The 111,661-nt window shown below is 67.8% G+C and carries 117 protein-coding genes, 3 tRNA genes, 1 other RNA gene and 1 pseudogene (1 of these 122 cut by a window edge); 37 read left to right on the forward strand and 85 right to left on the reverse strand.

Going from position 1 to position 111,661, the window contains the following annotated elements:
* A protein-coding gene (locus KX816_10785; protein ID QXQ04796.1) for a methyltransferase crosses the window boundary here: on the forward strand, positions 1–254 show its end. The gene continues 538 nt to the left of window position 1, outside the view; the window shows 254 of its 792 coding nt (coding positions 539–792); its start codon lies beyond the left edge, outside the window; the stop codon is at positions 252–254.
* A 6-nt stretch (positions 255–260) separates the two neighbouring features.
* Here KX816_10785 and phaR read toward each other — a convergent pair whose 3' ends face one another.
* Positions 261–857 carry a polyhydroxyalkanoate synthesis repressor PhaR gene (gene phaR / locus KX816_10790; GenBank protein QXQ04797.1) on the reverse strand — a complete coding sequence of 199 codons (597 nt, stop codon included), beginning with the start codon at positions 855–857 and terminating at the stop codon, positions 261–263.
* A 104-nt stretch (positions 858–961) separates the two neighbouring features.
* Here phaR and KX816_10795 point away from each other — a divergent pair, with 104 nt between their 5' ends.
* Positions 962–1,963 carry an alpha/beta hydrolase gene (locus KX816_10795; GenBank protein QXQ04798.1) on the forward strand — a complete coding sequence of 334 codons (1,002 nt, stop codon included), beginning with the start codon at positions 962–964 and terminating at the stop codon, positions 1,961–1,963.
* Positions 1,964–1,996: 33 nt separating this feature from the next.
* On the forward strand, positions 1,997–3,172 hold the full coding sequence (locus tag KX816_10800) for an acetyl-CoA C-acetyltransferase (protein ID QXQ04799.1): 1,176 nt from the start codon (positions 1,997–1,999) through the stop codon (positions 3,170–3,172).
* 58 nt (positions 3,173–3,230) lie between these two features.
* On the opposite strand, the gene KX816_10805 is transcribed toward KX816_10800, so the two are convergent.
* Complete coding sequence (locus KX816_10805; GenBank protein QXQ08516.1) at positions 3,231–3,794, reverse strand: peroxiredoxin; 564 nt, start codon at positions 3,792–3,794, stop codon at positions 3,231–3,233.
* Between the two features lie 90 nt (positions 3,795–3,884).
* Here KX816_10805 and KX816_10810 point away from each other — a divergent pair, with 90 nt between their 5' ends.
* Positions 3,885–4,568: a methyltransferase domain-containing protein gene (locus KX816_10810; GenBank protein ID QXQ04800.1), complete on the forward strand. Its 684-nt coding sequence runs from the start codon at positions 3,885–3,887 to the stop codon at positions 4,566–4,568.
* Positions 4,569–4,904: 336 nt separating this feature from the next.
* Here KX816_10810 and metW read toward each other — a convergent pair whose 3' ends face one another.
* Positions 4,905–5,495 (reverse strand): methionine biosynthesis protein MetW, encoded by a 591-nt coding sequence (gene metW / locus KX816_10815; GenBank protein ID QXQ04801.1) that lies wholly within the window; start codon positions 5,493–5,495, stop codon positions 4,905–4,907.
* On the reverse strand, positions 5,492–6,619 hold the full coding sequence (locus KX816_10820; GenBank protein ID QXQ04802.1) for a homoserine O-acetyltransferase: 1,128 nt from the start codon (positions 6,617–6,619) through the stop codon (positions 5,492–5,494). The genes metW and KX816_10820 overlap by 4 nt, the downstream gene beginning before the upstream one ends.
* 164 nt (positions 6,620–6,783) lie before the next feature.
* On the opposite strand from KX816_10820, the gene KX816_10825 reads away from it, so the two are divergent.
* The 3 genes from KX816_10825 to KX816_10835 all read left to right on the forward strand — a co-directional run bounded on the left by KX816_10825 (position 6,784) and on the right by KX816_10835 (position 9,048).
* On the forward strand, positions 6,784–6,927 hold the full coding sequence (locus tag KX816_10825) for a hypothetical protein (protein ID QXQ04803.1): 144 nt from the start codon (positions 6,784–6,786) through the stop codon (positions 6,925–6,927).
* Positions 6,928–7,000: 73 nt separating this feature from the next.
* On the forward strand, positions 7,001–8,140 hold the full coding sequence (hisC, locus tag KX816_10830; protein QXQ04804.1) for a histidinol-phosphate transaminase: 1,140 nt from the start codon (positions 7,001–7,003) through the stop codon (positions 8,138–8,140).
* Positions 8,140–9,048, forward strand: coding sequence for a prephenate/arogenate dehydrogenase family protein (locus KX816_10835; protein QXQ04805.1), 909 nt, complete (start codon positions 8,140–8,142; stop codon positions 9,046–9,048). Before hisC ends, KX816_10835 begins: the two co-directional genes overlap by 1 nt.
* Here the strand turns inward: KX816_10835 and KX816_10840 are convergent.
* The 9 genes from KX816_10840 to KX816_10880 all read right to left on the reverse strand — a co-directional run bounded on the left by KX816_10840 (position 9,045) and on the right by KX816_10880 (position 16,292).
* Positions 9,045–9,452 (reverse strand): DUF1761 domain-containing protein, encoded by a 408-nt coding sequence (locus KX816_10840; GenBank protein ID QXQ04806.1) that lies wholly within the window; start codon positions 9,450–9,452, stop codon positions 9,045–9,047. The two genes, KX816_10835 and KX816_10840, sit on opposite strands and share 4 nt — an antisense overlap.
* 7 nt (positions 9,453–9,459) lie before the next feature.
* Positions 9,460–10,407, reverse strand: coding sequence for a DUF2125 domain-containing protein (locus KX816_10845; protein ID QXQ04807.1), 948 nt, complete (start codon positions 10,405–10,407; stop codon positions 9,460–9,462).
* Positions 10,404–11,093, reverse strand: coding sequence for a 1-acyl-sn-glycerol-3-phosphate acyltransferase (locus KX816_10850; GenBank protein QXQ04808.1), 690 nt, complete (start codon positions 11,091–11,093; stop codon positions 10,404–10,406). Before KX816_10850 ends, KX816_10845 begins: the two co-directional genes overlap by 4 nt.
* Complete coding sequence (locus KX816_10855) at positions 11,090–11,626, reverse strand: YdcF family protein (protein ID QXQ08517.1); 537 nt, start codon at positions 11,624–11,626, stop codon at positions 11,090–11,092. The genes KX816_10850 and KX816_10855 overlap by 4 nt, the downstream gene beginning before the upstream one ends.
* A 2-nt stretch (positions 11,627–11,628) precedes the next feature.
* Positions 11,629–12,600, reverse strand: coding sequence for an endolytic transglycosylase MltG (gene mltG, locus KX816_10860; protein QXQ04809.1), 972 nt, complete (start codon positions 12,598–12,600; stop codon positions 11,629–11,631).
* Between the two features lie 111 nt (positions 12,601–12,711).
* A complete protein-coding gene (gene fabF / locus KX816_10865; protein ID QXQ04810.1) occupies positions 12,712–13,974 on the reverse strand; it encodes a beta-ketoacyl-ACP synthase II in 1,263 nt (420 codons plus the stop codon).
* A 129-nt stretch (positions 13,975–14,103) separates the two neighbouring features.
* The gene (locus KX816_10870; GenBank protein QXQ04811.1) at positions 14,104–14,343 is read right to left on the reverse strand and encodes an acyl carrier protein; all 240 of its coding nucleotides are present in this window, start codon (positions 14,341–14,343) and stop codon (positions 14,104–14,106) included.
* A 312-nt stretch (positions 14,344–14,655) separates the two neighbouring features.
* Complete coding sequence (gene fabG / locus KX816_10875; protein ID QXQ04812.1) at positions 14,656–15,390, reverse strand: 3-oxoacyl-[acyl-carrier-protein] reductase; 735 nt, start codon at positions 15,388–15,390, stop codon at positions 14,656–14,658.
* Positions 15,391–15,401: 11 nt separating this feature from the next.
* A complete protein-coding gene (locus KX816_10880; GenBank protein QXQ08518.1) occupies positions 15,402–16,292 on the reverse strand; it encodes an ACP S-malonyltransferase in 891 nt (296 codons plus the stop codon).
* Between the two features lie 270 nt (positions 16,293–16,562).
* On the opposite strand from KX816_10880, the gene KX816_10885 reads away from it, so the two are divergent.
* The 4 genes and pseudogenes from KX816_10885 to KX816_10900 all read left to right on the forward strand — a co-directional run bounded on the left by KX816_10885 (position 16,563) and on the right by KX816_10900 (position 20,233).
* A complete protein-coding gene (locus KX816_10885) occupies positions 16,563–17,672 on the forward strand; it encodes a hypothetical protein (GenBank protein ID QXQ04813.1) in 1,110 nt (369 codons plus the stop codon).
* Positions 17,673–17,696: 24 nt separating this feature from the next.
* Positions 17,697–18,383, forward strand: a complete 687-nt coding sequence (locus tag KX816_10890; protein ID QXQ04814.1) for a hypothetical protein — start codon at positions 17,697–17,699, stop codon at positions 18,381–18,383.
* Between the two features lie 107 nt (positions 18,384–18,490).
* Entirely contained in the window at positions 18,491–19,339 is an 849-nt protein-coding gene (locus tag KX816_10895) for a MoxR family ATPase (protein QXQ04815.1), read from the forward strand.
* Positions 19,340–19,400: 61 nt separating this feature from the next.
* Positions 19,401–20,233, forward strand: a pseudogene (locus tag KX816_10900) (DUF817 domain-containing protein).
* Here the strand turns inward: KX816_10900 and KX816_10905 are convergent.
* Genes KX816_10905 through KX816_10915 form a run of 3 tightly spaced genes read right to left on the reverse strand, consistent with a single transcriptional unit; the run spans position 20,198 to position 22,360 of the window.
* Positions 20,198–20,908, reverse strand: coding sequence for a TRIC cation channel family protein (locus tag KX816_10905; protein QXQ04816.1), 711 nt, complete (start codon positions 20,906–20,908; stop codon positions 20,198–20,200). The pseudogene KX816_10900 and the gene KX816_10905 overlap by 36 nt on opposite strands.
* Positions 20,905–21,618, reverse strand: a complete 714-nt coding sequence (locus tag KX816_10910; GenBank protein ID QXQ04817.1) for an SDR family oxidoreductase — start codon at positions 21,616–21,618, stop codon at positions 20,905–20,907. The genes KX816_10905 and KX816_10910 overlap by 4 nt, the downstream gene beginning before the upstream one ends.
* 13 nt (positions 21,619–21,631) lie before the next feature.
* On the reverse strand, positions 21,632–22,360 hold the full coding sequence (locus KX816_10915) for an SDR family oxidoreductase (protein ID QXQ08519.1): 729 nt from the start codon (positions 22,358–22,360) through the stop codon (positions 21,632–21,634).
* 37 nt (positions 22,361–22,397) lie between these two features.
* On the opposite strand from KX816_10915, the gene KX816_10920 reads away from it, so the two are divergent.
* On the forward strand, positions 22,398–23,351 hold the full coding sequence (locus tag KX816_10920; protein QXQ04818.1) for an SDR family NAD(P)-dependent oxidoreductase: 954 nt from the start codon (positions 22,398–22,400) through the stop codon (positions 23,349–23,351).
* Here the strand turns inward: KX816_10920 and KX816_10925 are convergent.
* The 3 genes from KX816_10925 to KX816_10935 all read right to left on the reverse strand — a co-directional run bounded on the left by KX816_10925 (position 23,348) and on the right by KX816_10935 (position 26,760).
* Complete coding sequence (locus KX816_10925; GenBank protein ID QXQ04819.1) at positions 23,348–24,049, reverse strand: ABC transporter ATP-binding protein; 702 nt, start codon at positions 24,047–24,049, stop codon at positions 23,348–23,350. The two genes, KX816_10920 and KX816_10925, sit on opposite strands and share 4 nt — an antisense overlap.
* Entirely contained in the window at positions 24,042–25,292 is a 1,251-nt protein-coding gene (locus KX816_10930) for a lipoprotein-releasing ABC transporter permease subunit (protein ID QXQ08520.1), read from the reverse strand. The genes KX816_10925 and KX816_10930 overlap by 8 nt, the downstream gene beginning before the upstream one ends.
* 160 nt (positions 25,293–25,452) lie before the next feature.
* Complete coding sequence (locus KX816_10935) at positions 25,453–26,760, reverse strand: proline--tRNA ligase (protein QXQ04820.1); 1,308 nt, start codon at positions 26,758–26,760, stop codon at positions 25,453–25,455.
* Between the two features lie 409 nt (positions 26,761–27,169).
* On the opposite strand from KX816_10935, the gene KX816_10940 reads away from it, so the two are divergent.
* Positions 27,170–27,772: a glutathione S-transferase family protein gene (locus tag KX816_10940; protein ID QXQ04821.1), complete on the forward strand. Its 603-nt coding sequence runs from the start codon at positions 27,170–27,172 to the stop codon at positions 27,770–27,772.
* Between the two features lie 6 nt (positions 27,773–27,778).
* Here the strand turns inward: KX816_10940 and KX816_10945 are convergent, their stop codons facing one another.
* The 6 genes from KX816_10945 to yajC all read right to left on the reverse strand — a co-directional run bounded on the left by KX816_10945 (position 27,779) and on the right by yajC (position 35,192).
* Complete coding sequence (locus KX816_10945; GenBank protein QXQ04822.1) at positions 27,779–29,536, reverse strand: DUF4153 domain-containing protein; 1,758 nt, start codon at positions 29,534–29,536, stop codon at positions 27,779–27,781.
* A gap of 177 nt (positions 29,537–29,713) precedes the next feature.
* Positions 29,714–31,348 carry a CTP synthase gene (locus tag KX816_10950; protein ID QXQ04823.1) on the reverse strand — a complete coding sequence of 545 codons (1,635 nt, stop codon included), beginning with the start codon at positions 31,346–31,348 and terminating at the stop codon, positions 29,714–29,716.
* Between the two features lie 12 nt (positions 31,349–31,360).
* Complete coding sequence (locus KX816_10955) at positions 31,361–32,083, reverse strand: NTP transferase domain-containing protein (protein ID QXQ04824.1); 723 nt, start codon at positions 32,081–32,083, stop codon at positions 31,361–31,363.
* 176 nt (positions 32,084–32,259) lie between these two features.
* A complete protein-coding gene (gene secF / locus KX816_10960; GenBank protein QXQ04825.1) occupies positions 32,260–33,210 on the reverse strand; it encodes a protein translocase subunit SecF in 951 nt (316 codons plus the stop codon).
* A gap of 10 nt (positions 33,211–33,220) precedes the next feature.
* Positions 33,221–34,819, reverse strand: coding sequence for a protein translocase subunit SecD (secD, locus tag KX816_10965; GenBank protein ID QXQ04826.1), 1,599 nt, complete (start codon positions 34,817–34,819; stop codon positions 33,221–33,223).
* A gap of 28 nt (positions 34,820–34,847) precedes the next feature.
* A complete protein-coding gene (yajC, locus tag KX816_10970; GenBank protein QXQ04827.1) occupies positions 34,848–35,192 on the reverse strand; it encodes a preprotein translocase subunit YajC in 345 nt (114 codons plus the stop codon).
* A 215-nt stretch (positions 35,193–35,407) separates the two neighbouring features.
* Between yajC and KX816_10975 the strand changes: the two genes are divergently transcribed.
* A complete protein-coding gene (locus KX816_10975) occupies positions 35,408–36,229 on the forward strand; it encodes an ATP-binding protein (protein ID QXQ04828.1) in 822 nt (273 codons plus the stop codon).
* Here the strand turns inward: KX816_10975 and KX816_10980 are convergent.
* The 5 genes from KX816_10980 to KX816_11000 form a co-directional block, all read right to left on the reverse strand.
* The gene (locus KX816_10980) at positions 36,226–37,188 is read right to left on the reverse strand and encodes a CorA family divalent cation transporter (protein QXQ04829.1); all 963 of its coding nucleotides are present in this window, start codon (positions 37,186–37,188) and stop codon (positions 36,226–36,228) included. The two genes, KX816_10975 and KX816_10980, sit on opposite strands and share 4 nt — an antisense overlap.
* Before the next feature lie 64 nt (positions 37,189–37,252).
* The gene (locus tag KX816_10985; GenBank protein QXQ04830.1) at positions 37,253–37,489 is read right to left on the reverse strand and encodes a DUF2171 domain-containing protein; all 237 of its coding nucleotides are present in this window, start codon (positions 37,487–37,489) and stop codon (positions 37,253–37,255) included.
* 70 nt (positions 37,490–37,559) lie between these two features.
* A tRNA-Arg gene (locus KX816_10990) sits at positions 37,560–37,636 on the reverse strand.
* A gap of 17 nt (positions 37,637–37,653) precedes the next feature.
* Complete coding sequence (locus KX816_10995) at positions 37,654–37,932, reverse strand: ETC complex I subunit (GenBank protein QXQ04831.1); 279 nt, start codon at positions 37,930–37,932, stop codon at positions 37,654–37,656.
* Between the two features lie 19 nt (positions 37,933–37,951).
* Positions 37,952–38,971 (reverse strand): polyprenyl synthetase family protein, encoded by a 1,020-nt coding sequence (locus KX816_11000; GenBank protein QXQ08521.1) that lies wholly within the window; start codon positions 38,969–38,971, stop codon positions 37,952–37,954.
* Between the two features lie 91 nt (positions 38,972–39,062).
* Here KX816_11000 and KX816_11005 point away from each other — a divergent pair, with 91 nt between their 5' ends.
* Entirely contained in the window at positions 39,063–39,341 is a 279-nt protein-coding gene (locus KX816_11005; protein ID QXQ04832.1) for a chorismate mutase, read from the forward strand.
* A 7-nt stretch (positions 39,342–39,348) separates the two neighbouring features.
* Here the strand turns inward: KX816_11005 and KX816_11010 are convergent, their stop codons facing one another.
* The gene (locus tag KX816_11010; protein ID QXQ04833.1) at positions 39,349–39,669 is read right to left on the reverse strand and encodes a hypothetical protein; all 321 of its coding nucleotides are present in this window, start codon (positions 39,667–39,669) and stop codon (positions 39,349–39,351) included.
* Between the two features lie 112 nt (positions 39,670–39,781).
* Here KX816_11010 and KX816_11015 point away from each other — a divergent pair, with 112 nt between their 5' ends.
* A complete protein-coding gene (locus KX816_11015; protein QXQ04834.1) occupies positions 39,782–40,360 on the forward strand; it encodes a hypothetical protein in 579 nt (192 codons plus the stop codon).
* Here the strand turns inward: KX816_11015 and KX816_11020 are convergent.
* The 3 genes from KX816_11020 to KX816_11030 form a co-directional block, all read right to left on the reverse strand.
* Entirely contained in the window at positions 40,357–41,670 is a 1,314-nt protein-coding gene (locus tag KX816_11020) for a sensor histidine kinase (protein QXQ08522.1), read from the reverse strand. The genes KX816_11015 and KX816_11020 overlap by 4 nt on opposite strands.
* Positions 41,671–41,803: 133 nt before the next feature.
* Positions 41,804–42,463, reverse strand: coding sequence for a response regulator transcription factor (locus KX816_11025; protein ID QXQ04835.1), 660 nt, complete (start codon positions 42,461–42,463; stop codon positions 41,804–41,806).
* The gene (locus tag KX816_11030; protein ID QXQ04836.1) at positions 42,463–42,825 is read right to left on the reverse strand and encodes a PepSY domain-containing protein; all 363 of its coding nucleotides are present in this window, start codon (positions 42,823–42,825) and stop codon (positions 42,463–42,465) included. The genes KX816_11025 and KX816_11030 overlap by 1 nt, the downstream gene beginning before the upstream one ends.
* A gap of 56 nt (positions 42,826–42,881) precedes the next feature.
* Between KX816_11030 and KX816_11035 the strand changes: the two genes are divergently transcribed.
* The gene (locus KX816_11035; protein QXQ04837.1) at positions 42,882–43,745 is read left to right on the forward strand and encodes a CDP-alcohol phosphatidyltransferase family protein; all 864 of its coding nucleotides are present in this window, start codon (positions 42,882–42,884) and stop codon (positions 43,743–43,745) included.
* A 10-nt stretch (positions 43,746–43,755) separates the two neighbouring features.
* The gene (locus KX816_11040; GenBank protein ID QXQ04838.1) at positions 43,756–45,855 is read left to right on the forward strand and encodes a hypothetical protein; all 2,100 of its coding nucleotides are present in this window, start codon (positions 43,756–43,758) and stop codon (positions 45,853–45,855) included.
* 195 nt (positions 45,856–46,050) lie between these two features.
* Here the strand turns inward: KX816_11040 and KX816_11045 are convergent, their stop codons facing one another.
* The 30 genes from KX816_11045 to tkt form a co-directional block, all read right to left on the reverse strand.
* Complete coding sequence (locus KX816_11045) at positions 46,051–46,311, reverse strand: DUF1467 family protein (protein ID QXQ04839.1); 261 nt, start codon at positions 46,309–46,311, stop codon at positions 46,051–46,053.
* 4 nt (positions 46,312–46,315) lie between these two features.
* Positions 46,316–47,962 (reverse strand): ribonuclease J, encoded by a 1,647-nt coding sequence (locus tag KX816_11050; GenBank protein ID QXQ04840.1) that lies wholly within the window; start codon positions 47,960–47,962, stop codon positions 46,316–46,318.
* A 12-nt stretch (positions 47,963–47,974) separates the two neighbouring features.
* Positions 47,975–48,784, reverse strand: coding sequence for a type III pantothenate kinase (locus tag KX816_11055; GenBank protein QXQ04841.1), 810 nt, complete (start codon positions 48,782–48,784; stop codon positions 47,975–47,977).
* Positions 48,785–48,786: 2 nt separating this feature from the next.
* Positions 48,787–49,485, reverse strand: coding sequence for a biotin--[acetyl-CoA-carboxylase] ligase (locus tag KX816_11060; protein QXQ08523.1), 699 nt, complete (start codon positions 49,483–49,485; stop codon positions 48,787–48,789).
* An 8-nt stretch (positions 49,486–49,493) separates the two neighbouring features.
* Entirely contained in the window at positions 49,494–50,927 is a 1,434-nt protein-coding gene (nuoN, locus tag KX816_11065; GenBank protein QXQ04842.1) for an NADH-quinone oxidoreductase subunit NuoN, read from the reverse strand.
* Positions 50,924–52,459, reverse strand: coding sequence for an NADH-quinone oxidoreductase subunit M (locus tag KX816_11070; protein QXQ04843.1), 1,536 nt, complete (start codon positions 52,457–52,459; stop codon positions 50,924–50,926). Before KX816_11070 ends, nuoN begins: the two co-directional genes overlap by 4 nt.
* Positions 52,456–54,525 carry an NADH-quinone oxidoreductase subunit L gene (gene nuoL, locus KX816_11075; GenBank protein QXQ04844.1) on the reverse strand — a complete coding sequence of 690 codons (2,070 nt, stop codon included), beginning with the start codon at positions 54,523–54,525 and terminating at the stop codon, positions 52,456–52,458. Before nuoL ends, KX816_11070 begins: the two co-directional genes overlap by 4 nt.
* 5 nt (positions 54,526–54,530) lie before the next feature.
* A complete protein-coding gene (gene nuoK, locus KX816_11080) occupies positions 54,531–54,833 on the reverse strand; it encodes an NADH-quinone oxidoreductase subunit NuoK (protein QXQ08524.1) in 303 nt (100 codons plus the stop codon).
* 8 nt (positions 54,834–54,841) lie between these two features.
* Positions 54,842–55,456 carry an NADH-quinone oxidoreductase subunit J gene (locus tag KX816_11085; GenBank protein QXQ04845.1) on the reverse strand — a complete coding sequence of 205 codons (615 nt, stop codon included), beginning with the start codon at positions 55,454–55,456 and terminating at the stop codon, positions 54,842–54,844.
* Between the two features lie 49 nt (positions 55,457–55,505).
* Entirely contained in the window at positions 55,506–55,994 is a 489-nt protein-coding gene (nuoI, locus tag KX816_11090; GenBank protein ID QXQ04846.1) for an NADH-quinone oxidoreductase subunit NuoI, read from the reverse strand.
* Positions 55,991–57,052 carry an NADH-quinone oxidoreductase subunit NuoH gene (gene nuoH / locus KX816_11095; GenBank protein ID QXQ04847.1) on the reverse strand — a complete coding sequence of 354 codons (1,062 nt, stop codon included), beginning with the start codon at positions 57,050–57,052 and terminating at the stop codon, positions 55,991–55,993. The genes nuoI and nuoH overlap by 4 nt, the downstream gene beginning before the upstream one ends.
* The gene (gene nuoG / locus KX816_11100) at positions 57,049–59,073 is read right to left on the reverse strand and encodes an NADH-quinone oxidoreductase subunit NuoG (protein QXQ04848.1); all 2,025 of its coding nucleotides are present in this window, start codon (positions 59,071–59,073) and stop codon (positions 57,049–57,051) included. Before nuoG ends, nuoH begins: the two co-directional genes overlap by 4 nt.
* A 10-nt stretch (positions 59,074–59,083) precedes the next feature.
* The gene (locus tag KX816_11105; GenBank protein QXQ04849.1) at positions 59,084–59,743 is read right to left on the reverse strand and encodes a hypothetical protein; all 660 of its coding nucleotides are present in this window, start codon (positions 59,741–59,743) and stop codon (positions 59,084–59,086) included.
* Positions 59,744–59,771: 28 nt separating this feature from the next.
* Positions 59,772–60,482 (reverse strand): hypothetical protein, encoded by a 711-nt coding sequence (locus KX816_11110; protein QXQ04850.1) that lies wholly within the window; start codon positions 60,480–60,482, stop codon positions 59,772–59,774.
* Positions 60,479–61,786 (reverse strand): NADH-quinone oxidoreductase subunit NuoF, encoded by a 1,308-nt coding sequence (gene nuoF, locus KX816_11115; GenBank protein QXQ04851.1) that lies wholly within the window; start codon positions 61,784–61,786, stop codon positions 60,479–60,481. Before nuoF ends, KX816_11110 begins: the two co-directional genes overlap by 4 nt.
* On the reverse strand, positions 61,779–62,429 hold the full coding sequence (nuoE, locus tag KX816_11120) for an NADH-quinone oxidoreductase subunit NuoE (GenBank protein ID QXQ04852.1): 651 nt from the start codon (positions 62,427–62,429) through the stop codon (positions 61,779–61,781). The genes nuoF and nuoE overlap by 8 nt, the downstream gene beginning before the upstream one ends.
* Positions 62,426–63,655, reverse strand: a complete 1,230-nt coding sequence (locus KX816_11125; protein ID QXQ04853.1) for an NADH-quinone oxidoreductase subunit D — start codon at positions 63,653–63,655, stop codon at positions 62,426–62,428. Before KX816_11125 ends, nuoE begins: the two co-directional genes overlap by 4 nt.
* On the reverse strand, positions 63,655–64,368 hold the full coding sequence (locus KX816_11130) for an NADH-quinone oxidoreductase subunit C (GenBank protein ID QXQ04854.1): 714 nt from the start codon (positions 64,366–64,368) through the stop codon (positions 63,655–63,657). Before KX816_11130 ends, KX816_11125 begins: the two co-directional genes overlap by 1 nt.
* Positions 64,365–64,949: an NADH-quinone oxidoreductase subunit B gene (locus tag KX816_11135; protein QXQ04855.1), complete on the reverse strand. Its 585-nt coding sequence runs from the start codon at positions 64,947–64,949 to the stop codon at positions 64,365–64,367. The genes KX816_11130 and KX816_11135 overlap by 4 nt, the downstream gene beginning before the upstream one ends.
* The gene (gene ndhC, locus KX816_11140) at positions 64,946–65,323 is read right to left on the reverse strand and encodes an NADH-quinone oxidoreductase subunit A (GenBank protein QXQ04856.1); all 378 of its coding nucleotides are present in this window, start codon (positions 65,321–65,323) and stop codon (positions 64,946–64,948) included. Before ndhC ends, KX816_11135 begins: the two co-directional genes overlap by 4 nt.
* Positions 65,324–65,866: 543 nt before the next feature.
* Positions 65,867–68,455 carry a M1 family metallopeptidase gene (locus KX816_11145; GenBank protein QXQ04857.1) on the reverse strand — a complete coding sequence of 863 codons (2,589 nt, stop codon included), beginning with the start codon at positions 68,453–68,455 and terminating at the stop codon, positions 65,867–65,869.
* 18 nt (positions 68,456–68,473) lie between these two features.
* A complete protein-coding gene (locus KX816_11150) occupies positions 68,474–69,271 on the reverse strand; it encodes an inositol monophosphatase (GenBank protein QXQ04858.1) in 798 nt (265 codons plus the stop codon).
* 122 nt (positions 69,272–69,393) lie between these two features.
* Positions 69,394–69,957, reverse strand: a complete 564-nt coding sequence (gene efp / locus KX816_11155; protein ID QXQ04859.1) for an elongation factor P — start codon at positions 69,955–69,957, stop codon at positions 69,394–69,396.
* Positions 69,958–70,059: 102 nt separating this feature from the next.
* Positions 70,060–70,881 carry a hypothetical protein gene (locus KX816_11160; protein QXQ04860.1) on the reverse strand — a complete coding sequence of 274 codons (822 nt, stop codon included), beginning with the start codon at positions 70,879–70,881 and terminating at the stop codon, positions 70,060–70,062.
* A gap of 50 nt (positions 70,882–70,931) precedes the next feature.
* Positions 70,932–71,633 carry a thiamine phosphate synthase gene (gene thiE / locus KX816_11165; protein ID QXQ04861.1) on the reverse strand — a complete coding sequence of 234 codons (702 nt, stop codon included), beginning with the start codon at positions 71,631–71,633 and terminating at the stop codon, positions 70,932–70,934.
* 164 nt (positions 71,634–71,797) lie between these two features.
* A complete protein-coding gene (locus KX816_11170; protein ID QXQ04862.1) occupies positions 71,798–72,712 on the reverse strand; it encodes a class I fructose-bisphosphate aldolase in 915 nt (304 codons plus the stop codon).
* A gap of 53 nt (positions 72,713–72,765) precedes the next feature.
* Positions 72,766–73,110 (reverse strand): hypothetical protein, encoded by a 345-nt coding sequence (locus tag KX816_11175; GenBank protein ID QXQ04863.1) that lies wholly within the window; start codon positions 73,108–73,110, stop codon positions 72,766–72,768.
* Positions 73,107–74,300: a phosphoglycerate kinase gene (locus KX816_11180; GenBank protein ID QXQ04864.1), complete on the reverse strand. Its 1,194-nt coding sequence runs from the start codon at positions 74,298–74,300 to the stop codon at positions 73,107–73,109. Before KX816_11180 ends, KX816_11175 begins: the two co-directional genes overlap by 4 nt.
* Positions 74,301–74,396: 96 nt before the next feature.
* The gene (gene gap / locus KX816_11185) at positions 74,397–75,407 is read right to left on the reverse strand and encodes a type I glyceraldehyde-3-phosphate dehydrogenase (protein ID QXQ04865.1); all 1,011 of its coding nucleotides are present in this window, start codon (positions 75,405–75,407) and stop codon (positions 74,397–74,399) included.
* Positions 75,408–75,512: 105 nt separating this feature from the next.
* A complete protein-coding gene (gene tkt / locus KX816_11190) occupies positions 75,513–77,507 on the reverse strand; it encodes a transketolase (protein ID QXQ04866.1) in 1,995 nt (664 codons plus the stop codon).
* Positions 77,508–77,659: 152 nt separating this feature from the next.
* Between tkt and KX816_11195 the strand changes: the two genes are divergently transcribed.
* The 6 genes from KX816_11195 to KX816_11220 all read left to right on the forward strand — a co-directional run bounded on the left by KX816_11195 (position 77,660) and on the right by KX816_11220 (position 79,528).
* A complete protein-coding gene (locus KX816_11195; GenBank protein QXQ04867.1) occupies positions 77,660–77,824 on the forward strand; it encodes a hypothetical protein in 165 nt (54 codons plus the stop codon).
* A complete protein-coding gene (locus tag KX816_11200) occupies positions 77,824–78,108 on the forward strand; it encodes a cell division protein ZapA (protein ID QXQ04868.1) in 285 nt (94 codons plus the stop codon). The genes KX816_11195 and KX816_11200 overlap by 1 nt, the downstream gene beginning before the upstream one ends.
* 155 nt (positions 78,109–78,263) lie before the next feature.
* A non-coding RNA gene (gene ssrS, locus KX816_11205) (6S RNA) lies at positions 78,264–78,418 on the forward strand.
* Positions 78,405–79,004 (forward strand): 5-formyltetrahydrofolate cyclo-ligase, encoded by a 600-nt coding sequence (locus KX816_11210; protein ID QXQ04869.1) that lies wholly within the window; start codon positions 78,405–78,407, stop codon positions 79,002–79,004. Before ssrS ends, KX816_11210 begins: the two co-directional genes overlap by 14 nt.
* 9 nt (positions 79,005–79,013) lie before the next feature.
* Entirely contained in the window at positions 79,014–79,211 is a 198-nt protein-coding gene (locus KX816_11215; GenBank protein QXQ04870.1) for a DUF2842 domain-containing protein, read from the forward strand.
* Positions 79,166–79,528 (forward strand): chorismate mutase, encoded by a 363-nt coding sequence (locus KX816_11220; GenBank protein ID QXQ04871.1) that lies wholly within the window; start codon positions 79,166–79,168, stop codon positions 79,526–79,528. Before KX816_11215 ends, KX816_11220 begins: the two co-directional genes overlap by 46 nt.
* Here the strand turns inward: KX816_11220 and KX816_11225 are convergent.
* The 4 genes from KX816_11225 to KX816_11240 all read right to left on the reverse strand — a co-directional run bounded on the left by KX816_11225 (position 79,468) and on the right by KX816_11240 (position 83,109).
* Positions 79,468–81,339 carry a M1 family metallopeptidase gene (locus KX816_11225; GenBank protein ID QXQ04872.1) on the reverse strand — a complete coding sequence of 624 codons (1,872 nt, stop codon included), beginning with the start codon at positions 81,337–81,339 and terminating at the stop codon, positions 79,468–79,470. The genes KX816_11220 and KX816_11225 overlap by 61 nt on opposite strands.
* 13 nt (positions 81,340–81,352) lie before the next feature.
* Positions 81,353–81,429, reverse strand: a tRNA-Asp gene (locus tag KX816_11230).
* Between the two features lie 136 nt (positions 81,430–81,565).
* Complete coding sequence (locus tag KX816_11235) at positions 81,566–81,739, reverse strand: DUF1328 domain-containing protein (GenBank protein ID QXQ04873.1); 174 nt, start codon at positions 81,737–81,739, stop codon at positions 81,566–81,568.
* Between the two features lie 131 nt (positions 81,740–81,870).
* Positions 81,871–83,109 carry an AI-2E family transporter gene (locus tag KX816_11240; protein ID QXQ04874.1) on the reverse strand — a complete coding sequence of 413 codons (1,239 nt, stop codon included), beginning with the start codon at positions 83,107–83,109 and terminating at the stop codon, positions 81,871–81,873.
* A gap of 63 nt (positions 83,110–83,172) precedes the next feature.
* Between KX816_11240 and KX816_11245 the strand changes: the two genes are divergently transcribed.
* Complete coding sequence (locus tag KX816_11245) at positions 83,173–84,081, forward strand: acyl-CoA thioesterase II (protein ID QXQ04875.1); 909 nt, start codon at positions 83,173–83,175, stop codon at positions 84,079–84,081.
* Positions 84,082–84,208: 127 nt separating this feature from the next.
* Complete coding sequence (locus KX816_11250) at positions 84,209–85,093, forward strand: dienelactone hydrolase family protein (protein QXQ04876.1); 885 nt, start codon at positions 84,209–84,211, stop codon at positions 85,091–85,093.
* Positions 85,094–85,128: 35 nt separating this feature from the next.
* Here KX816_11250 and recR read toward each other — a convergent pair whose 3' ends face one another.
* Complete coding sequence (gene recR, locus KX816_11255) at positions 85,129–85,722, reverse strand: recombination mediator RecR (GenBank protein ID QXQ04877.1); 594 nt, start codon at positions 85,720–85,722, stop codon at positions 85,129–85,131.
* 48 nt (positions 85,723–85,770) lie between these two features.
* Complete coding sequence (locus KX816_11260; GenBank protein ID QXQ04878.1) at positions 85,771–86,574, reverse strand: isocitrate lyase/phosphoenolpyruvate mutase family protein; 804 nt, start codon at positions 86,572–86,574, stop codon at positions 85,771–85,773.
* A gap of 150 nt (positions 86,575–86,724) precedes the next feature.
* On the opposite strand from KX816_11260, the gene fmt reads away from it, so the two are divergent.
* The 3 genes from fmt (at position 86,725) to KX816_11275 (ending at position 88,647) form a co-directional block, all read left to right on the forward strand.
* Complete coding sequence (fmt, locus tag KX816_11265) at positions 86,725–87,630, forward strand: methionyl-tRNA formyltransferase (GenBank protein ID QXQ04879.1); 906 nt, start codon at positions 86,725–86,727, stop codon at positions 87,628–87,630.
* Entirely contained in the window at positions 87,627–88,391 is a 765-nt protein-coding gene (truA, locus tag KX816_11270) for a tRNA pseudouridine(38-40) synthase TruA (GenBank protein ID QXQ04880.1), read from the forward strand. Before fmt ends, truA begins: the two co-directional genes overlap by 4 nt.
* 61 nt (positions 88,392–88,452) lie before the next feature.
* Entirely contained in the window at positions 88,453–88,647 is a 195-nt protein-coding gene (locus tag KX816_11275) for a hypothetical protein (protein QXQ04881.1), read from the forward strand.
* On the opposite strand, the gene KX816_11280 is transcribed toward KX816_11275, so the two are convergent.
* Positions 88,644–89,855, reverse strand: a complete 1,212-nt coding sequence (locus tag KX816_11280; GenBank protein ID QXQ04882.1) for a pyridoxal-dependent decarboxylase, exosortase A system-associated — start codon at positions 89,853–89,855, stop codon at positions 88,644–88,646. The two genes, KX816_11275 and KX816_11280, sit on opposite strands and share 4 nt — an antisense overlap.
* Positions 89,846–91,333 (reverse strand): AMP-binding protein, encoded by a 1,488-nt coding sequence (locus KX816_11285; GenBank protein QXQ04883.1) that lies wholly within the window; start codon positions 91,331–91,333, stop codon positions 89,846–89,848. The genes KX816_11280 and KX816_11285 overlap by 10 nt, the downstream gene beginning before the upstream one ends.
* A gap of 57 nt (positions 91,334–91,390) precedes the next feature.
* Between KX816_11285 and KX816_11290 the strand changes: the two genes are divergently transcribed.
* The gene (locus KX816_11290) at positions 91,391–91,675 is read left to right on the forward strand and encodes an acyl carrier protein (protein ID QXQ04884.1); all 285 of its coding nucleotides are present in this window, start codon (positions 91,391–91,393) and stop codon (positions 91,673–91,675) included.
* Positions 91,676–91,694: 19 nt separating this feature from the next.
* On the opposite strand, the gene KX816_11295 is transcribed toward KX816_11290, so the two are convergent.
* The 4 genes from KX816_11295 to KX816_11310 all read right to left on the reverse strand — a co-directional run bounded on the left by KX816_11295 (position 91,695) and on the right by KX816_11310 (position 94,689).
* Positions 91,695–92,642 carry a transposase gene (locus KX816_11295; GenBank protein QXQ04885.1) on the reverse strand — a complete coding sequence of 316 codons (948 nt, stop codon included), beginning with the start codon at positions 92,640–92,642 and terminating at the stop codon, positions 91,695–91,697.
* 192 nt (positions 92,643–92,834) lie between these two features.
* Positions 92,835–93,761, reverse strand: a complete 927-nt coding sequence (locus KX816_11300) for an isopenicillin N synthase family oxygenase (GenBank protein QXQ04886.1) — start codon at positions 93,759–93,761, stop codon at positions 92,835–92,837.
* A gap of 84 nt (positions 93,762–93,845) precedes the next feature.
* Positions 93,846–94,463, reverse strand: coding sequence for a hypothetical protein (locus KX816_11305; GenBank protein ID QXQ04887.1), 618 nt, complete (start codon positions 94,461–94,463; stop codon positions 93,846–93,848).
* A 152-nt stretch (positions 94,464–94,615) separates the two neighbouring features.
* Positions 94,616–94,689, reverse strand: a tRNA-Met gene (locus tag KX816_11310).
* Between the two features lie 76 nt (positions 94,690–94,765).
* Here KX816_11310 and KX816_11315 point away from each other — a divergent pair.
* The 4 genes from KX816_11315 to KX816_11330 all read left to right on the forward strand — a co-directional run bounded on the left by KX816_11315 (position 94,766) and on the right by KX816_11330 (position 98,858).
* Complete coding sequence (locus tag KX816_11315; protein ID QXQ04888.1) at positions 94,766–95,782, forward strand: isoaspartyl peptidase/L-asparaginase; 1,017 nt, start codon at positions 94,766–94,768, stop codon at positions 95,780–95,782.
* Between the two features lie 1,250 nt (positions 95,783–97,032).
* Positions 97,033–97,266 (forward strand): PEPxxWA-CTERM sorting domain-containing protein, encoded by a 234-nt coding sequence (locus tag KX816_11320; GenBank protein ID QXQ08525.1) that lies wholly within the window; start codon positions 97,033–97,035, stop codon positions 97,264–97,266.
* A gap of 144 nt (positions 97,267–97,410) precedes the next feature.
* Entirely contained in the window at positions 97,411–98,373 is a 963-nt protein-coding gene (locus KX816_11325) for a nitronate monooxygenase family protein (GenBank protein ID QXQ04889.1), read from the forward strand.
* A gap of 83 nt (positions 98,374–98,456) precedes the next feature.
* Positions 98,457–98,858 (forward strand): DUF3775 domain-containing protein, encoded by a 402-nt coding sequence (locus KX816_11330; protein QXQ04890.1) that lies wholly within the window; start codon positions 98,457–98,459, stop codon positions 98,856–98,858.
* Positions 98,859–98,900: 42 nt separating this feature from the next.
* Here KX816_11330 and KX816_11335 read toward each other — a convergent pair whose 3' ends face one another.
* Together KX816_11335 and KX816_11340 are read right to left on the reverse strand one after the other, a co-directional pair.
* Positions 98,901–100,004, reverse strand: a complete 1,104-nt coding sequence (locus tag KX816_11335; GenBank protein QXQ04891.1) for an inositol-3-phosphate synthase — start codon at positions 100,002–100,004, stop codon at positions 98,901–98,903.
* A 65-nt stretch (positions 100,005–100,069) separates the two neighbouring features.
* Positions 100,070–101,338, reverse strand: a complete 1,269-nt coding sequence (locus KX816_11340) for a CDP-alcohol phosphatidyltransferase family protein (protein ID QXQ04892.1) — start codon at positions 101,336–101,338, stop codon at positions 100,070–100,072.
* Between the two features lie 101 nt (positions 101,339–101,439).
* On the opposite strand from KX816_11340, the gene KX816_11345 reads away from it, so the two are divergent.
* Positions 101,440–102,213: an SDR family oxidoreductase gene (locus KX816_11345; GenBank protein ID QXQ04893.1), complete on the forward strand. Its 774-nt coding sequence runs from the start codon at positions 101,440–101,442 to the stop codon at positions 102,211–102,213.
* A gap of 68 nt (positions 102,214–102,281) precedes the next feature.
* Positions 102,282–104,060 carry an ATP-binding cassette domain-containing protein gene (locus KX816_11350; protein ID QXQ04894.1) on the forward strand — a complete coding sequence of 593 codons (1,779 nt, stop codon included), beginning with the start codon at positions 102,282–102,284 and terminating at the stop codon, positions 104,058–104,060.
* Positions 104,061–104,082: 22 nt separating this feature from the next.
* Here the strand turns inward: KX816_11350 and KX816_11355 are convergent, their stop codons facing one another.
* Both KX816_11355 and phaZ read right to left on the reverse strand, forming a co-directional pair.
* A complete protein-coding gene (locus KX816_11355) occupies positions 104,083–105,453 on the reverse strand; it encodes a divalent metal cation transporter (protein ID QXQ04895.1) in 1,371 nt (456 codons plus the stop codon).
* A 64-nt stretch (positions 105,454–105,517) separates the two neighbouring features.
* Complete coding sequence (gene phaZ, locus KX816_11360) at positions 105,518–106,810, reverse strand: polyhydroxyalkanoate depolymerase (protein ID QXQ04896.1); 1,293 nt, start codon at positions 106,808–106,810, stop codon at positions 105,518–105,520.
* Between the two features lie 213 nt (positions 106,811–107,023).
* Between phaZ and KX816_11365 the strand changes: the two genes are divergently transcribed.
* Positions 107,024–108,814: an ATP-binding cassette domain-containing protein gene (locus KX816_11365; GenBank protein QXQ04897.1), complete on the forward strand. Its 1,791-nt coding sequence runs from the start codon at positions 107,024–107,026 to the stop codon at positions 108,812–108,814.
* 16 nt (positions 108,815–108,830) lie between these two features.
* Here KX816_11365 and KX816_11370 read toward each other — a convergent pair whose 3' ends face one another.
* The 5 genes from KX816_11370 to KX816_11390 form a co-directional block, all read right to left on the reverse strand.
* Positions 108,831–109,112 carry a biopolymer transporter ExbD gene (locus tag KX816_11370; GenBank protein ID QXQ04898.1) on the reverse strand — a complete coding sequence of 94 codons (282 nt, stop codon included), beginning with the start codon at positions 109,110–109,112 and terminating at the stop codon, positions 108,831–108,833.
* 75 nt (positions 109,113–109,187) lie between these two features.
* On the reverse strand, positions 109,188–109,604 hold the full coding sequence (locus tag KX816_11375; GenBank protein ID QXQ04899.1) for a biopolymer transporter ExbD: 417 nt from the start codon (positions 109,602–109,604) through the stop codon (positions 109,188–109,190).
* A gap of 54 nt (positions 109,605–109,658) precedes the next feature.
* Positions 109,659–110,141 carry a biopolymer transporter ExbD gene (locus tag KX816_11380; GenBank protein ID QXQ04900.1) on the reverse strand — a complete coding sequence of 161 codons (483 nt, stop codon included), beginning with the start codon at positions 110,139–110,141 and terminating at the stop codon, positions 109,659–109,661.
* 28 nt (positions 110,142–110,169) lie between these two features.
* A complete protein-coding gene (locus KX816_11385) occupies positions 110,170–110,892 on the reverse strand; it encodes a MotA/TolQ/ExbB proton channel family protein (GenBank protein ID QXQ04901.1) in 723 nt (240 codons plus the stop codon).
* Positions 110,893–110,952: 60 nt separating this feature from the next.
* The gene (locus tag KX816_11390; GenBank protein ID QXQ04902.1) at positions 110,953–111,531 is read right to left on the reverse strand and encodes an energy transducer TonB; all 579 of its coding nucleotides are present in this window, start codon (positions 111,529–111,531) and stop codon (positions 110,953–110,955) included.
* Positions 111,532–111,661 lie beyond the last annotated feature (130 nt).

Here is a 111,661-nt window from a genome sequence, read left to right on the forward strand (position 1 = left end):
AGGACAAGCCGGACGCAATGCAGAAGGACAGCGGCTACATGAAGCGCTCGACCGTCGTGAAGCTCGCGACGGACGCCGGGTTCAAGCTGGTCGGCGAATCAAAGATCAACGCAAACCCCAAGGATACCCACGATTATCCCAAGGGCGTCTGGACCTTGCCGCCGACCTACGACGCGGGCGACCAGGACCGGGCCAAGTATGCCGCGATCGGGGAGTCGGACCGGATGACGCTGAAGTTCGTGAAGGTTCGGTAGAAGCGCCTACTTCTCGCCGAGCTTGTCGAGCTTGGCCTGCAGCGCGTTCATCTGCTCCTTCAGCGCACCGAGTTCGTCAGCGGGCGCGTCCACGGGCTTGGGCGGACGACCGCTCAGGAGGTCGGTCGCGGCCTGGAACATGGCGAGGTTCTGCTTGGCGATCGCCTCGAAGGGCTTGAGCGCGGTCGCCGGAAACACTCCGCCCCCGCCCATTGCGCTGCCCATGGCACCGGTCACGGTATCGCGGAACTGCGCCTGGCTCTTGGCGAAGGCGTTCATCGACGCTTCAAGATAGTGCGGCACCATCGACTGCATCGAATTGCCGTACATCGCGATCAACTGGCGCAGGAAAGGAATTGGCAGCATCGTCTGTCCACCGTTCTCGCCATCCATGACGATCTGGGTCAGCACCGAACGGGTGATATCCTCACCGCTTTTCGCGTCGAGGACCTGGAAATCACGGCCCTCGCGGGTCATCGTCGCGAGGTGCTCGAGAGTGATGTAGCTCGAGCTGCCGGTGTTATACAGGCGTCGGTTTGCGTACTTCTTGATGATCACCGGTGCCGGCTTGTTGGCATCGGGAGCAGCGGCGGCTTCGTCCATTGTGAGAATCCGATCGGAATGATGAATTGTCAGTAGCATGCGCCGATGTTGCACTGCAACGTGGGCAAAGTCGCGGGCGCGGGCCGCACCCGCTTGCGGCGCTGATGGCGCTGTTTGCCGAGGTCTGCGGCGACGATCGAGAACGGCTGGCGCGGGCGCTGGCGGGGGTGCGGGCGTATCAGGCACACCCCTACCGGCGCGCGAGTGCGCCGCTGCCCGAGATTGCGCGCGTCGGAAGTGTCGCGCTGCGTGACTACGCCGACGGTACTCGGGGCGGCGCCGGTCGCACGGTCGTGGTCGTGCCGTCGCTGATCAACCCGCCGACTGTGCTCGACCTGGCAGAAGGCAATTCGCTGCTGCGCTGGCTGGCCGGGCAAGGCGTTCGGCCGCTGCTTGTCGACTGGGGCACGCCCGGGACCGAGGAACTGGGCTTCGGTGTCGGGGAGATGGTATCCGAGCGACTGGTCCCGCTGCTGCGCGCGGCAGGGTCGGCAGCGCTCGTCGGCTATTGCATGGGTGGCACGATGGCCGTCGCTGCGGCGACGCTGACCCCGGTGCGACGGCTGGCGCTGCTCGCGACGCCCTGGCACTTCGGGCGCTACGACGCCCCCCAGCGCACCGGGATCGGCGAATATGCAGCCGCGATACGCCCGCTGGCATCGACGCTGGGTGCGGTGCCAATGGACCTGCTCCAACCGGCATTCTGGCGACTCGGTCCCGAGGGTGTCGTCGCCAAGTTCGAGGCGTTTGGGGCGCGCGATCCCGCCAGCCCGGCGGCGGCAGCGTTCGTCGCGCTCGAGGACTGGGCCAACGACGGGCCGCCGCTCGCGCTCCGCGTCGCCACCGAACTGTTCGATGACCTGTTCGCGGCTGATCTCAGTGGCCGCGCCGAGTGGCAGGTCGGCGGCTGCGCGATTCGCCCCCGAGAACTCGACATCCCGATCCTCGACGTGGTCGCGATGCGCGATCGTATCGTACCCGCCACCAGCGCGCTCGGCCTCGGCACCCGCCTCGACATCGACGGTGGCCATGTCGGCATGGTCGTCGGCAGCCGCGCCCGGGAGACGCTGTGGGAGCCGCTGGCGCGCTTCCTCCGCGAGGACTAGAACGCGCTCAAAAGCACAGCAGGAGCAAGTATCATGACCGGAGTCGTCATCACCGCCGCCAAGCGGACCCCCGTCGGCAGCTTCATGGGCGCGTTCGCGACCACCCCCGCACACGAGCTCGGCCGTATCGCGATCGAGGCTGCCCTGCTCCAGGCCGGCGTCGGCGCGGACGAGGTCAGCGAGGTCATTCTCGGCCAGGTGCTGACCGCAGCGCAGGGCCAGAACCCGGCCCGGCAGGCGTCGATCAATGCCGGCATCGCTAAGGAGACGCCGGCGTGGGGCGTCAACCAGGTCTGCGGCAGTGGCTTGCGCGCGGTCGCGCTCGGCGTCCAGGCGATCCAGTCGGGCGATGCCACGGTCGTCGTCGCCGGCGGCCAGGAGAGCATGAGCCTGTCAAACCACGCGCAGGCACTTCGCGCCGGCACCAAGATGGGCGGCGTCGAGCTGGTCGATACGATGATCAAGGACGGGCTGTGGGACGCCTTCAACGGCTACCACATGGGCATCACCGCCGAGAACGTCGCCGAGCAGTATCAGGTCACCCGCGAGAAGCAGGACGCGTTCGCCGTCGCCAGCCAGAACAAGGCCAGTGCCGCACGGTCGTCGGGGCGCTTCAAGGACGAGATCGCGCCGGTCACGATCAAGGGCCGCAAGGGCGATACCGTTGTCGAGAACGACGAGTATATCCGAGACGGCGCGACCATCGAGAGCGTCTCCGGCCTGCGAGGCGCGTTCAAGAAGGACGGTAGCGTCACCGCCGCCAATGCCAGCGGCATCAACGACGGCGCAGCGGTGCTGGTGCTGATGTCGGCCGAGGAAGCGACGCGCCGCGGCTCGACGGTGCTCGCCAGGATCAAGAGCTGGGCCTCGACCGGTGTCGACCCTTCGGTGATGGGCATCGGGCCGGTGACGGCTTCACGCAAGGCGCTGGATAAGGCCGGCTGGGCGGTCGGCGACCTCGACCTGATCGAGGCCAACGAGGCCTTCGCGGCGCAGGCGCTGGCGGTCGGGCAGGAGCTCGGGCTCGACCCGGCCAAGGTTAACGTCAACGGCGGCGCCATCGCCATCGGCCACCCGATCGGCGCGTCGGGCGCGCGCGTCCTGACGACGCTGATCTACGAGATGGGCAAGCGCGACGCCAAGAAAGGCCTCGCCACCCTGTGCATCGGCGGCGGCATGGGCATCGCCATGTGCATCGAGCGGGACTGAGTTAGAGGGTGACCCCGACCGTCCCGCATTTAGCGCGGGACGGTCGGAGCCTAACGCCTTACGCCGCCTTCTGCAGCGACCCGGCGACAGGGTTGGCGCAGACCCATGCGAGGATCTTCTCGGGGGTCGACTCGATGTACGGGTCGTTGTCTGAGCCGTCGTTGTTCTTGCCGGGCTCCTCGTTGAGCACCTTGATGACGCCGTCGTCGACGACCATCGAGTAGCGCCACGAGCGCTTGCCGAAACCAAGGTGCTCCTTGTTGATCAGCATGCCCATCTTCTCGGTGAAGTGGCCGTTGCCATCGGGGAGCATCTTGATGTTCTTGACGCCAAGGTCCTGCGCCCACTTGAACATGACGAAGGCATCGTTGACGCTGACGCAATAGACCTCGTCGACGCCGCCGGTGCCCTTCATGTCGTCATAGGCGGATTCGTAGCCCGGGCACTGCTTCGACGAGCAGGTCGGGGTGAACGCGCCCGGCAGCGAGAACAGGACGACGCGCTTGCCGGCGAAAATCTCGTCGGTGCTGACATCCTGCCAGCGGTAGGGATTCGGTCCTTCGACGGTCTCGTCGCGGACGCGGGTCTTGAAGGTGACGTTGGGTACGGTGTCGCCGGCGATTGCCATGGGGGCTCCTGTCTGGAAGGTGTAAGTGCGTGACGTCCCACTTGGTGTGCAGTGCAGCATTTGGCAACTCCGAATGATGATCCGATGACCGTCCACGAGCCCGAGATCGAGGATTGGTACGCGACGCCCTCGGGGCGCGAGGCGGCGCGGCTTCTGGCACGGAGTGTAGGGCCGCTTCTGGGGAGGGCGTCGACGTCACGTTTGCTGGCGCTGGGGCAAACCGCTCCGGTTCTTACCCGCATCCACGGTGCCGGTGGAGAGCGCACCGCGATGGTCGTCGAGCAGGCCCGGCGCTGGCCGCTGACGACGCCCAACCGCGCCGTCGTCGCCGACCCGGAGCGGCTGCCCTTCGACGACGCGCTGTTCGACGACGCGCTGCTGATCCATGCACTCGAACTGGTCGAGCGACCACGCATCGTGCTGCGCGAGCTGTGGCGGGTGCTCGGTCCCGCAGGGCGGATCGTTCTGGTCGTGCCGAACCGTGCCGGGGTGTGGGCGCGGGTCGAGGCGCTGCCGTTCGGCCGCGGGCAACCTTATGGCAAGGGCGGCTTGGCACGGCTCCTCGAAGGCGCGATGTTCGAGGTCGAAAGCTGGTCGACCGCCCTCGCCGCGCCGCCGCTCAGACGCCTCAGGTGGCTCGAACGACCGTTGGCACGCCTGCTCCCGCAAACGGGGGGCGTGCACGTCGTCGCCGCGCGGAAGATCGACGGGCTGCGGCCGGTCGGTACGGTGGCTCGGGCGGTGCTGAAAGAAGCAGCGGCGACCTAGTCGTTCATCGTGAGAGTTGTCAGAGTAAGCACCCGCGTGAGTTCCTGCATATTCCGGCGCCTTCGGTGGGATGACGAATTAACAGCGGCTTACGCTACTATGCTGCCACTTTGCATGAGAAAGAACGTTGACCGAAGATTTCGGCGTGACCGCAGTGTACCAGATGGGTGATGCGTAGGACGGCAACCGTTCGCTCGAAAATTTCGTGTTTCCGTCATTCCGGCGAAGGTCGGAGCCCAGTGCTCTCAGAGGCTCGAAGTTCAGGGTTTGCGATGCAGCTGGGTTACGGCCCTCGCCGGAATGCCGAAAACCGGGGCACTGGTGGTGGACCCCGGTTCAAACTCTCCGCAGCACGAACAATGCCCGCTCGGCCCTGAGATTCGGAAGCGCCCGCACCTCGCTGCTGCCGCTGAGGAACAGCGCGCGTTCGACGACGATGCCGCGGGCGTCGGTCAGTGCGCGGAAATCGTCGACCGAGCACAGGTGGATGTTCGGGGTCTCGTACCACGCTACCGGCAGCGTCCGCGTCACCGGCATCCGGCCGCCAAAGACCAGCGAGGCGCGGACCCGCCAGTGTGCGAAGTTGGGGAAGCTGACCAGCGCGTGCTTGCCGATCCGGAGCAGTTCGTCGAGCACGACCGCCGGCCGGCGCATGGCCTGCAGGGCGTCGGACAGGATAACCATGTCAAAGGCATCGTCGGGATAGTCGCCGAGGTCGGTGTCGGCGTCGCCCTGCACCACCGACAGTCCACGCGCGACGGCTTGCGCGACGTTTGCCCCGGACAGCTCGATGCCGCGCCCGGCGACCTGCCGCGTGTCGCGCAACGCCGCGAGCAGCGCGCCGTCGCCGCAGCCGATGTCGAGCACCCGTGCGCCGACCGGCACGACCTTGGCGATCGCTTCGAGATCGGGACGCAATTCGCTCACGCGGCTGCCCGCAGGAAGCCGTCGACGACGCGGTTGAGCTCAGGCGCCTCGACGAGGAAGCTGTCGTGGCCGTGCGGGCTTTCGAGTTCGACGAAGCTGACCTCGGCCCCGGCGGCGTTCAGCGCGCTGACGATGCGCCGCGATTCGACCGTCGGGTACAGCCAGTCGCTGGTGAAGCTGACCACGGCAAAGCGCGTCCGCGTGCCCCGGAAGGCCTCCGCCAGCCGCCCGTCGTGGGGCACCGACAGGTCGAAATAATCCATCGCGCGGGTGATGTAGAGGTACGAGTTCGCGTCGAAGCGCTCGACGAAGCTGAGACCCTGGTGGCGCAGGTAGCTCTCGACCTGGAAATCGGCGTCGAAGCCGAAGCCGAGCGCGTCGCGGTCCTGCAGGCGGCGGCCGAACTTCTCGGTCAGCCCGGCCTCCGACAGGTAGGTGATGTGCGCGGCCATGCGCGCCACCGCGAGTCCGGCGGCGGGCGACGTCGTATAGGCGCCGCGCCGCCATTCGGGGTCGGCCATGATCGCCTGCCGACCGACCTCGTGGAAGGCGATGTTCTGCGCCGAGTGCCGCGCCGCGCTGGCGATGACCACCGCCGAGCGCACCCGCTCCGGATAGCGCGCCGCGAGTTCGAGCACCTGCATGCCGCCCATCGAGCCACCGACCGCCGCAGCCAGCTGGGGGACGCCGAGATGGTCGAGCAAGGCCACCTGCGCGGCGACCATGTCGGCGATCGTGATGACCGGGAAGCTCATCGCGTAGGCGCTGCCGGTGGCGGGATCGAGGCTGCCCGGCCCGGTGCTGCCCGAGCAGCCGCCCAGCACGTTGGCGCAGACGATGAAATAACGCGCCGGATCGACCGGCTTGCCAGCCCCGACCATGCGCGACCACCAGCCGGTCTTGCCGGTGCGCGGATGGATGCTGGCAACGTGCTGGTCGCCGGTCAGCGCATGGCAGACCAGGACCGCGTTCGAGGCGTCGGCATTAAGCGTGCCGTAGGTTTCGTAGGCGACCTCGACGCGCTCCAGTCGCTGCCCCGAAGCGAGGGTCAGCGGGCCGTCCAGCGTGACGCGGCGGTCGAGGCCGAAGCGGGAGTCGTGCGCGAAAGGCTCTGTGCCGGACATTGGCGGCCCGGGTTAGGGGCTGCCCGGGCACCGTGCAAGTTTCCGCGTCCAGCCGAAAAAAACTAATCCCCGTTAAGGAACGCACAGGATGCGAGTTGGTTCTATTGGCTCGGGGGTAGTGCACCATGACCAGGTCTTATTCGTCCCATGTCCAGCCGATGGTCATGATCGACGCCCTTATTGTCGAGGCGGTTCGCAAGGAAGTCGTGGTTTCCAGCGCGCCGGGTCCGTCGCTGACGCCTGCTGCGGCGCGTGAGACGGCGGCACGGTTGATTGCCGCTGCGGAAATCGCGGAGCGTTACAAGTAGCCTGACGCTCGCGATCCCTGTCAGCCGCTCGCAATCCTTGTCAGCGCAGCGGGGTTGGGCCTATGCCGCGGGCATGAACGCCACCCTCGCCCGCCCGCTGCCCCAAAGCCCGACAATGAAGCCCTGGGTCGAGGCGATCGCGCCCTACGTCCCCGGCAAGGCCAAGCTCGACGGCCGCCCGCTCGTCGCCAAGCTCGGCTCCAACGAGAACCCGTTCGGCCCCAGCCCGCATGCCGTCGCGGCAATGCAGGCGGTAGTCGCGGCCGCGCATCTTTATCCCGATCCGGCAGCGACGCTGCTGCGGCAGGCGCTCGGCGAGCATCACGGCATCGATCCCGATCGCATCGTCTGCGGCACCGGGTCGGACGAGATCATCCATCTCGTCGCGGGCGCCTTCGCCGGGCCGGGCGACGAGATCCTGCACGTCCGCTACGGCTTTGCCGTCTACGAGATCGCGGCACGCCGTGTCGGTGCGACGCCAGTGGTCGCGCCGGACAATGACTATGGCACCGACGTCGACGCACTGCTGGCGCTGGTGACGCCGCGCACCCGCGTGGTGTTCATCGCCAACCCCAACAATCCGACCGGCACGCTGATCTCCGCCGACGAGGTCCGCCGCCTGCATGCGGGGCTACCGTCCGACTGCATCCTTGCGCTGGACTGCGCCTACGCCGAGTTCGCGGAAGGCGAGTACGAGGACGGCTTCGCGCTCGCCGACGAGAACGCCAACTTCGTGACGATGCGGACCTTCTCGAAGATCTACGGTCTGGCGGCGCAACGCATCGGCTGGGGTTATGCGCAGCCCGGGATCGTTGCGGCGATGCACCGCATCCGCGCGCCGTTCAACGTGCCGACCACCGGACAAGCGGGGGCCGTCGCGGCGCTCGCCGATCAGGACTGGGTCGCGATGACCCGTGCGCACACGCTGGTCTGGCGCAAGTGGCTGAACGACGAGGTCGTCGCGCTCGGCAACCATGGGCTGCGCGCCATCCCGTCGGCGGCAAACTTCGTCCTGATCGAGTTCCCCGCCCAAGGTCCGCTGACCGCCGACAAGGCCAACGAGGCGCTGATGAACGACGGCATCATCGCGCGCTATCTCGCGGTTCAGTCGATGCCGCGCTGCATCCGCATCTCGGTCGGTACCGAGACCGAGACCCGCGCCGCGGTCGCCAGCCTGCGCAAGTTCGTGACCACCGCGACCGGCCCGGCGTAGTGCTGCCCTTCGCGCGCGTCACGGTGATCGGCATGGGGCTGATCGGCTCCTCGCTGACCCGCGCGATCCGGGAGCGCATGCCGACGGTGGCGCTGACCGTTCACGACGCCGATCCTGCCGTGCGTGAGCGAGTCCGTGCCCTCGACCTCGCCGACGACGTCACCGACACCGCCGGAGCCGCAGTCATCGACGCCGACTTGGTCATCCTCGCGGTACCGGTGTTGGCGATGATGAAGGTCGCGGCCAGCATCGCCGACGATCTGCCCGCCGGTTGCGTGGTCAGCGACACCGGCTCGGTCAAGGCCAGCGTCGTCGCCGACCTGGTCGAGGTGCTGCCCGAGGGCACCGCGATCGTTCCCGCCCATCCGGTCGCAGGCACCGAGAACTCAGGTCCCGATGCCGGCTTCGCGACGCTGTTCGACGGGCGCTGGTGCATCCTGACACCGCCCGCCGGGGCCGACGCGCTGGCGGTCACCAAAGTCTCGGAGTTCTGGACGCGGCTGGGCGCCAAGGTCGAGATCATGGAGGCCGCGCATCATGACATGGTGCTGGCTGTGACCAGCCACCTGCCCCACCTCATCGCCTACTCGATCGTCGGCACCGCGTCCGACCTCGAGGACGTCACCAAGTCCGAGGTGATCAAGTACTCGGCCGGCGGCTTCCGCGACTTCACGCGCATCGCGGCGTCCGACCCGGTGATGTGGCGCGACGTCTTCCTGTCGAACAAGGACGCCGTGCTGAGCGTGCTGCAGCGCTTCACCGAGGACCTGACCGCCCTCCAGCGCGCCATCCGCTGGGGCGACGGCGCTTTCCTCGAGGCGCTGTTCACGCGGACCCGCGCGGTCCGGCGCGGGGTCATCGACGAGGGGCAGGACACCGGCGAAGCGGACTTCGGGCGCAAACACTAGCTCGCGGGCGGCGCCGTCAGCCCGATTGCGTGCAGCACCACCGCCTGCACCACCATCACCCCGAGCCAGTGCCCGACATCGAGGGCCAGAGTGCGTCCGTCCTCGCCGCGGTGGCGGAGCGTGACGACCAGCACCGGCACCACGAAACCGATCCAGATCACCACCGCGCTGCCGATCGCCATCACCCACGGGTTCGCCTTGTCAGGCGCCAGGATCAGCGCGCCCGCCAGGATCGAGGCGAACCAGAATTCGGCGATGATGTCGGTGACGATCAGGCCCGTTGTGTAGTGGCGAACGGTGGGCGCTTCGGAGCGACCGAGCAGGCCGTACCACAAGGCGGCGAAGGCAAGCCCGGCGAAGGTCGCAGCGGCGATCGGGACGAAATTCTGGAGGATGTAGATCATGCCGCGCCTAACGCAGCGCGGGGCACGCGGGTTGCTGAGCCCGGGTGGCGCGGCCGGCTTCGGGGAGATTGCCGAGCTGCCACGCGCCGGGCGAGCCCGACAGGCTGAGCGTCACCGGCAGGCGCAAGCGCTGTTCGCTGACCCGCTCGCCGGTCAGCGCGGCGCGGACGGTCTGCGGGCAGCTGGTGACGAGGGTACCGGTGAGGCGCGGCACGCCGCCGCTCGCGACCATCGTCGCATCGAGGCGGAGCACTTCGTCGGTCGTGTCGGCGAGCGTCAGCGCGTGGATCTCGACCGTGCCCTTGCTCGCCCAGCGCGCGTAATCGATCAGCCGCGTCGGCCCGGTGACGCGGATATCGGCCGCGAGCTTGAGCGGCGCACCGGCGGCGGCCTTGACCCCCTCCCCCTCCAGCACGACTTGCGCGCGCTGCGGCAGGCTCGGCGACCACGCCTCGGCGCTACGACCTGTAGTCTCGCGGAAATGGACCTCCAGCTTGGTCGCGGTCAGTGGCAGGCCGAGGAGCGCGAGCGTCACCCGCGGCTTGTCGAACACCGTCGACAGTCGCGCGATGCGCCGGGCCTGATCGAGGTGGAGGCTGGTCTCCGACGACGGCGCGGCGATGCTCAGCGTGGAGTTCGCCAGCGCCGGAATGCGGCCGGACACCCGCGGCTCGGCACTGCGGACGATGGTCAGGTCGGGCTGCCACGGACCGCGGTTGAGGATGGCGTTGTCGGCGCTGGCGGTCGCCGGCACATCGCCGCGCGACTCAAGCCTTGGAGAGCCGACCTCGGCCTCGAGGCGATACGGGAAGCCGCCGATGGTGACCGGCGAACCGGGGAAAACCGCGGCGATCTGCTCGCGGAAGCCGTCCTTGTAGCCCGACCAGAACCACCAATAGCCCGCCACCCCGAGGATCAGCGGGACGACCGTCAACCACAGCGGGATGCGCTTCATGCCGGGTTCAACGCGTTGATCGCGGTGTGGACTCGCGCCTCGATGTCGCTGCGCTCGAGGCCGGGCGGGATCGCCTCGCCGAAGCGCAGCGTGATCGTGCCGGCGTGCTTGACCAGACCCTTTGGCCAAAGTCGCCCGCTGTCGAGCGCGACCGGCACCACCGGCAGGCGCAGCGTCCGGTATAGCCCGACGAAGCCCGGCTTGATCGGCGGCCGCTCGCCCCACGACACCCGCGTGCCCTCGACGAAGATCACCACCGGGCGGTCGAGCTGTTTCGCCGACTGCGCCGCACGCATCATCGTCCGCATCGCCTGCACCGACGCCTCGCGGTCGATCGGGATGACCCCCTGCCGCTGCGCGACATAGCCCCACACCGGGATCTTGAGCAGCTCCGCCTTCATCACAGTTGCGGGATCGTCGAACAGGTAGAGCACGAGGATCGTCTCGTACGCCGACTGGTGCTTGGCGGCGATGATCACCGCGTGCTGCGGGACGGTCCCCTCGACCTTGAGGCGGACGCCGAGCAGCACTCGCGCCGTCCAGATGAACCAGCGCGACCACAGCTTCGCCATGTAGCGCAGCGCGTTGCGGGACACCGGCGCGATCAGTGCGGCGCCAACGACGATCGGCACGGAGCCAAGGTGGAAGACCAGGGCGAACACCAACGAGCGAAGCACCGCGATCATTGGACGCCGAGCCCGCGGGCAACGAAGCGGAGGGCGAGCTTGTTGTATTCGCGGAGCAGGCCGGTGACGCTGTTCTCGCCGTCGACGCCGTCGGGGACGATGGCTACGGCAGACGGCAACCGTCCGTCGAGCTCGAGGCGCGCGCGGCGCATGTGGGCGGCGGAGGTCACCAGCCGAAGCGAGCTGTACTTGTGGCGTCGCACCCAGGCCGCGGTTTCCTCGGCGTTGGAGCGGGTGTCGATCGCCTCGAAGCCGAGGTCGACGTCGCGCCCGAACAGGCCGGCGGGCGCGTTGACCTCGTGGGCCAGGGCGGCGTCGGTGACGCGGCGCTCGACGCCTGAGACGAGCATGCGCTGCGCCGAGCCGGCGACGAGCACGTCGACGCCGCGCTGCAGGCGGCCCGCACCGCCGGTCAGGACGACGACGCCGTCGGTCTTTGAGGCAAGCGGAGCCGGCGGCGCGAGGGTCAGCGCGAACCACACGAAGCCCCACGCCCAGGCAAGCAGGACCAGCGCCCCCAGCCGCACGATCAGCCTCACATCTCGCCCCGGGCGCGGCGGATAGCGAACCACTTGGCGACGTTGGCGTTGTGCTGCGCCAGCGTGTCGGCGAAGACGTGGCCACCGGTGCCGTCCGCCACGAAGTACAGCGCCTTGGTCGGCGCGGGGTCGAGAACGGCGGCGATCGAGGCGCGGCCGGGGTTGGCGATTGGTCCGACTGGTAGGCCTATACGGCTATATGTGTTGTAACCATTCAGGGCCTGCAGCTGGCTGCGGAGGATGCGGCGGCCGAGTGGCCGGCCCTTGGTATAGGGATAGATTACAGTAGGATCCGCATCGAGCTTGATGTTCTGCCTTAAGCGATTGGTATAGACTCCGGCGACCATCCGGCGCTCGGCGGGCTTGCCGGTTTCCTTCTCTACGATCGAGGCGAGAATGACTGCTTCGGCGGGCGTCTTGACGATGCTGGCGGGGGTGCGGGTCTTCCACAGGTCGGCGAGGGTCTTGGTCATCGCCGCCTGCATGCGCTTGACGACGGCGGCGCGGGTTTCGCCCGACTGGAAGTCGTAGGTGTCGGGCAATACCGAGCCTTCGGCGGGAACGGCGACGGTGCCGGTCAGCCGGGTCTCGGCGTTCAGCCGGTCGGCAACGAGCACCGCGGGCCAGCCTTCCGGGATCGTCACCCGGTAACTGACCACGTCGGCGACCTGGAGCTGGTGGAGATAATGCCCCCAGGCGTCGCCGCGCGCGAGGCGGTACACACCGGCCTTCACCGGACGGCTGCCGCCGAACAGCCGGGCCAGTACGCGGAACTGGCGGTCGTCGCGGACCAGGCCGGCGTCTTCGAGGACATTGGCGGCATCGGCGAGGGTCGCGCCTGCCTTGATCACCACGTCGACGGTCTTGAGCGGCCGATCAGGATGCCCGAACCACGGCGCGAGAAACACCGGCACGCCGATCAGCGCGAGCAGCAAAAGCACTGTGCTGGCCGCGCGCCCGAACTTCATCGACCGCGGCTCACGTCGCCGCGACGGCGCGCGTCCGGACCGCGACGGCGGGCGGGCGGGCCGCGACGGCGAGCGCTTTGGCGGCGCGCGCCGCTTCCCCCGCGCCATCGGTCATAGTGCCCGCATGACCAGTGTCGCGTTGGTGCCGCCGAACCCGAACGAATTGTTCAGCACCGCCTTGACCGACCGGCGCTTGGCGATGTGCGGCACGAGGTCCACGCCCTCGCAGGCATCCGACGGGTTGTCGAGGTTGAGCGTCGGCGGGACGATCTGGTCGCGCATCGCAAGCAGGCAGAAGATCGATTCGACCGCTCCCGCGCCGCCGAGCAGATGCCCGATGGCCGACTTGGTCGACGACATGCTGACCGTCTCGATGGCATTGCCGAACAGGCGACGGACCGCGCCGAGCTCGAGCTCGTCGCCCATCGGCGTCGAGGTGCCGTGGGCGTTGATATAGTCGATGTCGGACGGGTTGAGGCCCGCGCGGCGCAGCGCCATCTCCATCGAGCGGAAAGCGCCCGAGCCCTGCGGGTGCGGCGCGGTGACATGGTAGGCGTCGCCGGTCAGGCCGTAGCCGATGACTTCGCCGTAGATCTTGGCTCCGCGCGCCTTGGCGTGCTCGTACTCCTCGAGGCAGACGATGCCGGCACCCTCGCCCATGACGAAGCCGTCTCGGTCCTTGTCGTAGGGACGGCTGGCGCGGGTCGGCTCGTCGTTGAAGTTGGTCGACAGCGCACGTGCCTGGCTGAACCCGGCGATGCCGAGCGGGCAGATCGCGCCCTCGGAGCCACCGGCCAGCATCACGTCGGCGTCGTCGAGCGCGATCATCCGCGCCGCGTCGCCGATCGCGTGCGCGCCGGTCGAGCAGGCGGTGACGACCGCGTGGTTCGGGCCCATCAGGCCGTATTTGATGCTGACCTGGCCCGAGATCAGGTTGATCAGGCGGCCGTGGACGAAGTGCGGGGAGACCCGGCGCGGGCCCTTTTCGTGCAGGACGATCGACTCCTCCTCGATGCCCGGCAGGCCGCCGATGCCCGACCCGATGGTGCAGCCGGCCCGGAAGCGCTGTTCCTCGGTCATGTCGGTGAGGCCAGCGTCCTCAAGGGCTTGGCCGGCGGCGTCGATACCGTAGATGATGAACGGGTCGACCTGGCGCTGGACCTTGTGGTCGACCCGCTTGCCGGCATCGAAGGTGTCGCCGGTGCCGTCGCCGCGCTTCACTTCCATCGCGATCCGGCAGGCATAGCCCGTCGCATCGAAGCGGGTGATCGGGCCGGCGCCGGATTTCGAGGCGATCAGCGAGGCCCACACGGTCTCGACGTCGCTGCCCAGCGGCGTCACCATCCCAAGGCCGGTAATTACGACGCGGCGCATCCGCGTTCTCCTTTCAAAGTGTCGGGCTCAAACCAAAACGGCTCCCCACAAGCGCGGGGAGCCGTTTCGAAAACCCAGGGCGCGCACCCCGTGCGCCCGTCAGGCGCAAGCCGGATCAGCGCCGGTATTTCAGGCCTTTTCGTGCGTCTGGATGAAGCCGATCGCATCCTTGACGGTCAGGATCTTCTCGGCCGCATCGTCGGGAATTTCGACGCCGAATTCTTCCTCGAAGGCCATCACCAGCTCGACGGTGTCGAGGCTGTCGGCCCCGAGGTCGTCGATGAAGCTGGCATCCTCGGTCACCTTGTCGGCATCGACGCCGAGATGCTCGACGACGATCTTCTTAACGCGCTCAGCGACATCGCTCATGGTAATCCTCTCCCGGTCATGAGGCGTCGCCGCCTCCGAATTGTTGATGTCAGGCGATAGCCAAGGTGGCGCACCGTGGCAAGCGCTCGCAAAGCGGTGAGGTTCCGGATGTGGGGAAGCGTGGCGATCGCGCCATGCTACGGTGCCAGCCCGGGCTCGACCCGGGACCCAGCTGACCCAGCGCTTGGACTTCGGAATTCGCTGGGTCCCGGTTCAAGTCCGGGATGACACTGCAGCAAGGCCCGGGATGACAAAGCAGCGAATCTCGGGATGTCATCCCAAGCTGAACGAAGCCCGCCCGCAATCCCCGCCTCAGATCATCGCCATCCCGCCGTTGACGTGGATCGTCTGCCCGGTGACGTAGGCCGCCTCCCGCGACGCGAGGTAGACCACCGCGGCGGCGATGTCGGCACCTTCGCCGAGCCGCCCGGCGGGGATGCGCGCGGTCAGCGCGTCCTTTTGCGCCTCCGGCAGCGCATTGGTCATCGCCGAGACGATGAACCCGGGCGCGACGCAGTTAACGGTGATGCCGCGGGTCGCGACCTCCTGCGCCAGCGCCTTCGACATGCCGATCAGGCCGGCCTTCGACGCCGCGTAATTGACCTGCCCCGGATTGCCGGTGACACCGACCACGGAGGTTATCGAGACGATCCGCCCGAAGCGCGCCCGCATCATCGGCTTGCAGGCGGCGCGGCACAGGCGGAACGCGGCCTCCAGATTGACCCGGATGACGGTGTCCCACTCCTCGTCCTTCATCCGCATCGCGAGGTTGTCGCGGGTGACGCCGGCGTTGTTGACGAGGATATCGAGGGTGCCCAGCGCCGCCACCGCCTGCGGGACCAGGGCATCGACCGCGGCGCCGTCGGACAGGTCGCAGGGCAGCACCTCCGCCCCGCCGATCTCGCTCGCGAGCTGGTCGAGCGCCTCGCGCCGCGTGCCCGAGAGCGCCACCTTGGCGCCCTGCTGTACGAGCGCGCGCGCCACCGCGCCGCCGATGCCGCCCGAGGCACCGGTAACCAGGGCTGTCATTCCGGAGAGGTTGAACATTCGGCGGTCCCCTAGAGTGTCTTCGCGACCGCTTCGATGCCGGCCATGTCGGTGGCCGCAGTACACGGCACGTCGGGCGTGATGCGCTTGATCATCGGGCCGAGCACGCGCCCGCCAAGCTCGATGAAACCGTCCACACCGAGTCCGGCCATCGCCAGGACGCTTTCGCGCCACCGGACCATTGCCGTAACCTGTTCGACCAATAGCGTACGAATAGTTTCGATATCGCTGACCGGAGCGGCGGTGACGTTTGCCACCAGGGTCACGTACGGCGCATCGAGGCGGGCATCCGCCAGCGCCGCCGCCATCGCCTCCGCGGCGGGCTGCATCAGCGAGCAGTGGAACGGCGCCGACACCGGCAGCAGGATAGCGTGGCGGGCACCGCGCGGTCGCGCCAGCGCGATCGCCCGGGTCACCGCCTCGATGTGCCCGGAGACGACGACCTGCCCCGGAGCGTTGTCGTTGGCGGCCTGGCAGACCTGTCCCGCAGCCGCTTCGGCGGCAACTTCGAGCACGCTCGGCAGGTCGAGCCCGAGCAGCGCCGCCATCGCGCCGACCCCGACCGGCACCACCGCCTGCATCGCCAGCCCGCGCAACCGGAGCAGGCGGGCGGTATCGGCAAGGCTGAGCGAACCCGCCGCGCACAGGGCGGTGTATTCGCCAAGGCTGTGGCCCGCGACGAACGCCGCCTTGTCGGCGAGGCGCATGCCGCCCTCCTGCTCCAGCACGCGCAAGGCCGCGATCGACACCGCCATGATCGCCGGCTGGGCGTTGGCGGTGAGCTTGAGCGAGTCCTCGGGTCCCTCGAACATTAGCGCCGACAACTTCTCGCCGAGCGCGTCGTCGACCTCCTCGAACACGGCACGGGCGGCGGGGGATGCGGCGGCGAGTGCCTGGCCCATGCCGACGGCCTGGCTGCCCTGCCCCGGAAATACGAATGCACGCGTCAAGCGATAGTCCCCTTTTGGTTGGGGCGCGGTCTAGTCGCGACGCTTCGGACGGGCAAGACAGGAGGGTATTTCGCCCCTTGGCACCACCGCGCAATACGATCGTTTGCACAGCGTTGAGCTTCGATTAAACAGACTCGTGCGCCCGTTCATCCGCCAGCCACGCGGGCCGCATAGAATCAACGTCAAGCGCCCGTCCAACGCGGGTTTCTCGAGAGGGTCATCATGAAGTTTGCGTCGTCGTTCGCACCGGTTGTTCTGATCGCGGCCGCGCTGGTCTCGACAGCGCCAGCCGCCGCCGCGGTCTCGGCCGGGGTCGGCAAGCCTCTGGTGCAGGCCGCCAATGCCGCGAAGTCGGGCAACACCGCCGCCGCCATCGCCGCAGTCAACAGCGCGCGCTCGGCCGCCAAGACTCCCGAGGAGCGCAACAAGGTCGGCCAGATGGCGGCCTATGTGTACACCCGCGCCGGCCAGTACGGCCGCGCCGCTTCCGAACTCGAGGCGATGGGCGCGCCGCCGCAGCAACTCGCGGGCCTGTATTACAACGCCGGCGACTACAACAAGGCGGTCAGCTATGCCCGCAAGGCCGGCGGCGAGAACATGCAGATCCTGATCGCGCAGGCCGCGGTCAAGCAGGGCCGCTACGGCGAGGCGGTCACCGCCTACAACAACCTGATCAAGTCGAACGGTGCCAAGCCGGTGTACCTCGAGAACCTCGCGGGTGCGCAGTACAAGTCCGGCGACAAGAAGGGCTACATTGCCACCACCACCCGCCTGATCAAGATCGACCCGTCGCCGGCCCGCTGGAAGACGCTGCTGATCAACATGCGCCAGGCCCCGATGACGCCCGACGCCAAGCTCGCGCTGTACCACCTGATGAACCAGACCGGCACCATCGACCGTAACGAGGATTATCTCGAGTTCGCCAAGCTGGCGCTGGTCGCAGGCCAGTCCGGCACCGCGAAGGAAGTCCTCAGCAAGGCCGGCACCGCGGGCACCGACGCGATGAGCGTCCGCCTCGCGCAGGCCGCAAACGAGCGCACCGCAGCGTCCGCCGCGCAGGCCCCCAAGCTGGCCGCCAGCCCGGCGACCGCGATGCAGGGCGGCAACGCCTACTTCGGCCTCGGCCAGTACGGCCCGGCGATCGCCGCCTACGACAAGGCCGAGACGGTCAGCGGCAGCGGCGCCGACACCGCCCGGCTGTTCAAGGGCATCGCGCAGGTCAAGGCCGGCCAGGTCGGTCCCGCCAAGGCGACCTTCGCCGGCATTCCCGACGCCAGCCCGGTCCGCGACATCGCCAACATGTGGGGGCTGTACGCTTCGACCAAGGGCTGACCCGGTGCGCCGGGGGCGGCCGAATTGATCGGATCAGGGGGAGGATATCGGCGGCCGGCGTTCGCGCTGGCCGCCGTTGCCCTGCTCGGCGCTGCGCCTGCCGACCCGCTCCTCGCCCGCCTGATCGCCGGGGCCAACGCCCTGCCCCCGGCGACCCTGAGCTTCGAACGCAGCATCGCGAGCAGCCAGACCAGCGACGGCAAGGTCGAGCGCCACGACCAGGTCGATCGCTGGGATGGCCGCGCCTGGACGGTCCTCAGCATCGACGGCAAGCCACCCGAGGCGCGCGCCGCTGCGGACGCAGTCAAGGCTTCCGAGGCGAGCGGCGTGCCCGGCTACTACCGCCTCGCGACATTCCTCGCCGCCGGCCCGGTTCGCGTCGCCGAAGGTCCGGGGTCGGTCACCTACCGCCTGGCCAAGCTGCCGCCCGGCGGCGTCAGCGTGAAGGGCGCATCGCCCGAGAAGTTCAGCGCGGAGCTCAGCGTCGACACCAGCGGCCCAGTGCCGTTCGTCCGCCACGCCCGCTATTTCGCCCCGGCGCCGATGCGCATCATGATGGTTGCCAAGCTCGACCGCTTCGAAGCGACCGCCGACTACAAGCTCGGCACCGCCGGCCGCCCGGAGCTGACCCGCCAGGCCGTCGACATCGCCGGCGCGCTGTTCGGCCGCTCCGGCACCCAGCACAGCGATATCGCGCTGACGTATCGTTAGCGTCGGCGATAGACGTTTGTGTCAGGCTTGCCGCGCGGCAGCCCGCCCGCTACCCCTGACGCGAACGTCAACCCCCCGACGCGAGCGTCGACACCGAGGTCCTGCCCATGCGTTTCGAAGGCACCGATGCCTATGTCGCCACCGACGACCTGCGGGTCGCGGTCAACGCCGCCGCGACGCTGCGCCGCCCGTTGCTCGTCAAGGGCGAGCCCGGCACCGGCAAGACCGTGCTGGCGCAGGAAATCGCTACCGCCTTCGACGCCCCGCTGATCGAGTGGAACGTAAAGTCGACGACCAAGGCGCAGCAGGGCCTGTACGAATACGACGCGGTATCGCGCTTGCGCGATAGCCAGCTCGGCGATGCCCGTGTCCACGACATCGCGAACTACATCCGCAAGGGCAAGATGTGGGAGGCCTTCACCAGCGAGCGCCTGCCGGTCTTGCTCATCGACGAGATCGACAAAGCCGACATCGAGTTCCCGAACGACCTGCTAACCGAGCTCGACCGCATGGAATTCGACGTCTACGAGACCGGCGAGCGCATCAAGGCGGCCCAGCGCCCGATCGTCATCATCACGTCGAACAACGAGAAGGAGCTGCCCGACGCCTTCCTGCGCCGCTGCTTCTTCCACTACATCAAGTTCCCCGACCGCGAGACAATGGAAAGCATTGTCCGCGTCCACTACCCCGACATCCAGAAGAACCTCGTCGCCGAGGCGCTCAACATCTTCTTCGACATGCGCGAAGTCCCGGGCATGAAGAAAAAGCCGTCGACCAGCGAGCTCCTCGACTGGCTCAAGCTGCTGATGCACGAGGACCTCCCCGTCGAAGTCCTCCGCAACCGCGACACCAAGAGCCTGATCCCGCCCCTCCACGGCGCGCTGCTCAAGAACGAGGCGGACGTGATGCTGTTCGAGCGGCTGGCGTTCATGAACCGAAGGCAGGGCAACGCCTGACGACGCTGCTTTAGGCGGACCGACAGCGGCGCACAGCCGTTTTGCCGGCGTCCGTCGGCGGCTGGAGGCGCTGCGCTTTCGGCACCGCTGGCAGGACTGGCTGTTCGAGTTCCTGCTGTTCGGCTTCAAGCAGGGCTGGGCCTGCCTGTTCGGCGCGTTGATGCTCGGCGCGCTGCTGGCGACGCACCTCTGGTACCCGGCATCGGCACCGCTGGCGCGCTACGACTTCCTCGTCATCGTCGCGGTCGCGATCCAGGCCGGCATGCTGGCTTTCCGCCTCGAGACGCTGGCCGAGGCGAAAGTCATCCTGGCGTTCCACGTTGTCGGCACGGTGATGGAGGTCTTCAAGACCCACATGGGGTCATGGATCTACCCCGAGGCCGGCTGCTCAAGCTCGCGGGCGTGCCGCTGTTCTCGGGCTTCATGTACGCCGCGGTCGGCAGCTATATCGCCCGCATCTGGCGCATCTTCGAGATCGAACCGGTCGGCTATCCGCCGCTTTGGCAGCCGCCGCTGCTGGCGACAGCGATCTACATCAACTTCTTCAGTCATCATTTCATCCCCGACCTGCGCTGGCTGCTGTTCGCGGCGACCGCGATCGTATTCCGGCGGACATGGTTCGTCTTCACGCCGTTCCGTACGGAGCGGCGCATGCAGATCCTGCTCGGCTTCGTGCTGGTCGCGCTGTTCATCTGGTTCGCCGAGAACATCGGCACCTACAGCCACGCCTGGCTCTATCCCGGCCAGTCAGGTGAGTGGACAATGGTGCCGCTCGCCAAGCTGAGTGCGTGGCTGTTGCTGATGATCATCTCGTTCGTACTGGTCTCGGTCGTCCACGGCATGGGTGAAGGCGTGCGCCTAGCGCAAGTGCGGCAACCGCCACTCCCCCAGTAGCGCCGCCGTTCGCAGGCCGAAGATCGCCACCCCCGCGATCATGCCCGCGATGCCCCTGCCGACCCCGAACCGCCGCACCAGCACGACCATCAGCGCGGCCCCCGCCAGCGCCGCGGTGGCGTAGAAGTCGGCGTGCAACACATGCGGCACGCGGGCGCTGAGGACGTCGCGGAGGATGCCGCCGCCGCAACCGTTGACGGTCGCGATGATGACGACGCTGGCCGCGTTGAGCCCGTAGTCGAGGCTCTTGCGGGCTCCGGCGACCGCGGCCAAGGCAAGGCCGACCGCCTCGAACACGTCGAGCGCAAGTGGCGGGGTCCAGTCCGCGACATGCCCCGAGGCGAGGCCGAAGCCGACCACGACCATCGTCGCGGCGAGCGCCAGCGCGGCGTAGCGCCAGTCTCGGAACGCCGCCGGGGGGTGCTCGCCGAGGATCAGGTCGCGGAGCACGCCGCCGCCGGTCGAGCCGACGAACGCCAGCACGAGAATGCCGAACAGGTCGAAATCGGCTCCCACCGCCGTCACCGCACACTCGGCGGCCAAGACGAATGTCGCCGCGAGGTCGACGGTGGTCAGCACCCGGTCGCGGATGCGGTCGTCGAACAGGCGCTCGCGGAGGCTGCCGCGCCGGGCGGGGGTTGGTTCCGGAACGTCGGCGGCAGGCTCGATGCTCACCGCAGCATCATGCCGCCGTCGATGGCGAGGCTCTGGCCGGTGATGTAGCTCGCGCCGGGGCTGGCGAGGAAGACGATCGCCTCCGCGACTTCGCCGGGTTCGCCCCAGCGGCGCATCGGTACCGCCTTGAGCAGACGGGTCTCGTAGGCGGGGTCGCGGCGCTGGCCCGCGGTCATGCGGGTGCGGACGAGGCCGGGCGCGACGAGGTTCACGCGGACGCCGTCCGGCGCCCATTTGTCGGCGAGCGCCCGCGTCAGCCCGAGCAGACCAGCCTTCGACGCGGTGTAGGCGGGGGTCTCGCGGAGCGCGAGGAACGACGCCAGGCTGCCGACATTGACGATGGAGCCGCCGACGGCCTTGAGGTGCGGGTGGAAGCGCACCGAGACGTCCATGACCGCGTTCAGGTTGAGGTCGATGACCGCCTCGAAGCCGTCCTGCGTGTACTCGTCGGCGCGCCCGGTGCCGGCATTGTTGACCAGCACGTCGATCGGCCCGACCGCCTCGACCAGCGCCGGGCGCGACGGCGATTGCCCGAGGTCGGCCTGATGATAGTCGAGGCCGTCGAGCGGGTCCTCGTAGTCGGCCGGACCCGCACGCGTGCCGGTGACCAGCACCCGCGCCCCCAGCGCCTCGAACGCTCGCGCCGTCGCCAGCCCGATGCCCTGGCTGCCGCCGGTGACCAGCACCGTCTTGCCCGCTGCCCAACTCATGATTGTCTATCCCTCAAGCGCTTAGTCCGCCGTCGACGAGCAGCGATTCGCCGGTGATGTAGCCCGCCAGCGCCGAGCACAGGAAGACGATCGCGCCGGCAACGTCGCCTGGCTCGCCGAGACGACGCAGCGGTACCTGGGCCTCGGTCGCGGCGCGGCGGTTGTCGTCGCTCCACGTCACGCGCGTCATCTTGGTGCGGATCAGCCCCGGCGCGACGAGGTTGACCCGGATACCCTCGCTCGCGAACGCCTGCGCCAAGGTCTTCGTCAGCGTGAGCAGGCCGCCCTTCGAGGCCGAGTAGGCGGGCTGCCCGATGGTGCCGCGGAAGCTCGCGACTGAGCCGATCATGACGATGCTGCCGTTCGCTGCTGCCAGCGCCGGCCGGAACTTCTGCGCCAGCTGCATCGGCCCGGTCAGGTTGGTCGCGAGGATATCAGCGAAGGTGTCGATCTCGAACTCGGCGCGCCGGTAGGCGACCTTGCCGGCAGCGATCACCAGTGCATCGAGCCGCGGTAGCCCGGGGTCGAACGCCGCCACGGCATCGCGGTCGCCGATGTCGAGCTGGTGGTAGGCGAGGCCCTCGAGGCTGCCGTCCTCGCCCGCATAGTCGGTCGCCGCCGCCCGCGTGCCGGTCACTGCGACGCTGGCTCCGCCGGCGCGGAACAGCTGGGCGGCGGCGTTGCCGATCCCGGTCGAGCCGCCGACGACGAGTGCGTGCTTGCCGCTGAAGTCCATGCCGATCAGGATGCGCACTCCCCTATTTCGACGGAGGTTGGCGATGGCGTTGCTGGATGGCAAGGTCGCGATTGTGACAGGCGGCGGCCGCGGGCTCGGGCGTTGCCATGCACTGGCACTCGCGGCGGCAGGCGCGCGGGTCGTGGTCAACGATCTCGGCGGCTCGGTGACCGGCGGCGGGGACGGCGACGCAGCGGCGGCGGTGGCGGCCGAGATTCAGGACGCGGGCGGCATCGCGGTCGCCAACCTTGCCAGCGTCGCCGACTGGGCGGGCGCGGAAACCATCGTCGCGCAGGCGGTGCGGACGTTCGGCGGGCTCGACATCGTGGTGAACAATGCCGGTATCAACCGCCCGGCACTGCTCGTCGACATGACCGAGGCCGACTTCGACCTCGAGATCGCGGTCCACCTCAAGGGCACCGCCGCGGTCAGCCACTTTGCCGCGGTTCACTGGGCGGAGCGCGGCTCGGAAGCCGGGCGCGCGATCGTCAACACGACCTCCCCGGTCGGCGTCCACCCGATGCCGCAGGGCGGGGCTTACGGCGCGGCGAAGGCCGGAATTGCGGCGCTGACCCAGTGTCACGCGCAGGAACTCGCGGCGCTCGGGGTGCGTGTCAACGCGGTCGCCCCGTGCGCGCGAACTCGAATGGTCGCGGCAACGCCAGATGTGCTTGCGTCGATGCCCGAGGTCTCGGGCTTCGACCGCCACGCGCCGGAACATGTGTCGCCGTTGGTTGTGTACCTGGCAAGCGCGCTCAACCGCTTCACCGGCCGCGTGTTCGGTGTCGAGGGGCCCGACGTGGCGCTGTTCCGGTCCTGGAGCGCGGACGATCTCGTTACCCGCGACGGCGGCTGGACGGCGGAGACTCTGGCCGAGGCGCTGGAGGCGCTGGCGGTACAGTCCGATACGCACGCCTTCTACCCCGGCGGGCGAATCGCGACGAAGGTCCCGCCAAACCGGACGCTCAAAGCTCTGGCAGGGGTTTTCGCAGGTTAGGCCAACCGCCCCTCGTGGAGCGTCACCACCCGGTCCATGCGCTGCGCCAGCGACAAGTTGTGCGTCGCCACCAGGGCCGCGCCGCCCTGCCCGCGCACCAGCCGGAGGAATTCCGCCAGCACCTTGGCCGCGGTGGCTTCGTCGAGGTTGCCGGTCGGCTCGTCGGCGAGGATCAGGACGGGCTGGTTGGCCAAGGCGCGAGCGACGGCGACACGCTGCTGCTCGCCTCCCGAAAGCTGCGACGGGCGGTGTTCGAGGCGCGCGCCGAGGCCGAGGTCGCCGAGGAGCTGGGCGGCCCGGGTCGTGGCTTCGGCGCGCGAACGCCCGGCGATGAGCTGGGGCAGGACGACGTTCTCGACCGCGGAGAAGTCGGGGAGCAGGTGGTGGAACTGGTAGACGAAGCCGAGGCGGTCGCGGCGGACGCGGGTGCGGTTGGCAGCGTCCACCGCTTCCACGCGCTCGCCGCCGATGCTGATCTGGCCGCCGAAGCCACCCTCCAGCAGTCCGACCGCCTGCAGCATCGTCGACTTGCCCGAGCCCGAGGGGCCGAGCAGCGCGACAATCTCACCGGGGGCGACGGTCAGATCGACGCCGCGCAGGACCTCGATGACGGTCTCGCCCTGCTTGAAGCTCCGGGTCAATCCCTCGACCTTGAGGACCGGCTCGGAAGCGGCCCACGGGCTTTGCGGTTCACTCATAGCGCAGCACCTCGACCGGGTCGGTGCTCGCCGCTTTCCAGGCGGGGTACAGCGTCGCCAGGAACGACAGCAGCAGCGCCAGCAGGACGATACCGACGATCTCGACCGGATCGGTGCGCGATGGCAGGTCGGTAAGGTAGCGCACCGAGGGGTCCCACAATTGCGCGCCCGTAAGGCGCGCGATCAGCCCGGTGATATTCTCGCGGAAGTGCAGGATGACGAAGCCGATGATCACCCCGGCGGCGATGCCGACCGCGCCGATCGCCGAGCCGACGAAGATGAAGATCCGCATCGTAGCGGCGCGGCTGGCGCCCATCGTGCGCAGGATGGCGATGTCGCGGGTCTTGGCGCGGACCAGCATGACCAGCGACGACAATATGTTGAACGCCGCGACCAGGATGACGATCGCCAGCAGCCAAAACATCACGGTGCGCTCGACGACCAGCGCCTCGAACAGCGCCGAGTTCGTCGACCGCCAGTCATTGATCACCGCGACCGAGCGCACGGTGTCGGCCAGCGGTGCGAGGATATCCCCGACCTTGTCCGGGTCGACGGTCACCACCTCGACCATGCCGACCGCGTCGCCGAGCATGAGCAGGGTCTGCGCGTCCTGCATCGGCATGACCACAAAGGCCTTGTCGTAGTCGTAGATGCCGACCTCGAAGATCGCGACGATCTTGTAGGCGATGATGCGCGGCACGGTGCCGAACGGCGTCACCTGACCTTGTGGGCTGATCAGGCTGACGCTGTCGCCGACGCGCGCTCCGAGCGCCTCCGCCAGCCGTGCGCCGATGGCGACGGTGTTGGTGCCGGGGACAAGATCCTTGAGGCTGCCCTGCTTGACGCCGTCGGTCATGACCTTGGTGGCGAGGATGTCGTGCATCGTCATGCCGCGGACGAGGACGCCCTCGACTCGGTTCTGGAAGCTCGCCATCAGCGGCTGCTCGATCAGCGGGGTCGCGCTGGTCACGCCGGGCGTGGCGCGGACCTTAGCGGCGAGTGGCTCCCACGCCTCCAGCTTGCCGCCGTAGCCCTGGATGACAGCGTGGCCGTTAAGCCCGAGGATGCGGTCGAACAGCTCGGCCCGGAAGCCGTTCATCACCGACATGACGATGACCAGCGCCGCGACGCCAAGCGCGACGGCACCCGTCGCGATGGTGGCGACGAGGAAGATGAACCCCTCGCCCCGGCCGGGGAGCAGGTAGCGCCGGGCGATCATGCGCTCGTAGGAGGTGATCACGATCCTGCCCCCTCCCCTTCAGGGGAGGGGCGAGAGACAGCGCCCTTGCGCTGGCCCGGGGGTGGGAACGCTCCGTCGGAGAAACACAGGCGTGGAGCAAGCACCCACCCCCGGGCCGCGGCAAGCGCCGCGTCTCTCGGACCCTCCCCTGAAGGGGAGGGTGTCACGACAGCCTCGCGATTGCGTGGTCGATCGAGACGTCCTCACGCTCGCCGCCGCGGCGCTTGAGCTCGACGGTGCCGGCCGCGACGCCCTTCGGGCCGACGATAAGCTGCCACGGCAGGCCGATCAGGTCGGCGGTGGCGAATTTCGCCCCGCCGCGCTCGTCGCGGTCGTCATACAGGACCTCGATCCCGGCGGCCTCGAGCTTGCCGTAAAGCGCGTCGGCAGCACCGGCGCAGGCAGCGTCGTCGGCGCGGAGGTTGATCAACGCGACCTTGTACGGCGCGACCGCGTCGGGCCAGACGATGCCGGCGGCGTCGTGGCTCGCCTCGATGATCGCACCGACGAGCCGCGAGATGCCGATGCCGTAGCTGCCCATCAGCGGGCTTACCGGCTGGCCGTCGGCGCCCTGGACGGTGACGCCCATGGCCTTGGTGTACTTGTCGCCGAAGTAGAAGACCTGCCCGACTTCGATGCCCTTCGACTGCTTGATCGCGTCGCCGGCGGCTTCCTCAGCCTCCGGATCGCGCTTTTCGTCGGTCGCGGCATAGTCGGCGTTGAGGCTGTCGACGAAGGTCTCCAGCGCGTCGCGGTCGTCGGCGTCGACATAGAGCAACCGCGATTGCTCCCAGTTCTGATGGTAGAACACGTCGCTCTCGCCGGTCGGCGCGAGGACGATGAACTCGTGGCTGAGGTCGCCGCCGATCGGCCCGGTGTCGGCGCGCATCGGGATGGCGTGCAGCCCCATGCGCTGAAAGGTACGGAGGTACGCCACGAACATCCGATTGTAGCTGTGGCGCGCGGCGGCGAAATCAAGGTCGAAGCTGTAGGCGTCCTTCATCAGGAACTCGCGCCCGCGCAGCACGCCGAAACGTGGCCGGGTCTCGTCGCGGAACTTCCACTGGATCTGGTACAGGTTGAGCGGCAGGTCGCGGTACGAGCGGGCGCCGTTGCCAAGGATCGTCGTGAACAACTCCTCAGCGGTCGGCGAGAACAGCATGTCGCGGTCGTGCCGGTCCTTGATGCGCAGCATCTCGGGGCCGTAGGCGTCGTAGCGCCCGCTGGTCTTCCACAGGTCGGCGGACTGGATCGTCGGCATCAGCACCTCGACCGCACCGGCGCGGTCCTGCTCCTCGCGGACGATAGCCTCGATCTTCTTGAGGACGCGCAGGCCCAGCGGCAGCCAGGCATAGATGCCGGCCGCGGTCTGCCGGATCATGCCGGCGCGGAGCATCAGCTGGTGGCTGACGACCTGCGCGTCGCCAGGGGTTTCCTTGAGGACGGGCAGGAAATATCGCGACAGGCGCATTGGTTCAGAGCTCCGGGGGATGCCGCGGTCCTGTAGCACGCGGGGGTGGAGGCGCAATTGGTGCACTTAAGGCAGTGTGGCCGTTCGACCACAACATTGCACAACCTGCTTGTTACGAAGAGTTTGCCGGTGACAGCGGGCGAGTCCCAGAATATCCACGCAATTGCACCGGGGCCACAGCGGCCAGGGTTCAGGGAATGACGGCCCAGTCTTCGGAAACAAGGGTCGCAAGAGACACAGTGTCGACGCTCTGAGGGGGGCTTCGGGGGTGTCGAACACCAAGTTTCGGTCTCGTCACCGCGAACGCCCGGGTTCAACCCCGGGCGTTTTCGTTTTGGGCGCTTTGGTCTACGAAGATCTCGAAACGGCGGGCAACGACCCGGCGACTTGATTGGGGGAGATCAGCGGCATGATGCTTTACGGGGCGCCCGAGCCCGCCCCCAACCCGCGCCGCGTCACGCTTTTGCTGCGCGAAAAGGGCATCAGCCTGCCGGTCACCAACGTCGCGCTGATGAAGGGCGAGCACAAATCACCCGCGATTGTGGCGCTCAACCCGCGCGGGCAGGTGCCGTTCCTGGTCCTCGACGACGGTCGTGTGCTGGCCGAGACGGTGGCGATCTGTCGCTACCTCGACGAGCTCCATCCCGAGCCGCCGCTGTTCGGCACCGATGCCTGGGAACGGGCGGAGACCGACATGTGGGTGCGGCGGGTCGAGACGACGCTCGGCGTGCCGGTGTCACTGGTGTGGGTCCACGGCCATGCGCTGACCGCGACGATCTTCGAGCAGATACCCGCGGTGGCCGAACAGGCGCGCGGCCGTGTCGCCGAGGTCCTGAAATGGTTCGACGAACAACTGGCGGGTAAGCAGTGGCTGGCCGGCGACCGCTATACCGTGGCCGACATCGTGCTGCTGACGGTGTTCGACTTCGCGGTGTTCGTCGGCATCCCGGTGCCCGGGGAACTTACGGCGCTGCACGACTGGCACCGGCGGGCGACGGCGCGCTACGCCTGAGCGGCGTTACTCGAACGGCTCGCCCGCAGGTTGGCCGCCGATGAAGATCTGCCGTCGCTTGACCTCCCGGACTTCGACGTCACCGCGCGCGATCGCTGCGGCGCGTAAATTTGCGTCGGCGAGCCGCGCGTCGGACTCGCGTTTGCGGACTTCGGCGGATTGCGCCTGGTATCGCGTCTCGCCCCAATTTCCCGCGCCTTCCTCGAGCTGGGCGGTCGGGCCGATATCGGCAGCGGACCCGGCCAGCGTCGCTTCGTGCGCGCCCGGCACGTACAGCAGGACGCAGCGGTGCTCGGCATTGCAGCTTTCGAAGGCGGCGATGCGCTGGCGCAGGCCAGCGGGCAGCGGCACCGGTTTGGGCAGGATGGTCAGGTATTTCTCGAGCGTGTCGGAGCGCTGCTGCTGGTCGACATCCTGTCGCGCGCTCCAGCGGCTTTCAGATTTGAGCGCGGTCGCTGCAGCCGCCCGGATCGCTGGGGTCGCACCGCTTTTTACCAGGCGCTCGACCGCCGCCTTGCCGCTCGGCCCGAAATCGTAGCGCAGCGCCGTCCAGTCGAACTTGTCCGGCGCGGTGCGGCCGCTCGCCAGGCGCGCGACCTGGTCGCGGGTCGACAGCGCCCCGAACGCAACCAAGGGCGTCGACAGCACGAATGCGACGCCGCACAGTCCGACCGCGAGCTTGAGGTTGGCGGCGCGGACCGGCGCGCTCCAGCCGGCGCGGGCGCGGACCAGCTGGACGAGGTACGCCAGCCCGTAGGCGCAAGCGATGCCGGTGAACACCACCGCCCACAGCCGGTCCGGGGTCAGCCCGTACTGGTTGATCCGCAGGCCCGTCGAGACCGCGGCGATGACCCCGAGCGGCAGCATCGCGAGGCCCAGTCCCATCGCGGCCCAGCGCAGCGCCCGCCGCGGCGACTCGTCCTCGGGGCGGTCGGCGATGACCGAATTCGACAGCAGCAGCGCTCCGATGACGCAGCTCACCAGGATCGGCGTCGTCGACTTCGTCGCCTGCCACAGCGGCACGAGGCCGGTGAACGGCAGCGCCACCAGGAACGCCAGCAGCCCGGCGGCGAGCACCGGCGCCAGCACCGACAGCACGATCGTGACGACGCGCTGCAAGGTCCCGAGCACGCGCTCGCGGTCGCGGAGCAGGCCGACCGCGCCGCCGAACGCCGCTCCGGTCAGCATCTTGCCGAACCACGCTTTGCGGAGGAGCAAGGACAGGTTGTGAATGCCGATCAGGTCGAACAGCGCCGCGAGCAGCTCCGCGAGACCCCAGGTGATGCCGACAAAGACGCAAGCGGCGCACCACAAGACGACGTTGGTCCACGCGTGATTGTGCGCGGCGATGTAGGGGATGCGGTCGCTGAGACTCCGCTGCCCGGCGGCATGTCCGGACGCGTCGCGCCAAGCCTGGAACAACGGTGCCGCGATGGCGACCGTCAGCAGCGCGCAGGCGACACGCCAGCCATCGGTCGCATCCCAGCTGCCGGTGCCGTTCCAGTAGATCACCGCGGCAACGATCGCGGCGCTGACCAGCGCGAAACTCAGGCTGAGGCGCTGACGGTCGCGTTCGACGACGAAGGCGTAGGCGACGCCACCGACAGCGAGGAAGGCGGCCAGCGCGAGCCGGCCGCTGTCCTCGGTCACCTGCCACTCGGTCTTGCCATTGAGCAGGACGTGCAGCGCCAGCGCGACCGCCGCGCCCGCGACGGCCAGCAGGGCGGCGCGTAGCGGCCAGTCGCGGTGTTCGGTATCGCTCATGATTTCGTCCCCCGACCGAGACCTACCCCACATTGTCATTCCGGCGAAGGCCGGAACCCAGTTGCGCCCAGTATACCCTTTTCAACCTGTCATCCCGGCGAACGCCGGGACCCATCACCCGAACTCAGGAGATGGGTCCCGGCTTCCGCCGGGATGACGGCGTGGTGGAGGGCAGCCTCAGACCAGCCGGCTCTGCTTGACCGCCGCCTCGATGAAGCTCGCGAACAGCGGGTGCGGGTCGAAGGGCTTGGACTTCAGCTCCGGGTGAAACTGTACGCCAACAAACCACGGGTGGTCGGGGCGCTCGATGATCTCGGGGAGCAGGCCGTCGGGGGACATGCCGGAGAACATCAGGCCGGTGGCCTCGAGGCGGTCGCGGTAGCGGCTGTTCACCTCGTAGCGATGGCGATGGCGCTCCGAAGCGCACGAGCTGTCGTAGATCGACGCGGCGACGCTGTTGCCGGCCAGCACCGCCTCGTAGGCACCGAGCCGCATGGTGCCGCCGAGGTCGCCGAGCGCGTCGCGGGTCTGCAGGCCCTCGGCGCTCATCCACTCGGTAATCATGCCGACGACGGGCTCGTCGGTCGGGCCGAACTCGGTCGAGGACGCGCCTGCGATACCGGCAAGGTTCCGCGCCGCCTCGACGCACGCCATCTGCATCCCGAAGCAGATGCCGAAGAACGGCACCTTGCGTTCGCGGGCGAAGCGGATGCTCGCCAGCTTGCCGCCTGCGCCGCGCTCGCCGAACGCGCCGGGCACGAGGATCGCGTGCATCGGCTCGAGCCGCGCCGCGACGTCGCTGTCGTCGGCCTCGAACAGCTCGGCGTCGATCCACTGGATGTTGACCTTGACGCGGTTGGCGATGCCGCCGTGGACCAGCGCCTCGTTCAGCGACTTGTAGGCGTCTGGCAGGCCGACATATTTGCCGACGACGCCGATGGTGACCTCGCCCTCGGAGTTCGCCAGGCGCTCCTCGATCGAGGCCCAGCGCGACAGGTCGGGGTTGGGTTCCGGGGTGATGCCGAAGGCCAGCAGGACCTGCTCGTCGAGGCCCTCGGCATGGTATTGGAGCGGCACCGCGTAGATGCTGGCGGCGTCGAGCGCGGGGATGACCGCCTCCGGCCGGACGTTGCAGAACAGCGCGATCTTGGCGCGGTCGCTGACGGGCAGGAACTTCTCGCAGCGGCAGACCAGGATGTCGGGCTGGACGCCGAGTGCGGCGAGCTCGCGGACGCTGTGCTGGGTCGGCTTGGTCTTGAGCTCGCCCGCGGCCGCGATGAACGGCACCAAGGTGACGTGGATCGACACCGAGTTGCCGCGGCCGAGGTCGTTCCTGAGCTGGCGGATCGCCTCGATGAAGGGCAGCGATTCGATGTCGCCGACCGTCCCCCCGATCTCGCAAAGGACGAAGTCGAGGTCCTCGGTGTCGGCCATCGCGAACGCCTTGATCGCGTCGGTGACGTGCGGGATGACCTGCACCGTCGCGCCGAGGAAGTCGCCGCGGCGCTCCTTGGCGATGATGCCCTGGTAGACGCGGCCCGAGGTGATGTTGTCGCTTTGACGCGACGGCACGCCGGTGAAGCGCTCGTAGTGCCCGAGGTCGAGATCGGTCTCGGCGCCGTCGTCGGTGACGTAGACCTCGCCATGCTGGTAGGGCGACATCGTTCCGGGATCGACGTTGAGATAGGGGTCGAACTTGCGGATCCGCACGCGGTATCCACGCGACTGCAGCAACGCCGCGAGCGCTGCGGCCATGAGACCCTTACCGAGTGACGAGACCACGCCCCCGGTTATGAAAATGAACCGTGCCATGGGAGGAACGGCTTAGCCCGGAAGTGCTGCGGTTGGGAAGGCCGGTGCGCGGCTTGTCCACAGTTCAGCGAGCGCGAGGGCCCTCGGATCGTCGATATCGAGCCAATCATGGTCCGAAATGTCAACGATTCCGGCGCGGCGGGTGGCGGCGAGCGCGCGAACGCCGTCCGAAAGCCCGGGATTCGCGAGTTTGGCGAGTGCGTCGGTCAGCGCCGGGGTGACGACAAAGACGCCGCTGTCATAGGCGTCGTAGACCGGCAGGTGCTTGCCGATGGCGACGATGCGGTCGCCGCGGGTGCCGACGCGGGTCACGTCATCCTCGTCGACCCAGGGGTGCCCGAGCCTCCGGTCGATGCCGAGTGCCAGCGCGTCATCGCCGAGATCGTGGGCGACCATCGCCCGGTACAGTCCGCGCTGGACGAGGTGGTCCGCCATGCACAGCAGGGCACGGGGCTGGAGGCACGGCGCGGCGGCGAGTACCGAGACGCCGTTGGGAGCATCCCAGCGTGCGTTATCGACGAGGGTCAGCGGCAGCGTATCGGCGGCGTCGAGGACGGCGCGGATGGCAGCCCCCTCATAGCCGAGCACCACGACCGCGCTGGTCGCACCGCCGGCGCGCAGCCGGTCGAGTATGTGGAGGATCAACGGGCGGCCGGCGACGAGCGTCAGCGGCTTGATCGGTGATGCTTCGCGCAGGCGGGTGCCCTGCCCCGCCGCGAGGATGACGGCTTGCATTGGCTTCTAGCTGTCATCCCCGCGCAGGCGGGGACCCATGAACACTGCTTGTCGAAGAGAGGGTCGGCCGGTCTGGCAACAGCCCAACGCGCGGTGTTCTTGGGTCCCCGCCTGCGCGGGGATGACAATGTGGGTCGCGGTGATGATCGCGAAGGCAGCGCCGCTCGTCGAAAATGTCACTTGGCGCGGACGACCCGCTCCGCGCCGCCGCGGGTTTCGGCCGGTGCGGCGCGGCTCTTCACTCCGAGCGAGATCAGCAGCGACGACGACACGAAGATCGACGAATAGGTCCCGACGACGATGCCGAGCAGCATCGCGGCGGTGAACCCGAAGATCACGTTCGGCCCGAGCAGCAACATCGCGGTCAGCGCGACGATCATCGCCAGCGAGGTCATGACGGTGCGCGGCAGCGTCTCGTTGACGCTGAGGTCGATGATGTGGCCGATGTCCATGCTGCGGTATTTGCGCAGGTTTTCGCGGATGCGGTCGTCGATGACGACCTTGTCGTTGAGGCTGTAGCCGATAATGGTCAGCACCGCGGCGACGACGTTGAGGTCGAACTCCAGCTGTGTCAGCGCGAAGAAGCCCATGGTCACGATGACGTCGTGGACGAGAGCGACGACGGTCGAGACGCCGAAATACCACTCGAAGCGGAACCAGGTGAACAGCGCCACCGCGGCCATCGACAGCAGCACGGCAAGTGCGCCCTTCTGGATCAATTCGTCTGAAACCTTGCCGGAAACGCTTTCGGTGCGGCGGAAGCCGACGCCCGGATACTTGCCCTTGAGGTCGGCCTGGACCTTTGCAACGACGCGCTGGACAGCCGCCTGATCACCGTCCGGGAGCGGCAGCCGGATCAGGATGGTGCGGGCATTGCCGAACTCCTGCAGCGCCGCCTGGCCGACGCCGAGACTGTCGACCTCGATGCGCAGCCGGTCGAGCGGCGGCGGGCTGGCAAACTGGGTCTCCATCGTCAGGCCACCGCGGAAATCGACGCCGAGATTGAGGCCGCGCGTCGCCAGCAAAGCGATCGAGCCGATCGTCAGCAGCAGCGTCAGCCCGAACGCCAGGTAGCGCATCCGCACGAAGCCGATGTTGGTGTTGTCGGGGACAAGCTTGAGGTTCATGCGCCGATCCTCATATCGCCAGCACGGAAGGCCGGCGCGAGCGCAGCCACGTCGCGACCATCAGGCGGGTCACGGTGACCGCGGTGAACACGCTCGTCGCGATGCCGATCGACAGCACCACCGCGAAGCCCTTGATCGGCCCGGAGCCGAAGAAGAACATGATGATCGCGACGATGATGTTGAGGCTGTTCGCGTCCCAGATCGTCCGGGTCGCGTCGCGGTAGCCGACCTCGACCGACTGGATCACGCCGCGCCCCTTGCGCTGCTCCTCGCGGATGCGCTCGTTGATCAGGACGTTGGCGTCGACCGCCGCGCCGATGGTCAGCACGAGGCCCGCGATACCGGGCAGGGTCAGGGTAAAGCCGCCGACCGACATCACGCCCAGGATCATGAAGACGTTGAGGATCAGCGCCATCACCGCATAGACCCCGAAGCGCCCGTAAGTGACGATCATCAGCAGCGACACCGCGACCACCGCGACGATGCCAGCCAGCGTGCCGGCGCGGATCGAGTCGGCGCCGAGATCGGGACCGACGGTGCGCTCCTCGATGACCTTGAGCTCGACCGGCAGCTTGCCCGAGCGCAGCAAGATCGCAAGGTTGTTGGCACTCTCGGTGGTGAACGAGCCCGAGATGATGCCCGAGCCACCGAGGATCGGTTCGTTGATGTTCGGGGCCGAGATCACCTTGTTGTCGAGGATGATCGCGAACGGCTTGCCGACGTTGGCCTGCGTCGCCTTGGCGAACTTGCGGCTGCCCTCGCTGTCGAAGGCAAAGCTCGTCGCGGGACGGCCGTTCTGGTCGTTCGACAGATGTGCGTCGGTGAGCTGGTCGCCGGTAATCAGTGCGCGCCGCTTGACGACGATGACGCCGGGCTGGTCGGCGAAACCGAGCACCTGGCTGCCCGGGGGCGCATGTCCCTGCGCCGCCTGCGCCGGGTCGGCGGCGGTGTCGACGAGCTTGAACTCGAGCTTGGCGGTCTTGCCGATCAGCGCCTTGAGCTTCGACGGATCCTGCAGGCCCGGGACCTGGACGACGATGCGGTTGTCACCCTGGCGAACGATCGTCGGCTCGCGGGTGCCGAGTTCGTCGATCCGCTTGCGGATGACCTCGACGGCCTGCGCCATCGCGTCGTTGACCGCCTTGGCGACGCCGGCGTCGCTCTCGGTGATGACGATGCGGTTACCGTCGACGACGCTCACCTCGAAATCGCGCTGGCCGGTGAGGCCGCCGAGCGGCTGCGACAGCTTGCGCAGCGCCTCCACGCCGCGGTCGAGCGCGGTCGGGTCGGTGATCGTGACGCTCAGTTGCCCACCGTTGGTCGACAGGTCGGCGAACGGCACCGAGCCACCGTTGGCATCGCGGAGTTCGCCCCGGACACTGTCCTCCAGCGCCTCGAGCTTAGTCTTGCGAACCTCGTCGGTCGCCGCTTCGAGCATCAGGTGCGAGCCGCCGCGCAGGTCGAGCCCGAGCGCCAGCTTGCTATGCGGCAGCGAGGTCGGCCACGACTTGACCGCATCCTCGGAGAAGAAGTTCGGGACTGCGAACAGCACCCCGAGCAGCGACACCAGCGCGATCGTCCAGACCTTCCACGGCGGAAAGTCGAGCATCAGCGCCTCCTCGACAGTATGTCGAGCATCAACGTTTCCCGTCGTTCGCCGCTGCGGGCAGCTTCTTGGTGCGGACCTCGCTGAGCGTGCCCTTGACGACGCGCAGCTTGACTGTCGGCGCGACCTCGACCTCAAGCTCGTCGTCCTTGATGCGGGTCACGCGCCCGATCAGGCCGCCGCCGGTGACGACCTCGTCACCCTGCTTGACCGCGTCGAGCATGGCGCGGTGGTCCTTCGTCCGACGCTGCTGCGGACGGATCATCAGGAAGTAGAAGATGACGAAGATCGCAACGAGCGGAACGAACTGCGCGAAAGCGGCAAGACCGCCCGGCATGGCCCCCGCGCTCTGCGCATAGGCCGGTGATGCAAACATGGAGTGCTTTCGTGTGCGTGGATTGGCGGGGGTCTTAGTCCGCGGGGGGGATTTAGGCAATATCGCGTGAATGACGAGCTACCGTCACCGACGAGCGACATTGTCATCCCGGCGAACGCCGGGAGCCAGCTACCCTTCGCGCACCGCCCTTGGCTAGGCTGGGTCCCGGCGTTCGCCGGGATGACAATCCGGACAGGCCGAGGCATGCAGCCGCAATGGACAGCAACGAAACCCTTCTCGCCCGCATCGCCGACGCGCTCGACCGCCTCGCTCCGCCGCCGCCGCCCGCCGCCGACCTCACGAGCGGCGACGCGTTCGTCTGGACTGCGACCGGCCTCCGCACCGTCGTTGCCGCCCCCGCCCAGCCGCTCGAACGCTTCGTCGGCGTCGATGCGCAGCGCGATGCCCTGCACGAGAACAGCCGCCGGCATGCGCTCGGGCTGCCGGCGCACGACGTCTTGCTGTGGGGCTCGCGCGGCATGGGCAAGTCGTCGCTGGTCAAGGCGGTGGCGGCGGCGCTCCGCACCGAGGGCCACGACCTCTCGCTGATCCAGGTTGCGCGCGACGATCTCGCCACCCTGCCCGCGCTGTTCGATGCGCTCTCGAAAACGCCGCGCCGCGCCCTGATTTTCGCCGACGACCTGTCGTTCGAGGCGGACGAGAACCAGTACAAGGCGCTGCGTTCGGTGCTCGACGGCGGCATCGCGGCCCGGCCCGACAATGTCCGGCTGGTGGTGACCTCGAACCGCCGGCATCTCGTCCCGCGGGCGCATTCGGACGCCGACGCGGTCAACCCGCGCGACGTGCTCGACGACCGGCTGGCGCTGGCCGACCGCTTCGGGCTCAGCCTCGGCTTCCACAATGCCGACCAGGCGCAATATCTGGCGATCGTCGCGGGCTATGCAGTGGCGCACGGACTGGCTGCCGACCCCCACGCCGCATTGGCGTGGGCGGTGCAGCGCGGCCATCGGTCGGGGCGTGTCGCGTGGCAGTTTATCGAGGAACTGGCGGGCGCGGCGGGCAAGCGGCTCGGTTAGATCCAGCGACGGCGACGGGCGACGACGGCAGCAAGAATGACCAGCAGGGCGAGCGCGATCACCACCGAATAAAAGCCCGCCGCCCCGGTCTTCTCGAACGGCACGTCGAAGTTCATGCCGAAGAGCCCGGCGATCGCCGAAGCGATACCGATGATGACGGTCAGGAACGTCAGCACCTTGACGAGGTCGTTGGTCTCCTGCCCGGTCTTGCTGGCGAACAGGTCGAAGCTGCCGACCACGGCATCACGCGCCCGGTCCACCGAATCGACGACGCGGTCATAGCGCGCCGCCAGCGCCTGGTAGCTGCCGAGCGCTTCGGCATCATTGGCGATCGGCGCGAAGTCGGGGCGGACGAGGCCGTGGAACAGCGGACGCTGGTCGGCGACCGCGACCCGGAGCAACGCCACGCGGTGGCGCATCGCCGCGAGGCTCTCGAGGATGCTGGCGCTGGTCTTCGACGCGAGCACCTTGCCGTCGAGCTCGTCGAGCGCCTTTCCGACCTCGGTGATCGCGTCGTAATAGCTCTCGAGGTGCCAATCGAGCAGCGATGCGGCGAGCACGGCCGGAGTCAGCGCACCCTTCAGGCTCTCACCGCGGTCCTGGTCGCGGAAATCGACGAGGAACTGGATTTCGTGGTCGCGGACGGTGACGAGCCAGGTTTCCGCGACGACGAAATCGAGACGGCCGTCGCTGCGCCTGTCGTCGACCGGGGGTGCCGGGACACTGAAATCGAAGTGGCCCTCGTAGTTCGAGAGCCGGAAGGTGTCGCCGGGCGCAGCAAGCGCGGCGCGAACCTCCGGGGCGAGGCTCAACAAATCGGAGACCGCCCTGAGCCCGGCGCTGTCGTCGCGCTTGAGGTCGAACCACAGGAGCTGGTGGTCACCGGTATCGGCGACGGTGGCGGCGTCGGCGTCGACCTCCCGGTCGCGCCCTTCCGCGTCGTAGAGGTAGGCGCGCACCACGAGACCGGAACGGCGCGCGCCGGGAGAATCCGCAAGGGACCCGTCCGGCGCGCGTCGCGGGTTACTGGGCTGGGGTTTCGAACTGCGAGAGCAGGTCGCTGTTGAACGACATGCGGACCTGCTCACCCTCGACGTCGGCGACCATGCCGAGCGGGATCAGGTGATGGTGGCCGCCCGAACCGCGGTCGGTCTTGGTCAGCTTTATGTGGTCGCCATCGACATGATCGACGGTGCCGATGTGGCCGCCGTCGGCGCCGATGACTTCCATGTGCTCGCGGATGTGGCTGCTATCGGACATGTCGTATCCTTCCGTTGTTGACGACTGACGAACGTTCTGGGTCCGGTAAGGATGCGGGCCCGTTGGAATTTGGCGCGCCCGGCTGGACTCGAACCAGCGACCTCAGAATTAGAAGTTCCGTGCTCTATCCAGCTGAGCTACGGGCGCGTGAACGATGCCCCCGCCTATCTGAAGTTGTCGGCATAAGCCTGCAGCTTCAGCACCTTCGGCGGTAGCGGCACGAGGTCATATGTCATGCCCTGCGCCTCCGCATAGGCGACCGCCGCCTCGCGACTGGCGAACTTGAGCTCGACCTGCTGGCGCGTGTCGCCCGAGCCGATCCAGCCCGTCAGCGGGTCGTGGTGCTGCGGCTCCGCGGGTTCGGTGACGAGCACCCACTGGCCGGTGCGGGCCTTGCCCGACTGCATCGAGCTTTTCGGGCGTTGGAAGATGCGGGCCTTCATGGTGCAGTGCCTAGCCGAACTAGAACGCCCGCGCGATAGCGAACTCGATGGTCTCGACGAGGGCGTCGCGCGGCGCACCGTGCGGGAACGCCGCCAGCGCGTCGATGGCGCGGGCGCCGTACAGCCGCGCCCGGTCGAGGGTATCGTCGATCGCGCCGGAAGAACGCAGCAGGGCCGTTGCCTGCACCAGCTCCGCATCCCCGGCGGCGCGCCCAAGCATCGCGTCGCGCCAGAACTGTCGCTCGGCGGCGCTGCCGCGGGCGTGCGCGAGGATCACCGGCAGGGTCACCTTGCCGTCGCGGAAGTCGTCGCCGGCAGCCTTGCCCATCGTACCGGCGTCGGAAACATAGTCGATCGCGTCGTCGACGAGCTGGAAGGCGATGCCGAGGTTGCGCCCGAACGCCTCGAGGCTGGCCTCGACCTGCGGACCGCGCTCGGCGACGACGGCGGCGATCTGGCAGGCGGCGGCGAACAGCACCGCGGTCTTGGCGGTGATGATCTCGAGGTAGCGCTCCTCGGTGGTCTCGACGTCGCGCTGGGCGGTCAATTGCGCGACTTCGCCCTCGGCGATGACGGCGGACGCGCCGCTGAGAATGCGCAGGACGCGCAAGGATCCGTCCTCGACCATTAGCTCGAAGGAGCGGCTGAACAGGAAGTCGCCGACAAGCACGCTGGCCGGGTTGCCCCAGATGACGTTGGCGGTAGCGCGGCCGCGGCGCAGGTCGGAGACGTCGACGACATCGTCGTGGAGGAGAGTCGCGGTGTGGATGAACTCGACGCACGCGGCGAGCCGGTGGTGCCGGGTCCCGGCGTAATCGAACAACTGCGCGCAGGCCAACGTCAGCATCGGCCGCAGCCGCTTGCCGCCGCCGGCGATCAGATGGCCCGCGAGTTCCGGGATAAGCGCGACGCGGCTTTGCATGCGGTCGAGAATGACCTGGTTGACCGCGTTCAGCCCCGGCGCGCACAGCGCCAGTAGCGGCGTCAGCGAGGGTGCGCTGGCATTCTTGGGTCGCAGGGGATGGACGGTGGCGCTCATCGCCATCGCGTCTTAACCAGCGAACCCGGTAGCGCAAGCCTTGCGCTTGCGGCACGGCGTCGCGAGAGTGTCACTGCGGGGAGCGAGAACCATGAATGACAAGACGTTGGGCGGCTTCCGCGACAGCATCGACAATATCGACGCGGCGCTGGTTTTCCTGCTCGCCGAGCGCTTCAAGGTGACCCAGCAGGTCGGTGCCTACAAGGCCACCGCCGGCCTGCCGCCCGCCGACCCGAGCCGCGAGGCTGAGCAGATCACGCGGCTGCGGGCACTGGCGGTGACGGCCAAGCTCGACCCGGAGTTCAGCGAGAAGTTCCTGCGGTTCATCATCGACGAGGTGATCCGGCACCACGCGGCGCAGCAGGGCTAGCAGCCGCTCACGTCCCGCAACTCCGCGCCTTCTCGAGTTCACCGAGCCGCTGGTCGCGCGCTGCGATTGCCGTGACCTCGGTCTTTACACTGTTCGAAAAGTCGAGAAACAGCGGCGAGACCAGCAGGATGCCAATGTTGTAGCCCGGCTTCTGGCTTTTCTCGTTGGTCAGGTCGGCGACGCGGCGGCGGTTGGCGGCGCGCTCGGCGGCGAGGTGCTCGCAAGTAAGCTGGGCATCGAAATTATTGCTCAGCATGACCGGCTTGGCGACGCGTCCGCCGCAGCCGGCGAGCGCGACACAGCACCCGATTGCAATCCAGTTGCGCATAACTTCCCCCGAGCCCCGTCCGGCGGCTGTGCCAACTTCGTGAATGTTTCGCAAGCGGCTTGACCGCCGGAATTTCGCACGCCAACTGGGCCTGAGTTTCGGGGGAAATCAGATGCGGTTTATCGTGGTTCTGGCGTGCGCCTTGCTGGGTGCATGCGCGGCGTCGCCGGGAGCGATGATCGTGCCGGTTTCACAGGCCAACATCATCGCTCCGACGTCGCCGCTCCACCGTTCGGTATTCCTGAAGGACGTTACCGGCGGCGGCACCAGCAAGAAATGGGATCAGGGCCTGTCGGGCGAAGCGTTCGGCGAGGCGCTACGGCAGTCACTGGCGGTCCACCTGATGCTCGGTACCGGCAACGCGCAGTACCAGCTGACCGCGGAACTGGTACAGCTGAAGCAGCCTATGGCCGGCATCAGCATGACCGTGACAGCGCGCGTCCACTACACGCTGACCCCGTCTGCCGGTGGCGCGCCGGTGTTCGACCGGCTGATCGAAACGCCGTACACTGCCGCGTTCAGCGACGCCTTCGTCGGCATGAAGCGGCTGTCACTGGCGAATGAGGGCGCGGTGCGGGCAAACATCCAGGCGCTCATCGACGCGTTGGTCGTCCAGTCGAAGACCGACCCGAAGTTCACCGTTGCCGATGCGACCGTCCTGTCGCAGCTGCGCGAGCTCGCGTCGAACTAGGCGGCGGTCGGCAGCACCAGCGTCACCGCCAGCCCGCCGAGATCCTCGCTCTCGCCCAGCACGACCGACCCGCCGTAGATCTCAGCCACGTCGCGCACGATCGCCAGTCCGAGGCCGGTTCCCGGCTGGGCGGTGTCGAGACGGGCGCCGCGTTCGAACAGGCGCTCGCGCTCGGCGGGAGGGATGCCGGTGCCGTCGTCCTCGACCACGATCGAGGCGTTCGGACCGCTCGCCGAGACCGTGACGAACACACGGCCGCCGCCGTACAGCGCGGCGTTATCGAGCAGATTGCCGACCATTTCCTCGAGGTCCTGGCGCTCTCCACGGAAGGCCAGGGTCTTGTCGCCATCGATGTCGATGACGACGCCGCGATCGGCGTGGATGCGCGCGATGGTGCGGGCCAGCGCTTCCAATGACGGCCAGATATCGGCGCGCGAGGCCGAGGCCGCGCGACGTCCGGTGGCGCGGGCGCGGGCAAGGTGGTGGTCGACATGCCGCCGCATGATTGCCGTCTGGGTCGCGACCGTCGCGGCGAGGTCGGAGGCCCCCGCCTGCGCCTCGCCGAGCAGTACGCTCATCGGGGTCTTCAAGGCGTGGGCAAGGTTGCCGGCGTGGCGGCGCGCAGCCTCGGCCTGCTCGGCATTGTGGTCGAGCAACTCGTTCAGCTCGGCAACGAACGGCGCGATCTCGCGAGGGAAGTCCTCGGGTACGCGGGTGGCGGTGCCCGAGCGGATCGCAGCGATCGACATGCTGACGCGGCGCAGCGGCCACAGGCCATAGATCGACTGCAGCGCCGCCAGCGCCAGCAGCCCGACGCCGAGGCCGCCGAGCGACCACAGCAGCACCGAGCGCAGCGTCGCCGTTTGCGCATCGAGGTCGGCGGTCGACTGGGCGACCATGAAGTTGAAGCGCGTCGGCGCGCCCATCAGCGCCTGCGTGCGCTGGACCATACGCAGCGGCTCGTTCTTAAAGTGGGTGTCATAGGTCCGGCAGACGATGCGGCAATCGCTCTTGAGGTCGGGCGTCAGCGTCCGGTCCCACAGGGAACGTGATACGAATGGGTCCTGCCCGCCCATGGAGACCTGCCAGTACAGCCCCGAATATGGCTCCGAGAATCGCTGGTCGCCGAGCGGCCGGGTGAAGCGCACCTCACCCGCCGGCCCGATGTCGGCGGCGGCGATCATCGCATCCAACGCGAAGTCGAGCTGCCCATCGAAGTTGCGGGTGATCGCGTCGGTCAGGACGCGGTCGAGCGCGAAGCCGCCGATCAGCAGCAGCGGGATGATCCACGCCGCCGCCAGCAGGATCATGCGCTGGGTCAGCGAGCGGGCACGCGCGATCGGCTCCGGACTCGCGGCGGCGGCAGGCCCCGCCGTCGGAACTCCCGCCAGCGACACTGAGCCCACGGTCGCCGGTGCCACTACGCTCCCGGTCGCCGCGACCTCAGGCGGCGTCGAGGCTGTAGCCAAGGCCGCGGGTCGTGCTGATCAGGTCGGACCCGAGCTTCTTGCGGATGCGCGTGATGAACACCTCGATGGTGTTCGAATCGCGGTCGAAATCCTGGTCGTAGATGTGCTCGATAAGCTCGGTGCGGCTAACCACCTTGCCCTTGTGATGCATCAGATAGCTGAGCAGCTTGAACTCCTGCGCGGTCAGCTTGACCGGCTCGCCACCGAGCGTGACGCGGCCCGAACGGGTGTCGAGGCGTACCGCACCCGCCATCAGTTCGGACGACGCGTTGCCGGTCGACCGCCGGATCAGGGCGCGCAGCCGAGCGATCAGTTCCTCGGTCTGGAAGGGCTTGGCCAGATAGTCGTCGGCACCGGCATCGAGGCCGGCGACCTTGTCCGACCAGCTGTCGCGCGCCGTCAGCACCAGCACCGGCGCCGTCCGGCCTTCCTTGCGCCAGCGGTCGAGCACGGTCAGCCCATCGACCTCGGGCAGCCCGAGGTCGAGCACCACCGCATCATAATTTTCGGTAGCACCCAGATAATGCGCGTCCTCGCCATCGGCGGCCGTATCGATCGCATAGCCGGCGCCTTCGAGCGCGGTCTTCAGCTGACGCAGCAAATTGGGTTCATCTTCGACAACGAGTACGCGCACTACATGCTCTCCCGGCGGCCAAGTATCCGGCCCGTTCTTGCGTCGACGACGATGTCGACGATCTCCGTTCCGCGGACATATCGCATCTGATACGTCCAGCTTTCCTTGTCGAAGTCGCTGCCGATCAGCCGGCCACCGCCGGCGGCGCGGTCGGCGATCGCCTTGAGTTTCGGGTACGGCAGCATCGCCCCTTCCGAAACACCGGTATAGGGCGTCCACGACTTCTGCTGCGCGGACGCCAGCCCCGCCGCCATGCCCAGCGTTCCGGCCGCCAGCGCCAGCGCGACAAACAGGGGGAGCGGCTTCGACACCATCATCGTTCGGGATAGGTAGCGGGCGGTGAACAGCTTGTGAATGTTCATTTGTGCCGAGGCCGCGCGGCTTGCCACGTCGGCGCGCGAACCCTAGTCGTTGACCGGTGCCAGCCGCCAGCCGTCCTACCGCGATCGAAGATCCGACCAACCGCTTCGTCATCCACCGGCTGAGCGCGGCAGTGCTGCCGTTCGCGGTCCGCAGCGGCATCCATCCCAACGCTGTCTCGCTGCTCGGCCTCGCTTTCGCGGGCTGCTCGGGGACGGCGTATCACTATTGGCGCTCGCCGTGGATGGTCGCGATCGGGTTCGCGTTCATGGTCTGCTGGCACGTCTGCGACGGCCTCGACGGGCAGCTCGCGCGCGCCACCGGCAAGGCTTCGGCGACCGGGCGGCTGGTCGACGGCGTCTGCGACTACCTGGCGTTCTTCGCAGTGCTTATCCCGGTCGCGACGAGCTTCCCGGACTGGGGCGACAAGCTAACACTGTGCCTGACCGCCGGGGCCGCTCACGGCTTTCAGGCGGCGTACTATGAAGGCGTTCGCGAAGGCTGGCTGCGACGTTTCCGGGGCCGTTTCGAGGCCGAGCCACGCCCGGTCACCGGCCACTTCCTCGAGCACGGCCACAATGCCCTCGAACAACTGGTCGGCAGCGGCGAGCGTCCGGTCGACCGCCTCCTCCGCGCCCAGCCCGAGCGTTTGCCTGCCGTCCTCGCCGCGACCGCGCCGTGGGTGCGTGTGCTGATGCCGCTGTCGGCGAACGGCCGCACCCTCGCGCTGCCGATCGCCTGCCTGCTTGGCCACGCCGAGTGGTTCTGGTGGTGGGAGCTGATCGGTCTCAACCTCATCGCGGTTTGCGGTGGAGTGGGGCTGCGGCGCGCCGAGGCCCGGATTGTCGCGAGCGCCCCCGGGATGCTAGACCTGCACCCGTTCGACAAACCCGCAAACAGCGGGCTCGAAGGGGCAGAATGACCATTCCAGAATGAGTGACCGGGACATCGACGACGTGCCGCCACGGCGCTGGCCGGCGGCGCTGCTGCTCGCGGCCGCACTCGTCTGGCTCGGCGTTGCCGCCGCGATCGCGGTCATCGCCGGCCAGAACTTCGCGCGGCTGGCCGAGAGCCCGCCCGCCGAAGTCGCGATCCTGGTCGGCTCCTTCGTGCTCCAGATGCTGCCGCCGCTCGCCGTCGCGATCCTGGCGTTCGGGATGCTGCGCCGCCAGCGCCCCGACACCGCCGCACGTCTTGCGGCGATCGACGCGCGCCACCGCAACGCTGCGGTCGCCACCCATGCCGTCGCCCACGACCTCGAGGCGATCGACGTGATGCTCGACCACATCGATGCGCGCGTCGCCACGCTCAACCAGCGCGCCAATGCCGAAGGCCGGGGGCTGACCGATGCCGCGGGAGCGCTCGATGCCGCCGCCGCGCGCCTGGTGACTGGGGCCGAGACGGTCCGCGCTGCCGGCTCGAACCTGACTGCGACGCTGCCCGAGGCCGACGAGCGCGCCCAGCGTCTCGCTGCACTTCTCGACACCAGCGCCCGCGAGAACGCCCGCCAGTCGGGCGAGCTGGAGACCATGCTGAGCGGGTTGTGGGCCGCCACCGACGACGCCGTTGCGCGCCACGATGCCGCCGTTGGTGCCGCCCGCGAGCGCCTGACTGCGCTGACCATCCTGTCGACCGAGACCGCCGCCAAGGTCGGCAACCAGGGCGACAGGCTCCATGCCCTCGCCGACGCCGCGCTCGGCGCGACCACCGCCGCGCTCGACACCACCCGCGCCGGGGTCGAGGCGCAGACCGCCGCTCTCCTCGCCAGCGTCGACCAGGCCAAGGTCGCGATGGACCACATCGGCGGCGAGGCGATGCGCGTCATGCAGAAGCGCCTCGACCGGCTACTCGAGGCGGCCGACAGCCTCGGCCAGTCTCTGACCGAGCAGGACGCGCGCAGCCGGGTCTTCGTCGACACCGTCGAGCGCAGCTTCAACGTCCTCGAAGCCAAGCTCGGCAATGCCGCGACCACCGGCAACACCACCCTCGACGCGCTCGGACAGCGCATCCAGGCGGTGCGCGACACCGTCCACACGCTCAACGACCCGCTCGGCACCACCCACGATGCGGTCGGCGCGATCGAGGCTGCGGTCGCCCGGCTCGAGCATGCCACCAACACGGTCGTCGCCAACATCGGCGCGACGATGCCGACGACCGGCGAGAACGTCGCTGGCCTGGCACAGCAACTCGGCACCCTGCACGAGCAGGTCGGCGCCCTCGCCGCCCCGGTCGGCGCGACCGAAACCACCCTCGGGCGGATCATCGCCCAGCTCAGCGACGCGCGCGCCAGCGCCAACGAGGTCGAGACTGCGACCGGAACTGCCGCGCTGACCGCCTCGAACCAGTTGATCGAGGTCCTCGGCCGGGTCCGCGAGGTCGCCGCCGCAACGGCAGGCACCATGCGGACCACCTTGGAGGCGGTCGTCGCCGAGGCCGAGGTAGCGCTCGCGGGCACCGGCGACACCATGGCGCGCAACGCGTTCGGCACCCCGATCCGCGCGCAGCTCGACGCCGTCACCGAGGCCTCGGACCGCGCCGCAGCGGCCGCACAAGCAGCGGCCGAGCGCGTCACCCAGCGCCTGCTCGGCCTGACGCAGACCGTTGCCAACGTCGAGGCGCGCATCGACGAGGTCGACACCCGCTACGACGTCATGCTCCGCGAAGACCTAGCGCGGCGTTCGGAGGGGCTGATCGAGTCGCTGAACTCCGCCGCGATCGACGTCACCAAGCTGCTCGCGATCGACGTCGGAGACCAGGCGTGGACCGACTATCTGAAGGGCGACCACGGCGTCTTCGCCCGCCGCGCGGTGCGCCTGCTCGATCGCGAGACAGCGCGCAAGATCGAGCGTCACTACAGCTACGACGCGCCGTTCCGCGAACAGGCGATCCGCTTCATCACCGAGTTCGAGACGCTGCTGAAGCGCGTCATGCCGGACCGCGAGGGCAAGGCGCTGGCGGTGACTTTGCTGTCGAGCGATCTGGGGAAGCTGTACGTCGTGCTGGCGCAGGCGACGGAGCGGCTGCGGGAGTAAGCAGCTCGGCGGGAAAAGCGGACCGACCTCTCGCTGTCATTCCAGCGAAGCGCAGGAACGCCCCCCGTTGTCATTCCGGCGAAGGCCGGAACCCAGCTGCGTCAAGGGCTCGAAGTTCGGAACGTTGGGGGCAGCTGGGTTCCGGCATTCGCCGGAATGACAAGCTTGGTTAGGCGTAACCAACCTCGAACCCCCTCACCCCCAACCCGGAATGTCTTCCAGCGCGATCCAACCCGCGACATAATTCGCGTAGAACGCCGCAAACAACAGGCTCGCGATCACAGTCGTCCACGCCGCCTTGCGCCACAGCATCGGATTCGCCGGGGCCGAGTCCGCCTCGCCCGGCCCGCGTGCCTCACCGGCCTCGTCGCTGGTGCGGACGCCCCACGGTAGCACCGCGAACAGCGTCAGCACCCAGAACAACAGGTAGATCGCGATGGCCGAGGCGAGGTGCACGGGTCTAGAGCTGCACGACCTGGACGTCGGTCACCGGCTTCTTGCCGGTCCACTCGCGCGCCACCCGGCGGACCGCGACGCGGACCCCTTCGGCGTATTTCTCGGCGTTGCGTGAGTCGCCCTGCCCGGCCTTGCCCGCGGCTTCGACGCACTCGGCGATGAAGTCGTCGCGGTCTTCCTCGACCGGCACGCCCTGCATGACGATCGACGGTGCCGCCGCGAGCTTGCCGGCCTTGTTGAGAACGAGCGTCGCCGACAGGTAGCCGCTGTGCATCATGCGCCGGCGCTGGACCATCGTCGCACCGTCCGCCGGCAGGATGACATCGCCGTCGAGGACCAGTCGCCCGACCCGCTCGTGCCCAATCAGCTTGGGGCCGTCGGGCGCGAGGCGGATCGCGCCGCCGTTGCTGGGTACCATCGCGCGCGGCACGCCGATCGACAGCGCCAGTTTGGCATGCTCCTCGAGGTGGCGGCGCTCGCCGTGGACCGGGATCGAGATCGTCGGACGGATCCAGTCGTACATCTTCTCGAGTTCGGGACGGCCGGGGTGGCCCGAGACGTGGACGTGCGCCTGCTTCTCGGTGATGACCTCGACGCCCTTCGCCGCGAGTGCGTTCTGCACCGCACCGATAGCGAGCTCGTTGCCGGGGATCTGCTTCGACGAATAGACCACGAGATCGCCGGGCTGGAGCTTGAGGTGCGAGTGGCTGCCCGCCGCAATTCGGCTGAGCGCGGCGTTCGGCTCGCCCTGCGCGCCGGTGCAGACGATCAGCAACGACGACGGATCGGCCCGCGCCGCATCCTCGAAGCTCATCAGCGGCGGGAAGTCCTTGAGGTAACCCACTGCCTTTGCAGTCTGCGTGATGCGGTCCATCGAGCGACCGACGAGCACGATGTGCCGGCCGGTCAGCTTGGCGACTTCACCCAGCGTGTGCACGCGGGCCGCGTTCGAGGCGAAGGTCGTGACCAGCACGCGGCCGGTCTTCCGCGCCTTGATCAACTCGGTGAGGCCGATGCGCACGCCCTCCTCCGACCCCGAAGCCTCGGCGTTGAAGACGTTGGTGGAGTCGCCGACCATCGCCAGCACGCCCTCGTCACCGATGGCGCGCAGCGCGGCCTCGCTGGTCGGGACGCCCATCTGGGGCTTGTCGTCGAGCTTCCAGTCGCCGGTGTGAAAGACCCGTCCGTACGGCGTGTCGATAACCAGCGCGTTGCCCTCGGGGATCGAGTGCGCCAGCGCGGCGTAACGGATGCTGAAGTCGCCGAGCTTAACGGTGCCGCCGAGCTTGACGATGTTGAGCTTGACCTTGGCGGCGTCGCCGCCCTCCTCCTCCAGCTTCTTGCGGATCAGGCCGGCGGTGAACGGCGTCGCGAACAGCGGCACGCCGAGGTCGGCGGCGAGATACGGGATCGCCCCGATATGGTCCTCGTGGCCGTGGGTCAGGACGATGCCGAGCAGGTCCTTGCGGCGCTCCTCGATGAAGCTGAGGTCGGGGAGGATGAGATCGACGCCGGGATAGCTCGGGTCGGCGAAGGTCATGCCGAGGTCGACCATGATCCACTTGCCGTTGCAGCCGTACAGGTTGACGTTCATCCCGATCTCGCCGGAGCCGCCGAGCGGCAGGAAGATCAGTTCTTTACCAGGTGTCATTCAGTCTCTTTTTCAGGTTGGTTCAGAGCCGTTGGATGCGTGGAGCGCTTGATTCAGCGCGTGGATGCGGATCAAACCGCACATGGTGAGGTCGCCATCGACCATGTCTATGGCGTTGGTATGGCGATTGAAGAGCGTCGCGAGGCCTCCGGTAGCGATCACCGTGACCGGTCGCCCGATCTCCGATGTAATGCGCGCGACCAAACCTTCAATCAGGCCGACATAGCCCCAGAACACCCCTGACTGCATCGCGTGGATCGTGCCCTTGCCGATGACGCCCTTGCCCTCGGGCGGCGGCTCTACCGCGATCCGTGGCAATTTGGCCGCCGCGGCATAGAGCGCGTCCATGCTGAGGTTGATGCCCGGCGCGATGACGCCACCCCGGTAGCTGCCGTCGGCGCCGACGACGTCGAAGGTGGTGGCGGTGCCGAAGTCGACCACGATCAGGTCGCCGGGGTGCGCGGCGTGCGCGGCGACGGCGTTGACGATGCGGTCGGCACCGGCCTCCGACGGGTTCGGCAGGTCGATGCGCATGCCGAGCTCGAGGCCGCCGACCGCGACCACCAACGGCTCGATCTTGAAGTATTTGCGGCACAGGTGCTGGAGGTTGAACAGTGTCGGCGGCACCACCGTCGCGATGATCGCCGCGGAAATATGGCTGTGCTCGACGCCCTCGAGGCTCATCAGCTGGTGCAGCCAGACCGCGTATTCGTCGGCGGTGCGGTTGTGGTCGGTCGAGATGCGCCAGCGCTGGCGGATGTACTCGCCTTCGCACAGCGCAAAGACGATGTTGGTGTTGCCGACGTCGATGGCGAGCAGCATTTTCAGACCCCCGCGAAGACTTCGCCGGCATGAACCGCACGCAAGGTACCGCTGTCCAGCCGGAGTTGTAGCGCCCCGTCATCGGCGAGGCCCTCGAACACCCCGGTCAGGGTCTCGGTGCCGAGGCGCGCGACGACCGGTGCACCGAGGCCCGAGGCGCGCTCCAGCCAGGCGGCTCGGATCGGTGCGAAGCCACCCTCGCGCCAGTCGGCACGGGCGTTGGCGAACGTCGAGCCGAGGATGGTCACGAACTCGGCCGGTGACGGCGGCGCGATCCCCGCGGCGGCGAGCGAGGTCGCGGGACGCTCGCTCGACTCTGGGTGCCCAGCAAGGTTGACGCCGAGGCCGATGATCGTCGCCCCGCTTTGCCCCTCGAGCAGGATGCCCGAGACCTTGACCCCGTCGAGGAGCAGGTCGTTGGGCCATTTCAACGTCAGTCGGTCGGGGGCGACCCAGCGGTCGAGTGCGCGCGCCAGCGCCAGCGCGGCGACGAACGACAACTGCGGCGCGGGGCCCTCGCCCGGCTGCGGCTTGACCAGCACGCTGGCAAAGACATTGCCGGGGCAGGAGGTCCACACCCGGCCCCGTCGGCCCCGGCCACCGGTCTGGGTGTCGGCGCGGACCCAGCTTTCGTCGGGCAGGTCAGACAGGCGCTCGGCGAGCCAGTCGTTGGTCGAGCCGATGGTGGCGAGGTGGGTGATCGTATGTGTCAGAACAACGCGCTCGCAGCCGCCCGCGCCGCGCCTGCCAGCGGCCCGATTGCCAGCATCCCGAGCGGCGAGCAGGCCAGCGCCGCCACCCCGATCATCGCCGCGTTCACCCGGCTGTTCGACGCGGCGTACGGCGCGGCGGGCTCGTCGAAGTACATGGCCTTGACGACGCGCAGGTAATAATAGGCCCCGATCACGCTGGCGACGACGCCGACGATGGCGAGCAGGTACAGCTGCGCGTCGATGGCGGCGGTGAACACCGCGAACTTGGGCCAGAAGCCGAGCAGCGGCGGAATGCCGGCAAGACTGAACATGAAGATCGCCAGTGCGGCCGACAGGCCCTTGCGATTCCGCGACAGGCCATCGAGACTGGCCAGCGTCTCGACCGGGTTGCCGTCCAGATCGCGCATCTGGAGCACGCAGAGGAAGCTGCCGAGCGTCATCACCAGGTAGACCGCCATGTAGAACAGCACGCCGGTGATGCCGTCGACAGTGCCCGCCGCCAGCCCGATCAGCGCGAAGCCGACGTTGTTGATCGACGAATAACCGAGCAGGCGCTTGATGTTGGTCTGGCCGATCGCGCCGACCGCGCCGAGCACCATCGAGGCAATGCTGACGAAGGTAACGATCTGCCGCCAGTCGAGCGTCATGCCACCGAACGCCTCGACGCAGACGCGGACCAGCAGGCCCATCGCCGCCGCCTTTGGAGCGGAGGCGAAGAACGCCGCGACCGGTGTCGGCGCGCCCTCGTAGACGTCCGGTGTCCACATGTGGAACGGCACCGCGGAGATCTTGAACATGAGTCCTGCGAGGATGAACACCAGGCCGAACATGACGCCGGTCGAGCGGCCGTGGACCGCGCTAGCCAGCGTCGCGAAATCGGTCGAGCCGCCGAACCCGTAGACCAGGCTGATCCCGTACAGCAGAATGCCCGAGGCGAGCGCGCCGAGGATGAAGTACTTGAGGCCGGCTTCGCTCGATTTCGCCTCGTTGCGGTGGAAGGCGGCAAGCACGTAGGCGGCCAGGCTCTGCAACTCGAGCCCGATGTAGAGCGTCAGCATGTCGTGCGCGCTGACCATCATGCACATGCCAAGCGCGCTGAGCACCAGCAGGACGGGGTACTCGAAGCGCCCGGTGTCGGCCTTGGCAAGGTAGGGCAGCGCCAGCACCGCGCTGACCGCCGCGCCGCCGAGGACGAGGACCTTCAGAAACACCGAGAAGCCGTCGGCGATGTACAGACCGCCGAACGCGAGGCCGGGTACGCCGGTCACCGCAGCGACGCCGGCGATGGCGAAGATCAGGACGCACACCCACGTCAGCGGCACCAGGCTGCGGTCGCCGCGGAAGACGCCTAGGATCAGCGTGAACAGCGCGCCGATGGTCAGCACCAGCTCCGGCGCGGCGATCTGGATGGAGGCAAACACCGGGTTCATCGAGCGGCCTCGGGTGCGGTTACCGGCGCGGCGCGTGCCGCCATGCCGCTCTGGACCAACTCACCAACCGGGCGCGCCCGCTCGATACGCTGCAGGATCGCGGTAACCGGCGCATGCAGCGGGGTCATGAAGCTGGTCGGGTAGATACCCATCCACAGTACCGGGATCGCCGCGGCCACCAGAATGCCGACCTCGCGCGCCGACAAATCGGTCATCGCCGCCGCGTCGGGATTGGCGGGGTCGCCGTAGAACACGCGGCGGTACAGCCACAGCATGTAGGCCGCGCCGAGGATGATCCCCATCGTCATGCCCGCCGCCAGCCAGGTCGAGATCTGGTAGGTACCGATCAGCACCAGGAACTCGCTGACGAAGCCGCTGGTCGCTGGCAGCCCGACCGAGGCCATGGTGAACAGCATGAAGAACAGGGCGTATTTCGGCATGTTGTTGGCCAACCCGCCGTAGCGCGCGATGTCGCGGGTGTGCAGCCGGTCGTAGACCACGCCGACGCACAGGAACAACGCGCCCGAAATGACGCCGTGGCTGAGCATCATCAGGATGCCGCCCTCGATGCCCTGCCGGTTGAAGACGAACAGCCCCGCCGTGACGAAGCCCATGTGGGCGACGCTGGAATAGGCGATGAGCTTCTTCATGTCGGTCTGCACCAGCGCGACGAGGCTGGTGTAGATCACCGCGACGACGCTCAATCCGAAGATCAGCGGCAGGAACTGCGCCGAGCCTTCCGGGAACATCGGCAGCGAGAAGCGCACGAAGCCGTAGCCGCCGAGCTTGAGCATCACGCCCGCCAGGATCACCGAGCCCGCCGTCGGGGCCTCGACGTGGGCATCGGGCAACCAGGTGTGGACCGGCCACATCGGCATCTTGACCGCGAACGACGCGAAGAACGCCAGCCACAGCCAGGTCTGCGCCGCGGGGGCGAAGTCGTAGGTCAGCAGCGCCCGGATGTCGGTCGTGTGCGCGACACCAACCATGTAGAGCATCGCTAGCAGCATCAGCACCGACCCGAGCAGCGTGTAGAGGAAGAACTTGTAGCTCGCGTAGATGCGCCGCGCGCCGCCCCAGATGCCGATGATCAGGTACATCGGGATCAGGCCGCCCTCGAAGAAGACGTAGAACAGGAACAGGTCGAGGCTGGCAAAAACGCCGAGCATCAGCGATTCCATCAGCAGGAATGCCGCCATGTACTCGGGCACACGCTTTTCTATCGAGGTCCATGACGCGAGGATGCAGAGCGGCATCAGAAACACGGTCAGCACGACCAGCATCAGCGCGATGCCGTCGATGCCGAGGTGCCAGCTGAAGTACGGCGCGAACAGCGGCAGGTTCTCGACATACTGGAACGCCGCGGTGGAACTGTCGAAGTTGAGCCACAGGCCGGCTCCGATGACGAGCTCGGCGAGCGTGAACACGAGTGCGGTCCAGCGGGCGTTGCTGGCGGTCCCGTTGAACAGGATCCACGCAACGCCGACGAGCGGCAGCAGGAGCAGCAGGCTCAGCACCGGGAAACCCATCACTGGCCGCCCATCAGCGGCGCGAGCACCCAGGTTGCGCCCGCTGCGAGGCCGATCAGCATGACCAGGGCATAGGCATAGATCGCCCCCGACTGGAAACGCTTGGCGGCACCGGCACCGCTGGCGACCAACGCCGAGACGCCATCGGGCCCGAAGCGGTCGATAAGGCCGGCATCGCCGCGCTTCCAGAAGAACCGCCCGATAGCGAAGGCAGGGCGGACGAAGATGGCGTTATACAATTCGTCGAAATACCATTTGTGCGTGAGGAAGGCGTACAGCCCCCGGTTCGAGGCGACGAACTTCGCCGGCAGGTCGGTGGCGCGCATGTAGGCGAACCACGCCCCGACGAAGCCGATCAGCATGACCGCGCCCGGGGTCCAGACGACCCACTCCGGAACGTGCTCCATCGCTTCGGCGAGACCGCCACGGACGACCGTCGCGCCGTGCCAGAACTCGGCCGCGCGCTCCGGCCCGAGAAAGACGTCGTGGAAGGCCCAGCCCGCGAACAGCGCGCCGACCGACAGCACGACCAGCGGCAGCAGCATCGTCCACGGACTCTCGTGCGGGTGGTAGCCGCCGGTGCCGTGCGGAACCTGCGCGTGGACGGGCGTGGACGAATGCTCCTCGCCGACGCTGTCGTTGGTTTCCTCGGTATCGTGGCCGTGGTCGCCGCCGCCATGAGCGTCGTGCAGCGCGTGCTGGATGTGCTCGCTCGCACCCCAGCGCGCTTCGCCGAAGAAGGTCAGGAAGACGAGGCGCCACGAGTAGAAACTGGTCAGCAGCGCGACCAGCGCACCGACCGCGAACGCCACCACGGAGGCTTCGCTGCCGTTGGCGTAGGCGGCCTCGAGCAGCGCATCCTTGGAGAAATACCCGGACGTGAAGAAGAAGCCGGTCAGCGACAGCGTGCCGATGGTCATCGCCGCGAAGGTGATCGGGATCGATTTCCGCAGGCCGCCATAGAAGCGCATGTCCTGCTCGTGGTGCATCGAGTGGATGACCGCGCCCGCACCGAGGAACAGCAGCGCCTTGAAGAAGGCGTGCGTGAACAGGTGGAACATCGCCGCGCCGTACGCTCCGGAACCGGCGGCGAAGAACATGTAGCCGAGTTGCGAGCAGGTCGAATAGGCGATGACGCGCTTGATGTCGGTCTGCACGCAGGCAACGGTGGCGGCGAACAGCGCCGTCGCGGCACCCACGTAAGTGACGACCGTCAACGCAGTCGGCGCCGCCTCGAACATCGGGGACAGGCGGCAGACCATGAAGACGCCGGCGGTGACCATTGTCGCGGCGTGGATCAGGGCGGAAACCGGGGTCGGGCCCTCCATCGCGTCGGGCAGCCAGGTGTGCAGACCGAGCTGCGCCGACTTGCCCATCGCGCCGACGAACAGCAGCAGGCAGACGCAGGTCATGGTGTCGAACGGCATGCCGAGGAAGGTCAGCGTCGAGCCCTTCATCGCGGCAGCACCCGCGAGGATCGGGGTCAGCTGGACCGTGCCGAACACCAGGAAGGTCGCGAAGATGCCGAGCGAGAAGCCGAAGTCGCCGACCCGGTTGACGACGAAGGCCTTGATCGCGGCCGCATTGGCGGTCGGCTTGTAGTACCAGAAGCCGATCAGCAGGTACGAGGCGAGGCCGACGCCCTCCCAGCCGAAGAACATCTGCACCAGGTTGTCGGCGGTCACCAGCATCAGCATCGCAAAGGTGAACAGCGACAGATAGGCGAAGAACCGCGGCTGGTCGGGGTCCTCGTCCATGTAGCCCCACGAGTACAGGTGGACGAGTGCCGACACCGTGGTGATCACGACCAGCATGACCGCGGTCAGCGTGTCCACCCGAAACGCCCAGTCGACGTGCAGGTCGCCGGAGGTGATCCATTCGAGGACCGGCACCGTGTACGCCGCACCGTGCGCGAGCCCGATGTCGAGGAACACCACCCACGCCAGCGCCGCCGAGACGAACAGCGCCGCGGTGGTCACCAACTTGGCGACGGTATTGCCGAGCATCCGGTTGCCGAGGCCCGCGATCAAGGCGGCCGCCAGCGGCAGGAAAACGAGGAGCTGGATCATGCCCCTCAGCCCTTCATCATCGGAATGTCGTCGACCGCGATGGTGCCGCGATTGCGGAAGTAGATGACCAGGATCGCCAACCCGATCGCCGCCTCGGCGGCCGCGACGGTCAGCACGAACATCGCGAACACCTGGCCCGACAGGTCGCCGAGGAAGGCGGAGAACGCGACGAAGTTGATGTTCACCGCGAGCAGGATCAGCTCGATCGACATCAGGATGATGATCACGTTCTTGCGGTTGATCGCGATGCCGAAGACGCCGAGCACGAACAGGATCGCGCTGACGGTGATGTAGTGGCCCAGACCTATCGCGCCGCTCACAGGGTCACGCCCTCCCCGCTTACCGGTTGGACATGGCGCGTCGCCGAGGCCGGCGTGCGGCTGACCTGAGCGCCGATATTCTGGCGCTTGGTGCCCGGGCGCTGGCGATGGGTCAGCACGATCGCGCCGACCATCGCGGTCAGCAGCACCATGCCGGCCGCCTGAAATACGAACAGATACTTGGTGTAGAGCACCGACCCGAGCGCCTGGGTATTGCTCATGCCGACCATGCCGAGCAGCGGCGTCGCGACCTTGGCCGGCACGACAATGAGGTTGCTCGAGCCGGCGACGAAGACCAGCTCCGAAACCAGCACCAGCGCCAGCAGCAGCCCGACCGGCAGCGCCTTGACGAACCCGGCACGCAGCGCCGCGAAATCGATGTCGAGCATCATCACGACGAACAGGAACAGCACCGCGACCGCGCCGACGTAGACGATGACCAGCAGCATCGCGAGGAACTCCGCGCCGAGCAGGATGAACAGGCCGGCAGCGTTGAAAAACGCGCAGATCAGCCACAGCACCGAGTGCACGGGGTTCTTCGAGGTGATCGTCAGCACGCCGGACGCGATGACGATGCCTGCGAACAGGTAGAAGGCGAAAACGGCGGTCACGCTAGGTTTGAAATCCGATGCTGCGGTGCGGCGGGGCGTGCGGCGCGTCCTACCGCCACGCCGCATCCGCCGCAAGGTTGGTCGCGATCACGCGCTCCCAACGCTCCCCGTTCTGGAGCAACTTGTCCTTGTCGTAGATCAGTTCCTCGCGCGTTTCGGTCGAGAATTCGAAGTTCGGGGTCTCGACGATCGCGTCGACCGGGCAGGCTTCCTGGCACAGGCCGCAGTAGATGCACTTGGTCATGTCGATGTCGTAGCGGGTCGTGCGGCGGCTACCGTCCTCGCGCGGTTCGGCCTCGATGGTGATCGCCAGCGCCGGGCACACTGCCTCGCAGAGCTTGCACGCGATGCAGCGTTCCTCGCCGTTCGGATAGCGCCGCAGCGCGTGCTCCCCGCGGAAGCGTGGCGACACGGGGCCCTTCTCGTACGGGTAGTTGAGCGTCACCTTGGGACGGAAGAAATAGCTGAGCGTCAGGCCCATCGCGTGGATGAACTCGAGCAGCAGCAGCGACTTGGCGGCGCGGAAGACGGCGGTCATGCGGGGACACTCGCGAAATGGCCGGTGAACATCAGCCAGCCGCTGACCACCACCACCCAGAACAGGCTGAGCGGCAGGAAGATTTTCCAACCGAGGCGCATCAACTGGTCGTAGCGGTAGCGCGGAACCGTCGCCTTCACCCAGGCGAAGACGAAGAACATGAAGAACAGCTTCAGGAAGAACCAGATGAAGCCCGGCACGATATACAGCGGCGCCCAGTCGACCGGGGGCAGCCAGCCGCCGAGGAACAGTACCGACGTCAGTGCGCACATGAACAGCACGTTGGCGTACTCGCCGAGGAAGAACAGCGCGAAGGCCATCGAGGAATACTCGACCTGGTAGCCGGCGACGAGCTCGGCTTCCGCCTCGGGCAGGTCGAACGGCGGCCGGTTGGTTTCCGCCAGCGCGGTGATGAAGAACATGATCGCCATCGGAAACAGCAGCGGGTTGAAGATGTTGCCGTTGAGGAAGCCGAGGATGTTGCCCTGCTGGCTTCGCACGATGTCGCCGAGGTTGAGGCTGTTGGCATACATGATCACGGTGACCAGGATGAAGCCCATCGAGACTTCATAGCTAACCATCTGCGCCGCGGACCTCAGCCCGCCGAGGAACGGGTATTTCGAGTTCGACGCCCAGCCCGACATGATGATGCCGTAGACGCCCATCGAGCTGACCGCGAAAATGTACAGCAGGCCGACGTTCAGGTCCGCCAGCACCGCGCCGGCGTTGAACGGCATGACCGCCCACGACAGCAATGCCAGCACGAAGGTGATCATCGGCGCGATGATGAAGACGCCCTTGTTGGCGCCCGAGGGGATAATGGTTTCCTTGAGGAACAACTTCGCCGCGTCGGCAAACGTCTGCATGATCCCGAACGGGCCGACGACGTTGGGCCCGCGCCGCATCTGCATCGCGGCCCAGATCTTGCGGTCGAAATACACCGCCAGCGCGACGCCGAGCATCACCGGCAACGCGATCAGCAGAATCAGCGTGATCGTCGCGACGAAATAGCCCCAGTCGGCACCGAGGTACTGCTGGAAGAAGCCCGTGTAGGTCATTCGGCGGCCTCGAGGACCGGGTGGGCAGCTTCAACGATGTCGCGGATGCACTCAGCCATGGTTTCGCTGGCGCGGGCGATCGGGTTGGAGAGGTAGAAGGCATGTTTGCGGTCAGCATCCGACACGCGCTCGCCGTCATCCCCGCGTAGGCGGGGACCCATCACCACGGAGACTTGGGGTGATGGGTCCCCGCCTACGCGGGGATGACGAGTGACTTGGGCGTCGCTCAAACCCTCGACAGCCAGCCACGGCCACTCGCCCGCGATCCGCGCGCGCAATGCCGTGGCGTCGTTGTATGGCAGCGTCTTGCCCAGCACGTCGGACAGCGCGCGGAAGATCGTCCAGTCCTCGCGGGCCTCGCCGGGCGGGAAGGTGGCGCGCTGGCCGCGCTGGACGCGGCCCTCGAGGTTGACCCAGGTGCCGGGCTTCTCGCCATAGGCGGCGCTTGGCAGGATGACGTCGGCATGGCGGACGCCGCGGTCGCCATGGGTGCCGATGTAGACCGTGAAGGCGCTCGCGCCGGCGTCGATCTCGTCCGCGCCGAGCAGGAACAGCGCCTTGGCGTCGGACAGGCTGGCAACGCCGTCGACGGTCAGGCCGAGGTCGAGCGCGCCGACACGGGCGGCAGCGGTGTGGAGGACGTTCCAGCCGTTCCAGCCGTCCCTGACGACGCCCAGCCGGTCGGCGAGCGCCCGGGCTGCGGCGAAGTCCGCGCCCATGCCGACGACGATCGCGGGCCGCTCGGCGTGCGCGAAAACCTCGGCGACGGCGTCGGTGACCTCGTCGAGCCACTCGATGTCGTAGGTCAGGTCGACCGGCGTGCCGAGGCCGAACACCCGGCCCCGCTTGCCGCGGATGATCTTGCGCAGCCGCGTGTTGACCAGCGGCGCCTCGTGGCGCGGATCGGTGCCGATCAGCAGCACCGCGTCGGCGGTCTCGATGCCAGCCAGCGTCGAGTTGAACAAATAGTCGCTGCGATCCCCGGTCGGAATCGAAGCCCCGTCCTGACGCGATTCGATGCGCGTGCTGCCGAGACCGTTCAGCAAGTCCTTGAACGCGACCATGTCCTCGATCGCGCAGAGGTCACCGACGATGCCCGCAATGTCGCCCGGGGCAATGCCCGCCAACCCGTCGCGGATCGCCGCGAAGGCCTCGGGCCACGACACCTTGACCAGCCTGCCGGCACGCCGGACGTAGGGCGTGTCGAGGCGGCGCTTCATCAGGCCGTCGATCGCGAACCGCGTCTTGTCGCTCGCCCATTCCTCGTTGACGTCGTCGTTGATGCGCGGCGTGACCCGCATGATCTGGGTGCCGCGGGCATGGAAGACGATGTTGGTGCCGACCGCGTCCATGACGTCGATGCCGGGAGTCTTCTTCAGCTCCCATGACCGCGCCGCGAAGGCGTAGGGCTTCGAGGTCAGCGCGCCGACCGGGCACAGGTCGATGACGTTGCCGCTCAGCTCGCTGCTGACCGCCGCCTCGAGGTAGCTGGTGATCTGCATGTTCTCGCCACGGCCGATCGCGCCGATCTCTTCAATCCCAGCCACTTCTTCGGCAAAGCGGATGCAGCGCGTGCAGTGGATGCAGCGCGTCATCACCGTCTTGATCAGCGGGCCCATGTACTTCTCGGTCACCGCGCGCTTGTTCTCGTGATAGCGCGTGTGGCCCTTGCCGTAGGCGAGGCTCTGGTCCTGCAGGTCGCACTCGCCGCCCTGGTCGCAGATCGGGCAGTCGAGCGGGTGGTTGATGAGCAGGAACTCCATCACCCCTTCGCGCGCCTTCTTGACCTTGGGCGTGGTGGTCATGACGACCTGGCCGTCGGCGGCCGGCATCGCGCACGACGCGACCGGCTTGGGCGACTTTTCCATCTCGACCAGGCACATCCGGCAGTTGCCGGCGATGCTGAGGCGCTCGTGGTAGCAAAAGCGCGGAATCTCGGCCCCCGCGGCCTCGCAGGCCTGGAGCACGGTCGCGCCCGCGGGCACTTCGACCTCGATACCGTCGACGGTTAGTTTCGGCATGGTGCCATTTCTAGTTTTTCGCTGTCGCGGCAAGGGTGATCGGATGCAGGCGGTGATACAGCGCCTCCGCCATTGCGGCGCGCATCGATGCGCGGTTGGCGGTGAGCTTGGCACTGGCGGTAAGGCACGTCGAGTAGCTTGGCGACAGGGCGCGGATCGCGGCGGCATCCTCGGGCGAGCCGGGCTTGGTTGCCAGCAAGGCCTCGATGCCCGCCGGCGCGATCGCCGCGACGCAGGTCGCCATCTCCTCGACGACGAGGTTTCGGCCGGAAACACCTGCCCACGGACTATGATATTCGCGCTGCAGCGGCAGCGGCTCGAGCGCCGGGTGCTTGCCGGCCACCCCGAGCAGCGCCTCGGCAAGCGCGCCGCGATAGACGTCGCGGTCCATCGCGAGGCGCTGGCCGGTCTGCTGGATGGAGCTGGCCACCAGCGACGTGCAGGTAACCTCCCGGCTCAGCACCCGGTCGGCGGCCTCGAACTCAGCTTCTGTGGTGGCGTTGATCACCCGTTCGGCGCTGCCGGTGCGCTTGTTGACGACGCAGCGCAGATAGCGATGCCCTTCCGTGATCGAGTCCTGTCCGCTGCGCACCGCCACGTCCTCGCGCGCCTTGAGGCGCGAGCCGATCGCCGTGTCCTGCGCCGCGGCGCTGCCGGCTATCGCCAGCACCGCAGCAACTCCGACTACCCTGCCGGCACTAACCACGACTCACGCTCGCGCTCACGGTGGTGCGGTCGGTAATCCGGTACAGCGCCTCGGCGATCAACCCGGTCAGCGTCGCCCTGCTGACCTCGGCCGATCCGCCCTGGATCATGCAAGGCCCGAGAATCGGCTGGAGGGTGCGCAGCGCGGCGCGCTCGGCGGGGCTCTCGACGCGCGCGAGCACGAGCTTGCGTGCCGTCTCGCTGTCCTTGCGGACGACGCACTCGGCGAACTGATGCATCACGAGATAGTCGCGCGCGGTCGCGGCGTCCGCACCGGTGACATCGCTGCCGAAATTGGGCGAGCCCTCGACGAGGCGGGCCGGGCCGTCGCCGTAGTCCTGGATGTAGAACGCCTTGAACAGTGCGCCGCGGTACAGTGCCGGCGAAAATTCGATGGTCTGCGCGCGGGTCGCCGAGACGACGCACTCGCTGCGATCGAAATAGCCGGCCCGGCGCGCGGCGTCCTTGCCGCCGGGAAATGAATCGATGAACTGGCGCGCCCGCTGCGGGTCGGCGTCGACGAGGCACTGGACCCCGTCCCCTAGCGCCTGCCGCACGACGTCGGGATAGGCGACCGGGCGGTCGCTGGCGGCAGCCACCGGAGCGGCGACGACGAGGGCGATGCCGAGCACAAGTCCGCGCCACGCCGGGCGTCGGAGGCGATCGGTGACGTCAGGGATCGCTCGTGGTGCGTGAATCGTCATTCTGCCGCCTCCAACATGCCGGGTACCTGGATGAACCCCTTACGCTTGGCGATCCGCACCTCGATCTCGGGGCGGAAATGGCGGATGAGGCCCTGGATCGGCCATGCGGCCGCGTCGCCCAGGGCGCAGATGGTGTGGCCCTCGATCTCGGTGGTGACTTCGAGGAGCAGGTCGATCTCGTGGGGCTCGGCGTCGCCGGTGACGAGGCGTTCCATGACGCGCCACATCCAGCCGGTGCCCTCGCGACACGGGGTGCACTGGCCGCAGCTCTCGTGCTTGTAGAAGTACGACAGCCGGGCGATGGCGCGGACGATGTCGGTCGACTTGTCCATGACGATGATCGCCGCAGTGCCGAGGCCGGACTTCAGGTCGCGGAGCGCGTCGAAATCCATCGGGCAGTCGATGATCTGGTGAGCGGGCACCAGCGGCACCGAGCTTCCGCCGGGGATGACCGCGAGGAGATTGTCCCAGCCGCCCCGGATGCCGCCGCAGTGCGTGTCGATCAGCTCGCGGAACGGCACGCTCATCGCGTCCTCGACGACGCACGGCTTGTTGACGTGGCCGCTGATCTGGAAAAGCTTGGTGCCCTCGTTCTTGGGGCGGCCGATGCCGGCGAACCATGCGCCGCCGCGGCGCAGGATGGTCGGCGCGACGGCGATCGACTCGACGTTATTGACCGTCGTCGGATTGCCATAGAGGCCTGCACCGGCAGGAAACGGAGGTTTGAGACGCGGCTGGCCCTTCTTGCCCTCGAGGCTCTCGAGCATCGCGGTTTCCTCGCCGCAGATGTAGGCTCCGGCACCGCGGTGGACGATGACGTCGAAGTCATAGCCCGAACCGCAGGCGTTCTTGCCGATAAGACCGGCGGCATAGGCCTCGCGGACCGCGGCGAACAGCACCTCGGCCTCGCGCACGTACTCACCACGGACGTAGATGTACGCCGCCGTTGCGTGCATCGCGAACCCGGCGACGAGGGCACCTTCGATCAACTTGTGCGGATCGTGGCGGATGATCTCGCGGTCCTTGCAGCTCCCGGGCTCGGACTCGTCGGCGTTGATGACCAGGGTCGAGGGCCGCAGCGGGTTCGATTCCTTGGGCATGAACGACCATTTCAGGCCGGTCGGGAAGCCAGCGCCGCCGCGGCCGCGCAGGCCGGACGCCTTGATGATGTCGATGATCCCGGCCGGCCCGAGGTCGAGCAAGGCGCGCGTGTCGGCCCAGTCGCCGCGCTTGCGGGCGGCCTCCAGGTTCCACGGCTGGAAGCCGTAGAGGTTGGTGAAGATGCGGTCCTTGTCGTCAAGCACCGGCCATCTCCAGCAGCGACGTCGGCCCGCCCTCGGGGCAGCTTGCCGTGCGACCGATCTGCGAGCCCGTCTTCGGCGTCTCGCCCCGGGCCAGCGCTTCGAGCACCGCGGTCATGCTGTCGTAGGTCAGGTCTTCGTAATTGTCCTCGTTGATCTGGACCATCGGGGCGTTGGCGCAGGCGCCGAGGCACTCGACCTCGGACAAGGTGAACAGGCCGTCGGCGGTGTTGCCGCCCTTGACCAGGCCCTTGTCATGGCACGCCTTCATGATGTCGTCGGAGCCGCGCAGCTGGCACGGCGTGGTGCCGCAGACCTGCACCAGATAGCGCCCGACGGGCTTAAGATTGTACATCGTGTAGAAGGTCGCGACCTCGTAGGCGCGCATGTACGGCATCGCGATCCGGGCGGCGACATACTCGATCACCGGAACCGGCAGCCAGCCGGAGCCGTGCTGCGCCGCCATCTGGCCCTGCGCCAGCCACAGCAGCGGCATGATCGCCGAATGCGGGCGCTCCTTCGGATAGAGCGCGATGATGCGATCGGCCTCGGCGGCGTTCTCGGGGGTCCAGGCGAAGTCGCTATGCTCGCGCGGCGGACGCGCGGCCTTGGCTTCTCGCGTGGTGTTGTACGTACCCGTGGTCACCGGTCGACCTCCCCGAACACCACGTCCAGCGACCCGAGGATCGCCGGTGCGTCGGCCAGCATGTGGCCCTTGCACAGGAAGTCCATCGCCTGGAGGTGGCTGAAGCCGGTGGCGCGGAAGTGGCAGCGGTAGGGCTTGTTGGTGCCATCGCTGACCAGATAGACGCCAAACTCGCCCTTGGGACTCTCGGTGGCGACATAGGCCTCGCCGGCGGGGACGTGGAAGCCCTCGGTGTAGAGCTTGAAGTGGTGGATGAGCGCTTCCATCGACTGCTTCATCTCGGTGCGCGTCGGCGGCGAGACCTTGCGGTCTAGGGTGGCGATGCGGCCCGCGGGCATCTCGGCGACGCATTGCCGGATGATGCGCAGCGACTGCCGCATCTCGTCCATGCGGACCATGAAGCGGTCGTAGCAGTCGCCGTTGTTGCCAACGACGACGTCGAAATCCATGCGCTCGTAGACGTCGTAGGGCTGCGACCGGCGCAGGTCCCACGCCACGTCGGAGGCGCGCAGGCACGGGCCAGAAAAGCCCCACGCGACCGCGTCGGCCTTGGAAATGATGCCGACGTCGACGTTGCGCTGCTTGAAGATGCGGTTGTCGGCGATCAGCGCCTGAGTTTCACCGAGCACCTTGGGGAACTTGACCGCCCAGGCATCGATGTCCTCGAGCAGCCCGGTCGGCAGGTCCTGATGGACGCCACCCGGACGGAAGTAGGCGGCGTGCATCCGGGCACCCGAGACGCGCTCGTAGAAGCCCATCAGGTGCTCGCGCTCCTCGAACAGCCACAGCAGCGGGGTGATCGCGCCGACGTCGTTGGCGTGGCTGCAGACGTTCATGATGTGGTTGAGGATGCGGGTGATCTCCGCGAACATGACGCGGATATACTGGGCCCGCAGCGGGACCTCGACGCCAGCCAGCTTCTCGATCGCCAGCACGTACGAGTGCTCCATGCACATCGGGCTGACGTAATCGAGGCGGTCCATATAGGGCAGCGCCTGCAGGTAGGTCTTGTATTCGCACAGCTTTTCGGTGCCGCGGTGGAGTAGGCCGATATGCGGGTCGCAGCGTTCGATGACCTCGCCGTCGAGCTCCATCACCAGCCGCAGCACGCCGTGCGCCGCCGGGTGCTGGGGCCCGAAATTGATCATGTAATTCTGGATGTCCTGCGGGCTACCCGCAGGGGTTTCGGCGGTCGCGGCGCGAACCTCGATGCTGACGTCGACCATCAGTTAGCCTTTGGCGCGGCTGGAGTGGCAGCATCGGCAACGGGAGCCGCGGGAGCGACCGGAGCTGCCGAGACCGTAGCCGGGGCCGGGCTGGCGACAGTCGGCACCTGCGGGGCCTTCTCGTCGCCGGGGAGCACGTAGTCGGTGCCCTCCCACGGGCTGAGGAAGTCGAAGCTGCGGAAGTCCTGCGCCAGCTTGACCGGCTCGTAGACGACGCGCTTGTGCTCCTCGGAGTAGCGCAGCTCGACGTGACCGGTCAGCGGGAAATCCTTGCGGAACGGGTGGCCGCTGAAGCCGTAGTCGGTAAGGATGCGGCGCAGGTCGGGGTGGCCGCTGAACAGCACGCCGTACAGGTCATAGACCTCGCGCTCCCACCAGTCGGCGACGGTCCACAGGCCGGTCAGCGAGGCGACCGGCGCGACGTCGTCGGCGAACAGCTTGACCCGGATGCGGCGGTTCGCGGTCAGCGACAGGAACAGGTAATTGACCTCAAAGCGCTCGGGCCGCTCGGGGTAGTCGACCCCGGCGATGTCGATCAACTGCTCGAAGGCGAAGTCGTCGCGCAGCCGGGTGGCGACGTCGATCAGGCCGTCGCGGGCGATGGTCAGCGTCCACTCGCCGACATGCTCCGTCAGGGTCGCCGCCGGAAACGCGGCGCGGATACGCTCGTCAAAGCCGGCGTCGGGCTTGTCGAGAGGCCAGTGCGCGGTCACCGTTCGAAGGTCCCGGTGCGGCGCATCTTCCGCTGCAGCGCGAGGATGCCGTAAAGCAGGGCCTCCGCGGTCGGCGGGCAGCCCGGCACGTAGATATCGACCGGCACGATGCGGTCGCAGCCGCGAACCACCGAGTAGCTGTAGTGGTAATAGCCGCCGCCGTTGGCGCAGCTGCCCATTGAGATGACGTAGCGCGGCTCGGCCATCTGGTCGTAGACCCGGCGCAGCGCGGGAGCCATCTTGTTGCACAGCGTCCCGGCGACGATCATGACATCGGACTGGCGTGGGGACGCGCGCGGGGCGAAACCGAAGCGCTCGACGTCGTAGCGCGCCATCGAGGTGTGCATCATCTCGACGGCGCAACACGCCAGGCCGAAGGTCATCCACCACATCGAGCCAGTTCGCGCCCAGGCGAACAGGTCCTCGGTCGAGGTGACGAGGAAGCCCTTGTCGCTGACTTCCTTGTTGATATCGCTGAGGAAGCCGTCGCGCAGGCCCTCGGGAACAGTCAGCGCCGAGGCCGGGCTGTCACCGAGCACGCGCGCCTGCTGCTCCTCGGTCAGAAGTTGGTTCGTACTCATTCCCAATCCAGTGCGCCGATTTTCCAGGCGTAAACGAGGCCCAGCGCCAGTTCGGCGAGAAATTCCATCATCGCCCACCAGCCCGCTTGCCCGGTCCAGTGCAAGCTGACCGCCCAGGGAAACAGGAACGCCGCCTCGAGGTCGAAGACGATGAACAGGATCGCCACCAGGTAGAACCGCACGTCGAACTGGGCGCGGCTGTCAGAAAATGCCGGGAAGCCGCTCTCGTATTCCGACAGCTTGGCGGTGTCCGGCTTGTTGGTCCCCGTCCCCCACGAGATCAGCACCGGGGCGCCGACGAAGATGACCGAGAACGCGATCGCCACGCCGATGAACAGCAGGACGGGCAGGTACTCGGCGGCGACCGATGGCATGAGCGTAATTTAGCCTTGTGGTGCGGTTGCGAACTCGGTGCGCTTCTATGCTCCGCCGTCCGCCAGCGCAAGGTTGTGCAGCGCGGCAAAAGGCCCTCGCTCGAAGACGGCGGCTTGCCACCATCGTACCAACACCCTTGACATTACGAACCTTTTCGGTTAGTCTTGGTGCTGGGTTTCGTATCCTTTGGTGAGGGCCCACCGGCGGACAGGGAGCGCTACCCTGGAACTCCGGTTACGCGTTCGCTGCATGGGCACCACGGGAAGCCGCCGCCGACAGGACACCACGCCGCCGATCCTGGCCTGTGAAGCCGGGATTGGGTGGCACCCTTCGAGTTTCAACACCAGCCGTTCCGTCGACGCCCGCCCCATGCAGCGATCACACGCCTCGCATTCAGCTTCGCGGCCCCACCCAGTTAGCGCCGGGCGGGAACCAGCCGGAGGCCGGACGAGCCAACATTATCGCCCCCACGGTGTTGGAACACCGGAGGGGGCTTCGGCGCGTCCTGATGCTCTCCCTCTTCAGCGAGGGGAACTACGTTCTCAAGGGTTCTTCGCCAGCCAGGCGTCGATCACCGGCAGGCGCTCGCGCCGCACCATCGCGTTGTACCGGATGCTCGCGATCGCCTCGTCAACCGGGCGGCGCGAGCCGGCGGCGACCTTTGCGGCGGCATAGGCATTGAGGCGGTCGATGACCGCGCCGTCGCTCGCGCCGTCCGCCAGCCGCGCATAGAAGCGACTGCGCGCGGTCTCGTCGACGAGCTTGTCGACCGCGGCGATGTGCGCCACCGCGAAGTCGAAGGCGAGCGCCGGGTATCGCTCGGCGACCGCGTTGAGGATACCGGCACTGTTGGTCGCGCCGGGTTCCGTGGTCAGCGCGAGCTCGAGCGCGCGCTGCGCAAGCGCCCGGTCGGCGGTCGTGCCCAGCAATTCGTAATATTGATCGCGGACCAGCGGCGTCTTCTCGGCGGCGGCGTCGGCGCGCAACCGCTCCCAGGTTGCGGGATCGGCGTTCTCGGCAACGACACCGAGCACCGCCTTACGGATTTCGGCAGGCATCGCCGCACCGCCGGCCGCGAACCGCCGGCGCGCCTCGCTTACGACGTCGGGATCGCCGAGGGTGCCGAGCGTGGCAATCAGCTGGGCTCGCAGGATCGCGATGGTCGGCACTTCGTCGCCCCTGGCACTCCAGCCGATGCGCTGGAGGACCGGCGACAGGAGCCGGCGACCGAAGGCGCGCAGTTTCGCCTGGCGCGCCGGGTCACCACTGTAATCGGTGTCGAGGCTTTCCACTATCGCTCTCGCCCGGCCCCAGATCTGCGGGTCGGCGTCGACCGGCAGGCGCTTTAGCAACGCCAGAGCGTCCGACGCCGGTTGCTTGCCCGCCAGCCCGAGCGCCCAGCTGTCGGCGATGATCCCGAGCTGGTCGATTGGCGCGAGGCTGGTGAAACCTGCACTCAGCCGCGCGAAATCGGCGGGCGAATAGAGCGTGCGGAAATAACCGGTCTGGCCGGCGTTGACGACGACCGGCTCGCAGCCCGCGAGGCTGACATTGCCCTGCCCGCCGCTGACCAGAGTGGTTGCCGTGCCGCTCCGGTTGGCAACGATCACCGGCACCTGCCAGGCGCGCGGCTGCGTCTTGCGCTTGTCCTTGGTGAACTCACCTTGCTTCAGGCTGACGACGGTCTTGCCGGCGTTGCAGCTCGTGGCGACGCTGATCAGCGGGACGCCGGGCTGGAGCGTGAACTGATGCGCGATCGCGGTCACCGGCTTGCCGCCCTTGTCCATCTCGCGCCACAGATCGTCGGACACGGTGTTGCCGTAGGCGTGGGCCTTCATGTAGCGCCGCACGCCGTCGCGCCATGCATCGGCCCCCACATAGGCTTCGAGCATCCGGATGACCGACTCGCCCTTGCTGTAGGTGATGCTGTCGAAGGCCTGGCTCGCCTGCTCGACGGTGGCGATCTTCTGGATCACCGGGTGCGTCGTCGGCAACCCGTCCTGCGCCATCGCGGTCTCGTGGACCGCCACCGCCGACAGCGCGGTGTGCCACTCGGGGTGGAGCTTGGCCGAGGTGCGACCCTCCATCCACGACGCGAAGCCCTCGTTGAGCCATAGGTCGTCCCACCACGCCATCGTGACGAGGTCGCCGAACCACTGGTGCGCCATCTCGTGCGCGCTGACTTCGAAGCTGCGCTGCTTGTCGGCCTGGGTCGAGATCGTCGGGTCGAGCAGGATCGCGTACTCGAAGGTGAAGATCGCGCCCCAGTTCTCCATCGCCCCGAAGAACTGGCTGCGACCCGGCGCGGCGACGTTGTCGAGCTTGGGCAGCGGGAAGGCCACGCCAAAATAATCGTTGTATTCGTTCAGGATCAGAACCGAAGAATCGAGAGCGAACTGGCCCTGCCCGGCCCCGCCGGCCTTGGCGATGACGCCGACCTCGGTCTGGCCGGCTTTCGCGGTGATGCGGTCGAACGCGCCGAGCCCGAAGAACAGCAGGTAGGTCGACATCTTGGGGCTGGGCGCGAAGGTGACGCGGGCGTGGTCGCCGCTCTCGACCCGCGACGCGATGGGCATGTTACTGACCGGCATCTGGCCCTTGGGCACGTCGGCACTCAGCGTGAAGGTCGCCTTGTACGATGGCTCGTCCCACGACGGGATCATCATGCGGGCGCTGGAATTCTCGAACTGGGTATACAGCGCGCGCTTGCTGCCGGCCGCTGTGGGATAGTCGAGCAGGAACAGGCCGGTCGCCTGCGTGCCGATGGTGCCGGCGTAGTCGAGGGTCAGCCGATAGCGGCCGGGCGTGACCATGCGGGCGAAGGTGAAGGTCGCGGTCTGCGCGGCCTCGTCGACGGCGATCCTGCCGTTCAGGGGCGCGGTCCCGGCCGGCCCGGACAGGCGGGCAGAAGCGAACTTCAGGCCGGCGGCGTTGAGCGTGATCGTGCTGGTCGGGCGGTCGATCTGAAGGTCGATCCCGACCACGCCGCCGAACTTCGCCGCTTTGGCATCGGGCGTCAGCGCGACATCGTAGTGGAGCGGCGTGACGCCCCGCGGCAGCTGGGTGGTGGCGGCGAGTGCGGACGTGGCGAGCAACGATGCCAGGGCACCGGCGACAAACTTAAGCGACAAGCAACAACCCTTCGACTTCTAGCGGATCGCGCCCGCCACGAGCTTATGAAGCTTCGACTGTACCTGATCGTTCCCGGCAATAATCTCCTGCCGCCCGATCATGCCCTCCTTGCCACGGTAATCGGTGACGAAGCCGCCCGCCTCGCGGACCAGCAGGATACCGGCAGCGACGTCCCAGTATTGGAGCCCGTTCTCCCAGTACGCATCGAAACGTCCGGCGGCGACCCACGCCATGTCGAGCGCGGCCGAGCCGAAGCGGCGCACGCCGGCGACGCTGGGCATGACGGCGTTGAGGATCTTGGAGAACTCGACCTGGTCGCCGCGGCCGCCGAACGGGATACCGGTGGCGATGACGCACTCGCTCATGTCGCGGCGCGAGGAGACGCGCAGGCGGCGGTCCTGCAGCCACGCGCCCTTGCCCTTCTCGGCCCAGAAGCTCTCGTCGGTGAGCGGCTGGTAAACCAGGCCGGCGACGATCTCGCCGCGCTCCTCGGCGGCGATCGAGATGGCGAAATGCGGCATGCCGTGGAGGAAGTTGGTAGTGCCGTCCAAGGGGTCGACGATCCAGCGGTGGTCGGGGTCCTCGCCGGCGATCTCGCCGCTCTCCTCGAGCAGCATCCCCCAGGTCGGGCGAGCATGGCCGAGGATCTCGCGCAGCGTCGCTTCGCTGGCGCGGTCGGCGTTGCTGACGAAGTCGCCGGGGCCCTTCTTGGAGACCTGGAGCATCTCGGTTTCGTTGAAGTCGCGGCGCAGGCGCGGCGCGGCCTTGCGCGCGGCTTTCTCCATGACGGTGATCAGGCCGGACTTGATGGGCATTCTGCAACCTTCCCCCCTCCCGGTCAGGGAGGGGTCGGGGGTGGGACTTGGGTCAAACTCGAACTTCGGAGTGAGCCACAAGGCCCTCCCCCGGCCCCTCCCGTACCGGGAGGGGAGCAGTATTACTCGGCGCGGCGGACGTATTCGCGCTCGTAGGTGTCGACGACGATGCGCGTCCCGACGCCGATGAACGGCGGCACCATGACCCGGACGCCGTTCTCCAGCGTCGCCGGCTTGTAGCTCGACGATGCGGTCTGGCCCTTCACGACGGCCTCGGTGTCGGCGATGACCGCCTCGATCTGCGTCGGCAGCTGGACCGAGATCGGCTTGTCGTCATAGGTTTCCATGACCACGTCCATGCCGTCGGTCAGGAACTCGGCGGCGTCGCCGAGCAGGTCGCGCTCGAGCGAAACCTGGTCGTAGTTCAGCTTGTCCATGAAGGTCAGGGTGTCGCCCTCGGCGAACAGGAACTGGAAATCCTTGGTGTCGAGCCGGACCTTCTCGACCGTCTCGGCGGAGCGGAAACGCTCGTTGGTCTTGCGGCCGTCGAGCAGGTTCTTGAGCTCGACCTGCATGTAGGCACCGCCCTTGCCGGGCTGCGTGTGCTGGATCTTGACCGCGCGCCACAGCCCGTTCTGATACTCGAGGATGTTGCCGGGACGAATGTCGACGCTGTTGATCTTCATGGGAGCCGTTCGCTGGGGGTGGCGGGCGTCCTACCCGATGGGCGGCGTTATGCCAACCTCGATGGCCTCGCGTCGCGCTGTCCGTGGGGTTGCCGGGACGGGTTAGCGCACCTTCGCCAGGTACGGCCGCACGTCGACGCTGCGATACCCCGGCGTCTCGGACGCAAAGTGCCTAAGCCAATAGCCGTGGCCGCCGCCGTAGACGACCAGCACCCGGTCGCCGGGCCTGGCGACCTGCATCAGCTTGCCGAAGATCTTGGCGTTGCGCAGGTACCACATCGCGGCGAGGTCGGCGCCCGGCTGGCGGTCGTGGTCGCCGACGTCGAGGACAGCGTAGGTCGGGCTGTTGTTCGCCACCGGCTCGGTCGGGTCATTCATCTCGGTCAGCAGTTGCGCGACGGTGCGGGTCGACTGGCTCGCCTCGAAGGCCTTCGACCACGCCGCGATCGGGGCCATCGCTGACGTGAGGCGCGCCGTCTGCCCGGTCTTGGCGGCGACCTCCTGGACCTTGTCATAGGGAAAATAGTCGGGCTCGTCGGCCTTGTTCTGCTCGTCGATACCGTTGACCGGCACGCCGGCGAGGTGCGCGATGCGGTAGGCGATCTGGACGCGCTCGTCAGGCTTGGTGGCGAGATCGGCGGGGGTGAAGCTGGCATAGGCCGGGACCGACAGGTCGGGCGCGTCGCTCTCGTATTCGACCATGACGCGGGTCGGGTGCCATGCGAGAACCGCCTTCGCGACGGCGGCAAGCTCGGCCTGGCGCTTGACGGTCAGTACCGAAGCGACCTTGACGTTGTTGAGGTCGCGGCCAGGATTGTCGAAGTGGTAGGCACCGAGCACCATCACCTCGATTGGGGCTGGTGCCGCAGCGATGGCCGGTAAAGCCGCGGCACCGACCAGCGCCGCGATTATCGTCTTCAGCATTGCGCACCCCTAGTTGTATTAGTTTCCTAATACAGCTGGGCAGGCATATGTCAATTCCGTGAGGGCGCGACCAGCAATGCCGCGAACGCCGCGACGCCGGCTGCCGGGCCGTCGGAATGCGTCCACACGGCCGACGACACCGCGATGAAGTCCGCGCTTGCGGCGATCAGCGGCGACGCATTGGCCGGGGTAATGCCGCCGATGGCGACGCAGGGCAACTGGCTCAGCGTCGTCCACCAACCGAGCAGCGACGGGTCGGGGCGGTGCGTGGTTTCCTTGGTGGTCGTGTCGAAGAACGCGCCGAACGCGACATAGTCCGCCCCCGCCTCGCCCGCTTCCATTGCGAGATGCCGGCTGTCGTGGCAGGTCACGCCGATCTGCGCGTCGGGCCCGAGCAGGTCGCGAGCCTCGCGCACCGAGCCGTCGCCCTGCCCCAAGTGAACCCCGTCCGCGCCGAGGCGCTTGGCGAGGCTGGCGCTGTCGTTGACCAGGAACGCCACGTCGGCATCGGCGCAGATCGCCTGCAGCGGTTCGGCAAGGCGCGCTGCCTCGTCCTCATCGACGTCCTTGACACGAAACTGGAACGCCGCGACCGGCCCGCCCGCAAGCGCGGCGCGCAGCCGGTCGGTAAAGTTGCCACCGACGTCGAGCGGCGACACCAGGTACAGCTGGCAAGCCGGCCGCCGGTCACGCGCGAAGCGCTCGCCGAAGCCGGGGTCGAGGGGGACGAGGTCGATATTCGGGTCGGTCATCGGGGCTTGTTAGAGGGAGACGTGCGCTGCGTCATCCCCGGGGCTGTCGGTCCGTTCGCGCGCCCACCGACCGCTCGGCGTCATCCCCGCGCAGGCGGGGACCCATCACCCCAACGTTCGGTGGTGATGGGTCCCCGCCTGCACGGGGATGACGAACGTATGGGTTATTCTTGGCCCTTGTAGATCGCGACGATCTTGTCGAGCATCGCCAGCGCCTCGTCGCGCGGGCGCTGGAAGGTGTTGCGGCCGATGATCGAGCCGTTGCCGCCGCCGTCGCGGATGTCGCGCGCGTCCTGATAGACCGCGTCGATGCCCTTGGTCGCGCCGCCCGAGAACACCACCATCCGGCGTCCGGCGAAGCACGCCTCGACGACGTGCTTGACGCGCGCGGCCTGGGTCTCGGTCTCGATGCCCTCATACGCCTTCTTGGCGTCCTTCTGGGCGACGTGGTCGCTGGGCAGCTTGACCTTGATTATGTGCGCGCCCTGCAGTGCCGCCATATGCGCGGCATAGGCCCCGACGTCGACGCCGAGCTCGTCGTCCTTCGACAGCTCGCCGCCGCGCGGGTAGCTCCAGAGCACCGTGGCGATGCCGACCGACTTGGCGGCAGCGGACATCTCGGCGATCTCCTCCTGCAGGTCGAAGAACGATTCCGACCCCGGATAGACCGTGAAGCCGATCGCCGCGCAGCCGAGGCGCAGGGCATCATCGACGGTGCCGGTCATCGCCTGGTCGCGCGCCGTGGCCCAGCTGTTGCTGCTGTTGATCTTGAGGATCGTCGGGATCTGCCCGGCGAAAGTGTCGGCCCCCGCCTCGATCATGCCGAGCGGCGACGCGAACGCCGACAACCCGGCGTCGATCGCCAGCTGCCAGTGGTAGTGCGGGTCGTAGCCAGCGGGATTGACCGCGAAACTGCGCGCCGGGCCATGCTCGAAGCCCTGGTCGACGGGCAGGATGACCAGCTTCCCCGTACCGCCGAGCCGTCCCTGCATCAGGATGCGCGCGAGGTTCGCCTTGGTTCCGGGGTTATCGGACTCGTAGTTGGCGAGGATCGCGCGGACGGTGGGGGTCATCGACATGGGGACTCCGGGTTCAGCAAGCAGGGCGGCAACAACGCCGTAGGTTCAACAGATCAAGGTGCGCGCTTGGGCCCGAAATGGACTTCCGCGACCTGCACGAACATCTCGAAGATGTGCTCGGCGATCTCGCTGGCGCAGTTGTCGGACATCGTCTCGAGGGTGTTGGCGACTGCACCCTTGGCGATGCCGCCCTTGCCGTCGGAGACCGCACCGGCGGCGGTCATCCGCTTGGTGATGTCGAGGTAGATGATCCGGCTTTCCGGCGGAAATTCCTCACCCTTGAGGTCGCGGATGCCGCGGAAAGCCTCGCCGACGCGCTCGTGGATCGGGTCGGCGGAGCGCGCCAGCTTCCACGCGGCCGGGTACAGCTTTTCCCACAGCTTGTCGGTGTCGATCATGCGGCCTGCTCCAAAGCGACAACTCCGGGCAGCGGCTTGCCCTCCATCCATTCGAGGAAAGCCCCACCCGCAGTCGAGACGTAGCTGAATTCGGACGTGACGCCCGCGAGATTGAGCGCCGCCACGGTATCGCCGCCGCCTGCCACCGAGACCAGCTCGCCCGCCTGGGTCAGCGCGGCGGCGATCTTGGCGAGCTTGACCGTTGCGCGGTCGAAGGGGGTCATCTCGAACGCACCAAGCGGGCCGTTCCAGACCAGCGTCCGGCAGGTCTTGAGCGCATCGCCCGCCGCCTCGACCGCCGCGTCGCCGAGGTCGAGGACCATCTCGTCCGCGCCGATCTCGTGGACGTTGACGGTGCGGTGGGGGGCATTGGCCGCGAACTGCGTCGCGACGACGACGTCGTACGGCAAGTGGATCGTGCACGAGGCGGCCTCGGCGCGGCGCAAAATGTCGAGGACAGTGTCCTTGAGGTCGTGCTCGCACAGCGACTTGCCGACCGCGACGCCGCGCGCCGCGAGGAAGGTGTTGGCCATGCCGCCGCCGATGATCAGGTGGTCGACCTTGGTCACGAGGTGGGTCAGCACGCCCAGCTTCGAGGACACCTTGGCCCCGCCGACGACCGCCGCGACCGGATGCTCGGGCTTGCCCAGCGCCTTCTCCAGCGCCTCGAGTTCGGCCTGCATCGAGCGGCCCGCGAACGCCGGCAAGACGTGCGCCAGCCCCTCGGTCGAGGCGTGCGCCCGGTGCGCGGCGGAGAAGGCGTCGTTGACGTACAGGTCGCCGAGCTTGGCCAGTTCGGCGACGAAGGCGGGCGAATTCGCCTCCTCGCCGGGGTGGAAACGGGTGTTCTCGACCACCGCGACACTGCCTTCGGGGAGCGCATCGATATTCGCGGCAGCGCTACCGACGTCGCCGACGAAGCTCACCGGGCGACCGACGACCTGCGCCAGCGCCTCGGCGATTGGACGCAGCGACAGCGACGGGTCGGGGCCACGCTCCGGGCGGCCGAAGTGCGACAGGACGATGACCCTGGCGCCCTTGTCGGACAGCTCGGCGATCGTCGGCATGGCGGCGCGGAGCCGGCTGTCGTCGCTGACCTTGCCGTCCTGCATCGGCACGTTGAGGTCGGCGCGGACCAGCACGCGGAGCCCACGGACATCGCCGATATCGTCGAGGGTCTTGAAGGTCATGCGGTCTCTCTCGCCGTCGTTGTCGCGCGTCTAGTCATCACTGTCGCCCGCTTGCCGTCGCGGGGATGACGAGCCGATGGAGGACGGAAAGCCCTCCTAGATCAACTTGCCCATCTTGGCGGCCGTGTCGAGCATCCGGTTCGAGAAACCCCACTCGTTGTCGTACCAGGCCACGACCCGGACCAGCAGGCCGTCCAAAACAGTCGTCTCGAGGCTGTCGATCGTCGCCGAGGCGGCATTATGGTTGTAGTCGTGGCTGACCAGCGGCTCGTCGGTGAAGTCCATCACCGATGCCATCGTGCCGGTCTCGCTGGCGGTCTTGAGCGCGCCGTTGACCTCCTCGATGGAGGTCGCGCGGCTCGGCGTGAAGGTGAAGTCGACCAGGCTGACGTTCGGCGTCGGGACGCGCACCGAGATGCCGTCGAGCTTGCCCTTGAGCTCGGGGATGACTTCGCCGACCGTCTTGGCGGCGCCAGTCGAGGTCGGGATCATCGACTGGGCGGCGGCGCGGGCCCGGCGCGGATCCTTGTGGTAGACGTCGAGCAGCGACTGGTCGTTGGTGTAGCTGTGGATCGTCATCATCAGGCCGCGCTCGACGCCGATCGCGTCGTGCAGGGCGCGGACCACCGGCGCGAGGCAGTTGGTCGTGCAGCTGGCGTTCGAGACGATGTGATGCTCGGCCTTGAGCAAATGGTCGTTGACGCCGATCACGACGGTCAGGTCGACGCCCTTGCCGGGAGCCGAGATCAGCACGCGCTTGGCGCCCGCAGTGATGTGGCCGCGCGCCTTGTCGGCGTCGGTGAACAGCCCGGTGCACTCGAGCACGAGGTCGACGCCCATCTCGCCGTGCGGCAGCTTGGCCGGGTCGCGCTCGGCGGTGACGCGGATGCGCTTGCCGTTGACGACGATGTCGCCACCGTCGACCGAGACATCGGCGTCGAACGTGCCGTGGACCGAATCGCGCTTGAGCAGCAGCGCGTTCATCTTGGCGTCGGCCAGATCGTTGATCGCGACGACCTCGAGGTCTGTGTTGCCGCTGGCGACGAGCGCGCGCAGGACGTTGCGGCCGATGCGGCCAAAGCCGTTGATCGCGACTTTCGTGGTCATTGATAGTCTCCTGTGCGAAACTTTTGTCATTCCCGCGTAGGCGGGAACCCATGAACACCGCATTCCGTGTTCACGGGTCCCCGCCTGCGCGGGGGATGACAGGAACTAGTTGGTCGTCAGCCGTTCACGAACCCGCGCCGCAATCTTGGGCGCGGTAATCCCGAAGTGATCGTACAGCGCCTCGATCGGCCCCGACGCGCCGAAGCTGTCGATGCCGACCCGGAGACCGCGCACCATGGTATAGCGTTCCCAGCCCATCGTAACGCCCGCCTCGACCGAGACGATCAGCGCGTCGTCGGGGAGCACATCCTTGCGGTAAGCCTCGGACTGGACGTCAAAATTCTCCCAGCACGGCATCGACACGAGATCGCAGCCGATGCCCTCGGCCTCGAGCGCCTCGGCGGCCGCGCCGGCGATGTGGACCTCCGAACCGGTGGCGACGAAGACCACCTTGCGCGACGCGGTCGCGGCCTTGAGGCGGTAGCCGCCCTTGGCAGTCAGGTTCTCGCCAGCATCCTTCAGGCGCTGCTGCGGCATGCCCTGCCGGCTCAGTGCTAGCACCGAGGGGCGGTGCTGGTCGGCAATCGCGAGGGCCCAGCATTCGGCGGTCTCGACCGCGTCGCAGGGCCGGTAGACCGCGAGATTGGGGATGGCGCGCAGGCTGAGCAGATGCTCGACCGGCTGGTGGGTCGGACCATCCTCACCCAGCCCGATCGAATCGTGGGTCAGGACGTAGATCACCCGCGTCTGCTGCAGTGCCGACATGCGGATCGCGTTGCGCATATAGTCCGAGAACACCAGGAAGGTGCCGCCGAACGGGAGCATCTGGCCGTGCAGCGAAAGTCCGTTCATCGCCGCCGCCATGCCGAACTCGCGAATGCCGTAGTAAACGTACCTGCCGTCGTAGCTGCCGGCGGTAAACGGTTGCATCGCCTTGGTTTTCGTCAGGTTCGAGCCGGTCAGGTCGGCCGAGCCGCCGAACATGCCGGGGGCCGCGGGCACGGCGACTTCGAGCGCCATCTCAGATGCCTTGCGGGTCGCGACGCTGACCGGCTTGGCGATCAGTTCGGCAATGAAGGCATCGAGGGCGTCGTACACGGCTTGCGGCGGCTGGTTGGCGGCGCGGCGCTCGAAGGCCTCGCGCTTGGGATCGGCGGCGAGGCGCGCATCCCAGGCGAGGCGGGTGTCGCGGTGGCGCAGGCCGGCGCGGTTCCAGGCGTCGCGGATGTCGTCGGGAATCACGAACGGCAGCGCGTCCCAGCCGAGCGCCAGGCGCGCCCCGGCGATCTCCTCGGCTCCGAGGGCGGCACCGTGCGAACCGCTGGTGCCGGCCTTCTTGGGTGCGCCGTAGCCGATGATGGTGCGGCAGGCGATCAGTGTCGGGCGGGGATCGGCCTTGGCGGCGGTCAGCGCGGCGTCGACCGCGTCCGCATCGAGGCCGTCGCAGGCGAGGACGTGCCAGCCCGCAGCCTCGAAGCGCATCGCGGTATTCTCGCTGGTCGACAAGCTGGTCGGCCCGTCGATCGAGATCTGGTTGTCGTCCCACAGCACGATCAGCCGGCCGAGCTTCAAATGCCCTGCCAGCCCGATCGCCTCGTGGCTGATGCCCTCCATCAGGCAGCCGTCGCCGGCGATCACGTAGGTCATGTGGTCGACGAGGTGGTCGCCGAAGACGGTGTTGAGGTGACGCTCGGCCATTGCCATGCCAACTGCGGTCGCGAGACCCTGTCCGAGCGGCCCGGTGGTGGTCTCGACACCTTCGAGCTCGAAATTCTCGGGATGGCCGGCGCAGGGGCTGCCGATCTGGCGGAAGTTGCGGATGTCGTCGAGCGTCGGGCGGGCGTAGCCGGTCAGGTGGAGGAGAGCGTAGATCAGCATGGAGCCGTGGCCCGCCGACAGCACGAAGCGGTCGCGGTCCTGCCACTTGGGCTGCGCGGGATCGAACTTAAGGTGACGCGTGAACAGCGTCGTCGCGGCGTCGGCCATGCCCATCGGCATCCCCGGGTGGCCCGAGTTCGCCGCCTCGACCGCATCCATGGCGAGGGCGCGAATCGCGTTGGCAAGCTGGCGCGGCGGCAGTTCGGCCACAGGATCAGCCATCGGGTCGCGACTTTCTTGTGCAGGGCGGGGAATGCGGTGGCTATGGCCAGCGACGCGACGAGCGTCAACATCCAGCGTGGTCCGGGTGATTGACGCGAGCGCAGACGGGGCCTTATCAAGTTCGCGCAAACTTCTGAAAGAATGACTGAACGATGCCTGATCCTGCGGACGTAATCGCCGACCGGATCGAGGCGGCGCTGGCCCGGATCGAGGCTGCCAAGGCCGCGACCGAGGCGAGACTGGCGGCGCTGGAGACCGCGGTTTCGGAAAGCGTCGCCGAACTCGACCGGCTGCTGGTGCCGGCGGGGGCCGACTGATGGCACAGATCGATGTCACCATCGGTGGCCGCTCCTACCCGCTCGCCTGCCGCGACGGCGAGGAGGCGCATTTGACCGCCCTCGCCGCCCAGCTCCAGCTCAAGGCGGACGAACTCGGGCAGGCGCTCGGCACGATGAGTGAGCCGCGGCTGCTGCTGATGGCGGGCATCCTGGTGGCGGACGAGCTGTCGGAGCTGCGCAAGTCGGGCGGGCATCCGGACCTGGGCCGGCTGGAGGCGCTGGCGGCGCGGGCCGAGCGGCTGGCGGACGTGCTGGAGGGGTAGGCTCTACCTGGTCGTTACACTTCAGCCCGTCGTCATCCCCGTTACACCGTCGTCATCCGCCAGGAGTGCGGGAACGGGGTGACACCGCAACGACAACTCAAGACCGCCTCATCCGCTCTTGAGTACCGGCCCCCAAACCCCTACATTATCCTTAGGCGGGACTGCCGCGTACGAGCTTCATATTTCCCTGAGGCGATTCACTCTCCTAGGGGGCTGTCTCTGGTCGGATCCTGGTCCGAACTACATGGTCCCCACCTGATGTACTTGGCATCAGAGGACTTACAGGCAAACGGCCCATGGTGGTCCCGCCGACCTCCCCGACCCGAAATGAGCTCCGCGCGCTGGTGCGCGACATCCGCGTGCGTTTCCTCGCGCCGCTGGGCGATGACGAGCGTGCTGGCCTCGACGCGGCGCTGGTCGAGCGGCTGCGGCCCCTGCTCGATGGTCGCCGCAAGGTCGCTGGCTATGCGGCGATGCACGACGAGGTCGATCCCGCCGCGATCGGGTTCACGACCTGGCCCCGCGTCGGTGCCAACGGCGAGCCGCTGCGTTTCCACCACGCGCATCCCGACGACCTGATCCGCAGCCCCGGCTGGGGCATCCGCGAGCCCGACCGGTTCGCGCCATTGGTCGAGCCCGACGCGATCCTCGTGCCGCTGGTCGCCGCCGACGCGCGCGGCAACCGCCTCGGCTACGGCAAGGGCCACTACGACCGCACCCTCCCCCTCCATGACGCGGTGCGGATCGGGGTCGCGTTCGACTGCCAGGTCATCGACCACGTGCCCGCCGAGGCCTGGGACGCGCCGCTCGACTGGCTGGTGACGCCGACCCGTACGATCCGCTGTACGCACGCCGCGACGCTGCCGCCGGTTGGCGTCGTGCCGGGGAGCGGCTAGAGCGCCCCGATGCAGCAGCCTTCCCCCCGCAAGCCGCTCGGCGTCCTGCTTATCGTCGTCGGGCTTATCGTCTATGGCGGAATCATTGCGGGCTTTGCTGGCCCGATCTCGACACTGCCGGGCGCGGTGCAGGCGGTAGTCTACTTGATCCTCGGGGTAGCATGGCTGCTGCCGCTGCGCCCGCTATTGGTCTGGATGAACCGTTGAAGCCTGCCGACTGCACGACGATGACCGAGGTCCGCGCCGGCGTCGACGCTGTCGACCGGGAGCTGGTTGCGCTACTCGCCGTGCGCTTCGGCTACATGGATGCGGCGGCACGCATCAAGCCCCACCGTTCGGCGGTTCGCGACGAGGTCCGCAAGGCCCAGGTGATCGCCAACGCCGCGGCCGCTGCTTCCGCGGCCGGGTTGCCGGACGGGCTTGCCGAAAACTTGTGGGAGACGCTGGTCGAAGCGTCGATCGGCTATGAACTCGGGGTTTTCGACGCCATCAACCTGTCGACCGAGGCCACCACGAACGGGTGATAGCTGCTGCGCGCGCGGGCATAGATTCGCGTCGCAACTGGCTGGCCCCACGCGCCCTGCGCATTGAGAGCGCGATAAAGCGGCGCGACCATCTTCCAGCGCCCGATGCTGGTCAGGTGATCCTCGAGCGCCGGCAGCGCCGCGTCGTAGCGGTTACCGACCGCAAGCATCAGCCACGCGAAGCGGATCTCGGCATTGTGGCTCGCCGACAGCTTGAAGGTCCCGTCGAGGTCGTCGAGGCGCGACTTGCTCTCCTGCCGGGGCAGGCGCTGCAGGAAGCGCAGCCACTCCTGCGTCGACCATTCGGCGGTTTTGAGCGAGCCCGCCACCGCACCACCCGCGAACGCAGTCGAGGCGGCATCGACCGCCTCCAGTCGCGGCGAGACGATGTGGACTGCGTTCGCCGGCAGGCCAGGCGCATACGCCCATGCGTCGAGGTCGAGGCGCTTTTCCAGCGCGGCGTCGCCCTTCACGAGGTTGGCGCGGAGGTCGACGAGCAGCCCGGCGGTGGTCTGCGGCTGGAAGGCGTGGCGGTCGAAATAGCCGCGCAGCCAGGCGTCGAGGCGGGGCCGCCCGACTTCCTTCTCCAGCGTGAACAGGAAGTCGGAGCCCTTCACATAGTCGAGCGTCGACGCGAACGGCGCGCCGTGCAGGCGGGTCACGGACGGGTCCTTGGCGGCGTCGGCAATGCCCTTCTGGAGTTCGTCCCAGTACAGGTCGGCCTCGACCTCGGCGCGGGCGCGGCCGAACACCGCCTCCATGATGCGGTTCTCGAAATAGGTGGTGAAGCCCTCGTTGAGCCACGAGTCCGACCATGTCGCGTTGGTCACCAGGTTGCCCGACCAGCTGTGCGCGAGTTCGTGCGCGACGAGGCTGATCTGGCTGCGGTCGCCGGTGATGAAGGTCGGCGTCAGGAAGGTCAGGCGCGGGTTTTCCATGCCGCCGAACGGGAACGACGGTGGCAGCACTAAGACGTCGTAGCGGCCCCAGCGGTACGGGCCGTACAGGCCCTCGGCGGCGTCGACGAGCTTGCCGATGTCGACGAGTTCGGCGGCCGCCCGGTCGACCATCGCGGGCTCGGTCCAGACGCCAGTGCGCTTGCCGAGGTCGCGGTGGACGAGATTCCCGACCCCGAGCGCGATCAGGTACGGCGGCACCGGGTTGGGCTCGTGAAAGGTGAACTGCCGTCCGCCGGGGACGGCGACGCCGGCGCGGTCGGCCATTTCGGCGCTCATGACCGCGGTCATGCCCGTGGGCACGGTGATGCGCGCGTCCCAGGTCTGGCGGATGCCGGGCGAATCCTGCGTCGGGATCCAGCTGCGGTTGGCGTTCGGCTCGCCTTGGCTGAACAGCAGGGGGTGAGCCTTGCCCGCGGTCAGCGCCGGGTCGAGCCACTGCAGCGCGGAAGCGTTCTTCGCGCTGGTGTAGTCGACGCGGAGCTGCTTTGCGCCGTTCAGGGTCACGGTGACCGGAAAGCCCTTGTCATCGGCTGTTACCGTCGCGCCGACGACGAACGGCAGCGCCCTGCCCTTGCCGTCGGTGATGCGGGCAATCTCCAGCCCGCCGCTGTCGAGGACGATGGTCCTCGCTCCCGGGGCCGCGAGCACGTCGAGCGTGGCTGTGCCGCGCAGGCGCTTCGTCGTGAAATCGACCGTAAGGTCGAGGTCGACGTGGGTGACACGGGCGATGCGCGGCTTGGCGAAGCTGGCGGTGTCGATCGCCTCGGGGGTCAGCAGGATCGGCGCGACCACTGCGGCGGCGGGGCTGGCAAGTACCAGCCCGAGGACGATCAAGATCTTCAGGATGCGCACTCCCGTGAAGGGGTGGCGCGAGTGACGGGACTCGAACCCGCGGCCTCCGCCGTGACAGGGCGGCGCTCTAACCAACTGAGCTACACCCGCTTGGAAACGGGAAAGGGGGCATTATGGGTCGGGGACCAGCCTGTCAAGAAACTGTGGGCCCGAACGCAAAAGAAAGGCCGCCGGGTTACCCCGGCGGCCGATCTCGCTTCATCGCGCGCGATATACAGCGTTCGTGTCAGACGACCCGATTGCCACGCACCAGGTGCATGATCAGACCGATCACGAACAGGACGATGAAAATGTAGAACAGGATCTTGGCGATACCCATCGAGGCGCCGGCGACACCGCCGAAGCCGAGCACGCCGGCGATCAGCGCGACGACGAGGAAGATGAGAGCATAACGCAGCATGACGGCTTCCCTTGTTTTTGACGTGAGCCATGAGCGCTCGACGGGGAAAGTTGTTCCGCGGGTGGGTGACCGTTCGTTGGGAATGGCTTGAGCGCAGTGTACCAGCCGTTGGTCCGGAACTACCGGCGGGGCTACTCGCTCGTCCGCGTCAGCGTCCGCCCGTCGAACAGGAAGCCGGCAACGTCGGGCCGTCCGACCCGCTCCAGCAGCACATGCCCGAGGATCAGCAGCGGTACCGAGACCAGCGCCCCGACCGTGCCCCACACCCAGCCCCAGAAGCTGAGCGCCAGCAGGATCGCCATCGGGCTCATGGTCAGGCGCTTGCCGACGATCTTGGGGGTGATGAAGTTTGCCTCGGTCAAATGGCAGCACAGGAACGCGCCGGCGGGCAGCAGCGCGGCGAACGGCTCGTCGAAGGTGATCATGCCGCCGATGCCGAGCAGCCCGACGACGATGATCGGCCCGACATAGGGCACGAAGTTGAACAGCGCCGCGAGGCCGCCCCACATCAGCGGCGTCGGCATGCCGAGCGACCACACGATCAGCGCCACGAACGCCCCGAGCGCGACGTTGATGATAGCGACCGTCAGCAGGTATTGCGCGGTACCCGAGACCATGTCGCGGAGCAGGCGGGCGACGCGCAGGCTGCCGGTCAGCGTCTCGCGGTCGCGGATGATCTTCTCGCGCATCTCGGTCCAGCCCGACAGGAAGAAGAAGACCAGCAGCAGGGCGAAGAAGCTCTCGATCAGGACGCTCGGCGCGGTGGTGGCGACGAGCGCGACGATCGAGGTCGGCTGTTCCGTCTGCATCTTGGCGCTGGCGTCGGCGGCCTGCTGCCCGACCGCGGTCGCGACCTGGTTCGACAGTGTGTCGAGGCGGTGGAAGGCGTCGACGATCGGCGCGATGTTGTTGCGGATGCGCTCGGCATTGGCGGGCACCATGCGGACCCAGTCGGCGGCGGGGATGACGATCATCACCAACACCGCGTTGGCGATCGCGAACAGCAGCAGGATCGACAGCAGCGCCGCCAATGCCGCCGGCACGCGGTGCCGCTCCAGCCACTCGAGCACCGGCACCAACATGAGACTAATGACGATCGCGACCGTGACCGGCATGAAGAACGTCGACCCGGCCTTTAACGCGAACGGTGCCGCGAGGAACAGGCCGAAGCCGGAGAGAATAACCATCGCCGACAGCAGCCGGTCACGGCGGAAATTCGAATCGTGCTGGAGCGTTGGGGCGCCGACCAGTGCGGCGATCTCGGGATCGGCCTCGGGCTCGGCACCGCTGGCGCTGACATGGCTCGCAATACCGTCCTGCCCGCCCAGAGGCTCGCGCGCCGCGTTGGAAAGATCGGGTATCGTCGCCATCGCAACGACCATGAACGGCAGCGTACCGGTGACACAAGAAGTTTCGCTGTCTAGTCAGCACGCATGACACATTCGAACAGCCTGCCCGCGCGCCAGGACGACAGCGCCGCGGTCGCCAACCTGATCAGCCTGCTCGACGTCGAGATGCTGGAAACCGACCTCTACCGAGGCAGGGCATCAGGTGCCGGCTGGGTCCGCGTGTTCGGAGGACAGGTCGTCGCACAGGCGCTGATGGCGGCATCGAAGACCGTGCCCGCGGACCGCCTCGCGCACAGCCTGCACTCTTATTTCCTGAGGGCCGGCGATCCCAAGGTGCCGATCGTGTACCGCGTCGAGCGGGACCGCGACGGCCAGAGCTTCACCTCGCGGCGGGTCGTCGCGATCCAGCACGGCCGCCCGATCTTCAACATGGCGGCGTCGTTCCAGGTCGAGGAGCCCGGGCTGAACCACGCCGCGGCGATCCCCGTGGTAGCCCTGCCCGAGACCCTGCCGACCGAGTACGAAAGCTTCCTGCGCATCGCCGAGCGCATGGGCGAGAAATACCGCACCAGCTGGCTCAGCCGCGAGCGCCCTTTCGAGTTCCGCTCCGCCGAGGGCCATGACTGGTCGCGCCCGCACAAGTCGCCACCGGTGTCGCACAACTGGTTCCGGCCCGCTGCGCCGATCGTCGCGGACGCCGTGCTGGCGCGCTGCCTGCTCGCCTACGCCAGCGACATGACCCTCCTCGACACCGCGCTGCTGCCGCACGGCCTGGCGTGGAACGACCCCGCGCTGCAGGTCGCCAGCCTCGACCACAGCCTGTATTTCCACGGCACCCCGCCGCTCGACGACTGGCTGCTGTACGCGCAGGATTCGCCGATCGCGGTCGGTGGCCGCGGGCTCAACCGCGGGATGATCTTTGCGCGCGACGGGCAGCTGGTGGCGAGCGCGATCCAGGAAGGGCTGATCCGGTATCGGCCCGAAGCTGCGTGACGCCCCTCCCACAGCGCCCATCATGCCGGCGAACGCCGGGACCCGTCACCTGAAACCGAGAGATGGGTCCCGGCGTTCGCCGGCATGACGGGCTGGATTATAGGCCCCTAAACTCAGGAGAAGCCCGATGACGACCCTGCTGACCCGACCCGACGGTAACGCGCCCGGCGACCTGCACCTCAACCGGCGCAGCTTCGCGGCGATGGTCGCGGCCGGCTACGCGGCGTTCGGAGCCGCTGCCGAGGCGGCGCCGATCACCACCCCCGCCGACGGGCTGACGACAGGCATGGTGGCCATGTCGGGCGGCCTGCCGGGCTTCGTCGCGCGCCCGGCGGCAAGCGGGCGGCACCCGGTGATCATCGTCGTCAACGAGGTGTTCGGGCTGCACGAGTACATCCGCGACGTCTGCCGGCGCTTCGCCAAGCTGGGCTATGTCGCCATCGCGCCCGAGTTCTTCTTCCGTGCTGACCCGAACAACATGCTGGCGCAGACCACCGACATGGCGGTGATCCGCAAGACCGTTGCCACCGCGACCAACGAGCAGGTCATGGGCGACGTCCAGACGACGCTGGCATGGCTGGCGCAGCAGTCGTTCGTCGCGGCCGACAAGATCGGCATGACCGGTTTCTGCTGGGGGGGCGGGGTCGTCTGGATGGCCACGGCGCGTTTCCCGGAACTGAAGGCCGGCGTCGCCTGGTACGGGCGCCTTTCCGGCCCAAAGCCCGGCGAGCCGGTCACCGAGGTCCGCAAGTACCCGCTGGAGATCACCGACCAGATGCGCGCGCCGGTGCTCGGGCTGTATGGCGGCCTCGACAAGGGCATCCCGGTCAGTGACGTCGACGCGATGCGCGCGGCGCTGAAGCAGGCGGGCAAGACCGGCTTCGAGCTGATCGTTTACCCGAACGCCGAGCATGGTTTCCACGCCGACTACCGCCCGAGCTACAACGAGGAGGCGGCGAAGGACGGGTGGAAGCGGGCGATCGCGCACTTCAAGGCGCACGGGGTGGGTTAGCGCCCTTCCCTCTCCCGCTTGCGGGAGAGGGAAGATCAGACCGGCCGCCGCGCCCGGAGCGCCTGCGCCAGCGTGCCCTCGTCGAGATAGTCCATCTCGCCCCCCACCGGCATGCCGTGCGCCAGCTGCATGACCCGCACACCCTGCCCGCTTAGCCGGTCGGCGACATAATGCATCGTCGTCTGGCCCTCGAGCGTCGCGTTCATCGCCAGCACGACCTCCTCGATGCCGCCGCTGGCGACGCGCCCGAGCAGCGCGTCGATGCTGAGCTTCTCCGGGCCGACGCCGTCCAGTGCCGACAGCCGCCCGCCAAGGACGTGATAGCGCCCCGGGAACAGCCGCGAGCGGTCGAGCGCCCACAGGTCGGCGACCTCCTCGACGACGCACAAGGTGGTGACGTCGCGGCGCGGGTCGGTGCAGACGCCGCAGGGATCGCGGGTATCGACGTTGCCGCAGATCGAGCAGGTCGCGAGGTTCGCCGCCACCGCCTGCAGCGCCGCGACCAGCGGCACCAGCGCGGTCTCGCGGCGCTTCAGCAGGTGCAGCACCGCGCGCCGCGCCGAGCGGGGCCCGAGGCCGGGGAGCCGCGCCAGCGCCTGGGTCAGCGCATCGATTTCGGGGGACGCCATACGCTGGATATGGGGCCAACGGAACGAACGGGCAACCTCCCGGCCACGCTAGCCGAACAGCGCGTTCATCTCGCCGTAGCCGACGCCGTCGCCGCTGCGCAGCCCGGCGCAGTCACCGGTCGCCAGGAACGCCGCCGCGAGCCGCCGCGCCGTGCCGAGTGCGGCCTCGGCGATCGAGCCGCCCGCGCTTAGCCGCCGGACCCCAAGGGCCTTCAGCGCGGCAAGCGGTGGCAGGGTCGGCAGCGCCATGACGTTGACCGGCAACGCCGTCGCCGCGACCACCGCGGCGATGTCGGCGGGATCGGCGAGGCCCGGTACGAACAGGCCGTCGGCACCTGCCTCGGCGTAGCGGGCGGCACGCCTCGCGACCTCCTCGACCCGCGCAGCGTCGGGGACGAGGCCGCGCAGGAAGACGTCGGTGCGGGCGTTGACGAAGACGCTGACCCCCGCCTGCAGCCCGGCGCTGCGGGCGGCCTGGATCTTGTCGGCAAGGTGCTCGGGGGTGCCGCTGCCATCCTCGATGTTAATGCCGACCGCGCCCGCGCCGATCACCATCTTGACGACCTCGCAGATTCGCGTCCGGTTGTCGGCATAGCCGCCCTCGATATCGGCGGTGAGCGGCACCCGGACGACCCGCGCGATCGCCGCGACCGCTGCCACCATCCGGTCGACCGGCAGCTTGTCGCCGTCCGGATAGCCCTGCGCCCAGGCGACGCCGCAGCTGGTCGTCGCGATCGCGGTCGCGCCGAGGCTCTCGATCAGGCGGGCGCTGCCGGCATCCCAGGCGTTGGCGAGGAGCAACAGCTGCCCCGGCGCATGGAGGGCGTGAAACGCGCTGGCGCTGGTCATCATCGATCTCCCCGGAGCAAGGCTGCGACAATAGCGCACGCGGCGCGTCGTGTCTGGCGGGAAGCGGACGCCGTCACCGGCTCGCGAATTCGATTTGCCAATGCGGCGGTACTGCGATTGCGCCGTCGCCGCCACCGGGCTAGCCCCCCGTTCATGCGCATCGCTTTCATGGGAACCCCGGACTTCGCCGTGCCCGCGCTCGACGCGCTGGTCGAGGCCGGGCACGACATCGTCGCGGTCTATACCCAGCCGCCGCGCCCGGCGAAGCGTGGCCAGGCGCTGACGGGGTCGGCGGTGCAGGCACGGGCGGAGGCGCTCGGCCTGGCGGTGCGGACGCCGGTCAACTTCAAGGCCGACGACGACCGCGCCGCGTTCGCCGGTCTCGACCTCGATGTCGCAGTAGTCGCGGCGTACGGCCTGATCCTCCCGCTCGCAATCCTCGCCGCGCCGCGGCTGGGCTGCATCAACATCCACGCCTCGCTCTTACCACGGTGGCGGGGCGCGGCACCGATCCAGCGCGCCATCCTCGCGGGCGACGCCGAGACCGGCGTGACGATCATGCAGATGGAAGCCGGACTCGACACCGGGCCGATGTGGCTCAAGGCGAGCACGCCGGTTGCGGGCAAGACCGCGGGCGACCTGACCGCGACGCTCGGCGGGCTCGGGGCCTCGCTGATCGTCGATGCGCTCGGGCGGCTCGATGCGCTGACCGCCCTGCCCCAGCCCGAGGCCGGCGTGACCTATGCCAAGAAGCTCGACAAGGCGGAGGCGCGGCTCGACTTCACGCAGGCTGCGGTCGACGTCGAGCGCGCGGTGCGGGCGTTCAATCCCGCGCCCGGAGCCTTCGTCGAGATCGGCGGCGAGCGGCTAAAGATCCTGGCGGCCGACGTCATCGAGGCCGGCGGCAAGCCTGGCACGCTCATCGACGACAGCTTGGCGATCGCCTGTGCCGAGGGCGGGATCCGCGCAACGTTCGTCCAGCGCGCCGGCAAGCCCGCGATGCCTGTGGCCGACCTGCTCCGCGGCTGGCCGCTCACCACGGGCATGCAGGTCGCGTGACGCGCTTCCGGGTGACCCTCGAATACGACGGCCGGCCCTTCGTCGGCTGGCAGCGGCAGGCGCTCGGCACCAGCGTCCAGGGCAGCGTCGAGGCGGCGCTGCTCAAGATCACTGGCGAGGCGGCGCTGGTCCATGCGGCCGGCCGCACCGATGCCGGGGTGCACGCGGCGGCGATGGTCGCGCACTTCGACATCGAGAAGGTGATCACGCCTCACCGGCTGTTCGGCGCGCTCAACGCATGGCTGCGGCCCGCACCGATCGCGGTCGTCGAGTGCTGTATCGCCGCGCCCGACTTTCACGCGCGCTTCGACTGCACCGGGCGCGAATATCGCTACGTCATCGTCAACCGCCGCGCGCCGCTGACCTTCGACCTCGGGCTGGCGTGGCGCGTCGGTGCAGCCCTCGACGCGGACGCGATGAGCGCGGCAGCCCGGGCGCTGCTCGGCCGCCACGACTTCACGACCTTCCGTAGCGCGCACTGCCAGGCCGCGTCGCCGATCCGCACTCTCGACCGGCTCGCCGTCGAGCGCCACGGCGACCGCATCGTTGTCGAGGCCGCCGCCCGCTCGTTCCTCCACCACCAGGTCCGTTCGATGGTCGGCTGCCTGAAAATGGTTGGCGAAGGTGCCTGGAGCAGCGTCGACCTAGCCGACGCCTTGGCCGCCAAGGATCGCACCCGGCTCGGCTTCAATGCGCCGCCTGATGGACTCAAGTTTGTCACAGCACAGTACAAAACGTCGGAAAACTTTACACATGGGTGATAGACCCGTTACGACCTTTACCAATTCTCAATGGTTTCGATGGTTGGCACAGGTCTTGCTTATGTCCAGGCATGCCAACCATGCTGCCCGCGACGTCGATGTGAGGAACCCCAGCCGCCGGCTCTTGCGCCACCCGGTTCGTGCCTGGGTATTCGGGCTCGTGCTCGGCGCGGTGGTGGGGGCCGCATCGATCTATCTGCTTGCGAATCCACCCGCTGGCGGCGTCATCGCCGGCACCACGACGCCCGGCAACTAGACCAACAGTTCGCGCGCCGGTGGATGCCCGAGGAATGCGGCCGGGCTCGCACTCGCGCCGTATGCTCCCGCCATGAAGATCGCGATCAGGTCGCCGACCTGCGTGTCCGGCAACGCGACACGCTCGCCGAGCCGGTCGAGGGGCGTGCACAGGCAACCGACGACATCGGCGGTCATCACGGCGTCCGCGCCAAAGTGGCTGGCATTGGCGATCGGGTAATTGCGGCGGATGACCGTGCCGAAGTTGCCGCTGGCCGCGAGCTGGTGGTGGAGGCCGCCGTCGGTGACGATGAACTCGGTGCCGCGACTGACCTTCCGGTCCACGACCCGCGCCAGGTACACCCCCGCCTCCCCGACGAGGTAGCGCCCGAGCTCGACGATGATACGCGTGTCGCGGAGACCTGCGGGTAGCGTCGCCAGGCTTGCTGACAGCGCTTCGCCCACCGCAGCAAGGTCAAGCGGCAAGTCGTTGGTGAAATAGGGGATACCGAAGCCCCCGCCCAGGTTCAGCGTCTCCAGCTGGACCCCGGTCGCGGCCACCAACTCTGCCGCCATCACCAGCGTCGCCGCCTGCGACTCGATCACCGCCGCCGCCGACAGCGCCTGCGACCCGGCATAGACGTGGAGGCCCGTCACCCGCACTCCAAGCTCCGCCGCCCGCGCCACGACCGCGGGCGCATCGGCGACGTCGATCCCGAACGGCGACGCCCTGCCCCCCATCCGCATGCCCGAGCCCTTGAGCTCGAACGACGGGTTGAGCCGCAGCGCCACCACGCGCCCGCCGAGCGCCGCGATGCGCTCCAATTCACCCGCCGACTCGACGTTGATCAGGACGCCGGCGGCAATCGCGGCGCGGAGCTCGTCGTCGCGCTTGCCCGGCCCTGCGAAGCCGATGTCGCGAGGCTGCATCCCGCTAGCTAGTGCCAGCGCGAGTTCGCCGCCCGAGGCGACGTCCAGCCCGTCGACCTGCCCGCCCATCCATTCGACCAGCGCTGGCAACGGGTTAGCCTTGAGTGCGTAGTGGAGCGCGACCTCCGATGGGAGTGCGGCGCGCACTGCCGCGATCCGTGCCGCGATCAGCGCCCGGTCGTAGACGAACAGCGGCGTGTCGCCCGCCTCGTGAACCCAATACGACGCGGCCCGTCCGGCGATGCCGAGCTCGCCGTCGATGGTCGTGAAACCGGCGGGAATGTGGCTCCTCACGCCCACTCGCGCTTCAAGGCCGCCCGGTCGAGCTTGCCGTTCGCCAGCACCGGCAGTGTCTCGCGCCAGACGATCCGTGCTGGTTGCATGAAACCGGGCAGCGCGCGGCCCAAGGCGCTGCTGAGACGGCCCTCGTGGTCGTCGCCCGCCGGGGTCGCGACCAGCAGGATCGCCTGCCCGAGCCGGTCGTCCGGAACCCCCAGCGCCACCGCCGCACCGACCGCGCCGCTTGCCAGTGCGGCATCCTCGACCTCGGTCGGGCTGACCCGGTAACCACCGGTCTTGATCATCTCGTCGTCGCGCCCGACGAAGGTCAGCAGCCCATCCGCGCCGCGCTTCATCGTGTCGCCCGACCACACCGCCATGCCGCCGAGCACCGAGGCGTCGGGTGCGGGGCGAAAGCGCAGGTCGGTGCGCTCGTCGTCGCGCCAGTAGCCGTAGCTGACCAGCGGCCCGACCTGGACCATCTCGCCCGGCTCGTCGTCGTCGGTAAGGCTGCCGTCGGGGCGGACGATGAGGACCTCGGCATGCGGGATCGCGGTGCCGACCGATTCGGGGCGGTTCGCGGCAAGATCCGGGTCGAGATACGTCGCGCGGAACGCCTCGGTCAGGCCGTACATCAGGTACAGGCGCGCGGCCGGAAACAGCGCGCGCAGCTTTGCCGACAGGCCGGCGTGGAGGTGGCCGCCCGAGTTGGTCAGCACCCGCAGGCTGGCGCCGCCGCCCTGGCCCCAGTCGGCGGCCGCAAGGTCGTGCCACAGCGGCGGCACCCCCCCGAGCTGGGTGATGCCGTGCACCGAGACGGCGCGGACGACATCGCGCGGGGTCAAATAGTCGAGCAGGACCGCGCCCGCCCCCGCCGCCCACGCCTGGGTCAGCTGGTTGAGGCCGTAGTCGAAGCCGTGAGGCAGGACGCTGAGCACGCGATCGTCAGGCCCTGTCCCGAGGAATTGCCGCACCGAATCGGCGGCGTGCCACAGGTTCGAGTGGCTCAGCATGACGCCCTTTGGCGCACCGGTGCTGCCCGAGGTGTAGAGCAGCGCCACGAGGTCGTCGGGGTCGCGGTCGACATCGAGCGGCGGGCCGTCGGCGAGCGCGTCCCAGTGGTCCTCCAAGGTCAGCACGGTGGCGCGCGTCGCAAGTCCGGAAGCACGCGCGGCAGTGGTCAGCAGCAGCCTCGCGCCCGAATCGGCGGCGATATGGTTGACCTGCGCCGCCTTGAGCTGGGGATTGGCAGGGACGAACACCGCGCCCGCCCGCGCCGCGCCGAACAGCGTCGCGACGCCCTCGATCGATTTCGGCAGCCAGGTCACGACCCGGTCACCCGCGGTCAAGCCCTGCGCGGCCAGCCCGCCGGCGACGCGCCCGACCAGCGCGTCGAGCTCGCCGTAGCTCACCCGACGATCACGATGGACCAAAGCGATGCCGTCAGGGGTTGGTCCCTGCAGCAGTCGATCGGTACGAATAGGGACTGGCGATTGCACGGTTCGACGCTGCTACTATAAGGCGCGCCGGGCCGGAAGGCTTCGTCAGGAGCGAACATGGCCACAGCGGCGGCGATCAGCGTCCCATCGAACCTCGAAGCGGTTCGCGCCGTATTGGCGGCGGAGCTGAACCTCGCGCCCGCCTCTGCCGCGCGCCTGACGCGTTCCAGCGTGTTGTTCGGCGACCTGCCCGAGCTCGATTCGATGGCGGTGGCGCGGGTGCTGACCGCGCTCGAGGATGCCTTCGGGTTTCATATCGACGACGACGAGGTCGATGGGGCATTGTTCGAGACGCTGGGGTCGCTGACCGATTTCGTGACGCAGAAGCGGGCCGGCGCCTAGCCTAGAGTATCCGTTGTGATCAAGCGGATTTCGGTGTCCAGTTTCTGCCTGTTTTGAGCAGCGAGTTTGCCAGGATGACGAGCTTACGCATGACCGCTGTGATGGCTACTTTCGGCGGTTTTCCGGCAGCAACGAGAGCCTTATATTTAGCCTTCATGTCGGCGTTGAACCGGGTGGCGACGAGCGCGGGCATGTAAAGCGCGTGTCGCAGCTGGGCTCGTCCGCCCCGGATATGACGCTTGCCGCGGTGCTGCCCGCTGTCGCGGGCGATTGGTGCGAGGCCGGCCAGCGACGCGACCTGCTTGCTGTCGAGCGTTCCGAGTTCGGGCATTTCGATGAGCATGGCGATCGCCGTAGTCTCGCCGATACCGGGAATGGAGACGAGAACCTCGAAGCGCGTTGCAAGGTCCGGCTCGCGGGACAGGCTGGCTTTCAGCTCGGCGTCGATCGCGGCGATCTGCCGGTCGATCTGGGCAAGCCGCTGCGCGGCGTGGCGTTTCAAAAGCCGCGAGCGACAAACATGCTCGCGGTTCTTTGCAGCGGTCCGGTCCTTGACCAGGCCGAGCCTGGCAACCTGCAACTCCTTCATATCGTCGAGGATCTCGCTGACGATTGGCCGCGACGGCAGCTCGAGCAAGGCACCCATGCGTGCCAGCATCGCGGCGTCGACTGCATCGGTCTTGGCGTTGCAGCCGATTGCCTCGGCAAAGCGCCGGGCCTGGCGCGGGTTGACCTTGGCAAGCGGCAAGCCGGCACTACCGAGCCGGCGCTCGAAGTTGTGGTGGTAGCGTCCGGTCGGCTCGAAGACGACGCGGGCGATGCGACGATCTGCAAGCCAGCCCAGCAAGGCCTTGAGGCCTTTGGCATCATTGGTGAACTGGCGGGCTGTGCCCGCCGGGTGCAAGTGAACGTCGAGCGTCGCTTTGCAGATATCGACGCCGACATTCTGAGCTATACTGGTCTCCATCTTTTCCAGGTCCTCTGCTTGTCATGCGGGCCCACAAGCCCACGTATCCGTTCAGGCCACAGGAAAAGAGAAGGGCGATCAAACTCTAGCTCGGTCCATGACGACCAGCATTTTTACGATCCGTCCCTTCCCGCCACCGGCGAGTTTGCGGCTCGTCGGCGGCGGCCTATCTTCGCAGAAAGGCCGGAGTCTTCATAAGACAAGCAGCTTGATCTCGCGCAGCCGCTGCATCAGGAACTCATGCGCGGTGATCGGCTCCGCGGGCACCCCACCCGGCAGCGCCTCGATCACATAGTCCGGCCGGAAATGCAGGAAGAACGGCGTCGAATAGCGCGCCGTCCCACGCCGCTCCGGGGCCGGGTTGACGACGCGGTGGCTGGTCGACGGCAGGCGGCCGCCCGTCAGCCGCTGCAGCATGTCGCCGATGTTGCAGACCAGGCTGCCCGGCGGCGCATCGATGCTGCGCCATTCGCCCTGCCGGTCGAGCAGCTGCAAGCCCGCCTCCTCGGCCCCAAGCAGCAGCGTGATGACGTTGATGTCCTCGTGCGCCCCGGCGCGGATCCCGGGCGCGTCGGCGGGCACCGGCGGATAGTGGAGCAGGCGCAGCACGGAGTTGCCGTCGTGGACCGGGTCCTCGAAGAACGCGGGCGGCTGTTCGAGGTGAACCGCGATTGCGCGCAACACCCGGCGGCCCGCAAAATCGAGCGCGTCGTACAGTGCCTGCACGCTGGGGTGGAAGTCGGGAACCTCGGCGGGCCAGAGGTTGTCGGGCATGACCGCGCGGTAGGGATGGCCCTCAGGCAGCGTGCGACCGACGTGCCAGAACTCCTTGAGATCGCTGGTCGTCGCGTCCTTGGCGGTCTCGATGCCGAACGGCGTCAGGCCCCGCGCTCCGCCCTGCCCGACGACGTGGTAGCAGCGCTTGACCGCCTCGGGCAGCGCGAAGAAAGCGCGGGTCGCGGCCAGCGCCCGCTCGATCACCGCGGGGTCGATACCGTGGTCGGCGACGACCGCGAAGCCGGTGCGCGAGAACGCATCCCCGAAAGCCTGTGCTGCGGCCGCCAGGTCGTCGTCGACGAGGCTGAGCGGTATCGGGCGGATGTCGGCGGCGAGCGTCATGGATGAGGTTCTAGTGGCATGCGTGGTCGTCGTCATCAGCGCTGCTGATCGTCATCCCGGCATGCGCCGGGATGACGAACACTATCACATCGGGGGCGTGCTGCCGTTCGCACCGACGACCAGCCGATCCGCCGACAGCTTGCCGCCGACGTTCTTGGTGATCGCGAAAACGTGGCTGCCGGGCTTGACGTCGGCCAGCGTGCCCGCGCCGAACGAGACGATCGGCACGCTCGCGGGGACGACGACGACCTGCTGGCCGCCCTTGTAGTCGACGATCAGCTCGCGCGCGCCCTTGCCGTGCTTCACCGCGCCGACCGTGCGGACGTTGCCATTGGTCATGCTGCTGGTCTTGCTGGTGTCCCAGGGACGGTGGCCTTCACCGAGGCCGCGCATCGATTCCGGGAAGACGTGGACCTCGAGCGCGGTCAGCTTGCCATCCTTGCCGGGGTCGGCGGCGGTGCCGATGAAGATGTTCGGCTTGATCGCGTCGATGCCGATGACGGAGGTCGTCGCGACGCCGGTGTTCGGGGCGAGCGTCACCACTTGCTTGGTACCGGCCTTGGTGGTCAGCGTCAGCGTGGTCGCGCTCAGCGTGGCAACGGTGCCGCGCACCAGCGTCGGCGCAGGGGCCGCGCCCATCAGGTCGGCGTTCGCGGCCGTGGTCGTCAGAAGCATCGTGGCGGCAAGCAAAAAGCGCTTCATAATCGTCTCCAGAGGTGTGGGCCGGACGCTAGTCGCCGCGGTAGAACTCAACAAGCGTCGCGCTGCGCCCTTCGCGGTGTCGACACTCCCGATTACACCGTCCGGCAGTTCTCGCGGAGCGGCTGGGCGTACCCTTGCGCACGGACCGACGGTAGCGGGAGAGGGACTTGAACCCCCGACCCCAGGATTATGATTCCCGTGCTCTAACCAGCTGAGCTACCCCGCCGTCCGGTCCGCGCGGGAGGCGGCGTATAGTCCGGGGCTTGGCCGCGGGTCAATGCCGGGCTAGGTCGGCCCTGCAAATGCGGTGCAGGGGACGCGTTTTGCGCTGGTACCGGATTACGGGAGTTGCAGTTGGATTGTTCATCGTGACTACGCCCGCAAGTGCGAAATGGGCACTGGTCATCCACGGCGGCGCCGGTGTCATGGAACGCGCCACGATGACGCCCGCGAAGGATGCCGACTACCGCGCTGCGCTGGCCAAGGGCCTCGAGGCCGGGGCGGCGGTGCTTGCGAACAACGGCAGCGCGCTCGACGCGGTCGAGGCCGCCATCCGCGTGCTCGAGGACGACCCGCACTTCAACGCCGGCAAGGGCGCGGTGTTCACCGCCGACGGCAGGAACGAGCTCGACGCATCGATCATGGAGGGCACCACCCGCAAGGCCGGCGCGGTCGCGGGCGTGACCCGGACGAAGAACCCGATCAGTCTGGCGCGCGCCGTGATGGAGCAGTCGCCGCACGTCATGCTGGCGCGCGATGGTGCCGATGCTTTCTCGGTCGAGCACGGCCTCGAGCAGGTCGACCCAAGCTATTTCCGCACCGAGGAACGCTGGCAGCAGCTTCAGGCCATGAAGGCCGCCGCCGCCAAGGGCGCGCAGCTGTTCGACAAGAACCTCAAGTACGGCACCGTCGGCGCGGTCGCCCGCGACTCCGCCGGTCACCTCGCTGCGGGCACCTCGACCGGTGGCCTTACCGGCAAACGCTGGGGGCGCATCGGCGATTCGCCGATCATCGGGGCGGGCACCTACGCCGACGACCGCGCGTGTGCTGTTTCCGCCACCGGCTCGGGCGAGTATTTCATCCGCGAAGGCGTCGCCCACGAGATCTGCGCCCGCGTTCGCCTCAAGGGCGAGACCATCCAGCGGGCCGCTGACGTCGTCATCAAGGGCGAACTGAAGGACATGGGCGGCGACGGCGGGGTCATCGTCGTGGGGCCGGCCGGCGACATGGGCTGGTCGTTCAACACGCCGGGAATGTACCGGGGCAGCGTCTCCGCGGGGTCGAAGCCGATAACGGCGATCTATGGCGACGAGCGCTAGCGCGGGTTCGCGGACAACCGCTACCACACCACCCGGCTGCAAGTGCGGCCGATCTGGCACGCTTGCCACGATATTAACCACAACGACGACGTGCGGCTTGCTTAATTAATTTAGCCAAGGTTTATTTCTGCCCGCATGCGGAAAACCGCAGCAGGGGCGAACGCATCGTCATTCCAACGCAGTGTGATCCGGGTTGGCACGGGGCCTCCGGCGCGCATTGTCAGTCGCTTGCACACAAGGGGTCGCTAATGAACAGGGTCAGAATCGGCGTAGCCATCGCTGCGCTACTGTCGTCGTCGGCAGTTTTCGCCGCACAATCGAACGTGAAGATCGTCCTGACGAACAAAGGCGGTGTCGAGATCGGGACCGATGCCTATTACGGCTTCAGGACCGCAGCGAAATATTGGGAGACGCATCTCACCACGTCGCAGCCGGTGACCGTTTATTTCGACGTCGGCTTCGCCCATCTCGGCGAGGACATCCTCGGCTCGACGGGCAGCTCCTACACCAGCAAGGCAATCGTCAGTGTCGCCAACCGGATCGTCGCCCGGCAGTCCGGCGCGTTCGACGCGAGCTTGAACCTGCCGACGCTGAGGGACGGCTATTACGGCGCGGGCGATGCGGTCGATGTCTACACGCCTGGCTATACCGGCTCGGACGCGTTCGGACCCTACGGCATCGACAATTCGACCAAGGTCTATGACACCGACGACAGCTACAACAACTCCGTAATCGGCTTGACGACGGCCAACGCCAAGGCGCTGGGCTACACCTTCGCAGCAGGAAGCTCGGACGCCAGCATCACTTTCAGCTCGGACTTCGCCTTCGACTTCGACCCATCCGACGGCATCACCGCCGGCACGTCCGACTTCATCGCCGTCGCCACCCATGAGATGGGCCATGCGCTCGGCTTCGTCAGCGGCGTCGACGATTACGACGTACTGGGGACCGGCGGACCGCTCGCGGACGTGGACCTGGGGGGCTTTCTCGGTAAGGACTATCCCGCCAACGACGACTGGTTCGGCGAGACGCTCGACCTGTTCCGCTACAGCGCCCCGGGTGTCCTCGACTGGACGACCAACACCGCCAGCTACTTCTCGATCGACGGCGGCCTGACAGCATATCAGGGCGGCTTGTTCTCGACGGGCGAGTACACCGGCGACGGCTGGCAAGCTTCGCACTGGAAGGCTCCGCAGGTTCTCGTGGATGGCGAACCGGTCTTCAGTTGTGCGCAGCCCAAGCTCGGCATCATGAACCCCTATACCTGCGGCGGTCGCAATGGCTTCGTCACCGGGCTCGACCTCGCCGCGCTCGACGCCATCGGCTGGAACACCACCGTCGATGTCGCGCACTATTCGGAGAGCACGGCCGACTTCCTCGGCTTCGTCCCCGAGCCCGCGACCTGGGCCCTGATGCTCGGCGGCTTCGGCTTCGTCGGCACCGCGCTCCGCCGCCAGCGCCGCACGGGCTACGCGACGGCCTGACGCGACGATTACGGCACGCGAACCCGGGCGGGGCAGCGATGCTCCGCCCGCTTTCGTTGGGTTCCCGCAGGTCTAGGCGCTCAACGGGTTGACGCGCCCGTCAACTAACGCGATGCCTTCGCGAAAGCCGCACGGAAGACCGCCATGACCATGCCCGCCAGTCTCGTGAACCGCCTGTCGATCCCAGTGATCGCGTCCCCGTTGTTCATCATCTCCAACCCCGACCTGGTGCTGGCGCAGTGCCGCGCCGGCGTCGTCGGCAGCTTCCCGAGCCTCAACGCACGCCCGCTCAGCCAGCTCGACGAGTGGCTCCACCAGCTCTCGACCGAGCTCACCGAGGCGGATGCACCGTTTGCGGTCAACCTCATCGTCCACAAGACCACCGCCCGCCTCGAGGACGACGTCGAGATGTGCGTCAAGTACAAGGTCCCCGTGGTCATCACCTCGCTCGGCGCGCGCGAGGACATCAACGCCGCGATCCACAGCTACGGCGGCATCGTCATGCACGACGTCATCAACGACCGCTTCGCCCACAAGGCGATCGAGAAAGGCGCCGATGGCCTGATCGCGGTCGCCGCCGGTGCTGGTGGCCATGCCGGCACGATCTCGCCGTTCGCGCTGATCCAGGAGATCCGGGCCTGGTTCGACGGCCCGCTGGCGCTGTCGGGGAGCATCGCCAACGGCGGCGCGGTGCTCGCCGCGCTCGCGATGGGAGCCGACTTCGCCTACATCGGCTCAGCCTTCATCGCCACCGACGAGGCCCGCGCCGACGAGCGCTACAAGCAGATGATCGTCGGTTCGGCGGCGTCCGACATCGTCTATTCGAACCTGTTCACCGGCGTCCACGGCAACTACCTGCGCCCATCGATCATCGCCGCCGGCATGGACCCCGACAACCTCGCGGTCAGCGATGCCTCGGCGATGAACTTCGGCTCCGGCGGCAACACCGACGCCAAGGCATGGAAGGATATCTGGGGCTGCGGCCAGGGCATCGGCTCCGTCACCGAGGTCCAGGGCGCCGGCGCCTTCATCGCCAAGCTCAAGCGCGAATACGAGGCCGCCCGCGTCCGCCTCGGCCTCGAAGTGCATCAGGCGGTTGCCGCCTGACGGAACCCCGGCTAGCCAGAGGTCGTTCCCGGCGCGTCGCAAGCGCAACACCGGTACGTCATCACATAAAAGGCCAGCTTCCCATGGAACTCACCGTCCCCCTCGACACCGTCTGCCGCATCATCCTGCGGGCGCGTGAATTCGAGGCGCTGGTCCCCGACACCGACCCCGACGAAGGATCGAATGCATCGGATGACGGCGCCGTCGACGAGCTCGAGGATGACGGCGACAACCCGACCGAAGAAGAGCTCCGCGCCATCATCGACGACCTCGCCGAGGACGAGCAGGCGGAAGTCATCGCCCTGGCCTGGGTTGGCCGCGGCACCTACGACGCGAGCGAATGGGACGACGCCCTGTCGACTGCCGCTGACGAAGTCGACGACGCCTCCGACTACCTGCTCGAACTGCCGATGCTGGCTGCGTACCTCGACGCCGGACTGGCGGCTTTCGACCTCAGCTGCGACGGCCAGGGGCAGGTGGTCTGAGTTAGCTGCGCCCCTTCTTCAAGAAGAAGGGGCGCAAAACACCTAGTGCCGCGTCATCCGCTCGATGAACGCCTCGAGCGCGGCGTGGGCCTCGTCGTCGGTCGACTGGACCGGTGGATGCTTGCAGAAATAGGCGCTCGGCTCCAACACCGGGCCACCGAGACCCGCGTCCTTTGCCAGCTTGGCGCAGCGGATTAGATCGATCGCGACACCGGCGGAGTTGGGCGAGTCCTCGACCGACAGGCGCAGCTCGAGGTTCATCGGCACGCCGCCGAACATCCGACCTTCCATGCGCAGAAAGCAGACCTTGTTGTCGTTCTGCCACGCCACGTAATCGGACGGGCCGACGTGAATGTTGTCGTCCTCGATGCGGTGCGCGGCGACCGACTGGACCGCCTCGGTCTTGCTGACCTTCTTCGACGCCAGGCGCTTGCGGTTGAGCATGTTGAGGAAGTCGGTGTTGCCGCCGGTGTTGAGCTGGTAGGTCCGGTCGATGCTGACGCCGCGCTTGGCGAACAGGTCGGTCAGCGTGCGGTGGACGATGGTTGCCCCCAGCTGGGCCTTGATGTCGTCACCGAGCAGCGGCACGCCGGCAGCGCGGAAGCGCTCGGCCCAGACCGGATCGCTGGCGATGAACACCGGGATATTGTTGACGAAGGCGCAGCCGGCGAGGAGCGCGGCTTCCGCGTAGAATTCCGTCGCGAGCTGCGAGCCAACCGGCAAGTAGTTCATCAGTACGTCGGCCTTGCGGTCCTTGAGGACGCGGACGACCTCGTCGAGGTCGGGCTCGGGCAGACCGGCGGGGACGAACGTGCGGTCCTGCGGGTAGTCGCCCATGTGCTCGGCAACGCCGTCGAGGGTGCGGCCCATCATGACCTCGGTGCCGGTCGTGCCGACATGGTCGCAGAACACGGTTGTGTTGTTCGGCTTGGCGAAGATCGCCTCCGAAACGTCACGGCCGACCTTGCGCGCATCGATGTCCCACGCCGCGACGACGCTGACATCCTTGGGCCGGTAGCCGCCAAGGTCCCAATGCATCAGGCCGAGCTCGTCGTTGGAACCCCCGTTGGCGTAGTGGCTGAGGCCCTGCACGAGCGAACTGGCACAGTTGCCGACCCCGGCGACCGCGATATTGATCTGCCGCATCTTTATCCTCTCTGGCCCGATGCGAAGACGCCGCATGGCCCGAAACACAAGCGGCTGCCCGTAGACTAGGCCTTGCCCGCGGGCAAGAAGTCGTAGGTCGTCGCCGCGTAGTTCGCCGCCACCACCGGGCTGTGCCGACGCCCGAACTCACCAAGCCGCCGGTACAACCGGGCCTGCATGACGAAGAACGTCAGCACCGCATACGCCGCGATCATCACAAATCCCGCGTACCAGGCTCCGAACGCGGCGAACGGAATCAGGGTCCAGAAATATGTGTTGCGACGCCCTGAAACCAGGCGGAAGCGGCGCTCGAACTCGCCGGCATCGTCGAGCTGGCTGCCGGTGAAGCGGCGGAAGAATTCGCCGCCCAGCGCCTCCGCCAGCGCGACCACGATAATCAGTACCGCAACCACCCAAGGCCCCTCGCCCCGCGTCACCGCGAAATGGCCCGCGAGTGCGAAGTACCAGCCGTATTCGGCGATCTTGTCGAGGACATGCTCGAGGTCGCCCCAGCGCGAGAACTCGACCCGCGCCCGCGCCAATTTGCCGTCGACGCCGTCCAGCGGCCCGCTGACCAGCGCCAGTATGAGGCCCGTCCACAGCCAGCCGGTCGCGAACGCAACACCGGCGGCGAGGCTGATCGCAGCGACCAGCAGAGTCACCATGTTGGGCGTGATCGGCGTCGGCCCGAGCAGGCGGACCAGCCCGTCCTCGATCGGCGGATGGATGAAGCGCGCTGGCCAGTCGAGGCAGCCCTTCTGCGCTGCCTTGATGACCATGCTGGCTGCCGCCTCGGCCTGCACCACGTCCTCGGGCAGCGCCCAGGTCAGCGGTACGATCCGGCGGCGGGCGGGGGCGTAGAGGTCCATCGCATCGAGATCGACGCGGGCGATGTTGTCGCCGACCGCCGCGCGCAGCAGGGTCGCGTCGAGGTCCCAGTCGCCGAGACCGAGGATGACGCGCCGGACCAGTGCGCCCGAATAGACCGCGATCCCCGCCGCTAACGCCGTCGCGTCGATGCGCTCGACACCGCGGTCGACAAAGGTCGCCACCGCTGGTGCCGCCGCGATCACCGCCGCGACGATGCGCTCGTCGACGACCAGCCCGGGCGCCAGCATCAGCACGAAGTCGCCCTCCCCGATCAGCGCCGCCGCGTCGTTCAGCGTCGGCACCGCCTCGACCCCCAGCATCGGACCGCCAACGACGATGACACGCTGCGCCTTGGCATGAGCCGCCTGCCGCACCTGACGCTGCAGCACCGGCTGCCCGACAACGGTCAGCAGCGGAGCGAGGGGCACTTCGGGGGCAGCGGCAAGGAGCGCGATCAACGGCATCGCCGAGGCTCATAAGGGCGCGCGGCGGCGGCGTCACTAGGCGTGGCGATTGCCGATCGGGACGTCGATACCTACGTGCGCCGCGCAGCGAAGGAATCACCATGAAGATCGACCTCACCGGCAAGACCGCCATCGTCACCGGCTCCACCGAAGGCATCGGCTTCGCCATCGCCCAAGGGCTTCACGAAGCGGGCGCCACCGTCATCGTCAACGGCCGGACACCGGAGCGCGTCGCCGCCGCCGTCGCCAAACTGGGCGGCAAGGCGCGCGGGCTGGCCGCTGATCTCGGCACCGCCGAGGGCTGCGCCCGGCTGGTCGCCGCCGAGCCTACCGCCGATATTCTGGTCAGCAACCTCGGCATTTTCCAGCCGGCCGACTTCTTCGACACCGACGACGCGACGTGGGACCGCCACTGGCAGGTCAACGTCATGGCCGGCGTCCGGCTGGCGCGCGCCTACCTGCCGGGCATGGAAGCCAAGGGTTGGGGTCGCTTCATCCTGCTCGCCTCGGAATCGGCGTTCAACATTCCGGTCGAGATGATCCACTACGGCGTCTCGAAGACCGCCGACGTCGCACTCGCTCGCGGCCTCGCCAAGCGCATGGCCGGTACCGGCGTGACCGTGAACTCGGTCCTCCCCGGCCCAACGCTGTCCGAAGGCGTGGCCGCGATGCTCGGGCACGGCGAGGGGCCTGCAGCCGATGCGAGCGCCGCCGCCGATGCCTTCGTTGCGGAGCACCGCTCGTCGTCGATCATCCGCCGCGCCGCGACGGTTCAGGAGGTCGCCAACATGGTCGTCTACGTCGCGTCGCCGCAGGCCTCGGCGACCACTGGTGCCGCGCTCCGGGTCGACGGCGGCCTGCTCGATACTCTCTAGGCCAAGGCTAAATCGCGCGAGCGCCCCCCTCGCCTTCCGGCGTCCCCTCCCCTACATGCTGCACTGCAATGGCAGCTCCAATCCTCTCCCTCGAATCCATCGGCCTCAACCAGGGCACCAAATGGCTGTTCCGCGGCCTGTCGGTGTTCGTCGGCGACCGCGACCGGCTCGCGCTGGTCGGTCGCAACGGCGTCGGCAAGACGACTTTGCTCAAGATCCTGTCGGGCGACATCGAGCCCGACGAAGGCCGCCGCGTCATGCGCCCGGGCGCGCGCATCGTGCTGCTCGAGCAGGATCCCTCGGTCGCAGGCTTCGAAACCCTGCGCGACTACGCCATGGCGGAGCCCGATGCTCCCCAGCCCTATGAGGTCGATGCGATCGCCGATCAGCTCGGCGTCGACCTCGACCGCGTCGCCTCGACCGCGTCCGGGGGTGAGCGCCGCCGCGCCGCGATCGCCCGCGCGCTCGCTCAGTCGCCCGACCTGCTGCTGCTCGACGAGCCGACCAACCACCTCGACATCACCGCGATCGAGTGGCTGGAGACCTACCTGCAGCGCTTCCAGGGCGCGTTCGTGACGATCAGCCATGACCGTACCTTCCTCGGTCGCCTGACCCGCGCCTCGTTGTGGCTTGACCGTGGCATGCTGCGTCGGGCCGAGATCGGCTTCGGCGGTTTCGAGGCGTGGTCCGAGCAGGTCGCCGCCGAGGAAGAGAAGAACGCGCAAAAGCTCGACACCAAGCTCAAGCAGGAACTCCACTGGTTGCAGCGCGGCGTCACCGCCCGGCGCAAGCGCAACATGGGACGCCTCGGCAAGCTCGACGAGCTGCGCCAGACCCGCAAGGACATGACCGGCCCGCAGGGCGTCGCCAAGCTGCAGGTCACCGCCGAGGACACGAAGACCAAGATCGTCATCGACGCCGAGCATGTGAACAAGTCGTTCGGCGACCGCATGGTAATCAAGGACCTGACGTTGCGGGTGCAGCGCGGCGACCGCATCGGCGTGATCGGCCCGAACGGTGCCGGCAAGACGACATTGCTCAAGCTGCTGACGGGCGAGCTGGAGCCCGACTCGGGCCGCATCCGCCGCGCCAAGACTCTGCAGGGCGTCCTTATCGACCAGCAGCGCGCGCTACTCAGCCCCGGCAAGACGGTGCGTGACGTACTGGCGGATGGCGGCGACTGGGTCGAGGTCGGCGGCGAGCGCAAGCACGTCATCGGCTACCTCAAGGACTTCCTGTTCACCGCCGAGGTGCTCGACGCCAAGGTCGACACCTTCTCCGGCGGCGAGCGCTCGCGGCTGCTGCTGGCGCGCGAATTCGCACGGCCGTCGAACCTGCTGATCCTCGACGAGCCGACCAACGACCTCGATCTCGAGACCCTCGACCTGCTGCAGGAGGTCATCGACGATTACGCCGGCACCGTCCTGCTGGTCAGCCACGACCGCGACTTCCTCGACCGCACCGTCACCATGGTCGTCGGGCTCGACGGGTCGGGCAGCGCCGATGTCGTGGTCGGCGGCTATGCCGACTGGGCCGCCAAGCGCAAGGCCGACGCAGCGCCGCCGCCGCCGCCGAAGGCTGCCGCGCCCTCGGGTCCGCCGAAGCGGCTGGTCAAGCTGACCTATATCGAGCAGCGCGAGCTCGATCATCTGCCCGGCCAGATCGAGACCATCGGCAAGGCCATCGCCCGCGCCGAGGCCGCCATGGCCGACTCCGGACTCTACGCCCGCGACCCCAAGCGCTTCGACGCCCTCAACACCGAGGCCGAAGGCAAGCGCCGGGCGCTGGCGGCGGCCGAGGAGCGCTGGATCAAGCTGAGCGAGAAGGCCGAGACGCTGGCCGCCTGATCGCAGTCAGCGAACCGGCGGCTTAGAGCACGAAGAACCCGACCGTCACCACCGCCATCACCGCCGTCGCGAGCCAGCCCATGACGCGCATCGAGCGCGGCAGCGTCAGCCGGCCCATGATGCGGTGGTTGGTGGCGATCAGCATGATGACGACCATCAGCGGCGCCGCCAGGATGCCGTTGACGACGGCGCTCCAGTACAGCGCCTTGATCGGATCGAGCTTGCTGAAATTGAGGGCGACGCCGCCCAATGTCGCGGCGGCGATGGTGCCGTAGAAAGCGCGCGCCTCGGTCGGGCGGCTGTCGAGGCTGCCGTTCCACTGGAAGACCTCCGCAACCGCATAGGCCGCCGACCCGGCCAGCACCGGCACCGCGAGCATGCCAGTCCCGATGATCCCGGCAGCGAAGACGAAATAGGCGAACGGTCCGGCGATCGGGCGCAGCGCTTCGGCCGCCTGCGACGACGTCTGGATGTCGGTGATGCCGCTGGCATGGAGCGTCGCTGCGGTCGCCAGGATGATGAATAGGGCGATGAGGTTCGACACCCCCATGCCGACGACGGTGTCGGTGCGGATACGACGCAGTTCGGGGGCAGCGGCCTTTGGGGTCAGGGCCAGCGGACGCCGTTTGCTCCGCCGGGCCTCCTCGACCTCCTGCGAGCTTTGCCAGAAGAACAGGTAGGGACTGATCGTCGTGCCCAGGATCGCAACCATCGCGGTGGCGTGGGTCTGATCGAACGACAGGTGGGGCACGAGTGTCGCGTAGATCGCCGAACCCCACGGCACATGTGCCGCGAAGCCGACCGCGATGTACGCGAACAGCGACAAGGTCAGCCACTTCAGCACCTGGGCGTAGCGCGCATAGCTGAGGAACGTCTCGAGCAGGACACAGACGATTCCGAACAGCACGGTATAGAGCAGCCCAGACCCGCCGATCAAAAGCTGCGCCGCCGCCCCCATCGCGCCGAGGTCGGCACCGAGGTTGATGACGTTGGCGACGAGCAGCAGGATAACGACGAAGCGCAGCAGCCAGACTGAATAATGCCGCCGCAGATTGTGCGCGATGCCGACCCCGGTGACCGCCCCAATCCGGGCGCAGACCGCCTGGAACACGGTCATCAGCGGAAAACTGAACACCATCGTCCACGCCAGCCCGTAGCCGAACTGCGCGCCGACCTGGCTGTAGGTGGCGATGCCGCTGGGGTCGTCGTCGGCGGCGCCGGTAACCAGCCCCGGGCCGAGGCTGCGGAGCAGGCTGGTCGGGTGGTTCGCGGGCACGTTGACCGCAAGTGCCGGCGACGCCCCCGGCGCTTCCTCGGCGGTGACCGCGGCATGGTCGACGCCGTCGTCGGTGACAGGGAGCGGGTCGAACTCGTCAGCCGGGTCGGGTGCCATCGATCATCCCATCGTCGACCGGGCCGGACACAGGACCCCGCCGAGCTATAACCTCACGCGCGGCTCAGGCGAACTCGACACCAGGGACCGGCTCCGCCTTGGCACGTGCCACGATGGCCTTGGGTGCAGGCTTAGCGTTGTCATGCGCACGGATGAACGCCTCGACCCGGGGCGCGATGATGTCGCGCCAGCGTCGGCCGTTGAAAATGCCGTAGTGACCGGCACCCTCCGCCATGAAGTATTCCTTGCTCGTCTCGGGCAGGTTGACCGCGAGGTCGAGCGCCGCCTTGGTCTGGCCGAGGCCCGAGATGTCGTCGCGCTCGCCCTCGATCGCCAGCAGCGCGACTTTGGTGATCCTGGCCGGGTCGGCGAACTCGCCGCGATGCTCGAACTCACCCTTGGCGACGAGCTGGCGCTGGAAGACCGTGTCGATGGTCTGCAGGTAGAATTCGGCGGTCATGTCAGCGACCGACCGGTACTCGTCGTAGAAGGCCTTGGTCGCGTCCGCATCGGTATCGTCGCCGGCGACCAGGTGCTTGAACATTTCCCAGTGCGAATTCATGTGGTTGGCAAGGTTCATCGACAAGAAGCCGGTGAGCTGCAGGAAGCCCGGATAGACCTTGCGGCCACCACCGGCATAGATCGGCGGCACGGTGGCGATGACGTTCTGCTCGAACCACGCATACGGGCGCTCGGTGGCAAGGTCGTCGACCGAGGTCGGGGCCTTCCGGGTATCAACCGGGCCGCCCATCATGGTCAGCGTCGCCGGCAGCGCCGGATGGTCGCTGGCCGACATCAGCGCGACCGCGGCATAGGCCGGGACCGCCGGCTGGCAGACCGCGAGCAGGTGCGCGCCGGGGCCGACCTCGGCCAAAAACTCGATGATGTAGTCGACATAGTCGTTGAGATCGAAGCGCCCTTCCGACAACGGCACGTGCTTCGCATCGCGCCAGTCGGTGATGTAGACCTCGTGGCCGGGCAGCAGCCGCTCGACGGTGCCGCGCAGCAGGGTCGCGAAGTGCCCCGACATCGGCGCTACGATCAGGATTCGCGGATCGCCGCGGTCGCCGCCGTCACGAACGAAATGCTTGAGCTGCCCGAACGGCTTGCGCGCCACGATATGCTCGGTAACGGCGACCGTCTCGCCGTCGATGATGGTCGTGCCGAGGTCGAAGTCGGGCTTGCCGCGCGGTGCGGCACTGTGCGCGAAAACCTCGAGCGCGCGCGCCATGACGTTGCTGCTGCTGATATAGGAAAACGGGTTTGCCGGGTTGAGCAGCCACTCGGAGGTCTGCTGCGACAACGCGCCGGCCCCGGCCAGCCACGTCCGCTGCATCTCATACGCACTGTAAAGCATCGAATGTCCTCGAGGATGACGCGCAAGGCCCCAAGCGCGCCTGTGGCTTGTGCCACAACGCACGTGCAGCACAAAGGGGTAAGCGCGGTCGCAGGGACTGGCGAACATGATAGGTCGCCGGTCCAAGGCAGATCGTTGCGTCACCGCGTCGCCCCGCCCGAATGCCCTGCCCACCGCGATTGAGCGGCGCTCGAATGACTGGTAGAGGCGCGCATGGCCACTCCGAGTGAATTCGACGCCGCGCCGACGCGCAAGCTCTCCAACCTGGCGCTGCTGTGGCGGTTCGTCCGGCACTATCCGCGCCATCTGGTGCTGTCCCTGCTCGCTCTTATCGTCGCGGCTGGAGCAACGATCGCGATCCCGCAGGGCTTCAAGCTGATCGTCGACCACGGCTTCAAGGCCGGCAGCGACCCGGCCGCGATCGCGCCGTATTTCTGGACCCTGCTCGGCATCGTCGGCGTGATGGGTGCCGCGACCGCGGTGCGGTTCTACTTCGTCAGCTGGATCGGCGAGCGCGTCGTCGCCGACCTGCGCCGCGCCGTCCACGCCCATCTCCTGACCCTGGACCCGGCGTTCTTCGAGGAGAATCGCCCGTCCGAAATCGCCTCGCGGCTGACGTCGGACACCGCGGTCATCGAGCAGGTCGTTTCGACCAGTGCCTCGGTCGCCCTGCGCAACTTCTTCATGGGCATCGGTGGCATCGTCTACATGGCGATCCAGAGTCTCAAGCTGACCGGGCTGATGCTGATGGTCATCCCGATGACCATCCTGCCGATCGTGCTGCTCGGGCGAAAGGTCCGCACCATGTCGCGGACCAGCCAAGACCGCATCGCCAACGTCGGCTCGATCGTCGCGGAGGTGCTCGGCGCAATCAAGGTCGTCCAGGCCTTCACCCAGGAACCGCGAGAGGCACAGCGCTTCGGCACCGCGGTCGAGGACGCCTTCGCCGCCGCCCGCCGCCGCATCGCGGTCCGCGCCGGCATGACTGCGGTGGTCATCACCCTGATCTTCGGGGCCATCACCCTGGTGCTGTGGGAGGGCGCGATCGACGTTATCGCCGGCACCATGACCGGCGGCACGATCACCGCCTTCGTGCTCGCCGCCGCCCTCGTCGCGGGCGCGTTCGGAGCATTGACCGAGGTCTACGGCGACTTCATGCGCGCCGCCGGTGCCTCGGGCCGGGTCCGCGAACTGCTCGACGAGGTCCCCGGCATCCGCGCGCCCGCCAACCCGGTCGCGCTGCCGCCGCCCGAGGGCCGCCTCAGCCTCGAGCACGTCACCTTCCGCTACCCGACCAAACCCGACGCGCCGGCGCTGATCGACTTCAGCCTCGAGGTGCAGCCCGGCGAGACCGTCGCTGTCGTCGGTCCCTCGGGTGCCGGCAAGTCAACCTTGTTCGCGCTTGTCCAGCGCTTCTATGACCCACAAGCGGGAGTCATCCGGGTCGACGGCGTCGCGCTGCCGGCGGCCGATCCGCGCGCCATCCGCGGTCGCATCGCGGTCGTACCGCAGGAGACCGTGGTGTTCGCGGCGTCGGCGTACGAGAACATCCTCTACGGCCGCCCCGACGCGACCGAGGCCGAGGTCTGGGCCGCCGCCGAGGCTGCCAACGCTGGCGACTTCCTGCGCGCACTGCCCGAGGGCATCCACACCTTCCTCGGCGAAGCCGGCTCACGGCTGTCGGGCGGCCAGCGTCAGCGGCTGGCGATCGCTCGCGCCGTACTCAGGGATGCGCCGATCCTGCTCCTCGACGAGGCGACGTCCTCGCTCGACGCGGAATCCGAGCAACTGGTGCAGCGGGCGATGGAGCAGTTGATGGTCGGCCGCACGACCTTGGTTATCGCCCACCGCTTTGCGACGGTACGCAACGCCGACCGGATCGTGGTGATGGACGATGGGCGGATCGTTGCAGAGGGCACGCACGACCAGTTGTACGCGCAGGGTGGGCTGTATGCGCGGCTGGCGAAGCTGCAGTTCGAGGGCGGGCTGGAGCGAGTGGCCTAAGGGCACGCTCGGCGCGCTATCTCTCGTAGGCCTCGTTTCCGACGAAGCCCATCTTGGTGACACCGGCCTTTTGGCAAGCGCTCATCACGCGGTCCACAGCAGTATAGTTGGCAATTGCGCGAGGCGACAATCGCAATTCGGGTTCAATTGGCAATGCGGTGCTGCGCTTGAGCAGACCCGCCAGCTGCGTATCCGTCACCGAGTGACCGTTCCAAAGAAGTTTGCCAGCGGCGTCAACGCTGATCTCGTTGTGCTTGGGGTCGATCGCGAACGCTCCAGGCTCGACTGCCGGTTTCACGCACCCAACCAGAACGACAAAGGCCACCACCGCGATGAGCGATGGTGGCCTTGATATCATCGAGCGCTCGGCGATCTAGTTCGCGTACGCCTCGTTGCCCACGAATCCCATCTTGGTGACACCGGCATGCTGCGCGGTGGCCATGACCTTGTCGACGATCTCGTACTTGGCCAGCGCCTCCGGATGAAGGCGAAGCTCGGGCTCAGTCGGGAGCGCTACGGCCTGCTTGAGATAGCCGCTGAGGGTCGGGAGATCCACCTCAACCTTGTTCCAGTAGACGTTGCCGAGGAAGTCGATGTCGATCTGGTTGAACACCGGGTCGACCTTCTGCGGCAGCGGGTTAGGCGGCGGCAGGTCGAGCTTGACGGCGTGGGTCTGGATCGGAATCGTGATGATGAACATGATCAACAGCACCAGCATGACGTCGATCAGCGGCGTCGTGTTGATGTCCATCATCGGCGCGCCTTCGGCGGTTGCCGCTGCCATTGCCATTGGTAAACTACTCCTCGTAACCCCGGGCCGGCACCGCCAGCCCGGGAAGACGCATCAACGTGGAGCGGCCGCGATATCGGCCGCATTCGGTTCCGAGATGAACCCGATCTTCAAGAAGCCGGCGCGCTGCATGGTGAAGATCACCCCGCCGACGCACCGATACTCCATATCCTTGTCGCCGCGGATGTGGACCTCGGGCAACTCGATCTTGCCGCCACGAGCCTGCTGCCGGGCAATCTCGGCCTTCAGCGCCGCGACACCGCGATCGAGCAATTCCTGCTTCGAATTGATCTTGGTCTGGCCCCAGTAAGTCTCGCAGGTGTTGGTCACCGACAGCAGAACATTCTCGGGCTTGGTCTCGGTCACAATGTTGGTGACGGTCGGCAGCTTGACCGGGACCGTCTGCAACACCGCGGGAACCGTGATCAGGAAGATGATCAGCAGCACCAGCATGACGTCGACGAGCGGCGTCGTGTTGATTTCCGACATCGGGGGCTCGGAGCCATCCTCGTCCGGCGAACCAATGTTCATCGACATGGGCGAACTCCCTTATCGGCCATGCGGCTCAGCGCGCAGCCGGCGAGGTGTTGGTGACCGCAGCGCCAACCGGACGTCCGGCAGGAACGTTGATCCGCGAGCCCGAGACGAGCGCACCATGGATGTCGGCGGCGAAGTTGCCGAGACGCTCGGCGACATCCTTGTTGCGACGGATCAGCCAGTTGTAGCCAAGCACCGCGGGGACCGCGACGGCAAGACCGATGGCGGTCATGATGAGCGCCTCACCGACCGGACCGGCGACCTTGTCGATCGAAGCCTGGCCCGACTGGCCGATGGCGATGAGCGCCGAGTAAATACCGATAACCGTGCCGAACAGGCCGACGAACGGCGAAGTCGAACCGACCGAGGCGAGGAAGGCGAGGCCGCCCTGCAGCTTCGACTGGACCGCGGCGTTCGAGCGGTTGAGGGCCATCGTTACCCACTCGTGCTCGTCGATCTTATCGGTGAGCTTGCCTTCGTGGTGATCGGCGGCGCGGAGACCATCGTCGACGATCTGGCGGAAGGCCGAATTCTTGTCGAGCTTCTTGGCGCCGTCGGCGAGCGACGGGGCAGCCCAAAACTTCTTCTCGAGGCCGGCAGCATCGTTCAGCACCTTACGCTGGTCGATGTACTTGGTGATGATGATGTACCACGAGACGAGCGACATCACCGCGAGGATCAGCACCACGCCCCAGGTGAGCGGCCCGCCCTGCTCCAGGGCCGGGATAAGACCGAATTTGCTCTGTTCCATAAACTATTTCCTCGTGAATTCAGTAATTTGATAGCGACGGTCGATAGCGGCGTTGAAGAGCTATTTGCGAGCGATCTGCCAGCGAATGCGCTTACTGATCGTGTCCGGAACCGGCGTGCCGTTCTGCAACGCCGGCTTGAAGCGCCAACGTGACTGAGCGATCTTGCAGGTCCGTTCGTCGAGCTTGGGGAAGTTGCTCGACGCCGTGACCGTACAGCCTTCGACGCGGCCGCTGATCCCGATGTTGACCGTCACGGCGACGACGCCCTCTTCCTCGGCGCGCAGCGAAGCCGGCGGATAGTCGTCCTCGCTGACCTCGAAGACCCGCGCGTTCGCGGTGGCGTGCTGCGTCGGACCGGTCGGAGCCGGCGGCGCAACAGGCGCCGGCGGAGCTGGCGGCGTGAATACTGGCGGCGGCGGTGCCGGGTTCGCCGACTGCGTGGTGATGATCGCCGGGGCTGGCTCACTCGCGATCGAAACCTCGGGCGGCGGCACGTAGGGCGGGATCTCCTGCTCCTTCGGCGGCGGGGGCGGCGGCTCCTCGGGCGGCGGCGCCTCGTCCTTGACCTGCACAGCCTCGATGGGCGCTACCATCTTCTTCAGGATGTCAGGCCGATAGAGGGCGAGCAGCGCAAACACCCCCACATGGAACAGTAGCACCACGCCTAGCGCGGTCGCCCTGCTCGAACTCATTCCTTGATCTGCGAAAGCCATGGGCTGAGCGCCACTCCCTCCAAACACGACCCTGCCCGCCGGTTTTCCGGTCGGA

The sequence above is a fragment of the Sphingosinicellaceae bacterium genome (assembly GCA_019285715.1).
Classification (GTDB): Bacteria; Pseudomonadota; Alphaproteobacteria; order Sphingomonadales; family Sphingomonadaceae; genus Glacieibacterium.

Coding starts and splice junctions, on each gene's coding strand:
- phaR (QXQ04797.1), bottom strand. CDS start 857: ATGGACGAAGCCGCCGCTGCTCCCGATGCCAACAAGCCGGCACCGGTG.
- KX816_10795 (QXQ04798.1), top strand. CDS start 962: ATGGCGCTGTTTGCCGAGGTCTGCGGCGACGATCGAGAACGGCTGGCG.
- KX816_10800 (QXQ04799.1), top strand. CDS start 1,997: ATGACCGGAGTCGTCATCACCGCCGCCAAGCGGACCCCCGTCGGCAGC.
- KX816_10810 (QXQ04800.1), top strand. CDS start 3,885: ATGACCGTCCACGAGCCCGAGATCGAGGATTGGTACGCGACGCCCTCG.
- KX816_10820 (QXQ04802.1), bottom strand. CDS start 6,619: ATGTCCGGCACAGAGCCTTTCGCGCACGACTCCCGCTTCGGCCTCGAC.
- KX816_10825 (QXQ04803.1), top strand. CDS start 6,784: ATGATCGACGCCCTTATTGTCGAGGCGGTTCGCAAGGAAGTCGTGGTT.
- hisC (QXQ04804.1), top strand. CDS start 7,001: ATGAACGCCACCCTCGCCCGCCCGCTGCCCCAAAGCCCGACAATGAAG.
- KX816_10840 (QXQ04806.1), bottom strand. CDS start 9,452: ATGATCTACATCCTCCAGAATTTCGTCCCGATCGCCGCTGCGACCTTC.
- KX816_10845 (QXQ04807.1), bottom strand. CDS start 10,407: ATGAAGCGCATCCCGCTGTGGTTGACGGTCGTCCCGCTGATCCTCGGG.
- KX816_10850 (QXQ04808.1), bottom strand. CDS start 11,093: ATGATCGCGGTGCTTCGCTCGTTGGTGTTCGCCCTGGTCTTCCACCTT.
- mltG (QXQ04809.1), bottom strand. CDS start 12,600: ATGAAGTTCGGGCGCGCGGCCAGCACAGTGCTTTTGCTGCTCGCGCTG.
- fabF (QXQ04810.1), bottom strand. CDS start 13,974: ATGCGCCGCGTCGTAATTACCGGCCTTGGGATGGTGACGCCGCTGGGC.
- KX816_10870 (QXQ04811.1), bottom strand. CDS start 14,343: ATGAGCGATGTCGCTGAGCGCGTTAAGAAGATCGTCGTCGAGCATCTC.
- fabG (QXQ04812.1), bottom strand. CDS start 15,390: ATGTTCAACCTCTCCGGAATGACAGCCCTGGTTACCGGTGCCTCGGGC.
- KX816_10880 (QXQ08518.1), bottom strand. CDS start 16,292: ATGGGCCAGGCACTCGCCGCCGCATCCCCCGCCGCCCGTGCCGTGTTC.
- KX816_10885 (QXQ04813.1), top strand. CDS start 16,563: ATGAAGTTTGCGTCGTCGTTCGCACCGGTTGTTCTGATCGCGGCCGCG.
- KX816_10895 (QXQ04815.1), top strand. CDS start 18,491: ATGCGTTTCGAAGGCACCGATGCCTATGTCGCCACCGACGACCTGCGG.
- KX816_10910 (QXQ04817.1), bottom strand. CDS start 21,618: ATGAGTTGGGCAGCGGGCAAGACGGTGCTGGTCACCGGCGGCAGCCAG.
- KX816_10920 (QXQ04818.1), top strand. CDS start 22,398: ATGGCGTTGCTGGATGGCAAGGTCGCGATTGTGACAGGCGGCGGCCGC.
- KX816_10925 (QXQ04819.1), bottom strand. CDS start 24,049: ATGAGTGAACCGCAAAGCCCGTGGGCCGCTTCCGAGCCGGTCCTCAAG.
- KX816_10935 (QXQ04820.1), bottom strand. CDS start 26,760: ATGCGCCTGTCGCGATATTTCCTGCCCGTCCTCAAGGAAACCCCTGGC.
- KX816_10940 (QXQ04821.1), top strand. CDS start 27,170: ATGATGCTTTACGGGGCGCCCGAGCCCGCCCCCAACCCGCGCCGCGTC.
- KX816_10945 (QXQ04822.1), bottom strand. CDS start 29,536: ATGAGCGATACCGAACACCGCGACTGGCCGCTACGCGCCGCCCTGCTG.
- KX816_10950 (QXQ04823.1), bottom strand. CDS start 31,348: ATGGCACGGTTCATTTTCATAACCGGGGGCGTGGTCTCGTCACTCGGT.
- KX816_10955 (QXQ04824.1), bottom strand. CDS start 32,083: ATGCAAGCCGTCATCCTCGCGGCGGGGCAGGGCACCCGCCTGCGCGAA.
- secF (QXQ04825.1), bottom strand. CDS start 33,210: ATGAACCTCAAGCTTGTCCCCGACAACACCAACATCGGCTTCGTGCGG.
- secD (QXQ04826.1), bottom strand. CDS start 34,819: ATGCTCGACTTTCCGCCGTGGAAGGTCTGGACGATCGCGCTGGTGTCG.
- yajC (QXQ04827.1), bottom strand. CDS start 35,192: ATGTTTGCATCACCGGCCTATGCGCAGAGCGCGGGGGCCATGCCGGGC.
- KX816_10975 (QXQ04828.1), top strand. CDS start 35,408: ATGGACAGCAACGAAACCCTTCTCGCCCGCATCGCCGACGCGCTCGAC.
- KX816_10985 (QXQ04830.1), bottom strand. CDS start 37,489: ATGTCCGATAGCAGCCACATCCGCGAGCACATGGAAGTCATCGGCGCC.
- KX816_10995 (QXQ04831.1), bottom strand. CDS start 37,932: ATGAAGGCCCGCATCTTCCAACGCCCGAAAAGCTCGATGCAGTCGGGC.
- KX816_11000 (QXQ08521.1), bottom strand. CDS start 38,971: ATGAGCGCCACCGTCCATCCCCTGCGACCCAAGAATGCCAGCGCACCC.
- KX816_11005 (QXQ04832.1), top strand. CDS start 39,063: ATGAATGACAAGACGTTGGGCGGCTTCCGCGACAGCATCGACAATATC.
- KX816_11010 (QXQ04833.1), bottom strand. CDS start 39,669: ATGCGCAACTGGATTGCAATCGGGTGCTGTGTCGCGCTCGCCGGCTGC.
- KX816_11015 (QXQ04834.1), top strand. CDS start 39,782: ATGCGGTTTATCGTGGTTCTGGCGTGCGCCTTGCTGGGTGCATGCGCG.
- KX816_11020 (QXQ08522.1), bottom strand. CDS start 41,670: ATGATCCTGCTGGCGGCGGCGTGGATCATCCCGCTGCTGCTGATCGGC.
- KX816_11030 (QXQ04836.1), bottom strand. CDS start 42,825: ATGAACATTCACAAGCTGTTCACCGCCCGCTACCTATCCCGAACGATG.
- KX816_11040 (QXQ04838.1), top strand. CDS start 43,756: ATGAGTGACCGGGACATCGACGACGTGCCGCCACGGCGCTGGCCGGCG.
- KX816_11050 (QXQ04840.1), bottom strand. CDS start 47,962: ATGACACCTGGTAAAGAACTGATCTTCCTGCCGCTCGGCGGCTCCGGC.
- KX816_11055 (QXQ04841.1), bottom strand. CDS start 48,784: ATGCTGCTCGCCATCGACGTCGGCAACACCAACATCGTCTTTGCGCTG.
- nuoN (QXQ04842.1), bottom strand. CDS start 50,927: ATGAACCCGGTGTTTGCCTCCATCCAGATCGCCGCGCCGGAGCTGGTG.
- nuoL (QXQ04844.1), bottom strand. CDS start 54,525: ATGATCCAGCTCCTCGTTTTCCTGCCGCTGGCGGCCGCCTTGATCGCG.
- nuoI (QXQ04846.1), bottom strand. CDS start 55,994: ATGACCGCCGTCTTCCGCGCCGCCAAGTCGCTGCTGCTGCTCGAGTTC.
- nuoH (QXQ04847.1), bottom strand. CDS start 57,052: ATGACCTACACGGGCTTCTTCCAGCAGTACCTCGGTGCCGACTGGGGC.
- nuoG (QXQ04848.1), bottom strand. CDS start 59,073: ATGCCGAAACTAACCGTCGACGGTATCGAGGTCGAAGTGCCCGCGGGC.
- KX816_11110 (QXQ04850.1), bottom strand. CDS start 60,482: ATGACGATTCACGCACCACGAGCGATCCCTGACGTCACCGATCGCCTC.
- KX816_11125 (QXQ04853.1), bottom strand. CDS start 63,655: ATGGTCGACGTCAGCATCGAGGTTCGCGCCGCGACCGCCGAAACCCCT.
- KX816_11135 (QXQ04855.1), bottom strand. CDS start 64,949: ATGAGTACGAACCAACTTCTGACCGAGGAGCAGCAGGCGCGCGTGCTC.
- ndhC (QXQ04856.1), bottom strand. CDS start 65,323: ATGCCATCGGTCGCCGCCGAGTACCTGCCCGTCCTGCTGTTCATCGGC.
- KX816_11150 (QXQ04858.1), bottom strand. CDS start 69,271: ATGCCCATCAAGTCCGGCCTGATCACCGTCATGGAGAAAGCCGCGCGC.
- efp (QXQ04859.1), bottom strand. CDS start 69,957: ATGAAGATCAACAGCGTCGACATTCGTCCCGGCAACATCCTCGAGTAT.
- KX816_11160 (QXQ04860.1), bottom strand. CDS start 70,881: ATGCTGAAGACGATAATCGCGGCGCTGGTCGGTGCCGCGGCTTTACCG.
- thiE (QXQ04861.1), bottom strand. CDS start 71,633: ATGACCGACCCGAATATCGACCTCGTCCCCCTCGACCCCGGCTTCGGC.
- KX816_11170 (QXQ04862.1), bottom strand. CDS start 72,712: ATGTCGATGACCCCCACCGTCCGCGCGATCCTCGCCAACTACGAGTCC.
- KX816_11175 (QXQ04863.1), bottom strand. CDS start 73,110: ATGATCGACACCGACAAGCTGTGGGAAAAGCTGTACCCGGCCGCGTGG.
- KX816_11180 (QXQ04864.1), bottom strand. CDS start 74,300: ATGACCTTCAAGACCCTCGACGATATCGGCGATGTCCGTGGGCTCCGC.
- gap (QXQ04865.1), bottom strand. CDS start 75,407: ATGACCACGAAAGTCGCGATCAACGGCTTTGGCCGCATCGGCCGCAAC.
- tkt (QXQ04866.1), bottom strand. CDS start 77,507: ATGGCTGATCCTGTGGCCGAACTGCCGCCGCGCCAGCTTGCCAACGCG.
- KX816_11195 (QXQ04867.1), top strand. CDS start 77,660: ATGCCTGATCCTGCGGACGTAATCGCCGACCGGATCGAGGCGGCGCTG.
- KX816_11200 (QXQ04868.1), top strand. CDS start 77,824: ATGGCACAGATCGATGTCACCATCGGTGGCCGCTCCTACCCGCTCGCC.
- KX816_11210 (QXQ04869.1), top strand. CDS start 78,405: ATGGTGGTCCCGCCGACCTCCCCGACCCGAAATGAGCTCCGCGCGCTG.
- KX816_11215 (QXQ04870.1), top strand. CDS start 79,014: ATGCAGCAGCCTTCCCCCCGCAAGCCGCTCGGCGTCCTGCTTATCGTC.
- KX816_11220 (QXQ04871.1), top strand. CDS start 79,166: ATGGCTGCTGCCGCTGCGCCCGCTATTGGTCTGGATGAACCGTTGAAG.
- KX816_11235 (QXQ04873.1), bottom strand. CDS start 81,739: ATGCTGCGTTATGCTCTCATCTTCCTCGTCGTCGCGCTGATCGCCGGC.
- KX816_11240 (QXQ04874.1), bottom strand. CDS start 83,109: ATGGCGACGATACCCGATCTTTCCAACGCGGCGCGCGAGCCTCTGGGC.
- KX816_11245 (QXQ04875.1), top strand. CDS start 83,173: ATGACACATTCGAACAGCCTGCCCGCGCGCCAGGACGACAGCGCCGCG.
- KX816_11250 (QXQ04876.1), top strand. CDS start 84,209: ATGACGACCCTGCTGACCCGACCCGACGGTAACGCGCCCGGCGACCTG.
- recR (QXQ04877.1), bottom strand. CDS start 85,722: ATGGCGTCCCCCGAAATCGATGCGCTGACCCAGGCGCTGGCGCGGCTC.
- KX816_11260 (QXQ04878.1), bottom strand. CDS start 86,574: ATGATGACCAGCGCCAGCGCGTTTCACGCCCTCCATGCGCCGGGGCAG.
- fmt (QXQ04879.1), top strand. CDS start 86,725: ATGCGCATCGCTTTCATGGGAACCCCGGACTTCGCCGTGCCCGCGCTC.
- KX816_11275 (QXQ04881.1), top strand. CDS start 88,453: ATGTCCAGGCATGCCAACCATGCTGCCCGCGACGTCGATGTGAGGAAC.
- KX816_11290 (QXQ04884.1), top strand. CDS start 91,391: ATGGCCACAGCGGCGGCGATCAGCGTCCCATCGAACCTCGAAGCGGTT.
- KX816_11295 (QXQ04885.1), bottom strand. CDS start 92,642: ATGGAGACCAGTATAGCTCAGAATGTCGGCGTCGATATCTGCAAAGCG.
- KX816_11300 (QXQ04886.1), bottom strand. CDS start 93,761: ATGACGCTCGCCGCCGACATCCGCCCGATACCGCTCAGCCTCGTCGAC.
- KX816_11305 (QXQ04887.1), bottom strand. CDS start 94,463: ATGAAGCGCTTTTTGCTTGCCGCCACGATGCTTCTGACGACCACGGCC.
- KX816_11315 (QXQ04888.1), top strand. CDS start 94,766: ATGCGGTGCAGGGGACGCGTTTTGCGCTGGTACCGGATTACGGGAGTT.
- KX816_11320 (QXQ08525.1), top strand. CDS start 97,033: ATGAACCCCTATACCTGCGGCGGTCGCAATGGCTTCGTCACCGGGCTC.
- KX816_11325 (QXQ04889.1), top strand. CDS start 97,411: ATGACCATGCCCGCCAGTCTCGTGAACCGCCTGTCGATCCCAGTGATC.
- KX816_11330 (QXQ04890.1), top strand. CDS start 98,457: ATGGAACTCACCGTCCCCCTCGACACCGTCTGCCGCATCATCCTGCGG.
- KX816_11335 (QXQ04891.1), bottom strand. CDS start 100,004: ATGCGGCAGATCAATATCGCGGTCGCCGGGGTCGGCAACTGTGCCAGT.
- KX816_11340 (QXQ04892.1), bottom strand. CDS start 101,338: ATGCCGTTGATCGCGCTCCTTGCCGCTGCCCCCGAAGTGCCCCTCGCT.
- KX816_11345 (QXQ04893.1), top strand. CDS start 101,440: ATGAAGATCGACCTCACCGGCAAGACCGCCATCGTCACCGGCTCCACC.
- KX816_11350 (QXQ04894.1), top strand. CDS start 102,282: ATGGCAGCTCCAATCCTCTCCCTCGAATCCATCGGCCTCAACCAGGGC.
- KX816_11355 (QXQ04895.1), bottom strand. CDS start 105,453: ATGGCACCCGACCCGGCTGACGAGTTCGACCCGCTCCCTGTCACCGAC.
- phaZ (QXQ04896.1), bottom strand. CDS start 106,810: ATGCTTTACAGTGCGTATGAGATGCAGCGGACGTGGCTGGCCGGGGCC.
- KX816_11365 (QXQ04897.1), top strand. CDS start 107,024: ATGGCCACTCCGAGTGAATTCGACGCCGCGCCGACGCGCAAGCTCTCC.
- KX816_11375 (QXQ04899.1), bottom strand. CDS start 109,604: ATGGCAATGGCAGCGGCAACCGCCGAAGGCGCGCCGATGATGGACATC.
- KX816_11380 (QXQ04900.1), bottom strand. CDS start 110,141: ATGTCGATGAACATTGGTTCGCCGGACGAGGATGGCTCCGAGCCCCCG.
- KX816_11385 (QXQ04901.1), bottom strand. CDS start 110,892: ATGGAACAGAGCAAATTCGGTCTTATCCCGGCCCTGGAGCAGGGCGGG.